This is a genomic window from Bacillus sp. SIMBA_074, from assembly GCF_046534555.1.
GTDB classification, from domain to species: Bacteria; Bacillota; Bacilli; order Bacillales; family Bacillaceae_G; genus Bacillus_A; species Bacillus_A mycoides.
In genome coordinates, this window is record NZ_JAWRYM010000015.1 from 1 (window position 1) to 105,483 (window position 105,483).

95 protein-coding genes, 3 pseudogenes and 1 riboswitch are annotated in these 105,483 nt (G+C 35.1%); of the genes and pseudogenes, 17 read left to right on the forward strand and 81 right to left on the reverse strand.

The features are described from left to right. The coding region (locus SB773_RS17050) for a Gly-Xaa-Xaa repeat protein (protein ID WP_410591055.1) at positions 1-1,080 on the forward strand (1,080 nt) is incomplete at its 5' end. Between the two features lie 79 nt (positions 1,081-1,159). Here SB773_RS17050 and hfq read toward each other — a convergent pair. Together hfq and miaA are read right to left on the reverse strand one after the other, a co-directional pair. Next, positions 1,160-1,384, reverse strand: a complete 225-nt coding sequence (gene hfq / locus SB773_RS17055; protein WP_000813896.1) for an RNA chaperone Hfq — start codon at positions 1,382-1,384, stop codon at positions 1,160-1,162. A gap of 21 nt (positions 1,385-1,405) precedes the next feature. Beyond that, positions 1,406-2,359, reverse strand: coding sequence for a tRNA (adenosine(37)-N6)-dimethylallyltransferase MiaA (gene miaA / locus SB773_RS17060; protein WP_002014696.1), 954 nt, complete (start codon positions 2,357-2,359; stop codon positions 1,406-1,408). Positions 2,360-2,540: 181 nt separating this feature from the next. Between miaA and SB773_RS17065 the strand changes: the two genes are divergently transcribed. Beyond that, a complete protein-coding gene (locus tag SB773_RS17065; RefSeq protein WP_002014695.1) occupies positions 2,541-2,786 on the forward strand; it encodes a hypothetical protein in 246 nt (81 codons plus the stop codon). Positions 2,787-2,848: 62 nt separating this feature from the next. Here SB773_RS17065 and SB773_RS17070 read toward each other — a convergent pair whose 3' ends face one another. The 8 genes from SB773_RS17070 to gabP all read right to left on the reverse strand — a co-directional run bounded on the left by SB773_RS17070 (position 2,849) and on the right by gabP (position 11,857). Continuing rightward, on the reverse strand, positions 2,849-3,814 hold the full coding sequence (locus tag SB773_RS17070; protein ID WP_002014694.1) for a 3D domain-containing protein: 966 nt from the start codon (positions 3,812-3,814) through the stop codon (positions 2,849-2,851). A 348-nt stretch (positions 3,815-4,162) separates the two neighbouring features. Next, positions 4,163-6,019, reverse strand: coding sequence for a fructose-specific PTS transporter subunit EIIC (locus tag SB773_RS17075; protein WP_107886475.1), 1,857 nt, complete (start codon positions 6,017-6,019; stop codon positions 4,163-4,165). A 13-nt stretch (positions 6,020-6,032) separates the two neighbouring features. After that, positions 6,033-6,944 (reverse strand): 1-phosphofructokinase, encoded by a 912-nt coding sequence (pfkB, locus tag SB773_RS17080; protein WP_131246457.1) that lies wholly within the window; start codon positions 6,942-6,944, stop codon positions 6,033-6,035. After that, complete coding sequence (locus SB773_RS17085) at positions 6,941-7,693, reverse strand: DeoR/GlpR family DNA-binding transcription regulator (RefSeq protein WP_002128628.1); 753 nt, start codon at positions 7,691-7,693, stop codon at positions 6,941-6,943. Before SB773_RS17085 ends, pfkB begins: the two co-directional genes overlap by 4 nt. A gap of 158 nt (positions 7,694-7,851) precedes the next feature. Beyond that, entirely contained in the window at positions 7,852-9,015 is a 1,164-nt protein-coding gene (locus SB773_RS17090; RefSeq protein WP_002142793.1) for an iron-containing alcohol dehydrogenase, read from the reverse strand. Positions 9,016-9,131: 116 nt separating this feature from the next. Then, complete coding sequence (locus tag SB773_RS17095) at positions 9,132-9,674, reverse strand: DUF420 domain-containing protein (RefSeq protein ID WP_000228315.1); 543 nt, start codon at positions 9,672-9,674, stop codon at positions 9,132-9,134. Between the two features lie 316 nt (positions 9,675-9,990). Further along, complete coding sequence (locus tag SB773_RS17100) at positions 9,991-10,329, reverse strand: hypothetical protein (RefSeq protein ID WP_078175321.1); 339 nt, start codon at positions 10,327-10,329, stop codon at positions 9,991-9,993. Positions 10,330-10,462: 133 nt separating this feature from the next. Continuing rightward, entirely contained in the window at positions 10,463-11,857 is a 1,395-nt protein-coding gene (gabP, locus tag SB773_RS17105; protein WP_000360102.1) for a GABA permease, read from the reverse strand. A 269-nt stretch (positions 11,858-12,126) separates the two neighbouring features. Between gabP and SB773_RS17110 the strand changes: the two genes are divergently transcribed. Next, positions 12,127-13,209, forward strand: a complete 1,083-nt coding sequence (locus SB773_RS17110; RefSeq protein WP_410591061.1) for a chitinase — start codon at positions 12,127-12,129, stop codon at positions 13,207-13,209. Between the two features lie 54 nt (positions 13,210-13,263). Here SB773_RS17110 and SB773_RS17115 read toward each other — a convergent pair whose 3' ends face one another. Continuing rightward, on the reverse strand, positions 13,264-14,475 hold the full coding sequence (locus tag SB773_RS17115) for a M20 metallopeptidase family protein (protein WP_131246455.1): 1,212 nt from the start codon (positions 14,473-14,475) through the stop codon (positions 13,264-13,266). Positions 14,476-14,599: 124 nt separating this feature from the next. Further along, positions 14,600-15,493, reverse strand: coding sequence for a metallophosphoesterase (locus SB773_RS17120; RefSeq protein ID WP_002087972.1), 894 nt, complete (start codon positions 15,491-15,493; stop codon positions 14,600-14,602). A gap of 196 nt (positions 15,494-15,689) precedes the next feature. Here SB773_RS17120 and SB773_RS17125 point away from each other — a divergent pair. Both SB773_RS17125 and SB773_RS17130 read left to right on the forward strand, forming a co-directional pair. Then, positions 15,690-16,505, forward strand: a pseudogene (locus tag SB773_RS17125) (formate/nitrite transporter family protein). Positions 16,506-16,646: 141 nt separating this feature from the next. Further along, positions 16,647-16,919: an HU family DNA-binding protein gene (locus SB773_RS17130; RefSeq protein ID WP_002033657.1), complete on the forward strand. Its 273-nt coding sequence runs from the start codon at positions 16,647-16,649 to the stop codon at positions 16,917-16,919. A 19-nt stretch (positions 16,920-16,938) separates the two neighbouring features. On the opposite strand, the gene SB773_RS17135 is transcribed toward SB773_RS17130, so the two are convergent. The 6 genes from SB773_RS17135 to SB773_RS17160 form a co-directional block, all read right to left on the reverse strand. Then, positions 16,939-17,418: a GNAT family N-acetyltransferase gene (locus SB773_RS17135; protein WP_044439832.1), complete on the reverse strand. Its 480-nt coding sequence runs from the start codon at positions 17,416-17,418 to the stop codon at positions 16,939-16,941. Between the two features lie 218 nt (positions 17,419-17,636). After that, positions 17,637-20,057 (reverse strand): heavy metal translocating P-type ATPase, encoded by a 2,421-nt coding sequence (locus tag SB773_RS17140; RefSeq protein ID WP_044439834.1) that lies wholly within the window; start codon positions 20,055-20,057, stop codon positions 17,637-17,639. Positions 20,058-20,151: 94 nt separating this feature from the next. Continuing rightward, entirely contained in the window at positions 20,152-20,358 is a 207-nt protein-coding gene (gene copZ / locus SB773_RS17145) for a copper chaperone CopZ (RefSeq protein WP_410591065.1), read from the reverse strand. 195 nt (positions 20,359-20,553) lie between these two features. Continuing rightward, positions 20,554-20,856 carry a metal-sensing transcriptional repressor gene (locus SB773_RS17150; protein WP_002014668.1) on the reverse strand — a complete coding sequence of 101 codons (303 nt, stop codon included), beginning with the start codon at positions 20,854-20,856 and terminating at the stop codon, positions 20,554-20,556. A gap of 292 nt (positions 20,857-21,148) precedes the next feature. After that, a complete protein-coding gene (locus tag SB773_RS17155; RefSeq protein WP_002190443.1) occupies positions 21,149-21,376 on the reverse strand; it encodes a hypothetical protein in 228 nt (75 codons plus the stop codon). Between the two features lie 308 nt (positions 21,377-21,684). Further along, entirely contained in the window at positions 21,685-22,755 is a 1,071-nt protein-coding gene (locus tag SB773_RS17160; RefSeq protein WP_131246452.1) for a helix-turn-helix transcriptional regulator, read from the reverse strand. 87 nt (positions 22,756-22,842) lie between these two features. Between SB773_RS17160 and SB773_RS17165 the strand changes: the two genes are divergently transcribed. Then, the gene (locus tag SB773_RS17165) at positions 22,843-23,532 is read left to right on the forward strand and encodes a class I SAM-dependent methyltransferase (protein WP_131246451.1); all 690 of its coding nucleotides are present in this window, start codon (positions 22,843-22,845) and stop codon (positions 23,530-23,532) included. A gap of 37 nt (positions 23,533-23,569) precedes the next feature. Here the strand turns inward: SB773_RS17165 and SB773_RS17170 are convergent, their stop codons facing one another. The 6 genes from SB773_RS17170 to SB773_RS17195 form a co-directional block, all read right to left on the reverse strand. Next, complete coding sequence (locus SB773_RS17170; protein ID WP_044439843.1) at positions 23,570-24,388, reverse strand: alpha/beta hydrolase; 819 nt, start codon at positions 24,386-24,388, stop codon at positions 23,570-23,572. 16 nt (positions 24,389-24,404) lie between these two features. Further along, entirely contained in the window at positions 24,405-25,226 is an 822-nt protein-coding gene (locus tag SB773_RS17175; RefSeq protein ID WP_002014663.1) for an ABC transporter ATP-binding protein, read from the reverse strand. 14 nt (positions 25,227-25,240) lie between these two features. Next, the gene (locus SB773_RS17180) at positions 25,241-26,263 is read right to left on the reverse strand and encodes a FecCD family ABC transporter permease (protein WP_410591070.1); all 1,023 of its coding nucleotides are present in this window, start codon (positions 26,261-26,263) and stop codon (positions 25,241-25,243) included. Continuing rightward, positions 26,256-27,263: a FecCD family ABC transporter permease gene (locus SB773_RS17185; protein ID WP_002014660.1), complete on the reverse strand. Its 1,008-nt coding sequence runs from the start codon at positions 27,261-27,263 to the stop codon at positions 26,256-26,258. Before SB773_RS17185 ends, SB773_RS17180 begins: the two co-directional genes overlap by 8 nt. A gap of 27 nt (positions 27,264-27,290) precedes the next feature. Beyond that, a complete protein-coding gene (locus tag SB773_RS17190) occupies positions 27,291-28,256 on the reverse strand; it encodes an iron-hydroxamate ABC transporter substrate-binding protein (protein WP_410591072.1) in 966 nt (321 codons plus the stop codon). A 303-nt stretch (positions 28,257-28,559) separates the two neighbouring features. Further along, a complete protein-coding gene (locus SB773_RS17195) occupies positions 28,560-29,318 on the reverse strand; it encodes an exodeoxyribonuclease III (protein WP_410591074.1) in 759 nt (252 codons plus the stop codon). Between the two features lie 154 nt (positions 29,319-29,472). On the opposite strand from SB773_RS17195, the gene SB773_RS17200 reads away from it, so the two are divergent. The 3 genes from SB773_RS17200 to SB773_RS17210 are packed head-to-tail and all read left to right on the forward strand — an operon-like array spanning position 29,473 to position 31,488. After that, positions 29,473-30,045, forward strand: a complete 573-nt coding sequence (locus SB773_RS17200; RefSeq protein WP_002014656.1) for a bifunctional transcriptional activator/DNA repair enzyme AdaA — start codon at positions 29,473-29,475, stop codon at positions 30,043-30,045. A 4-nt stretch (positions 30,046-30,049) separates the two neighbouring features. Continuing rightward, positions 30,050-30,574 carry a methylated-DNA--[protein]-cysteine S-methyltransferase gene (locus tag SB773_RS17205; RefSeq protein WP_410591077.1) on the forward strand — a complete coding sequence of 175 codons (525 nt, stop codon included), beginning with the start codon at positions 30,050-30,052 and terminating at the stop codon, positions 30,572-30,574. A 2-nt stretch (positions 30,575-30,576) separates the two neighbouring features. Next, complete coding sequence (locus tag SB773_RS17210; protein ID WP_410591079.1) at positions 30,577-31,488, forward strand: DNA-3-methyladenine glycosylase 2; 912 nt, start codon at positions 30,577-30,579, stop codon at positions 31,486-31,488. A 12-nt stretch (positions 31,489-31,500) separates the two neighbouring features. Here the strand turns inward: SB773_RS17210 and SB773_RS17215 are convergent, their stop codons facing one another. The 3 genes from SB773_RS17215 to pepT all read right to left on the reverse strand — a co-directional run bounded on the left by SB773_RS17215 (position 31,501) and on the right by pepT (position 34,219). Beyond that, positions 31,501-31,806, reverse strand: a complete 306-nt coding sequence (locus SB773_RS17215) for a hypothetical protein (RefSeq protein WP_016362105.1) — start codon at positions 31,804-31,806, stop codon at positions 31,501-31,503. 14 nt (positions 31,807-31,820) lie between these two features. Next, positions 31,821-32,885, reverse strand: coding sequence for a lactonase family protein (locus SB773_RS17220; protein ID WP_410591081.1), 1,065 nt, complete (start codon positions 32,883-32,885; stop codon positions 31,821-31,823). A 101-nt stretch (positions 32,886-32,986) separates the two neighbouring features. Continuing rightward, the gene (pepT, locus tag SB773_RS17225; RefSeq protein WP_113735703.1) at positions 32,987-34,219 is read right to left on the reverse strand and encodes a peptidase T; all 1,233 of its coding nucleotides are present in this window, start codon (positions 34,217-34,219) and stop codon (positions 32,987-32,989) included. A 182-nt stretch (positions 34,220-34,401) separates the two neighbouring features. Between pepT and SB773_RS17230 the strand changes: the two genes are divergently transcribed. Next, the gene (locus tag SB773_RS17230; protein ID WP_002014649.1) at positions 34,402-35,046 is read left to right on the forward strand and encodes a YczE/YyaS/YitT family protein; all 645 of its coding nucleotides are present in this window, start codon (positions 34,402-34,404) and stop codon (positions 35,044-35,046) included. A gap of 67 nt (positions 35,047-35,113) precedes the next feature. On the opposite strand, the gene SB773_RS17235 is transcribed toward SB773_RS17230, so the two are convergent. From SB773_RS17235 to SB773_RS17245, 3 genes are all read right to left on the reverse strand, one after another. Continuing rightward, positions 35,114-35,689, reverse strand: coding sequence for a histidine phosphatase family protein (locus SB773_RS17235; RefSeq protein WP_131246446.1), 576 nt, complete (start codon positions 35,687-35,689; stop codon positions 35,114-35,116). A 95-nt stretch (positions 35,690-35,784) separates the two neighbouring features. Continuing rightward, the gene (locus SB773_RS17240; protein WP_410591084.1) at positions 35,785-36,600 is read right to left on the reverse strand and encodes an alpha/beta fold hydrolase; all 816 of its coding nucleotides are present in this window, start codon (positions 36,598-36,600) and stop codon (positions 35,785-35,787) included. A gap of 213 nt (positions 36,601-36,813) precedes the next feature. After that, positions 36,814-37,203, reverse strand: a complete 390-nt coding sequence (locus tag SB773_RS17245) for a VOC family protein (protein ID WP_410591086.1) — start codon at positions 37,201-37,203, stop codon at positions 36,814-36,816. A gap of 426 nt (positions 37,204-37,629) precedes the next feature. On the opposite strand from SB773_RS17245, the gene SB773_RS17250 reads away from it, so the two are divergent. After that, positions 37,630-40,350 (forward strand): putative bifunctional diguanylate cyclase/phosphodiesterase, encoded by a 2,721-nt coding sequence (locus tag SB773_RS17250; RefSeq protein WP_410591088.1) that lies wholly within the window; start codon positions 37,630-37,632, stop codon positions 40,348-40,350. 107 nt (positions 40,351-40,457) lie between these two features. Here the strand turns inward: SB773_RS17250 and SB773_RS17255 are convergent, their stop codons facing one another. Genes SB773_RS17255 through SB773_RS17270 form a run of 4 tightly spaced genes read right to left on the reverse strand, consistent with a single transcriptional unit; the run spans position 40,458 to position 43,807 of the window. After that, positions 40,458-41,522, reverse strand: a complete 1,065-nt coding sequence (locus tag SB773_RS17255; protein WP_088034626.1) for an undecaprenyldiphospho-muramoylpentapeptide beta-N-acetylglucosaminyltransferase — start codon at positions 41,520-41,522, stop codon at positions 40,458-40,460. Between the two features lie 49 nt (positions 41,523-41,571). Continuing rightward, a complete protein-coding gene (locus SB773_RS17260; RefSeq protein WP_170935245.1) occupies positions 41,572-41,916 on the reverse strand; it encodes a DUF6572 domain-containing protein in 345 nt (114 codons plus the stop codon). Next, positions 41,916-42,824, reverse strand: coding sequence for an SDR family oxidoreductase (locus SB773_RS17265; protein ID WP_002128673.1), 909 nt, complete (start codon positions 42,822-42,824; stop codon positions 41,916-41,918). The genes SB773_RS17260 and SB773_RS17265 overlap by 1 nt, the downstream gene beginning before the upstream one ends. Further along, positions 42,821-43,807, reverse strand: coding sequence for a UDP-N-acetylglucosamine 4,6-dehydratase family protein (locus SB773_RS17270; protein WP_410591091.1), 987 nt, complete (start codon positions 43,805-43,807; stop codon positions 42,821-42,823). Before SB773_RS17270 ends, SB773_RS17265 begins: the two co-directional genes overlap by 4 nt. A gap of 467 nt (positions 43,808-44,274) precedes the next feature. On the opposite strand from SB773_RS17270, the gene SB773_RS17275 reads away from it, so the two are divergent. After that, positions 44,275-45,453, forward strand: a complete 1,179-nt coding sequence (locus tag SB773_RS17275; protein WP_410591093.1) for a DUF2515 domain-containing protein — start codon at positions 44,275-44,277, stop codon at positions 45,451-45,453. Next, the gene (locus SB773_RS17280; protein WP_016100783.1) at positions 45,428-45,829 is read left to right on the forward strand and encodes a CBO0543 family protein; all 402 of its coding nucleotides are present in this window, start codon (positions 45,428-45,430) and stop codon (positions 45,827-45,829) included. The genes SB773_RS17275 and SB773_RS17280 overlap by 26 nt, the downstream gene beginning before the upstream one ends. Positions 45,830-45,856: 27 nt before the next feature. Here the strand turns inward: SB773_RS17280 and SB773_RS17285 are convergent, their stop codons facing one another. The 10 genes from SB773_RS17285 to SB773_RS17330 all read right to left on the reverse strand — a co-directional run bounded on the left by SB773_RS17285 (position 45,857) and on the right by SB773_RS17330 (position 54,172). Then, the gene (locus SB773_RS17285) at positions 45,857-46,279 is read right to left on the reverse strand and encodes a YfmQ family protein (RefSeq protein ID WP_002088014.1); all 423 of its coding nucleotides are present in this window, start codon (positions 46,277-46,279) and stop codon (positions 45,857-45,859) included. A 65-nt stretch (positions 46,280-46,344) separates the two neighbouring features. Further along, complete coding sequence (locus tag SB773_RS17290; protein WP_016100781.1) at positions 46,345-47,016, reverse strand: LrgB family protein; 672 nt, start codon at positions 47,014-47,016, stop codon at positions 46,345-46,347. A gap of 23 nt (positions 47,017-47,039) precedes the next feature. After that, the gene (locus tag SB773_RS17295; protein WP_410591096.1) at positions 47,040-47,396 is read right to left on the reverse strand and encodes a CidA/LrgA family holin-like protein; all 357 of its coding nucleotides are present in this window, start codon (positions 47,394-47,396) and stop codon (positions 47,040-47,042) included. 33 nt (positions 47,397-47,429) lie between these two features. Beyond that, positions 47,430-48,863, reverse strand: coding sequence for a MocR-like pyridoxine biosynthesis transcription factor PdxR (pdxR, locus tag SB773_RS17300; RefSeq protein WP_410591098.1), 1,434 nt, complete (start codon positions 48,861-48,863; stop codon positions 47,430-47,432). A gap of 67 nt (positions 48,864-48,930) precedes the next feature. Further along, on the reverse strand, positions 48,931-49,728 hold the full coding sequence (locus tag SB773_RS17305) for an alpha/beta fold hydrolase (protein ID WP_002142829.1): 798 nt from the start codon (positions 49,726-49,728) through the stop codon (positions 48,931-48,933). Beyond that, a complete protein-coding gene (bshB2, locus tag SB773_RS17310) occupies positions 49,728-50,408 on the reverse strand; it encodes a bacillithiol biosynthesis deacetylase BshB2 (RefSeq protein ID WP_410591132.1) in 681 nt (226 codons plus the stop codon). Before bshB2 ends, SB773_RS17305 begins: the two co-directional genes overlap by 1 nt. A 32-nt stretch (positions 50,409-50,440) precedes the next feature. Further along, positions 50,441-50,635 (reverse strand): hypothetical protein, encoded by a 195-nt coding sequence (locus SB773_RS17315; protein WP_002033711.1) that lies wholly within the window; start codon positions 50,633-50,635, stop codon positions 50,441-50,443. Between the two features lie 194 nt (positions 50,636-50,829). Next, the gene (locus SB773_RS17320; protein ID WP_002033710.1) at positions 50,830-51,537 is read right to left on the reverse strand and encodes a GntR family transcriptional regulator; all 708 of its coding nucleotides are present in this window, start codon (positions 51,535-51,537) and stop codon (positions 50,830-50,832) included. A gap of 30 nt (positions 51,538-51,567) precedes the next feature. Further along, positions 51,568-52,977, reverse strand: coding sequence for a glycoside hydrolase family 1 protein (locus SB773_RS17325; RefSeq protein ID WP_410591102.1), 1,410 nt, complete (start codon positions 52,975-52,977; stop codon positions 51,568-51,570). 205 nt (positions 52,978-53,182) lie between these two features. Next, the gene (locus tag SB773_RS17330) at positions 53,183-54,172 is read right to left on the reverse strand and encodes a phosphatidylinositol-specific phospholipase C (protein ID WP_241875711.1); all 990 of its coding nucleotides are present in this window, start codon (positions 54,170-54,172) and stop codon (positions 53,183-53,185) included. Positions 54,173-54,552: 380 nt separating this feature from the next. Between SB773_RS17330 and SB773_RS17335 the strand changes: the two genes are divergently transcribed. The 3 genes from SB773_RS17335 to SB773_RS17345 all read left to right on the forward strand — a co-directional run bounded on the left by SB773_RS17335 (position 54,553) and on the right by SB773_RS17345 (position 59,461). Continuing rightward, the gene (locus SB773_RS17335; RefSeq protein WP_410591105.1) at positions 54,553-55,350 is read left to right on the forward strand and encodes a cell wall hydrolase; all 798 of its coding nucleotides are present in this window, start codon (positions 54,553-54,555) and stop codon (positions 55,348-55,350) included. Positions 55,351-55,653: 303 nt separating this feature from the next. Next, the gene (locus tag SB773_RS17340; protein WP_410591107.1) at positions 55,654-56,991 is read left to right on the forward strand and encodes an NAD(P)/FAD-dependent oxidoreductase; all 1,338 of its coding nucleotides are present in this window, start codon (positions 55,654-55,656) and stop codon (positions 56,989-56,991) included. A 550-nt stretch (positions 56,992-57,541) separates the two neighbouring features. Beyond that, positions 57,542-59,461 (forward strand): LTA synthase family protein, encoded by a 1,920-nt coding sequence (locus SB773_RS17345; protein ID WP_410591109.1) that lies wholly within the window; start codon positions 57,542-57,544, stop codon positions 59,459-59,461. 99 nt (positions 59,462-59,560) lie between these two features. On the opposite strand, the gene SB773_RS17350 is transcribed toward SB773_RS17345, so the two are convergent. After that, entirely contained in the window at positions 59,561-62,344 is a 2,784-nt protein-coding gene (locus SB773_RS17350; RefSeq protein ID WP_410591111.1) for a dynamin family protein, read from the reverse strand. Positions 62,345-62,829: 485 nt separating this feature from the next. Here SB773_RS17350 and SB773_RS17355 point away from each other — a divergent pair, with 485 nt between their 5' ends. Next, positions 62,830-63,015 (forward strand): hypothetical protein, encoded by a 186-nt coding sequence (locus tag SB773_RS17355; RefSeq protein WP_000461142.1) that lies wholly within the window; start codon positions 62,830-62,832, stop codon positions 63,013-63,015. Between the two features lie 525 nt (positions 63,016-63,540). On the opposite strand, the gene SB773_RS17360 is transcribed toward SB773_RS17355, so the two are convergent. The 36 genes and pseudogenes from SB773_RS17360 to spoVFB all read right to left on the reverse strand — a co-directional run. Then, the gene (locus SB773_RS17360; RefSeq protein WP_088034604.1) at positions 63,541-64,527 is read right to left on the reverse strand and encodes a choloylglycine hydrolase family protein; all 987 of its coding nucleotides are present in this window, start codon (positions 64,525-64,527) and stop codon (positions 63,541-63,543) included. Between the two features lie 353 nt (positions 64,528-64,880). Next, entirely contained in the window at positions 64,881-66,824 is a 1,944-nt protein-coding gene (mutL, locus tag SB773_RS17365) for a DNA mismatch repair endonuclease MutL (protein ID WP_088034601.1), read from the reverse strand. A gap of 8 nt (positions 66,825-66,832) precedes the next feature. Beyond that, complete coding sequence (mutS, locus tag SB773_RS17370) at positions 66,833-69,505, reverse strand: DNA mismatch repair protein MutS (protein WP_060751727.1); 2,673 nt, start codon at positions 69,503-69,505, stop codon at positions 66,833-66,835. A gap of 180 nt (positions 69,506-69,685) precedes the next feature. Then, the gene (gene cotE, locus SB773_RS17375; RefSeq protein ID WP_002014610.1) at positions 69,686-70,228 is read right to left on the reverse strand and encodes an outer spore coat protein CotE; all 543 of its coding nucleotides are present in this window, start codon (positions 70,226-70,228) and stop codon (positions 69,686-69,688) included. A 128-nt stretch (positions 70,229-70,356) separates the two neighbouring features. After that, positions 70,357-70,788 (reverse strand): YlbF/YmcA family competence regulator, encoded by a 432-nt coding sequence (locus tag SB773_RS17380; RefSeq protein WP_002033698.1) that lies wholly within the window; start codon positions 70,786-70,788, stop codon positions 70,357-70,359. Between the two features lie 3 nt (positions 70,789-70,791). Further along, positions 70,792-72,321: a tRNA (N6-isopentenyl adenosine(37)-C2)-methylthiotransferase MiaB gene (miaB, locus tag SB773_RS17385; protein WP_131246430.1), complete on the reverse strand. Its 1,530-nt coding sequence runs from the start codon at positions 72,319-72,321 to the stop codon at positions 70,792-70,794. A 433-nt stretch (positions 72,322-72,754) separates the two neighbouring features. Beyond that, positions 72,755-73,621 carry a 2-oxoacid:ferredoxin oxidoreductase subunit beta gene (locus SB773_RS17390; protein WP_002088040.1) on the reverse strand — a complete coding sequence of 289 codons (867 nt, stop codon included), beginning with the start codon at positions 73,619-73,621 and terminating at the stop codon, positions 72,755-72,757. Continuing rightward, positions 73,608-75,365 carry a 2-oxoacid:acceptor oxidoreductase subunit alpha gene (locus tag SB773_RS17395; protein WP_002014603.1) on the reverse strand — a complete coding sequence of 586 codons (1,758 nt, stop codon included), beginning with the start codon at positions 75,363-75,365 and terminating at the stop codon, positions 73,608-73,610. The genes SB773_RS17390 and SB773_RS17395 overlap by 14 nt, the downstream gene beginning before the upstream one ends. Before the next feature lie 227 nt (positions 75,366-75,592). Further along, positions 75,593-76,516: a dipeptidase gene (locus SB773_RS17400; protein ID WP_410591117.1), complete on the reverse strand. Its 924-nt coding sequence runs from the start codon at positions 76,514-76,516 to the stop codon at positions 75,593-75,595. 59 nt (positions 76,517-76,575) lie between these two features. Then, positions 76,576-76,836 (reverse strand): stage V sporulation protein SpoVS, encoded by a 261-nt coding sequence (gene spoVS / locus SB773_RS17405; RefSeq protein ID WP_000404341.1) that lies wholly within the window; start codon positions 76,834-76,836, stop codon positions 76,576-76,578. Between the two features lie 149 nt (positions 76,837-76,985). Beyond that, positions 76,986-77,780, reverse strand: a complete 795-nt coding sequence (locus SB773_RS17410; RefSeq protein WP_002014601.1) for a TIGR00282 family metallophosphoesterase — start codon at positions 77,778-77,780, stop codon at positions 76,986-76,988. Positions 77,781-77,959: 179 nt separating this feature from the next. Beyond that, positions 77,960-79,522, reverse strand: a complete 1,563-nt coding sequence (rny, locus tag SB773_RS17415) for a ribonuclease Y (protein WP_002111330.1) — start codon at positions 79,520-79,522, stop codon at positions 77,960-77,962. Between the two features lie 483 nt (positions 79,523-80,005). Beyond that, positions 80,006-80,431: a recombinase RecA family protein gene (locus SB773_RS17420; RefSeq protein WP_002088046.1), complete on the reverse strand. Its 426-nt coding sequence runs from the start codon at positions 80,429-80,431 to the stop codon at positions 80,006-80,008. 266 nt (positions 80,432-80,697) lie between these two features. After that, positions 80,698-81,321 carry a PDDEXK family nuclease gene (locus SB773_RS17425; RefSeq protein ID WP_088034594.1) on the reverse strand — a complete coding sequence of 208 codons (624 nt, stop codon included), beginning with the start codon at positions 81,319-81,321 and terminating at the stop codon, positions 80,698-80,700. A gap of 97 nt (positions 81,322-81,418) precedes the next feature. After that, positions 81,419-82,027 (reverse strand): annotated as a pseudogene (gene recA / locus SB773_RS17430) (recombinase RecA); the annotation flags it as partial. Between the two features lie 142 nt (positions 82,028-82,169). After that, positions 82,170-83,408 carry a competence/damage-inducible protein A gene (locus SB773_RS17435; protein WP_410591120.1) on the reverse strand — a complete coding sequence of 413 codons (1,239 nt, stop codon included), beginning with the start codon at positions 83,406-83,408 and terminating at the stop codon, positions 82,170-82,172. Between the two features lie 20 nt (positions 83,409-83,428). Continuing rightward, complete coding sequence (gene pgsA / locus SB773_RS17440; protein WP_002014596.1) at positions 83,429-84,007, reverse strand: CDP-diacylglycerol--glycerol-3-phosphate 3-phosphatidyltransferase; 579 nt, start codon at positions 84,005-84,007, stop codon at positions 83,429-83,431. Positions 84,008-84,070: 63 nt separating this feature from the next. Then, the gene (locus tag SB773_RS17445; protein WP_016127442.1) at positions 84,071-84,997 is read right to left on the reverse strand and encodes a helix-turn-helix domain-containing protein; all 927 of its coding nucleotides are present in this window, start codon (positions 84,995-84,997) and stop codon (positions 84,071-84,073) included. A 21-nt stretch (positions 84,998-85,018) separates the two neighbouring features. Then, complete coding sequence (locus SB773_RS17450) at positions 85,019-85,804, reverse strand: DUF3388 domain-containing protein (RefSeq protein ID WP_000574107.1); 786 nt, start codon at positions 85,802-85,804, stop codon at positions 85,019-85,021. Between the two features lie 139 nt (positions 85,805-85,943). Then, on the reverse strand, positions 85,944-86,192 hold the full coding sequence (locus tag SB773_RS17455) for a DUF3243 domain-containing protein (protein WP_000114449.1): 249 nt from the start codon (positions 86,190-86,192) through the stop codon (positions 85,944-85,946). 76 nt (positions 86,193-86,268) lie between these two features. Next, positions 86,269-86,982, reverse strand: a complete 714-nt coding sequence (gene ymfI, locus SB773_RS17460) for an elongation factor P 5-aminopentanone reductase (protein WP_002014593.1) — start codon at positions 86,980-86,982, stop codon at positions 86,269-86,271. Positions 86,983-87,099: 117 nt separating this feature from the next. Beyond that, a complete protein-coding gene (gene yfmH / locus SB773_RS17465) occupies positions 87,100-88,386 on the reverse strand; it encodes an EF-P 5-aminopentanol modification-associated protein YfmH (protein ID WP_002014592.1) in 1,287 nt (428 codons plus the stop codon). Further along, positions 88,387-89,661, reverse strand: a complete 1,275-nt coding sequence (gene yfmF / locus SB773_RS17470) for an EF-P 5-aminopentanol modification-associated protein YfmF (RefSeq protein WP_002033691.1) — start codon at positions 89,659-89,661, stop codon at positions 88,387-88,389. Between the two features lie 210 nt (positions 89,662-89,871). Next, complete coding sequence (locus tag SB773_RS17475) at positions 89,872-90,831, reverse strand: ABC transporter permease (protein ID WP_002066758.1); 960 nt, start codon at positions 90,829-90,831, stop codon at positions 89,872-89,874. After that, positions 90,832-91,890: an ABC transporter permease gene (locus tag SB773_RS17480; protein WP_002088061.1), complete on the reverse strand. Its 1,059-nt coding sequence runs from the start codon at positions 91,888-91,890 to the stop codon at positions 90,832-90,834. Next, positions 91,883-93,415: an ABC transporter ATP-binding protein gene (locus SB773_RS17485; RefSeq protein WP_410591126.1), complete on the reverse strand. Its 1,533-nt coding sequence runs from the start codon at positions 93,413-93,415 to the stop codon at positions 91,883-91,885. Before SB773_RS17485 ends, SB773_RS17480 begins: the two co-directional genes overlap by 8 nt. A gap of 108 nt (positions 93,416-93,523) precedes the next feature. Continuing rightward, positions 93,524-94,600 carry a BMP family lipoprotein gene (locus SB773_RS17490; RefSeq protein WP_044442918.1) on the reverse strand — a complete coding sequence of 359 codons (1,077 nt, stop codon included), beginning with the start codon at positions 94,598-94,600 and terminating at the stop codon, positions 93,524-93,526. A 92-nt stretch (positions 94,601-94,692) separates the two neighbouring features. After that, a complete protein-coding gene (locus SB773_RS17495; protein WP_002088063.1) occupies positions 94,693-95,418 on the reverse strand; it encodes a GntR family transcriptional regulator in 726 nt (241 codons plus the stop codon). Between the two features lie 233 nt (positions 95,419-95,651). Continuing rightward, positions 95,652-95,753, reverse strand: a riboswitch (purine riboswitch). A gap of 203 nt (positions 95,754-95,956) precedes the next feature. Beyond that, positions 95,957-98,341 carry a DNA translocase FtsK gene (locus SB773_RS17500; RefSeq protein WP_002014584.1) on the reverse strand — a complete coding sequence of 795 codons (2,385 nt, stop codon included), beginning with the start codon at positions 98,339-98,341 and terminating at the stop codon, positions 95,957-95,959. Between the two features lie 214 nt (positions 98,342-98,555). Then, positions 98,556-98,759: a YlzJ-like family protein gene (locus tag SB773_RS17505; RefSeq protein WP_002088064.1), complete on the reverse strand. Its 204-nt coding sequence runs from the start codon at positions 98,757-98,759 to the stop codon at positions 98,556-98,558. Next, on the reverse strand, positions 98,756-99,505 hold the full coding sequence (gene tepA, locus SB773_RS17510; RefSeq protein ID WP_002014582.1) for a translocation-enhancing protein TepA: 750 nt from the start codon (positions 99,503-99,505) through the stop codon (positions 98,756-98,758). The genes SB773_RS17505 and tepA overlap by 4 nt, the downstream gene beginning before the upstream one ends. A gap of 102 nt (positions 99,506-99,607) precedes the next feature. Continuing rightward, on the reverse strand, positions 99,608-101,278 hold the full coding sequence (locus SB773_RS17515) for a ribonuclease J (RefSeq protein WP_002014581.1): 1,671 nt from the start codon (positions 101,276-101,278) through the stop codon (positions 99,608-99,610). 608 nt (positions 101,279-101,886) lie between these two features. Beyond that, positions 101,887-102,765, reverse strand: a complete 879-nt coding sequence (gene dapA, locus SB773_RS17520; RefSeq protein ID WP_002014579.1) for a 4-hydroxy-tetrahydrodipicolinate synthase — start codon at positions 102,763-102,765, stop codon at positions 101,887-101,889. Between the two features lie 11 nt (positions 102,766-102,776). Beyond that, a complete protein-coding gene (gene dapG, locus SB773_RS17525; RefSeq protein WP_002088068.1) occupies positions 102,777-104,009 on the reverse strand; it encodes an aspartate kinase in 1,233 nt (410 codons plus the stop codon). 23 nt (positions 104,010-104,032) lie between these two features. Next, positions 104,033-105,079 carry an aspartate-semialdehyde dehydrogenase gene (gene asd / locus SB773_RS17530; protein WP_002014577.1) on the reverse strand — a complete coding sequence of 349 codons (1,047 nt, stop codon included), beginning with the start codon at positions 105,077-105,079 and terminating at the stop codon, positions 104,033-104,035. 149 nt (positions 105,080-105,228) lie between these two features. Beyond that, positions 105,229-105,417: pseudogene (gene spoVFB / locus SB773_RS17535) on the reverse strand (dipicolinate synthase subunit B); the annotation flags it as partial. Between the last annotated feature and the right edge of the window lie 66 nt (positions 105,418-105,483).

The following is a 105,483-nucleotide window of genomic DNA, read 5'->3' on the forward strand; positions in this document are numbered from 1 at the left end:
GCTACTGGTTCCACTGGACCTCAAGGTGCGCAAGGTAACACAGGTGCTACTGGACCTCAAGGCGTTCAAGGTAACACGGGTGCCACTGGACCTCAAGGTATCCAAGGTAATACAGGTGCCACTGGACCTCAAGGTATTCAAGGTAACACGGGTGCTACTGGTTCCACTGGACCTCAAGGTACGCAAGGTAACACGGGTGCTACCGGACCTCAAGGTCTTCAAGGTAACACAGGTGCTACTGGTATAGGAGTTACCGGACCTACTGGACCTTCTGGTGGGCCTCCTGGACCTACTGGACCTCAAGGTCTTCAAGGTAACACAGGTGCTACCGGACCTCAAGGTGCTCAAGGTAACACGGGTGCTACTGGACCTCAAGGTGTTCAAGGTAACACGGGTGCTACCGGACCTCAAGGTGCTCAAGGTAACACGGGTGCTACCGGACCTCAAGGCGCTCAAGGTAACACGGGCGCTATCGGACCTCAAGGTGCTCAAGGTAACACGGGTGCTACCGGACCTCAAGGCGCTCAAGGTAACACGGGCGCTACCGGACCTCAAGGTGCTCAAGGTAACACGGGTGCTACCGGACCTCAAGGTGCTCAAGGTAACACGGGTGCTACCGGACCTCAAGGTGTTCAAGGACCAACGGGTGCTACTGGTATAGGAGTTACCGGACCTACTGGGCCTAGCTTCCCAGTAGCAACAATCGTTGTAACAAACAACATCCAACAAACAGTACTCCAATTTAACAACTTTATTTTTAGTACTGCAATTAACGTAAACAATATTATCTTTAACGGCACAAATACAGTTACTGTTATTAACGCTGGTATTTATGTAATTAGCGTATCTATTTCTACAACTGCGCCAGGATGCGCTCCACTTGGAGTAGGAATTTCAATTAATGGAGCAGTTGCTACTGACAACTTCTCTTCAAATCTAATAGGCGACTCACTTTCATTTACTACAATCGAAACATTAGCTGCTGGAGCAAACATTTCTGTCCAATCTACTCTTAACGAGATTACGATCCCTGCAACAGGAAACACTAACATTCGTCTTACTGTATTTAGAATCGCTTAAATTTCACTATTTATTGTTTATGGCAAATAAAAAAAGAGCGAGAAACTCGCTCTTTTTTATTATGTACAATAATTCATTACTACTCTAATTCAATTGAAACATTTTTTTGTGGTACAAATGTAGAAATTGCATGTTTATAAATAAGCTGTTGCTTACCTTCTGTTTCCAGCAGGACTGTAAAGTTATCAAATCCTTTAATTAATCCACGAAGCTGGAAACCATTTAATAAGTACAGCGTAACGAACGTATTCTCTTTACGGAGTTGATTTAAAAACTGATCTTGAATATTGATTGATTGCTTCATGTCGAATCCTCCTCTTTTTCTCTACTTACTATTATTCGACTTTAGTTGTAGCTTTCCTTCTATGTATCGTAAAATTTCTGACGTTTTTTCACCATCAGTAACATCGAACCACGCGACATCCATCTTATTACGGAACCACGTTAATTGACGTTTTGCATAACGGCGTGAATTCGTCTTTAATTGTGATACCGCTTCTTCTAAAGATACACGATTCTCAAAATAATCATATATCTCTTTATAACCAATCGCTTGAATAGATTGACAATCTCGCACTCCTCTTTCATGTAAACCTTTTACTTCTTCTAATAAACCTTGTTCAATCATTAGGTTAACACGTAAGTTAATGCGATCGTATAGCATTTCTCGATCCATTGTCAAGCCAATTAATGAAACATCGTACAGTAACTCATTTTCTTGTTTTTCGAGCTGGTTACTCATTTTTTCACCCGTCGTGTGAAAAATTTCTAACGCCCGAATAACACGCCTTACATTATTGGCATGAATACGCTCCGCACTTTCTGGATCTACTTCTTGCAACTTTTTATGTACATATTCCACACCGTGTTCTAATGCTAACTTTTCCATCTGTTCTCGGTATGTAGCGTCCCCAGCCTCATCTGTAAACTGGTAATCGAATAGAACAGATTGTATATAGAGACCGGTTCCACCAACAATAATTGGTAATTTCCCGCGCTCTGTAATTTCTCGAATGCACTTACGGACACGTTCTTGAAATTCCGCCACAGAAAATGAATCTTCCGGATCTTTTATATCAATCATATAATGCGGAATTCCGTCCATCTCATCTATCGTCACCTTTGCAGTCCCGATATCCATCGTACGATAAATTTGCATGGAATCACCACTAATAATCTCACCATTCAACGCTTTTGCAAGATCGATACTTAATTTCGTCTTTCCGACAGCAGTTGGCCCAATGATGACCGCAACTTTTTCACGTTGCACTTCTCCCATATCATTCAACTCTCTTTATGTAATATACTCCATCTATTGATTATACCCAATCTTACCAATTTTAACGGCATGATTGCAAGTTCTTTGAATCCAGTACATGCAATTACACAAAAAAAAGAGCATAGCTTGTCCAATTCTGCATATACATGATAAAAAATAGCTCGGAGAGGGTGCAATGACTATGAAACAAGCGACTATCGATTTTCCATTATTAATAAAAGACCTTATTTTAGCTACTGCTACAAAAGAACAAAATTGTTCACAAGAAGAATTATACTTCGCACTAAATTGTTTACTACGTTCCTTTCATTCTACTCTTCAAGAAACAACGTTACATCCAGAAAATAAAAATACAGAGTATATGCAAACTCAATTTTGCACCGCGTATAAAATTATTACAGGTAAAACAATTTACCCTTTTCAATAATTCTTATATAAAAAAAGCGGCCGCTTAGACATTTTCAAGCAGCCGTTTTTTATTTTAATAAATTATTTTATAACTTTCACTTTAACGGATTTACGACCCCAACTATCAGCAGTGCTATCTGAACCAACTAAAACATCAATACGGTTTCCTTTAATCGCGCCACCAGTATCTCCAGCAATTGCTTCTCCATATCCTTCCACCCACACTTTTGATCCGAGAGGAATTACTTTCGGATCAACAGCAATGACTTTCATATTTGGATTCGCTGTTAAATCATGCCCCATCGCAGTTAACACACGACCACCATATGTGCCATTTTCACTCGGGTGAGCTGTGTAAGCTGTCGCTTCTACCGTTATTTCACGACCAGCAGGTTCACTTGTTTCAGTAGATTTTGCCACTGGCTTAGTTGCCGGCTTCGCTTGCGCTACTGGTTTACTTGATGCTCCACTTTTAACTGATTCTTTTCCATTAACTGCCGTATCATTTTTAGCCGGCGCTTTCTCCTTAACTGATGTATCATTTTTAACCGCCGTTTTCACCTTAGTTGGCGCTTCATCTTGAGCTGGAACTTCTTTTCTTTCAATAACAGGTGCTGTACCTGTTAAAAATGGTATGTGAACATACGCCGCTTTCCCGCCATATTCGAATTGTAACCATTCGTTTTGTACTTGATTTGTCGTTTCAATCAAGTCATCTTTTTTAAGCGTGCCAAGAATTTCTGAATCAGTATTCGCTCCAGCACGAATGTTTAATACGTTTGCTGTTACATAATAAGAACTTTTCGTAAACTCAGCACTTACAAAAGCTTCTTTACCATCTAATTTAATTTTGGACCATCCGTTTTCTGTATTTATAACATCTAATTTATTTCCACTTAACATTTTACCTACAAGTTTTGATTCTACAGTTGGGTTTTCTCTAACGTTTAATACATCTGTTGTTACAATCGTTTCCGCTTTAGCAGAACCTGCAAAAATCCCAAGACCAAAAACTGCTGCTGTTGCTATACCTAATAATTTTTTCATGAATAGCCTCCATTTGCTTTGTTTTCGTGTTCTCATTATAGCAACAGTTTTTTGTAGAATTTCGAAAATCACACAATTACAAAGCATTCGTAATAAACGATTAATGATTTGTAACATAAATTTCCATATTAAAGAATTGTATTTCTACCAAAATTAGCAATAGTTTTCATATATTTCTCACAAATTAGTATAAGAATTTTTTTCCAGAAAAAATTACAGTATTACTTTTTTGTTACAAAAAAATCACTTTTTATTACATCTTTTACCAAAATCCATCATAATCCAATTATTAAATCACTTTTTGTAACGAAAAAGGAACAACTCCTATTAGCTGTCCCTTTTTATCTTTTATTTAACTTTCTTCTTCCAAACACCTATCATAATAGCTGAAACAATCGTCCCAATTAATATAGAGAAAATGTATAGCAACGGTTTATTCACTAATGCGATAACAAACAATCCACCATGCGGTGCCGGCAATGTAATTTGGAATAACATAGATAAGGCACCTGCGATACTTGAACCAACAACACAACTTACTATTACTCGAACCGGATCGGCAGCTGCAAATGGAATCGCACCTTCTGTAATAAACGATGCTCCCATAATATAATTTGTTAAACCAGATTTACGTTCTGCTTCTGTAAATTTTGTTTTAAAGAATGTGGTTGCGAATGCAATCGCAAGTGGCGGTACCATACCACCAGCCATAACTGCTGAGTGCACTCCAAAATTCTGTGCTTCTATTGCAGCAATACCAAATGTAAATGCAGCTTTATTAATTGGACCGCCCATATCAATTGCCATCATACCGCCTAAAATAAGTCCTAATAATATAGCATTCGTGCCACTCAAACCATTTAACCATCCTGTTAACATTTCATTTAATGCTACTACAGGCGGATTTACTACTTTTTGCATAACAACTCCTGTAATCAACAATCCAAAGACTGGATATAACAAAACAGGTTTAATTCCTTCTAACTGTACTGGTAATCCTGAAAATAATCTTTTCAATCCTAAAACAACATATCCAGCTAAGAAACCAGCAATTAATCCACCTAAAAATCCCGCATTCGCTTGTGCTGCTAAAAACCCACCTACAACACCAGGCATAAAACCAGGACGATCAGCAATAGAACTTGCAATAAATCCAGCTAAAATAGGTACAAGGAATAAAAAGGCTCCTTTTTCTCCACCGCCAATATTCATTAATATTTCAGCAATAGGACCTTCCGCCTTAATTCCACCGAACATAAATGCTAATGCAATTAAAATTCCGCCACCAACAACGAACGGAAGCATATTACTTACACCGCTCATTAAATGCTTATAAATTCCTAGCCCTTTTTCTTTCTCTATATTTTCTGCCTTCCCATTCTCTTTGACACCTTTAAAGATTGGCGCATCTTGTTTTACAGCTCTATTAAGAAGGACTTCAGTTTTTCTAATACCATCAGCTACTGGCACTTGAATGACATACTTCCCAGCAAAACGATTCATTTCTACTTGTTTATCTGCCGCAACGATAATCGCTGTTGCGCGTTCAATATCCTCTTTCGTTAAACCGTTCTTTACACCTGTTGATCCATTCGTTTCAACTTTAATCGCAATCCCTAACTCTGCCGCTTTTGCTTTTAAACTATCCGCAGCCATATATGTGTGAGCGATACCAGTTGGACAAGCTGTAACAGCTAATACGTATGGTTCATTCCCTTCTGGCTTTACTACTTCAACTTCTTCTTCTTTTTCACTCTCTTTTTCATCAAATAAACGAAGAAGCTCCTCTTCATCCTTTGCTTCTAATAATTGTTTACGAAAACCTTCATCCATTAATAATGTAGATAGACGAGACAACGTTTCTAAATGAGTATTATTCGCCCCTTCACTTGCAGCAATCATAAAAAACAGATGTGCAGGCTGTCCATCAAGCGACTCATAGTTGATACCGCTTACACTTCTACCAAAACAAATCGATGGTTGTTTAACGGCATTCGTCTTCGCATGAGGTATAGCAATACCTTCACCAATTCCAGTTGTACTTTGTGACTCTCGCTTTAGAATAGCTTCTTTAAATTCAGCTTTACTATTTAAACGATTAGCACCATTTAATTTCTCAACTAATTCATCTATGACAGCTTCTTTATTTGAAGCTGTCAAATTCATAATGACTGTATCCCTTTTTAATAGTTCTGTAATTTTCATATGTTGCTTCCCCCTATCGCTTAGCTACAATTACTTGCGACAATAATTCTTCTACTTTTTCCTTTGTACATAAATCCGCCGAAAATGCTGTTGCACTTCCTGTTGCAACACCATATTGAAATGCTTTTTCAATATCTTTTGTCTGTTCATATTTACCTACAAATCCAGCAACGAGAGAATCTCCTGCCCCAACCGAATTAATAACAACACCTTTTGGAACAGTTGCTTCATATATACCTTCTGCCGTAAATAATAAAGCTCCATCTCCTGCCATTGATACGATGACGTACTCTACACCTTGTTCGATTAATTTTCTTCCATACGGTAAAATGTCTTCTACTGTTGAAAGCTCCACTCCGAATAACTCACCAAGTTCATGATGATTTGGCTTTATTAAAAATGGCTTATTTTTAGTTACATGTTGCAGCGCACTTCCACTTGCATCGACTACTACGCGAATACCTTTCTCAGCTCCGAGCGCTGCGATTGATTCATAAAAAGTAGTTGAGATAGACGCCGGTACACTTCCAGCTAGTACAACACAATCTCCCTGCCTCATACTTTCGATTTGTTTCATTAATTGTTCAAATTGTTCATTTGTCACATTAGGACCTTGCCCATTTAATTCTGTCTCTTCTTGCCCTTTTATTTTCACATTAATTCGGGAATCACCGTCTACTTGGACGAAGTTTGTTGTTACACCTTCCGCCTGTAATACATCTTTAATAAATCGACCGGTAAATCCACCAGTAAATCCAAGCGCTACATTTTCAACACCTAAACGATGAAGAACACGAGAAACGTTAATGCCTTTCCCTCCAGGAAATTTCATATCTTTCTCTGCTCGATTTACTGCGCCTAAATCGAAGGAATTAACTTGTACTACATAATCAATAGATGGGTTTAAAGTAACTGTATAGATCATTGTTTATCAGCCTCAATTACATTGGTTTGTCTTTTATATTTTTCTAAATCAATTTCTAAATGGTTTGTAATAATATTCGCTTCTTCAACATTGGCAATTTTCGCAAATGCAACTTCTGAGAACTTACTTTCATCAATTAAGAAATATCCTTCGTTCGCAAATGTTAATGCCATTTGTTTTAAAAGTGCCTCTTCTGGATCTGGAGTTGTAAAACCAAGCTGTTCATGTACACCATTTGCTCCTAAGAAACATTTATCAAAACGGTACTTTTGCATGCTTTCCTGTGCCATAGCACCAATTAAAGCTTTCGTCCTACTTTTCATCATCCCGCCTAGTAAATATGCACGAATATTATTTTCAACTAAAGCTTCAATATGCATAAGTCCATTCGTAACGACAGTAACATCTTTATTTATTAAAAATGGAATCATTTCAAATGTTGTACTTCCTGCATCTAAATAAACGCAATCCCCTTGTTCAACAATACTAGCCGCATACTTGGCAATTTGTTGTTTTATTTGAATGTTTTTGGATGATTTTTCAATCATCGTTGGCTCCTGTCCTTTTCCTGTTAAAACAGAGGCACCACCATGAACTCTTTTTAATAACCTTTGTTTTTCTAATTGTGCTAAATCACGACGAATTGTCGATTCAGAGCTTTCTGTTCTTTCAACTAATTGCTGCAATTTAACAACTTTTTGTTCTTTTACAAGTTGCAATATCATTTGATGACGTTCAGGAGTTAACATTTTCTTCACCTCTTCTTTGATTACAGTATAATGAAAACGATCACAAAAATCAACCATAAACATTCACAAATAACCAAAACCAGTCACAAACAGTTATAGACAACAAAAAAGAAACCCATTTGATTGTTATATCAAATGGGTTTCTTTTTTCGATTCACTTATAAAGAAGCTTTATATATACTTAAAACATCGTCTTTATTTAATTTTTTAAAGTTACCGAATTCACCATAAGCCATCGCTTTATCCGCCATTAAGTCAATTTCACTTTCTCTAATAGCGTAATCAGCTAATGTTACTGGAGCTTCAATTGAAGTCCAAAATTGACGTAACGCCTCAATTCCCTCTAATGCAACCTCTTTATCTGTCTTCCCATCTGTTTCTACATCGAATACACGAATAGCGAACTGTTTAAAGCGACTCACATTTTCATCTATAACATGCTTCATCCAATTTGGGAATAGAATCGCGAGTCCGCCCCCATGCGGTATGTCATGAACAGCAGAAACTGCATGCTCAATATTATGAGTTGCCCAATCTCCTTTTACTCCCATCGCTAAAATGCCGTTTAACGCCATAGTACCGCAATATAAAATTGTTTCCCTATGCTCATAATTTTCTAGATCACTTAAAAGCTTAGGAGCTGTTTCAATTACTGTTCTTAAAACAGATTCACAATAACGATCTTGTAATTCTGTATTCATGCCGTGATGGAAATATTGCTCTAATACGTGCGACATAATATCGACCATACCATAAATCGTTTGATCTCTCGGCACAGACGAAGTATGTAGTGGATCTAAAATTGAAAACTGAGGGAATGTAACTGGACTGCCCCAGCCGTACTTTTCATTCGTTTCCCAGTTTGTAATTACAGATCCTGCATTCATTTCAGAACCTGTTGCCGCAAGAGTGAGTACAGTACCGAACGGTAACGCCTCGCTAGCAAATGATTTTTTCGTTACAATATCCCATACATCTCCATCATATTTACTACCAGCAGCAATCGCCTTCGTACAGTCGATTACACTTCCTCCGCCAACCGCTAAAATAAATTCGACTCCATTGTCTTTACAAATTTGAATCCCTTTCTTTACTGTTGATAAACGAGGATTCGGTTCAACACCTGTCAACTCAAACACTTCCGCATTTATATCCTTTAAAATAGAAATTACATTATCATAAATACCGTTTCTTTTAATACTGCCCCCTCCATATACGAGAAGGACCTTTTTACCGAACTGTGGAATTTCAGTTTTTAACTGCTCTAATTGTCCTTTACCAAAAATAAGTTTTGTTGGATTACGAAATACAAAATTTTGCATATACCTTTACCATCCCTTCCATATGAAAAGCAACTATACTTTTGTATACCACACTTTTTTAATTTCACAAACAAATTTGCTTAACAAAAAAATCCCAGCCTTTAGGCTGAGATTTTTTATTGATAATAAGGTGAGATCATTAAGTAAACAATAACCCCAGATAAGCTTACATATAACCAAATCGGCATCGTCCAACGTACAATTTTACGGTGACGTGTTAATTGATTCGTAAAACCAAATACAAGTGCGAACAATGCAAGGGGTACAATAATCGCCGCAAGGATAATATGTGTAATTAAAATGATGAAATACACATATTTAATGAATCCTTCTCCACCGAAATGTGTTGCCGGTGCCAAGTAATGGTACGATAAATATGACACACAAAATAATAAAGTCGTTGTAAACGCTGCAAGAATAAAACCACGGTGCATCTTTACATTCTTTTTAATAATAGAGAATAAAGCTGCTAATAAAAATACAAACGTAAAACTATTAAAAATTGCGTTTAACATTGGTAAGATAGTTACATCAAAATGTACTTCCCCTTCATAGCCAACAGGTCCAAAGAACAAAAACAAAATAATCGCATTTACAATTACAGAAAGCGTTATCACAATAGGAGCATAGCTTTTCTGATTCGTTGATTGATCCACCAAATTGGTCACTCCTCTTCTTTCAAATATGTATAATTAACCTCACTATTTTAACATATTATTCACGGTGTAAATGTGACAATAGTTTGACACAGTAAGACAGGGCAAAGAAAAAATCCTTCTTAACAATACTTCTTAAGAAGGATTTTTTCGCTTTATTATTCAAATAGCAATGCGATTAGTTTTTGTTAAAAAACGTACTGCTATACGCTTGATATATTTCAGACACTTGATATCCCATTAATGAAATTGCTGTTAATGAAAAGAAACCAATCATAAGAAATCGAAACCACATATAAATCTCCTCCTTGTATTTAGCTTAAAAAGCAGTCGCTATATTACAAGTTGAGTGGCACTCTTCATCGTCACTTTCCTTTTTCTTTACAATTGCTGTTATAAATCGAATCATAAAGAAAATCACAAAAGGAAATTGTTCGTAATTTACCTTGGCATAGTTTGGCAACGGCTCGCGCTGCACATCGAACGGAGATGAGAAGGAATAGAACATACCTTGCTCTTCCATATATACAATTACAATTTTCATACAAAACATTATTCCTAGAAATGAAACAATATCTTGCCATTCTGTCGTATATAAAAAGTTATACAGCTCTAATACGTACTCTTCCATCGTCATCCCCCCTTCCTTTTTTACCATTTTGCTCGCCTTCATATAAAAAGTCAAGAAAAAAGTTTATATTCACTATGACAATAGTAATTACTTGTTTCTATGATTATATATGATTCTTTTATAGCAATGATTGGGTGTAACTCTCTTCTAAAACAAGAAATTAGAATCGAACAGATTCCTCATTCTTACTTTTAGGATTCAACAATGTACTATTTTTATTTCTATTAAAAATAAAATAAGAAATTATTATAAGAACAGTAACAAGCATTGTTAAAAGCGCTTGTGAACGTAAAGATTCAATTGCGAGCATGGCAACTAAAACTGCTATAATCGCAGCAATTGTAACATATGTTACATATGGAAAAAGCCACATTTTCACTTTCAAATTTTGTTGTTCCGCTTTCCCCATTTTTTTACGTATCTTGAAATGTGAAACTGCTATAACGAGATAAACGAGTAATGCAATCCCGCCAGATGCATTCACTAAAAATAAAAATACTTTATCTGGAGATATGTAACTAAAAACAACTCCAATGTAAGCAAAGAAAGTTCCAAATAAAACCGCCCGAACTGGAACACCACTACTATTCAATTTCAAAAATGCCTTTGGCGCATCTCCTCTTTCTGCCATTGAAAAAAGCATTCTTGAGTTCGTATATAAACCCGAATTTAAACAAGAAAGTACAGCTGTTAAAACGATAAAATTCATAATTTGCGCTGCCGCTGGTATCCCTATATGTTCCAGTACCGCCACAAATGGGCTTTTTAGTATGTTCGCCGAATTCCACGGAAGGAGTGTAACAACTACAGCGATCGATCCAATGAAAAATACGAGAATACGCCAAATTACACTATTTGTTGCTGTTTTGACTGCCTTTACAGGTTCGGCAGACTCTCCAGCGGCCACTGCAACAATCTCAGATCCCATAAATGAAAATATAACGACGGTGATTCCAAGTAACACCGAACTGATACCATTTGGCATAAATCCTCCTTGACCTACCAAATTCGAAGTGCCAGGTGCTTCCGTTCCTGGTACAAATCCTAAAATAACAGCTAGTCCAAGACAAAGGAACAAAACAATACTTATTACTTTAATAAATGAAAACCAATATTCAAATTCTCCAAATGATTTCACCGAGAAAACATTCGTCAACGTTAATAAAATCGTTAATATTAAGCTTAATAACCAGAGTGGGATTTCTGGAATCCAGTATTGAATAATACCAGCACCTGCTGTAGCTTCTATTGCAATAACAATTACCCAGAAAAACCAATATAGCCACCCAATTGTATAACCTGCCCATGGACCAATTGCCTCTCTTGCATATGTTGCAAATGAACCACTTGTCGGATTAATAGCTGCCATTTCTCCTAGCATTCTCATAACGAAAATAACTAGAAGTCCTGCTAATGCATATGAAACGATAGAACCTGGACCTGCTGAATGCACAACCGCACCACTTCCAACAAACAAACCAGCTCCTATTACGCCACCAATGGAAATCATTGTAATGTGGCGTATTTTGAGGTCTTTCTTAAGATTTTTATCCAACTCTTGTACATCCCCTTCCAAACTTAATTTTGAAATTTATGTAAGAGTATTATGTGAAAAATCTTATCCTATACTTTAAAATATATCAAAATATTCTGAATTTAACAATCGTAATTCTACCTCCTTCAAAAATTATTTCATTAGGTTTAATAATTTCCCATACACAATTGTTGAGAAAATTATAGTCACCTTACAAAAGAATGAATTTTCAGATATCATTAAATAAACAAGATTATACATCTAGACAACTTTTGTATAGGAGTGTTGATATGTTAAACAAGTTTAAATTCATTTGTTGTACTTTAGTAATTTTCTTACTGCTATCGCTAGCTCCCTTTCAAGCACAAGCAGCAAACAATTTAGGGTCAAAATTACTCGTTGGATATTGGCATAACTTTGATAACGGTACTGGCATTATTAAATTAAAAGATGTTTCACCAAAATGGGATGTAATAAATGTATCTTTCGGTGAAACTGGTGGTGATCGTTCCACTGTTGAATTTTCCCCTGTGTATGGTACAGATGCAGAATTCAAATCTGATATTTCCTATTTAAAAAGTAAAGGAAAAAAAGTAGTTCTTTCAATAGGTGGACAAAATGGGGTCGTTTTACTTCCTGACAATGCTGCTAAACAACGTTTTATTAATTCCATACAATCTCTAATCGATAAATACGGTTTTGATGGAATAGATATTGACCTTGAATCAGGTATTTACTTAAACGGTAATGACACTAATTTTAAAAACCCAACAACTCCTCAAATCGTGAATCTTATCTCAGCAATTCGAACGATTTCAGACCATTACGGTCCAGATTTCCTATTAAGCATGGCTCCTGAAACAGCTTATGTTCAAGGCGGCTATAGCGCATATGGAAGCATCTGGGGTGCATATTTACCGATTATTTACGGAGTGAAAGACAAACTAACATACATTCACGTTCAACACTACAACGCTGGTAGCGGGATTGGAATGGACGGTAATAACTACAATCAAGGTACTGCAGACTACGAAGTCGCTATGGCAGATATGCTCTTACATGGTTTTCCTGTAGGTGGTAATGCAAATAACATTTTCCCGCCTCTTCGTTCGGATCAAGTCATGATTGGACTTCCTGCAGCACCAGCGGCCGCTCCAAGTGGCGGATATATTTCTCCAACTGAAATGAAAAAAGCTTTAGATTATATCATTAAAGGAATTCCTTTCGGAGGAAAGTATAAACTTTCAAATCAGAGTGGCTATCCTGCATTCCGTGGCCTAATGTCTTGGTCTATTAATTGGGATGCAAAAAACAACTTTGAATTCTCTAATAACTATAGAACATATTTTGATAGTCTTTCCTTGCAAAAATAATAAAAAACAACAATAGGTTTTATATGACCTATTGTTGTTTTTTATTTATGTAAATTACTTTTTCACTTCTACATGATGAAGAAATTCTTTTCCATCTCTTGAATAACTATTCACAAGACTTAAAAGCAACTTCCCACAAACCAACATCGCACGTTCATCAAAATCGAATTGAGGATGATGGTGTGGATATGTTGCCCCTATTTCTTCATTACCGGCACCTGTGAAGAAAAATGCTCCTGGAACATGTTCTAAGTAATATGCAAAATCTTCTCCGCCCATAATAGGTGGTACTTCCATGACCCTTTCTTTGCCAAAATCGTGTTCCGCAACCGTCATAAAATGACGTGTTTCAGCTACATGATTTATTAATATTGGATAGCCTCGTTTATATTGAATATTAACTTCAGCATGAAGGGACTGACAAATCCCCTCAACAACTCGTCTAAATTCCTTCTCCATATATTCTCTCACTTCAGGATCTAACGTTCGAATGGTTCCTGTAAACGTAGCAGTATCCGCAATAATATTATCGGCTTGCCCGGCATGGAATGTACCAACTGTTAAAACTGCTGATTGAAGTGGATCGACTTTTCTACTCACTAAAAGTTGCAACTGATTAATAACTTGTGTTGCAACGATAATAGCATCTACAGTATGATGTGGCATACCGCCGTGACCACCTCGCCCTTGAATCTTCACTTCAAAAGTATCAGCTGCCGCCATCATTGCTCCAGCTTTCGTTCCAACAATTCCTAAAGGCATCTGAGAAGATAAATGTGTACCAAAAACAACATCTACTCCTTCTAAACAACCATCCTCAATCATGGCAATTGCTCCGCCAGGCTCTTTCTCTTCTGCATGTTGATGAATAAGGACTATTTTTCCTGAAAGTTGGTCTCTGTTATCACTTAATATTTTTGCAACTCCTAAAAGTGTTGCTGTATGTCCATCATGGCCACAAGCGTGCATTACACCAGGAACCTTTGATTTATATGAAACTTTCTTTTCATCTTGAATAGGTAGTGCATCAAAATCAGCACGTAGCGCCATCGTCTTCCCAGGTATTCCACCTTCAATTACGCCGATTACCCCTCTTCCCCCGACATCTGTTTTCACATCAATATGAAAACTTTTTAAAATTTCAGCTATTTTTTTCGGTGTTTCTATTTCTTGAAACGATAGCTCTGGGTATTGATGAAAATCTCTTCGCCACGAAACCATTTGATTATATAAACTTTCCAATTCTTTATGCCATGTTTCTATCATAGAAATTCCCCTTTCTTTTTAACAGTTTAAATAAAAAATACATAATATTCTGTATTTAATCAATAAAAAAAGAGAACTTTCTTTAAAAGTACTCTTAATTCTTCAAAATATTAAACGTTCTACTTCAGTCACTACTTTGCTTCAATACAAATAGTGAAAGTTCCGGTACACTCAAAAATCTAACAGGCATTCGGGTTGTCCCAATACCACGATTTACGTATAAATGTAACAGCTTACTCTTCCCTTCTAATTCATACATACCTTCAACATGACTCTCAGCTAGTTTTGTAGTAATTAAAGGACCTACAAAAGGAATTTGAACTTGTCCTCCGTGACTATGTCCTGACATTTGAAAATCGACTGGATAACGAGATACTTTATCTACAACATCCGGCTCATGTATTAATAGCATATTGAAATCTTGTTGTCTTAAGTTTTTTAAAGTCGAGTCTATTTGTGGCTTCCCTAATAAAAAATCATCCAAACCTGATATTGTAATATACTTGCCGTTTTCCCCTTTAATTTTCTGCACTTCATTTACTAACACAGAAAAACCAGCTTCCTCCATATACTTTTTGTAAAATAAACTACCGCCCCCACCTCTATCATGATTCCCAAACACAGCATATTTTCCTAGGGGAGCTTTAATTTTCTGCAAAATAACCTTTGCTTCTTCTCTTTCCGCACTATAGGATCCAAACTTATCTATTAAATCTCCTGTAAAAACTACTATATCTGGATGTAATTCATTCATCTTCTCCACCAAATTTTCTAGTTGTTTCAATGTAAAATCTGGTCCTAAATGTAAATCTGAGAACTGCAATATTTTTTTATTATTAAACTCTTTAGGAATTGTAGGAGCTTCTATTTCATTCCACGTAACTGTTACTAGTCTTCTTTCTATTTCAGTCGCATAGAAATACAAACTTACTGGTATCATTAATATACTTATGAAACTAATAATAAATATCTTTACGATTGATTTTTTTCGTTCTTTTTTTACATGATGCGTATTCATGTTTTCACCTCTAAAATCACTTTAAATCCTTATTGTTACATTAATGTGACAACATGAACAATGTTCGTTATATCCAATTTCAGCCCCACTCACTTTGACAAATTTATACAGAAATCATATCATATTTTTATCATACATAGATTCTTTAAAATGTTTCTTCTATTCATTCCATCATTCTATTAAGGAGAGGTTATTCATGTCTGTATTTACACCAGAAGAAATTACGGAACTTGCTGCTAATTCTGGAAGAAAAAAAGCTCATTTATCATTGCTCCCTATGCTAATTCTCGGTTTTTTTGGTGGTGCTTTCATAGCATTAGGATATTTACTTGATATCCATGTTATCAGAACAATGCCAAAATCTTGAGGATCATTTACTAGCTTTTTAGGTGCTGCCGTATTCCCTATCGGTCTTATACTCGTTATCCTTGCAGGCGGTGAATTAGTAACTGGCAACATGATGACCGTTTCAATGGCATGGCTTCACAAAAAAATCGACTTATTTCACTTCATACGAAATTTAGTTATTGTTACGTTTAGCAACTTCATAGGTGCTATATTCGTCGCTTATTTTTTTGGTCATATCGTCGGCTTAACGGAGGGAGCTTTTTTAGCAAAAACAGTTACTATTGCACAAGCTAAACTACAAGATACACCACTGCAAGCCTTCATTTCTGCAATCGGGTGTAATTGGCTCGTTTGTTTAGCTGTTTGGCTCAGTATGGGAAGTAAAGAATTTATCGGAAAGATTGTCGGTATTTGGTTCCCTGTTATGACTTTTGTTGCGATTGGATTTCAACACGTTGTAGCCAATATGTTTGTCATCCCAGCTGCAATTTTTTCTGGTCATTTAACTTGGGTTGAATATTTTCCAAACTTCATTTTTGTTTTCTTCGGAAACTTAGTAGGGGGTATGTTATTTGTAGCATTACCTTATTTCATATCTTATAATAAGAAACTACCTTCCAATAAAGAGCAAACTGCATTAAAGAAAAAATCTGTATCCGCTTAAATTGAATGTCTATAAATTGGTCCTAAAAAATATTACAAATTTCATTTTTTTTGCGAATATATGTACGTACACTTGTTCTCGAATGTTTTATACGTTATAATAACAACTTAAATAGCATTATTTACATATGAGGTGAAAAACATGAATAAGACAGAATTAATTAAAAACGTAGCACAAAACGCTGAGATTTCTCAAAAAGAAGCTACTGTAGTTTTACAAACTGTAGTAGAATCAATCACTAACTCTTTAGCTGCTGGCGAAAAAGTACAACTTATCGGATTCGGTACATTCGAAGTTCGTGAAAGAGCTGCTCGTACAGGCCGTAACCCACAAACGGGTGAAGAAATGCAAATCGCAGCTTCTAAAGTACCTGCTTTTAAAGCTGGTAAAGAACTAAAAGAAGCTGTAAAATAATGAAAAATAGCCTTCTCATTTATGAGAAGGCTATTTTTTTCATGACATAATTAATAAAAATCTGACCATTACGCTGCTTATTTTGTTCCTTTATGCAAATAAAACCTTTGCTTTCAAAGAAAGGTTTTGCTGTAATACTCGCCTCTGTATATATATCCCTATGCTGCAAGTTCACTGCTTCTTTTTCTAACTTCTGTAGTATGTATGATGCTATCCTTTTTCCTTGATAATCTTTATGCGTAAATAAGCGATCTACGTAATGATCATCATTATAATCCCCAAATCCCACTATCACACCTTTATAATCAGCAACGTAACAAATATTCTTTTCTAAAGACTGTAGCCATCTCTCTCTATCTAGTCGCTCTGGGGCCCACGCCTGTAGCTGTAACTCGTTATAATCTTTTGCATTCACCGTATGAACCGTTTCATAGAACAATTGTAATACTTGCTCTAAATCCTCCTTCTGGAATGTTCTAATTTTAATATCTTTAAACATATGTAAAACTCCTTATCAAACTAACTCTTTTATTTCGGTTATCCGGATAATTATTTCGTGTTTATTTTCGAAGCAGTTTCTTCCACTATATATGATTCTACTTCTGCTCTTTCTATATTATATCGACTTTTCCTTCTAAACGAACAATAAACAATACTTATACAAAGTATTGTTTATTGTAAAAAAGCATATTAAATTCGCTTTATAGCTGAAAGTGTTTAAGATTTCAATTTAACTCTTTGTAATCTTAATGCATTTAATACGACTGATACAGAGCTAAATGCCATTGCTGCACCTGCAACCCAAGGTGCTAAGAAACCGAGCGCCGCAATTGGAATTCCTAGGCCGTTATAAGCTAACGCCCAGAATAGATTTTGCTTAATATTTCTAATCGTCATTTTACTCATAAAAATTGCATCAGCAATACTATTTAAATCACCACGGATTAACGTAATATCTGCCGCTTCCATCGCTACATCCGTTCCGGTTCCAATTGCCATACCGATATCCGCCGTAGCCAGTGCAGGAGCATCATTTATTCCATCTCCAACCATTGCTACTTTCTTACCTTGCGCTTGCAGTTTTTTCACTTCTTCTGCTTTTCCTTCTGGTAATACTTCTGCAATTACGTGATCAATACCAACTTGCTTAGCGATTGCCTGAGCAGTTTGTGTATTATCTCCTGTAATCATAACAACGTCTAGACCCATTTTCTTAAGTCTTGCGATAGCTGCTTTTGAAGTATCTTTTACAGTATCCGCAACAGCCACTATACCAGCATATTCTTTATTAATCGCAATAAGCATTGCTGTTTTTCCTTCTCGTTCTAGCGCTTCCATCGATTTAGAAACTTCTTCAATATCAATATCGAATTTCTTCATTAATCGACGTGTACCAATTAATAATTGTTTCCCTTCTACAACTGATTCGATGCCGAATCCCGGAATCGCTTCAAATGTTTCTGAACTTGGGATAACAATTTTCTTTTCTTTAATTCCTTCTACAATCGCTTCTGCAAGTGGGTGTTCAGAATTTTTTTCTGCCGCACCTACTAAACGTAGTATTTCTTCTTCATGGAATCCATCTGCTACAATTACATCTGTTAACACCGGCTTCCCATTTGTCACAGTACCTGTTTTATCTAGAATAACTGTATCTAATCGGTGGGTTGCTTCTAAATGCTCCCCGCCTTTAAATAAAATGCCATACTCAGCCGATCTTCCTGATCCAGCCATAATAGATGTAGGTGTCGCAAGACCTAATGCACACGGACAAGCGATAACAAGTACTGCTATCATTTTCTCAAGTGCTCCGCCAAAATCACCAGGTGTAACAAATAGCATCCACACTGCAAATGTGATAATAGCAATTACAACTACAACTGGTACGAAAATACCAGAAATTTGATCAGCTACCCTTTGAATAGGAGCTTTTGAACCTTGAGCCTCTTCTACTACTTTAATAATTTGAGCTAATGCAGTATCTCTTCCTACCTTAGTTGCTTTAACTTTTAAAAATCCATTTTTATTCATTGTAGAGCCAATTACTACATCCCCAATTGTTTTATCAACTGGAATACTCTCGCCTGTTAACATCGATTCATCTATCGCTGATTTTCCTTCTACAATTTCTCCATCTACTGGTATTTTTTCACCAGGCTTTACATAAACGATATCACCAGCTACCACTTCTTCGATTAAAATTTTCATCTCTGTTCCATCTCGCACAACTGTGGCAGTTTTCGCTTGTAGTCCCATCAACTTTTTAATAGCTTCTGATGAACGCCCTTTTGCTCTCGCCTCAAATAATTTACCTAAAATAATTAAAGTAATAAGTACCGCACTCGTTTCAAAATATAAATCTGTCATATGTTCTGAAGAACCAATCGACCTAATACTTAAATAAACACTATAGAAATAAGCTGCGGACGTTCCAAGTGCCACAAGAACATCCATGTTTGCACTTTTATTGCGTAGCGCTTTATAAGCACCAATATAAAACTGGCCTCCAATGATAAACTGAACCGGAGTTGCAAGAGCTAGCTGCACCCAAGGGTTCATAAGCACATCAGGTAAATAAATAAATGATGTAAATGAGAAATGACTTACCATTGCCCACAGTAACGGGAATGATAAAATAAACGAAATAATAAATTTCTTCTTTTGTCGTTCAATTTCTTGTAAACGATGATCAGTTGATCCATCTTGCTCATCTGATTTCACTTCCAATTTATATCCTAATTTCGTGATTGCACTCTTCATTTCATTTACATTAATTTCATCAGGATTAAAATCTACTGTAGCTGATTCCAAAGCGAAATTTACTGTCGCTCCGTTCACACCTTCTAACTTATTTAAACGCTTTTCTACTCTATTCGCACATGCTGCGCATGTCATCCCTGAAACAGTAAACTCAGCTTTATCACTTACAATTCCATATCCTAGCGACTCAACTTTTTCCTTAAATTGTTGTGGATTTGTTTTATGGGGATCATACATTATTTTTGTTTTTTCAAGTGCAAAATTTACATTTGCATCATGAACACCTTCTACTTTTTTCAGGCCTTTTTCAATTCTATTTGCACAGGCTGCACATGTCATGCCTGATATTTGGAGATTGGCCTCTTTTTTTTCATTCATGTCTCTCACCTCTATATACCCTTATAAGGTATAATTTTTAGCAAAATAAATCGTACTCCATATAAAGTACGATTTATTTCTATATTAAAAATTATTATTGAATTTCATAGCCTTGATCTTCAATTACAGCAACGATATCTTTTAACGTTACAACTGATGAGTCGATAGTAACTTCAACAGTTCCTTCTGCTAATTGAACTTTTACTTGTTCAACGCCGTTTAGTTCTTTCACATTACTTTCAATAGAATTTGCACAATGCCCACAAGACATACCCTCAACTTTTAATGTTAACTGTTCCATTTAAAATCCTCCTCTTGTTTATTCATTGTTTATTAATCACAACTACATCTTACCATACCCCCCTAAGGTAATCAATGGTTTTGTATCATGATTTTTATTTTTTTCTAAAATCTTTATTTTTTTGCTCCAATTATGAATTTATATATCTTCTCCTATATAAACAAAAGCCAAGCTAGTCAAATACTAGCTTGGCTTTTATGCTTTTGAAAAACGTTCAAATACTGTCATTAATTCTTCAATTGCTTCGTCACCATTACCATTTTTAATAGCTCCTGAAACACAATGACTCGTATGATTTTTTAAGACACCCATTCCTACTTTTTTCATCGCTGCATTAATCGCAGAAATTTGAACTAAAATATCCACGCAATAACGATCATTTTCAATCATATTTTGAATACCACGGACTTGGCCTTCAATTCTCTTTAATCTATTTATAATTTGTTCTTTTTCTTTTTCTGATCTATGTGTTACTGATTCATGGTCCTTATGATCCATATTATCACCTTCTTAAAGTTTCTCTTCATCCAATAAAACAATTGCTTTTATGAGTATACCAATTATATCATCAAATATCTATGTAAGATACCCCATATGAGTATATTTTCGCTTTATGATTATTCTTAACACATCATTAGCTTCTCAGTCTCAATTAATATGATACCCTTTCTTTTTTTCAAAAAAACAATAATAAGCAGGGATTGTCCATCCCCGCTTATTATTCATCCACAAATATAAAAGTCTCAATTTTCACACGTGTAAATTGAGACTTTTTTCTTCCTATATATAATTATTGCTGATCACATACTTTTGTATCATTCACTACTGAAGTTCCTTCAACGGTTACCGTATGAAAACAGTCATTTACACGAACTGTCACAACATTATCTTGCCGATCAATGATATGATAGTCATTAAAATTTTTATTCAGAGCACTGCGAATTTGTTCTCCTTCATAAATTGGAATACCATGTGATAAAACCCAAATAAGCCCAGCGATAGCAAGAATAGTTTTCATACGATCTACCTCCTTGAGAATATAGTGAACTTTTAATCCATGCTTTTTCAGCTCTATTAATCATGAATGGAATGAATCAAGCCTTTTTGGAAATAAGTTCATTTCGTCTATTTTATGTTTATGCTAATTGTGACCGAATTGTGACAACTTTTTGTCTATTTAGACGAAAAGTTGAAACAAAACTTTCAAAAAGGACAATTCTACTTATAAAAAAAGGTTATGGAATGTTTCATCCATAACCTTTTTTCAGCCCTATTCTACAACTCATCCACCGTACTTCATGTGATTTTTGTAGAGTTATTTTATTTTTATTCATCGACATCAAAACAAAATCTTGAAAAAACTTCCCACACGAGTTCATTTCTACTACTTACCCCAGTCTTTTCAAAAATGGATTTTAAATGATCTTGTACCGTGTATATAGATATACAAAGTTCATGGGCTAATTCCTTTGTCGACATACCTGTAAGAATTTTACGTATTACTTGCTTCTCACGTGTTGTAAAACTATACACTTCCGTAATAAGCGGAAAGATTTCTTCCGGTCTTGCTCTTTCGAATAGAACAACATAACCACCCTGAAAACTACTTGTACGTTCTAACTTACTGGCCCGAATGATTAAAAAATGTCCATAGGCTAAAGGTATACAAACTTTTTCTTCTCTATTCATACAACCTACATTATATTCGTTAGCCTTTACTTTCGAACAAACCGCACGTATTGGCCTTGGTATTTCTTTTATATTTAACTGTTCATACTTTCTAAGATTTGAGAGCCAATCGCTGCCATCTTGATTCCAATATAATAAATTAAAATCCTCACTTAATATAATCGTGCCTGTCCCTATTACCTTCTCTTCTGAAAAAGGTTTAGGAAATGCCTTTTTTAAAGCCTCTCCAGCAATCGGGACTATCGTTGCCAAATACTTACAATCATCTATATGAAAAGCGGGACTTGTACTCCCTCGAAATAAACTAAGATGCCCAAAACAGTTCCCCTTACTCATACAAACGCCCCTTAATTCATCTCCAAAACTTGCTGGTTTTAAAATATTTCGGTATCTAGAGCTTTTCTTTTGTTCACCATTTGTCACCATACTAAGAGAAGCAACATGAGGATAGTGTTCTGATAAATATTTAAATTTATTAAAATCATCTTCTAGAAATTCATTCATAAACAATTGTGGATGAATCTTTTCAACACTTTCATCCGTAAATGCCCCAGTAGATAAAAAAGAAATTGGGTCTATAGCTGTAAAACAAGCGGCGTCAAAATCAATGACTTTACGTATTAAGTGGAGAAATGACTCTTGAAATGTCCTTATAGAACTTATACGATTCGCTACCATTGTAATTTCTTTCGTTATTTTTTCATACATCCTCTTCCCCCCAGATTTACGGGATTGTTTCCCTTCATAATTTCATTCCATAATAAACCTATAATACACATACTTAGGAGGTTAAAAATGAATTGGAATGATACTACCGTAAATTCATATGAACAAAGAATTCCATGTAAAATCCCAGGCTACTACAACCTATATGAAATGATGAATTATTTCTTGTTTACTACACTCCCTAAAGAAAATATGAATCCAAATTTACTAGTTATAGGTGCTGGTGGTGGACAAGAAATTCTCTCAATAGGCAAACAAAATAGCAACTTATCTTTTACAGGTGTTGATCCATCTGAAAGCATGCTACAGCTAGCTAAAAAAAGAATTGAAAGCGAAGGCATACAAAATCAAATTCACTTTGTACATGGAACTGTCCATTCATTATTAACCAATCCATTATTTGACGCTGCTACTTGTATGCTTGTTCTTCATTTCATCCCAACTATTAAGGAGAAAAAAGAGCTTCTTAATGAAATTAGTAGTCGCTTAAAACCTGGTGCTCCATTCTTTCTCTCTACAATAAATGGTGTACCCCATACAAGTATGTTTTCTGCACAATTGAATGCTTGGCGCAACCACATGATGCAAAATCAAATTCCATTAGAAAATTGGAACCGATTTGAAAATTCTTTTGAAACAGAAATATTTCCTATTTCCGAAACAAATCTACTAACTATCATGAAGGAATGTGGCTTTATTCACATCACTCGCTTTTTCAGTAGCTTTTTAATTGATGGATACGTTGCCTTTAAACAATAATGAAAAAAGGTAAGCAATTGCTTACCTTTTCCCTCTTCTATAGGTGACTAATAAACCTTAACCCTTTACTTAAAGAAGTCGGCACAACTGACGCATGATTTTCCCCTTCAGCTTCATAAAACGTAAATCTAAACTGATCGTGTTTTACTTGGAGAAGGCGCTCTGACAATTCGTTTGCCCCTACAACCATATGCTCTCGTTCTAGTGCCCCAACTGTAAGGAACACTCCCGTTTCAAACTTGGCACTATTTAATTCACCTATAAGGTTCTCTTCTTTTTCAAGCACAGATTGGTTATTCCACCAAATAGATGGACTACTTATAAAATAATTTTGAAAGGCATTTACGTTTGTAAATAGTATATGTAAAGCAAATAAACCACCTAGCGAATGCCCAAATAACGTTTGTTTTCCTTTATCAATCTCAAAATCATTTTCGATTTGAGGCTTCAGTTCTTCTTCTATAAAAGTAAAGAAGTTATGTGCTCCTCCTGTTTTAGGCCACGGTTTGCCATCCGGTTTTAAAGGCGCATCTTTTGAAATTACGCTAGGCGTAAAATCATAACATCTTTCTTCACCTGAAAATGCCCCTTCAATACGATAACCAATACCTACTATAATGGCTGGTGAAACACCTGTTTTCTCTGCTCTAACTGATTGTATTTTAACCGCTTCATGGAATGTTTGAAAAAAGGCATTGCCATCTAATACGTATATAACAGGATATCCTGACTCTGGTGCTGGCTGCCTCGGCTTTGAAATATGAATTTGATATTCTTTACCTTCTAATTTTGAATACATTTTCCACTGTTCTGTATTAAATGTAATAACCTGCTGTTTTTCAATAGTAGTATTCATCTTATATCCCCCCTTCTTAACTCGTTACATATATTTCTACTTTCTCTTCTTGAGATACAACGCTATCGTAACCGAAACAAACAGGAGACCCATTATACGGATCAATCATGACACGTGCATCAATATGAAATACTTCTTTTAACACTTCATTTGTAATTATTTCTTCTGGGCTACCAGTTGTAACGATTTCCCCTTCCTTCATTGCAATAATTTCATCTGAAAACCTTGCTGCATGGTTAATATCATGTAATACCATAACGACCGTACAATTATGTTCTTTATTTAACTTCTCCACAATTTGTAATACATCTAATTGATGAGACATATCAAGATATGTAGTTGGCTCATCTAATAGCAACACTTCTGTCTCTTGTGCTAAAGCCATCGCTAGCCATACCTTCTGTCGTTGACCACCTGATAAATTTGCAATTTGTCTCGTTCGAAATTCAGAAGTTTTCGTTATTTCTAATGCCCAATCAATCATTTCTTTATCTTTTGAAGTTAACTTATTTACGTTATTTCGATGTGGATAGCGTCCATAAGAAATTAACTCTTCTACTTTAAGCTCTCCTGGTGCAATTGGAGTTTGCGGAAGTAAAGCTAACTGCTTCGCAATTTCTTTCGTTGGAATTGTATTTAAATCCTGTCCTTGCAAATATACTTTACCGCTCTTTTGCTTTAAAATTCTTCCCATTGTTTTTAACAATGTCGATTTCCCACACCCGTTTGGTCCTATAATTGTCGTTACTTTTCCTTCTTGTATTTCCACATTTAAATCGCGAAACACTGTAAGCTTTTCATAACTCGTTTCTAAATTTTTTGCACTTAAAATACTCACTTTTATTCCTCCTCTTACGCTTTCGCCTTATAAAGTAAATATAAGAAATACGGTACACCGACAATAGAAATAACGATCCCAACAGGTAACTCTACAGGGGTGAAAACTGTTTTTGCAATAAAGTCTGAAGCTATTACAAGGAACATTCCGATTACTCCACACGTAGGAATTATATATTTATGCTGAATACCGACGAGCCTTTTCGCTATATGCGGTGCCATTAATCCAATGAAACCAATACTTCCTGAAACAGCAACACATGCACTCACAAGTCCGATACTACTTAATAGTAAAATGGATTTCTCTCGTTCTACTGCAACACCTAAACTTGTAATACTCGTTTCTTCCAATTGAAATAAATCTAATAAATAAGCTTTCTTTTGTATAAGTGGAATTAAAATGATAAGCCACGGTAACATAGCAACAATATACTTCCAGTTTGCACTATATATGCTTCCAGACACCCAAACTGCAGCCATCTCGAAATCAGTTGACTTCATTTTGAGCGATAAATACATAGAAAACGCTCCAAATCCAGATCCAATTGCAATCCCTGTTAATAAAAGACGTTGCGAGTCTAACTTACCGTTTTTCCAAGAAAACAGATAAATTATTATAGCGGCTCCTAGCCCACCGACTAAACCAAACATCGGCATCATCATAATAGAAATCCAGTCTGTGCTCTTTAATTGCCCTTGAAAGAAGAACATGAAAATTACGATGGCTGTACCTGCTCCGGCATTCACTCCTAAAATACCTGGGTCCGCCAATCCATTTCTCGTAATCCCTTGAATTACAGCACCCGCAACACCGAGGCCTAATCCTACTAATCCAGCAATTATAATGCGCGGAAGGCGAAACTCAAAAATAACTAAATCATGGTCTGGTACTGGATCTATTCTAAAGAGTGTTTTAAATACATCTGTAATCGTAATATCAAACGTACCATTCGTTAAACTAATATAAATAGCACATAATATTAAAAATATACTAATCCCCATTATCATTCCAAAACGTTGACTTGAACTTTTAAGCATGTCTCTCTCCTCCTCTTGTACGGATTAAATAAAGGAAGAAAGGAATTCCAATTAAGGAAGTAACGACTCCAATTGGTGTTTCAAATGGATAGTTTACAAATCTACTTAAAATGTCACATAATGCTAAGAAAACTCCACCAATAACGCCTGCGCAAGGCAAAATCCACTTATAATCTACCCCAATTATAAAGCGCGTAATGTGTGGAATAATTAAACCTACAAAACCAACTTTCCCCACTAAAGCAACTGCTGTTCCTGTTAAAAAAATAACTGATAAAATTGCCATCGCTTTAACTAGTTTTGTACGCTGACCTAGATTAATAGAAACTTCTTCTCCTAAAGAAAGAATGGTAATAGATTTTGATATTAATAGTGCTAAAATTATACCAATTATCCCAAATGGTATCGTGATTTTAATGATATTAGGGTCCACTTGATCTAACTTTGCATTAAACCAAAAACTAACATTTTGAGAAATTTGGAAATATGAAGCCATCGCAGCCGATACACTACTTAAAAATGTTCCAATAACTGTCCCTATAATTGCTAATCTAACAGGGGATAAGCCATTTTGAAGGAGTGAGCCAAAACCAAACACTATACCGGCTCCTAGTGCAGAGCCAATCATTGAACATAAAACCATACCAATCGATGACATTCCCGGAAGAAAAATCATACAAAGTGTAATAACAAAGGCTGCACCATCCGTCACACCCATAATAGAAGGGGATGCAAGATAGTTTCTTGTCATCCCCTGCATAAGTGCTCCTGATATGGCTAGAAATGCTCCGACTAAAAGAGCTGCAACTACCCTTGGTAAACGTGAAGTAATAATAATATTATGATTTACATCGCTTGAATCAAAATGAAATAAAGCATTCCACACTGTTTCAGCATCAATGTTTTTCGCCCCATATAAAACAGAAAGTATAACTGTAAATAAAATCAATATGGGTGCTATACATAAAATGGTTACTGGTACCGCATTCGTTTTCTGCATATCATTCAACGCACCTTACTTATTGTATTATTTAGATAATTTTTTCACTGCTTCTTTTAAGAATGCTGTTTTACTCCAAGCTGTGCCACCTTGGGCCATTGGATCTACAACGTTTACAAATACTTTCTTTTCTTTCGCAGCATTCATACTTTGCCAAATTGGATTGCTTTCAATTTCTTCTAGCACTTTCGGGTTTTTATTTTCACTTGCCTCATATTGTAAGAAAACATAATCTGGGTTAAGTTCAGCAAGTTTTTCAAATGAAATTTTCTCTTGTGCTTTTACAGTTTTAAGTTGTTCTGGAGCAGTTAGTCCAAGATCTTTATAAATTACAGGATTGAAGTATACTCCTTCTGGATATAGGAATAATTCATTTGCTCTTAGTCTAATTACAAGTACTTTTTTGTCTTTTAACTTATCTCCTAATTTTGCTTTTGCTTTTTCAGCGTCCGCATTGTAATCTTTAATAATTTTTTCTGCTTTATCTTTTTTACCAGTTAATTCTCCCATTAACTTTAAGTTATCTTCCCAATCTGTTGAAACGTGTGATACCGGGAACGTCGGAGCTACTTTCGTAAACTTTTCAGCTGTTTCTGCTGGGAATTTCGTACTAGATGTAATAACATCCGGTTTTAATTGAAGTAATGTTTCAAAATTAGGTTGCATTTTTTCACCCACAGATTTTGCACCCTCTAATTCTTTTTCAAGATACTTTGGTAATTTACCACCTACAGTAATTGCACCGACTGGTTTAATTCCAAGTACTGCTGCATCTTCCATTGACTCTAAACTAGCTGTCGCAATTTTATCTACTTTTGCTGGTACTGTGTATTCTTTACCTAAATATGTAATTTTTCGTTTTTCATCTTTTTTTGTTTCCGTAGCTTTTGTCTGTTGCTTTTGTTCCCCTGAAGTTTTATCCGTACTATTACATGCTGCTAAACCTACACTTAAAACTGTAACCATCCCTAATGTAAATAACTTCTTGTTCATCTATATATATCTCCTCTCAAAACTTGTAAATAGATTATTTTTATATGAAAACTTAACTACATGAAACTTGTCCCAAACATATATTTCATTAGATTAATAATTTTATCCGGAACTCATTCTCATTCACTTCCCCTAAACTATAATTCTTTTACACTTCATCCATCGATAACCTTTTTCACTGATAATGATTATCGTTACTAAGTATATATTTAATATGCAATTATTTCAAGAATGATTTGAAAAATTTTAACAAACTGAATTAAAAAGAAGTATCCGCCTATTATTAGCGAGATACTTCTTTTTTTAGAAATTTATATGTAATTCAACTGGACAATGGTCTGATCCCATTATTTCACTGATAATTTTCGCCTCTGTTATTTTGTCTTTCATTCTTTCCGAGACAACAAAATAATCTAAACGCCATCCAATATTTTTTGCTCTCGCTCCCATACGATACGACCACCACGAATATGCTCCTTCCTGATCAGGATAAAGGTAGCGATACGTATCAACAAATCCTTCTTCTAAAGTACGTGTAAACTTCTCCCTCTCCTCATCAGAGAATCCAGGGTTTTTACGGTTACTTTTTGGATTTTTTAAATCTATTTCTTTATGTGCGACGTTTAAATCTCCGCAAAAAACAACTGATTTCTTTTCATTTAATCGTTTAATATAGGCCCTGAAATCATCTTCCCATTTCATTCTGTAATCTAAGCGTTCTAATCCACGTTTGGAGTTTGGTGTATATAACGTTATCATATAAAAATCTTCAAATTCTAAAGTAATGACTCGTCCTTCTTGATCATGTTCCTCAATTCCTAATCCGTATGTAACAGAAAGCGGTTCTTTTTTTGTAAAAATAGCCGTTCCTGAATATCCTTTTTTCACAGCATAATTCCAATATGTATAATATCCATCTAAATTTAAATCAATTTGTCCACTTTGTAATTTAATCTCTTGTAAACAAAATATATCTGCATTGGATTCTTCTAGATATTCTAAAAATCCACCTTTTGCAATAACTGCTCGCAAACCATTTACATTCCATGAAATCAACTTCATCTATGTTCCTCCTCTTGATGTGCATTTTCAATTTTCATGCTAACACAAAATAGATACCCTATCATAGTTTCATCTTTGTAATCTTGCTCTTACATTCGTAAATACGTACATACGTACTTTATTCAGGTTATACTAATGCCAGAGGTGATGTTCTGTGCATAATGAAGAGTTCACAGTAACAAATGAGTATTGGCAAGCAATTATTCATAATGACTCCACATATGATGACAAATTCTTTTACGCTGTAAAATCAACCGGTATTTTTTGCCGACCATCATGTAAATCGAGAATACCGAATAAAAACAATGTACGTATTTTTCTTAAGGCAGAGCAAGCATTACATGAAAATTTTCGTCCGTGTAAACGTTGTAAACCAAACGGGCTAACTTTACCTAATGAAGAATGGGTAGAGCAAATTAAAGAATATATCCAAAAACATTATTGTGACGTGCTAACCCTCGACTTACTCGCAGAAATATGCCATGGTAGCCCTTATCATCTACAACGCACTTTCAAGAAAATTGTAGGGATTAGTCCAATAGAATATATACAGCAATTCAGAATTAAAAAAGCGACAGAATACCTTTCACATACAAATCAATCCATTATGGAAATTAGTACTGATGTCGGGATAGAAAATCCGGAGTATTTCGCGACTTTATTTAAAAAGAAGACAGGATTTACCCCTACTGAATATCGAAAAAAGAACGGAATAAAAGAGGTATGAAATAATGAAACCATATGAAAATAAAACTATATATTGGACATTGCTTATTCATAAACATTGGCGTATGCATATTGCAGCTACTTCAAATGGATTATGCTTCATCGGATCGCAAAATGAAACTTTTGAAGAACTAAATACGTGGGCTAGCAAAAAACTGCCACAACATACATTCATCCAAAATCCAGATTATCTGCAAACATATACAAAAGAACTTATCGAGTATTTGGAAACCAAACTAGAAACCTTTACAATTCCTATCGATGTTTACGGAACTGCATTTCAATTAGCTGTTTGGAATACGGTACGTGAAATTCCTTATAGGGAGACACATTCTTATTCAGAGATTGCGGAAAGAATTCAAAAACCTAACGCTGTACGTGCAGTTGGGACTGCCGTTGGGGCAAATCCTCTGCTTATCACTATTCCTTGTCACCGCGTTATTGGGAAAAATGGTAAACTTACCGGTTTTAGAGGTGGTTTAGCAATGAAAAAAGAATTGCTCAAATTAGAAGCGCTTCGGGAGGAGTAAATATGACAGAGGATTGTAATGAAATATTGTCTTTAGTCGTTCCAAAAGAATTTAGTTTTCAAGAAAACTTACGCTATCTATCGCGTTCTAAAAATGAATGTATGTTTCATATTGAAAACAATAAAATCTATAAAGTCATTCCTGTTCAAAACATAAATCCATTAGTTGAAATTGGTTTGAATGCCGATAGTAATATTCAAATACGTTTTTTAGGAGAATCATATGTCTCTGAAAAATGGGCACACGATGCCGTATCTAACTATGTAAAAGAGTGGTTTGATTTAACTACTGATTTAGCTCCCTTCTATAAATTAGCTAAACACGACCCACTCCTTCAAAAACCCATTAAAGAATTTTACGGTCTTCGTACTTTGGGAATTCCGGATTTATTTGAAGCACTATGCTGGGGGATTCTAGGTCAACAAATCAACCTCACATATGCCTATACTCTAAAAAGAAGATTAGTCGAAAATTTTGGCGATTATGTAGATTGGAACGGTAGAAAACATTGGATATTCCCATCACCTGAAGTAATAGCAAATTTAGATGTAGAAGATCTCGCAACATTAAAAATGACTACAAGAAAGTGCGAATACTTAATTGACGTCGCGCAGCTCATTACAGAAGGTAAATTATCAAAAGAATCTCTATTACAAATACAAGATGTGAAGCAAGCTGAAAAACAATTAACTAGCATTCGCGGTATAGGGCCATGGACAGCTCACTATGTTTTGATGCGTTGTTTACGATTCCCTTCAGCTTTTCCAATTGATGATGTTGGTTTGCATAATGCAATTAAATTTATAACAGGTTCCGAAAAGAAACCGACTAAAAATGAAATAAAAGAATTTGCAGTAAATTGGATACATTGGGAGTCTTACGCAACTTTTTATTTGTGGCGAGTTCTATATTAAAAAAAAGCATTTTTAAGTGCTTTTTTTTAATATATTTTCAGGCGATATTTCATCATCGCTTTTTGTATAATAGTTTTCATCATGATATGGTAAAGATAAGTGTTCTAACTTCTCATCGTCTTCTACACACATGACTTTTAAAGTATATCCTTCGAAATCAACTGGAAAGAAAACTTCTTCACTTTGATTTTCGTTTATTGCCAAATCAATCATATCCCTTAATTGCTCTAACCCTTCTTTATTTCCAATAATAATAGCTTGATCATGCCACATTTGTTGTCCATATATATGACAGACCTTATAATCTTTGAAATTCATAAATGTTCTCCTATCTACTTTTTCACATGCAAAAACTTCACACATACCGGTTCTGGCGCACTTATTCCATCCTGTAAGAGCACTAATTTCCCCGTTAATTCATTTCTAGAGAATAAAGTCAATGTATTAGATTTTTCATTCGCAGCAATTAAAAATTTCCCTGTCGGATCTAAAGAAAAATCACGTGGCCAATCCCCTTCTGTCGATACTGTTTCAATAAAAGCGAGCTCTCCATTGTGCTCATTCACTCGGAAAACCGCGATACTATTATGTCCCCTATTTGCTGCGTAAACAAACTTGCCATCAGAAGAAATGTGAATTGCACTTCCGTAACTATCTTTTCTAAAATCTTCAGGTAATGTAGAAATGTATTGTTTTTCTTTAAAACTGCCACTCTTTGCATCATATTGAAGTACAATAATCTCTGAACTTAATTCTGTCATAACATATGCATACTGCCCACTTGGATGAAATATAAGATGCCTTGGACCACTACCATGTTTTACAGATAACCGTGTAACTTCTATTAGTTCTCCATCACTTTCTTTATATGTAATCACCTTGTCTATTCCTAAATCAACTGCTACTACATATTTTTCATCAGGAGTAAAATCCATATAATGAGCATGTGCCTTTTCTTGCCTTTCCTTATTTGGTCCTGACCCTTTATGTTCTACAATTACCGTAGCAGCATTTAAACTTCCATTATCCTTTTTCACTAAATAGGACTCTACTGTTCCTTTATGATAATTAGCTGCTACTACTATACTATTCTCCTGATTCACACTTACATAGCACGGCGATACCCCTTCTAAAACTTGCATGTTAATCGAATTTAGATTACCGGATTTATTATGAATGGAAAAACTAGCAATTCCACCTAACCCATTATCTTTCGCAACAGAATAAAGGTACTCGTTGTTATGACTAATCGTTACATATGTCGGACTTCCTATATGAGCTGCTAATTCAATCCCTTTAAGTTCTCCGATGTTCGTATCAAGTATAAATTTATAAATCCCCTTACTCTCTGCTTCGGTATATGTCCCTATATAACCATGAAACTGATTTTCACTCATAACATTTCCCCCTTTTACAAACGTCTTGTAACAAGTTTCACTTTGTATTTTTTACTATAGAAAAGAACCGAGTAGCACTTCATTACTACTTGGTTCTCTTTTTAAGCTTGTTCTTCAAATCGTCTTGCGATTTCTACAATTACTTGAACAGCTTTTTCCATAGTATCTACCGAAACATACTCAAATTTACCGTGATAGTTTTCACCACCAGTGAAAATATTTGGCGTTGGTAATCCCATATACGATAATTGTGATCCATCTGTTCCACCACGAATTGGATGGATGTTCGGTTCGATATTTAAACTTTTCATCGCTTCATATGCAATATCAACAATTTCTCGCACTGGTTCAATTTTTTCAAGCATGTTATAGTACTGATCATTCATCTCTAAAACAATCGCATCTTCACCGTACTTCTCTTGCATGTTTTTCACAATATCTTTAATGTTATTTTTACGCGCTTCAAAATGATTACGATCAAAATCTCGAATAATATAGTAAGCTTTACTTTGCTCGACATCACCATTTAAAGAGAGTAAATGATAAAACCCTTCATATCCCTCTGTATATTCTGGCGCCTCTTCTACTGGCAACTGTCTATCGAATTCCATAGCGAGTTTACTTGCGTTACGCATTTTGTTTTTCGCTGTTCCAGGATGTGTATTTGTCCCTCTAAAAGTTAATTTGGCGCTTGCAGCGTTAAAACTCTCATATTCTAAACCACCTAATGGACCTCCGTCCATCGTATAAGCAAACGATGCACCAAACGCTTCTACATCAAAATGAGCTGGCCCACGACCAATCTCTTCATCTGGTGTAAATGCTACTCTTATTTTTCCATGCTTAATTTGCGGATTATGTATTAAATAATTCATTGCGACCATGATTTCTGTAAGACCAGCTTTATCATCTGCTCCAAGAAGTGTTGTACCATCAGTTGTAATAATTGTATGTCCTTTATATGATGGTAATTCCGGGAACTGTTCAGGTGTTAACACAACATTTAATTCTTCATTTAACGTAATCGCATTACCATCAAAATTTTCATGAATTTGTGGTTTTACGTTTTTCCCTGTAAAATCTGTTGCTGTGTCTAAATGAGCTAAAAAGCCGATTACAGGAACATCCTTATCTGTATTAGCAGGCAGTGTTGCCATTACGTAACCATTTTCATCCATCGTCACTTCTGATAACCCAATCTCTTTCAACTCTTCCACTAATAACTTACCAAACTCAATTTGCCCTGGTGTTGTAGGCACTGTATGACTTTCTTCATTTGATTGTGTATCAATCTTTACATATCTCGTAAATCTTTCAATAAGTTCTTGTTTCAAATTCGTTCACTCCTTTTATAGTTCTCTCTCTATTATAATCCTTATAACGAAATATTTTAACTTTTTTGACTGTGGAAATATATATCCATTTACATTTTTAATAAATCATAAAAAGACATAATATTTGTACATTGAAATTCAAACATGTAATATACATCATTATATATTGGGAGGTTTTAAAGATGAGGCTAACTCTCTTTCGCTATTTTCTTTTTTTCCTAGGATTAATTTTTTTTGGACTTGGAAATGCTCTCGCAGTCAAAGTTAAATTCCTCGGTTTACACCCTTGGGAAGTTTTAAATATGGCTCTCTACCAACGGTTTGGGTGGACAATTGGTACTTGGAGTGTCATATGTGGATTATGTCTCGTTCTTATCTCTTTACTAGTAGATCGAAAATATATAAACGTGGGCACATTTTTAAATGCACTACTTATCGGTCCTATTATGGACTTTTTCTTACAATCAAAAATCCTTCCAAACGCTAGTGATTATTTATGGATAAACTTACTCATTTTATTTTCTGGTATTGCAATTACAGGAATTGGGGGCGGCATGTACGTTGCGGCTGGCATTGGTGCTGGACCCCGCGATGGATTCATGCTTACCATTTCTGACAAAACTGGGTTATCTATTAGCCGGGCTCGAATCATTGTAGAATGCTTTGTACTAGTCATTGGATTCATGCTAGGAGGTCCTGTTTTTATCGTAACTTTTCTATACACTTTTATTCAAAGTCCAATATTCCAGCATTCATTTAAGGTATTTCAAAAACTCTTACATACTTTAAATAACAAAAACAAAGAACGTATTAGTGAAAATATTTAAAACTCAACTTAATGCAAAAGAGTGTGTTTTAAAAGTAATTTTTAAAACACACTCCATATACCCCATTTCATTCTTCTCTCCATAATCTCTCTACATTCATTAATTGCTCGTCTTTAAATTCTAGCTTATATACGTCTGGTTTTGATGTATTCATTAAAAATTCAAGCCCATATTGGTTATCAAAATAGTTCATCATTAGTGTCATTACAAGCCCATGTGTACCAACTACAATTTTATGTCCTTGAAAATTCATTAATATTTCTTTTAACGCTCTCACTACTCTTCTCTGACAATCCGCATATGGCTCTCCATTTGTCAGTGCATATTCTGGATTAAAAAACATCTCCTTTACAAGTGGGTACACTTCCTTATCCGATATAATTTTATCTTCATTTGAAAACTTACACTCTTTAAGATTTTCATATACTAATATTTCTTTTTCATGGAGATTCGCTGACTTTTCTATCGTTAACATAGCCCTCTTATACGGACTTGAAATGAAAGTATCAATTCCCTCTGTTTCTAATATCTCAGTTACTCTTTGAGCATCTAAAATTCCCTTCTCAGTTAATCCACGTGTTCTTTCATCTCCTTCTAATTTTGGTGATTCACCATGCCTAACCATATAGATATATGTATTCATAATTCCTCCTTGAAAATATTTATAAGTTAATTACTTACTTTAATCTTTTCCGTATCAAAACTTGAATACAATCAAAATATTAATTTATTCTTTTTTTATGAACTTTGCTGAGCAGTTCGTCTAACCCACTCCGAAACTAAACTCTCAAATAATTCAGGCTGTTCGATTTGTAAATTATGTCCCGCCATATCTAATACCGCTAATGTTGCTCTTGGATAATCTTCAATGATTCCTACAATATCTTGATAACCTACCGATATATCTTGTCTTCCAGCTAATAAAAGAACAGGTTTCTCATATTTTTTATGCTGGAAGTCCAAAGTAAGAGAGTAATTCTTTTGTAATCTTTCAATAAACCCATCATTAGCAATATCTAGCCCAGGCTTAATTTCTTCTTTGAAACGCTTATATGTATACTCATTCGCAACCACTGCTAACTCACAAAATTCTTCCCTTTCGGTTGAAGTAAGCGTGTTTAAAAATTCTTCATCTCTTACAATTACCTGTTTATCTGGGAGAAGTCTTTTTCCTGGTTGCGCTACAACAACAGGACATACTAAGAATAATCCATTAACTTTATCAAACATCTTTGAAAGTATCCCGCTAGCTAAATATCCCCCGTAAGACTCTCCTACTAGTAAAAAATCTTTAGTTGGGATGATTTTCTCAATAAATGCAGTTAACAGTTCTAATATACAATCTGAACTATTTATCCAATCTGGGGCATTCGATTTTCCCATTCCAGGTAAATCAATATAAATTCGTTGATATCCTTTAGACTTCTGAAACACTGTTTCCATACATTTCTTCATTAATCTATGGTCAGGAGAACACCCATGTATGATAAGTACTGGCTTTCCTTCTCCAATGATTTCATAGTATACTTCTGCATCTCTAATCCGGCATATCATAAAAAAACCTCCCTATTTTTATATTCACCTTTAAAAACAACCCGCTCAAACTCAAAAGAATACATGTTCTCATTTTACATCTTTTCAGAAGTTAATTTCAAATCTTAATTTTCAGATTACAAACACAAAAAAGCTTCCCTATGAGTGTATCCCCTCCAAGGAAACTTTTTTATATTTTCTTTTACTCTATCAAAATTCGAAACTTCTCTAGCCTCATTCTTCTATTTTCATCAATACAATTCTCCAACTATCCGGATCTTCTATCGTTATCCCCTTTTCTTTCCAATACGGATTTTCTGGTTCTACTTCACCATACCCCATTGTATGCAGCCTTTTACTCACTTTTTTCATTTCACTATCTTCTCGCATGTAAAATACAAGTAAGTTATCTTTTGTTGGAGCTGGACATGGGCTCCCATCTATATATCTTGTAAATTCTAAATGATATTCTTCATCTGGTAGTCCAAACATGACGCCATCGTAACCTTCATGACCGTAAAATTCACCTATACGCTTTAAACCTAATCCTTTTTCATAGAATGCTATAACCTCTTCAAACTTATCTGTTGGACGTGCTATTCGAAACTTCACCCAATTTTTCATGCTTTTCCTCCCATACTAAAAACGTAATGAATGACTATATTTTATTGTATATACTTAAAACATTTTTGAAATCCCTCATTAGTATGAAAATAGATACATACAAAGGTGTTACTTACTAGCCTATAACAATCAAAAACTCACCTAGAAAGAAAATCCCATCATTTTATATGCAAATTTGCATCTCCACTTGCAAAGCACTAAAAAACCTTTAAAATATACTGGATGACTAAATATACAATTCCCATCTAAAATCTTGATACACTAAAAATCATTAAATCCAGTGTTTTTTCATTTTCAAGAATTATTGCACTCTTGTTTTTTTCCTTATAAGCATGCTTTTTATAAGGAAATCTGATACAATCCTTAAGTAATATTATTATGTATAGATATTACGAATATAGTACATATTTAAAGAAGGTGATCTTTTTGAAATTAAATAAAAATTTACAGCTATGTATATTAATCACAACATTAATATGCTATTCAATCTATTTTATGTTTTTCTTTCTGTTCCCTACTAATTTTTCAAATTTCAATGTACGCTTCGCTTCACTCATCGTTGAAGTCATTACATTTATATCGCTAATTTACTCTATATACTCTAAAAAAGTTAGTTCAAATCCTTTTTGGATATGTATTACAATTGCAATTGGTAGTTTTTTATTAGGAAAAGTAGTATATACGTATCAAGATACCTTTTTCGAACTTCCAATACATCATTTTACTATTTCTGATGTATTTTACATGTTTTTTCTATTCTTCTGCCTTATCGCTTTTTGCTATAAGATTTTAAAAGAATGCAATAAATGGGAAAAAGCTTTCTTTATTTGTGATATATGTATAGTACTTACTTCCATATTCACATTAGAATGGTATTTATTTAATCAGCCAAATTTAAATATATTCTCACTTTCACTCGGAGATATTTTCCTTTCATTTCTATATCCAATTGCAGATCTATTATTTCTTCTACTAGGTGTTAGTCTCTTTTTCCGCCCAACAATTTTTAAGTCCAAGCGGAAAATTTATATCTTTATTTTTGTATTGATTAGTTCTGCAACTTTTAACTATATTTATTTTTACTTAAATACCCATTTATCAACTGACACTATAACATTTTTACGTCTTTTATATAGAATACCTATATTGCTTATCGCAATAGCTGGGTCTATTTCAGAAGATGATAATAGCCATAAAAATTATTTCATTGTAAACCCTATACTAGGAAAGAAAGTTTTAGTCGTATTTCCCTATCTTGCTGTTGCAATACTAATCGGGTTTACGTTAAAAGAACAAACATCATCTTCAACTCTCATTACAGGAAATTGTATCGCTTTTGTTTTCGTACTTATTCGCCATTCTATTGTGCGTATGCAAAACGACACCCTAACAAAACGTTTACAAGTATTTAATGCTCAACTAGAAGAAAAAGTTACTTTAAGAACTTCTGATTTAGTCCATAAATCAGAGGCCCTATCTCAGAAACAACAAAAATTCAAATCATTATATGAATATCATCCTGATCCCATTTTTACGATTGATTTAAATGGAATATTCTTAAATGTAAATAAAGCAGGAAGCATACTACTTGGAGCACCAACGAACGAGTTACTTGGTGAGACATGTTTTTCTATTATTTTAGATGCAGATAAACATAAACTGATATCTGCATTAGAAAAAGTTAAACAACAAGAATCAGCATCCTTACAACTTAGTTCTCAATATAAAGATGGCTTTACTTATTTTTTATACGTTACCATCGTTCCTATTATGATAGATGGACAAATTTCAGGAAGCTATATTATGGTAAAGGATATTACCGCACTAAAAAAACAACAAGAAGAAATAAAATATTTAGCATTCCACGATACTGTAACGAAAATTGGGAACCGATCCTTTTTCCATAGGAAGTTAAGAAAATTTATAAAAAATGCTCAAACAACACAAAGTGAGTTTGCATTATTATATTTAGATTTAGATCGCTTTAAAGTAATTAACGATACACTTGGACATTCGTCAGGTGATTACATATTAGAAGAAGTAGCAAAACGTTTCCAATCATGTCTTCCATCACATACTCATCTGTCAAGAATCGGTGGTGATGAGTTTACAATCTTAATTGAAAACTATACTGACGAAGATTCCTTATTCGAGTTATGTAACCAATTATTTGAAAGCATGGAAAAGCCGTTTGTCATACATGAGCATAAATTAACTTTATCACTGAGTATCGGTATCTCCATTTATCCACATTCCGGAATCGATACCGCTACACTTCTGAAAAATGCTAATGTTGCAATGTATGATGCAAAGGCAAAAGAGCTTAACTCTGTCTCTATTTATGACGATGTAATCGCTAAAAAAATCGAAAGACGATTACGATTAGAAAAAGATTTACCAAACGCAATACAAAATGAAGAATTGTTCCTTTTGTATCAACCTCAAGTTGATAGTGAATCTAATAAAATTATCGGTGCAGAAGCTTTAATCAGGTGGAATCATCCTGAATTAGGTGTTACTTCTCCATACGAGTTTATTCCGATTGCAGAAGAAACACTACAAATTATTCCAATAGGAAAATGGACATTACAGCAGGCTTGTGAGCAAATGAAACGTTGGCACGCACTCGGATATTCGCATTTAAAAATAGGGGTAAATTTATCTGCTAAAGAATTTGAACAAGAAGGCTTTGTAAAATCTATTTCTTCTACTTTAGCAACTACAGGCTTACCAGCAAGTTCCCTTGATCTAGAATTAACAGAACGAATTGCAATGATGGATGAGAGAGAAACATTGATAAAACTGCGTACACTAAAAAGTTTAGGGATTCACATTTCAATCGACGACTTTGGTACAGGCTATTCTTCCCTAGCCTACTTACCTTTATATCCAATCGATACGTTAAAAATCCCAAGAGAATTTATTACAATGTCTGAAACGTGTGAAGATGGAATGGAAATCATTAAAACAATCATCACATTAGCAAATACATTAGGAATGTCTGTCATTGCTGAAGGCGTAGAAACGAAAGAACACGTAAATTTCCTTCAAAAAAATAAATGTCAGTTTATTCAAGGTTACTATTACAGTAAACCTATTTATGCCAATGCATTTACTAAGCTGTTAGAAAACGGTATTCGTCCATAGTAAATCAAAATGCATATAACTCTATACGGAATGTAATCGTTATAGGTAATAATGAATTTGAACAACTATAGTAAAAAGGAAAGAAAATAATTTCTTTCCTTTTTTTATTATTTAACTACTTCATTTATTAAATCTATTAATTGATGAATTCCCTCATCATTTGTTTTCTTATATCCATTCATGTTTTGAATATATCTCTCCTTATTTACATACAACTTATTTACCACATCTGTAAATGTACTGGTGCTTATTCTATCTTGAAGTAATACTTCCGCATATCCTTGCCTAGAAAAATAGTCAGCATTTAAAACTTGATCCCCTCTACTGGAACCATCAGTTAACGGAATAAGCAACATCGGTTTCTTCAAAAATAACAATTCAGAAATAGCAGTAGAACCAGCCCTGGAAACTACAACACTTGCCATATTCAGTATATGTGGCAACTCTTCCCCTATATATTCAAATTGCATATAACCTTCCATTCCGATAGAAGGATCCACCTTCCCTTTACCACACATATGAACAATATTAAAACTTAATAATAATGTATCTAAACTTTTCCTTACCATATCATTTATCCACTTAGCACCTTGACTCCCACCCATTATTAACAATACCGGTTTATCTTGCTGAAATTCACAATACCTTCTTCCTCGTAATACGTTACCTCTCTCAATTTCTTCCCTTACAATTGGTCCTACATAAACCTTTTTCTCATTACTTACATTCTTCCCTGTATGAGGGAATGTTGTGCATAGTTTTGTAGCAAAAGGTAATGCTATTTTATTTGCAAGTCCTAACGTGCTATCTGGTTCACGTATTACGATAGGTACACTATTTAACCATGCCCCTATTACTACAGGAACTGAAACAAATCCTCCTGCCGAAAAGATAACGTCAGGCTTTATTTTCTTAATTAATTTATAACTTTGTAAGCAGCCTTTTATAATTTTAAAAGGATCTTTAAAGTTCTCCCAATCCCAATATCTCCGGAGCTTCCCCGTTGAAATACTATTGTACTTAACATTTTGAACTAATACTTTTTCAATTCCATTTTGAGATCCAATATACTCAACTCCCCATCCTTTTTCCATAAATTTAGGAATCAATACCATATTAATCATTACGTGTCCGGCTGTACCGCCCCCAGTAAAGAGAATCGTTTTATTCATAGCTTATATCCCACCTTTATCATTAAAAGTCTAGCTTTATAGTAATCTTTCAAATGTACATTAACTTACTATGATTTATATAAATCTTTAACTCCAGACCTATGTCTTGCAAAAGATCTTTGATGAGTTCATAAAAATCATTTCCATACTCACTACATTCATACTGAGTAAAGACTTGGATTACAGGCCTAGTTCCTGTATATATTGTTTTGGGGTTTCGATTAACCTTTTCCACATATGCTCGACATGTATTTATCGCCTCATAGATGCGCAAAACATGTTCTTCTTCATCTTTCCAATCCAGCGTATCAACAATCGAAAGCGATAGCATATTTTGATTATTTATAGTCTCATAACAATTCATATATTTCTTACATCCTTTTATATTTTTCATTAAATGCAGATGTCACTACACTTCGCATACTCAAGTACATCTTTTAATGATTGCTGAAATGGGATTTCTGGAACCCAACCTAACTTTTTTATATCCTCTAATACTAAACTTTCATTTGAGCCGCTCTCACTATTCTCTGTTTCTTTTATAGTAAAATTCAACTGTGTTAATCCTTTATATTGTTCCAATACATCTAATAAAGAGCGTTTTACTCCTGATCCAATATTATATTGTTTTCCATTTATACCATCACGTAATAACACATGATACGCTTTAACTGCATCACGTACATCTAGAAAGTCTCTACTATCTTTCAAACTGTTTACTTCAATAATCGCCTTACTTCTACCCGATTCTATATCTATCATTTTTTTTGCGAGAATTGAACAAACACCATTCGATACTCCTGGACCAATTAAATTTGAGGGCTTTGCAATGATAATATTTGAATCCATTAATCCGCCCCAAGCCTCCGCAATAATGACTTGCATAGTTTTACTTAAACTATATGGATTTGAAACTTTTATGTTTTTCATACTATCTGCTTGCAATGCAGATCCTATAACTAATGTTTTACAATGCGAGGCTTCCTGCTTAATGGCTTCTAATAAATATAAAGTCCCTATTACGTTAATCTCTATATATTCCAGAGAAGCTGTCCAAGACTCATTAACTGAGTTTCTTCCTGCTAAATGCAATACATAGTCTGGTTTTATTTGTTTAATTACCTTCATTACTTCACTCTTATTTGTTAAATCACAAGTAATACCATTTTCGATTTTTTCTCTATGTGAACGATTTTGAAACATAGGAATTACATGAAAGCCCTGCTCTAAAAAATATTGGCAAGCATGACGTCCTGTGAAGCCATTTGCACCAGTTATTAAAAGGCTCGCATTTCTTTTCATCGTAAAAACCCTCCTTTTTCTAACATTTGTTTCACCTCATGTTTTGTAAGTAAGTCTTGTTGAGAACTAAAACTCTTCACATCCACAAGCGGATAACTAGCATAATATTCTTGAAGCCCTTCTATAGGAATAGTCGGTAGTACCACAAAATAATTTTGATCAAAACTAATACTTGTTTTACTCTCTACCTCAGATAAAAGCATTTCACTTAATTTTTCACCAGGTCTTATCCCTACCTCTTTTATCTTCACGTTTTCTTTTTTCGAATCTTCAATCAATATTCTTGCTAAATCCGTTATTTTACATGCTGGCATTTTCATAACAAAGATTTCTCCTCCTCTTCCTTCACATGCTGCTTTAAATAACAATCCAACAGCATCTTCAATGGTTAAGAAAAATCTAGTCATATTTGCATCGGTAATCCCTACTTTTGAAGATTGCTTAATTTGCTTTTTAAAAAGCGGTACCACACTTCCACTCGTTCCTAAAACATTTCCGCCACGAACACAAATGAATTTTGTTTTCTTCGTTTGCACATTCGCATGAACCATTAATTTTTCACCAATTGCTTTTGTCATCCCATACGTATTTGATGGATCGGCCGCTTTATCAGTTGAAACATATATAACTTTCTCAACTTGATTCTGGATAGATGCTTCAATTACATTTTGCGTACCATGTATATTTGTTTTTATAGCTTCATAAGGATAATATTCACATACTGGAACATGCTTTAAAGCTGCAAGATGAAATACATAATGTACACCTTGGCAAGCATATACTAGTTGCTCTTTATCACGAATATCTCCAATAATAAATTTCAATCTCTCTTCATTTATAAACTGTTGCTGCATTTCAAACTGAACCGTTTCATTCCTTGAAAAAACTCTAATTTCTTTCGGTGATTTTTCTAATAGTTGTTTTATAAGTTCATGTCCCCACGAACCTGTACCACCAGTAATTAAAATTATTTTATTAAGCATTCCTTTTCCTCCTACCATACATTTCAATTCAAATTGTATTTATTAAGGTTATTGAATTATTTTCAATTGATTCAAATCATAATCGTCGTTTGTTACATTTAATTGACAAAATAAAAAAACAGAAACTATTTTTTAATAGTTTCTGTTTTTCATTTCACTTCTTAGCAATTAGATTTTCTTTATACTGTTTGAATGATAACTATATTACTGGTTTAAAAAACACCGCTCATTTATTTCTTATACTCGTAATAAAATAAAGTGAAACTTTAATTAGTGGGGATTTTGTCCATCCCCCACTGATTATTAGTTGAATCAATCGGGCTTTTACGAGCAGCCCCACCCTCACCTAACTTCTTTGCTTTAGCCGACTTTTGAGATGGGAGTCTTACTGCTCGTTAATAGCGGGATAAATGGAATGATTCATAACCAATACCACATTTAAACTCATAGAAAAGGGAGGTAATGGAATGTACCAAAGCAATTCAAACAATACGTCTAAAGAATTCTCAAAAGCACTCCCTCTCTCCCTATTCGACGTGAAAAACGAGTTACAACAAAAAAGCGATCTCATCTCTTCTGTTACCATATATAAATTAACGAAAGAAGAGCAACTTATCATCGATAAAATTAAAGCTCAGACAAAAGAACTAAATAAAAATAACGTCACAAGAACACGTGCATACTACCAATTTTACATTCAATATCCAGAAATACATTGGGCACTACTTGGGCATATCGTATCACGTAACGGTGGCTGGAATATGACAGATTTAAAGGGAGATTTATATACGAGGCTTTTATCCGAGAAAGATCAAATTACATTTTTCTCTTTTTTAGAAAGAGGAAATTGGCTCATTTTCCAAGATGTATATCCTCAATTTTTACTATATGAGCAAAGTGTAAAAAAATCAAAAAAGCTATTTCACCTTCTCACTCACTTAAATGTTTCTACATTTATGGAAACAATGTGGAACCATTTTTGGAAAACAGGTAACAAAAAAACATTAGCGATCGCAACTATTGTTAATGAACAAAACTACTTAGAAAAAAGAGTTATTCAAAATGCACACTTTAAAAAGACTGTATTAAATAGTATTGGATTTAAACTCTTTGATTTTTTTCAGTTTAATCATATCCTTTTCCCATTTTACGAAAATGATAAAAAGCAAAAAGTATTACTATTTGGTGATACAATGAAACATTTCACTTCTTTGCATGAACGAATTTCACTTGGAAAACGGTTGTATTCATTGTTATTTCGGGATACACATATTTTATCTCAAATAATAAACTGGGTCCATCACCATCCACATACAGGCTCAAGAAAAGATTACTGGCCTCATTTATTTTCTAGTGTAAATGAATCTTTTTCGCGTGAGTTTTATAAACGCCGAATAAAGAAATGCCAGTTACGTAGTGACGCGTATCGTATATACAGCCCTGCACTCATCTATGCATGGCGGGATATGAAACATGAAGACGTTGAAAATGAAGATTGGTTTAACGATTGGCAAGTTGTAAATTATTTAGTTGATAAGGAGGAAAATATAAATGGACAAATTACAGAAGACTACTGCAAAACACTCGAAAAAATTGAACTCGCAATTCTCGCAAAGAAAAATGTCCTCCTTCGAGAAGAAGAATGATTTTTTAGCATTATTAGTTACAGTCTTACTTTCTTCTATTATTGGAACTTGTTTAGATGCTTTCTTTGTGCATACACAAATATATTCCTTTCCAGTTAGACCTTTCTCATCTATATTTTCAGTTAACATAGGCTTTACGTTGTTTGTGCTACCAATTTTAACAATCATTTTCATACAAATTTCAAAAACATTATCTGCAGTTTCTAGAACTCTATTTATTATTTTAATAGGGCTTTGTGCTAGTATTTTTGAACAAGTTGCTGAGAGGTTAGGTTTATTTGTACATAACGGGAATTGGCATCATACTTATTCTTTATTTGGATATATCATTTTCTTTTCTCTTATTTGGAAATTATATACTTGGATGCAAAAATAAAGAGACCGTTATAATAACGGTCTCTCCTTAAGCATAATCTTCAGTTACTGCTACTGAACGACTTTGAAGGCTTTTTGATCGCAAACGATATGCAACTACTTTCTTCTTATATTGCTTTACTACATCAACGTGTTCCTCGTAGCTATATATAGAAAATCTAATCTCTCTTTTTCCTTTCTTCGTCTCCATGACTATCGGTGTACCATTCCCTTGCGGCGGAAAATAATGTTTATCTAAAAATAAAGCCTCGTTAAATTCATGAATAACTTGCAGTTTCATTTCTCCTTCTATACTTTCCCCATCTACCGTTACAGTAGTATTTTCCTCATCAAGTTTTTGGTGTAACTCAAATCTACTAATAATTGATTCTACAACAGAAGTTGGCATACTAGAAACTAGTACTTTAAGAGCACCAAAAATAAATAATGTAACTATAAACCATGTTGTCATTTTAATCATCTCCATTACGCTCTAAAATGAGTAGTGTTATACTCCTTATTACGATTCATTAATTTTCAAAATAAAAATTTCACTCCATAAGGTACTAATATACTAATAAGTATCCCTGTTACAATCATCGTTACCGAACCGATAGTTGCCTCTTTCTCTCCTTCTTTCACTAGACGGCTCACACCAATAATATGTGATGCGCAGCCCATCCCCACTCCTTTTCCAATCGTACTTGTTATACGGAAAAACTTAAGTACTGTCGGTCCGATAATAGCACCTGTTATTCCTGCAACAACTACAAAACTAGAAGTCATAGATGGAATGCCACCAATTTGATCCGCTAATGAAATGGCAATAGGCATTGTCGCTAATTGTGGTAAAGTTGTTAATATAAGTTCCTTATCTATATTTAAAATTCCACCAATCACTATATTCATACTCGTTAAAGCCACTATACCTATCACTACGCCGATTAGTATCGCTAAAAAGTTTTTCATAAGTATCTTTCGCTCTTTAAATAGAGGTATGGCTAACGCTACAATTGCAGGACTCAAAAAACCTGAAAGAATGTCTCCCCCATTTTCCTTATACTCATGATGAGAAATACCAAATATCAAAAATAAGCAAATCATAATTGCTGTAACTGTTAATACCGGTAACGTAAATGGAAACGTAAATTTTTTATATAACTTTGTCGCCAATAAATAAATTACTACAGTAATAATAATTAAGACCATTTGAATCGTGCACCTTGTCGATTTTATTTTTTTGATGTTACTAATAATTGACTTACATACCCTGAAACAATCAATGTTACTACCGTACTTGCAATTACTAAAAGGAATATAACACTCTCCTTACTTAAAAGAAAAGATCCATATTCCATTAATCCTGTTGTCGAAGGAATTAGAAATAACGGTAAAAATACTATTAACTTTTCTGCCCCTACCTCAAACCACTTTAATGGAAAAATACGAGTAGAAAGGAGTAGAAACAATATTAACATCCCTATTAAACTTCCTGGCATCGACAGATGGAATACTCCTTGAATCCACGTACCAGCTAAGCTAAACACATATAGCACGCCTACTTGAAGTAAAAGCGTCACGTACTTCATTTCTTTCCCTCATTTCCATATTACGCTTCGCTATTATGAAATCTCATTTAATGTTTCCGCAAACCTTGTAACTCCAAGCTGAATTTGTTCTACATTCGCTCTGCCAAAAGTAAATCGGATATATTCACTTTTCGAACCTAGGACGCTTCCTGGGACAAATGCTACACCATTTTGTATAGATTCACCTAGTAAATGATATTCATCAAACGTTCCTTGCACTTTGCACCATAAATGTATTCCGCCCTCAGGAACAAAAAATTCAATCTGGTCCCCTAATATTTCTTCAAGCTTTCTAATTAACTCATCTCTTCTTTGTTTCAGTTGTCCACGGAGCATCGTAATATGCGTATGAAAATCCTCAGATTCTAAAAATTGGTTCGCTATCCACTGTGTAAATACACTATGACCGAAATCAACTTGCTGCTTCGCATCTGCCAATCTCTCAATTACGCGCGTGGGGCCAATTACCCAACCAATACGTAATCCTGATGCAACAATTTTTGATAATGAGCTCACATAAAGAACATTCCCATTTTGATCCATCGATTTCAATGTTGGATTCACTTCTCCATTAAAAGAAGTCAAACTATACGGATCATCTTCTACAATCGGTATACCAAATTCAGAAGATAGTTCTAAAACCTTTTTACGTCTTGCCAATGAAAGTACCGTTCCAGTTGGATTTTGATAATCCGGATTTAAAAACACCATACGAATGCGATGCTTTTTGTGCAAATCGATTAAGTCATCTGGATTCATACCATGCTGATCAACTGGTAAACGGAATATTTTTAAACCTGCTGATTTAAACATCGGAAGTGAATAACAATAGGAGGGATCCTCAATTGCAATCGCATCTCCAGGCTTTAACAAACATTGAACGATAAGATTAAGTGCTTGCTGAGCTCCAGATGTAATAAGAATAGAGCTTGAATCTGCTTCTATTTGTTTATATTGCTCGACATGTGCCGCAATGGTTTTTCGCAACATTTCATTTCCAAGCGGATGGTCATAACCGAGATTTCCCATAAATGTTTTCTCCGACAAAATTGTTCGAAATCTATCACTCGGAATTAAATCTGATGACAATTCACCACTCGCTAAATTGATTAAATCATCTTTTTGTGTTTCCGTTCGAATTTGTTGAACAAGTGGTACATTAGGTAAGAACGATCCATCCTCAACGTACCTACCCCAGTTCGGTATTCGTTTATGTGACACACCCCATATATCTGTATTCACCCGAGTGCCGCTTCCTTTTTTCCGTTCTACTACCCCAAGTGATTTCAATTCCTCATAAGCAGCTACGACCGTACTCCGGTTCACTTGTAAATTCTGTGCTAACATACGCTCGGAAGGTAATTTTCTATCAGAAGGGAATTCACCGGTAGAAATGCCTCTTTCAATGTAATCAGCAATTTGTTTATAAACTGGTATCTTATCTTCACGATTCGGTTGCCATTCCATTTAGTTCCCTCCTCTCCAAGCTGGTGTCCTGAACTCATTAATAACAGTATTCACTGCAAAAATGGTATTAATCAAGCGCATGATTTAAAAATGCCTCTACCGTCACATTAAAGCTAGTAGGCTGTTCTAAATAAGGCAAGTGCCCACTATTTTTCAACTCAACGAAAGTCACGTTTCTCAGGTGTTTTTCAAATTCTCTCACATACTTTTCCGGAACAAAATAATCATTCTCTCCTCGTATTATTAATGCAGGACATGCAATGTTAGAGAGGTATGGTCTTTGATCGTAATCAACTAATTCAGCGAATAGCCTTTGAATATGCGTCGGATGAATCGTTTGTAGGGATTGATGAAATCCTCGGACAATTGCATCATTATCTTCTACTCCCATTGCTCTCAATAACGTATCAGCCCAAGTTTTCCCTTTATCCTGCAAGCTAAGTAAATCATATACTTCAAGTCGTTCTTTACGATCTGCCGGTTCTAAATAGGGAAATGCATTTACAACAATTAAGCTAGAAACAAAACGTGGATATTGAATAGCAAAATCGATACCCACTCTAGCTCCTTTTGAAAGACCACAAATTGTTACTGATTTTAGCTTTAAATGATTACATAACTCATATAAAACATTTGAATATTCTTTAAAACTAATTTCCATCCCTTCGGATTTCCCATGCCCAGGTAAATCGAGTGAGATTACGGTCCATGTCTTCTTGAAGTATTTTCTTTGATATAACCAATTATTCGAATTTCCTCCAAGACCGTGTAAAAACAATATGACAGGACCCGATCCTTCTATATTGTAAAAAATCTTTCGATTCTTATATTCAAAATACATATTCATCACCTTCAGATGTAGCATCACATATTTTTATCTTTGAATGAATATATCCAAAACGGTTCTCTTTCTAACCACTCAACTGTGCCTGAAATACCGTCTTCATACTCCCTTTGCAGCTCATCCACTTTAGTTGTAAATTGTGATGCATGTGCTCGTAATGCTTCCAATTTTTTCGGAACATATTTTTTCACTTCATTTTTAAAATCTGGAGGTCCTATTTCGTCTTCATGATTTTTCGAAAAAGCTACAGCATAAAAGGCTGGTCGTTTACTTTCCGAAATATTAGCTAAGGCCTCTACTACTGCTTCCCCTGTTGCATCGTGATCCGGATGAACTGCATACCCAGGATAGAAAGAAATAACTACAGAAGGATCCAATTCTTCAATACAGTTTTGAATCAAGCTTCTTAATTTTCCAGGCTCTTCAAATTCAAGAGTTTTATCACGATATCCCATCATACGTAAATCTTCAATCCCTAAAATATTTGTAGCTCGCTTTAACTCTTTCTCTCTAATTGTATATAAAGATTCACGAGTTGCAAAAGGTGGATTCCCCATCGCTCTCCCCATTTCACCAAGTGTTAAGCAAACATAAGTAAGAGGGACTTTCTGCTCAGTATAAGCCAAAATTGTTCCAGCCACGCAATACGACTCATCATCCGGATGCGGGAAAACAACTAAAACGTGGCGCTCATTTTTCATCAATATATTAACTCCTTCATCATATACAAACTTTATAAAATAACGACCGCATACCAAGTAACTCCTACAAGAAGCACTAAAAGAAGAATGACATAGATAGCGGATAAGTTTTTCACATTCCTCTTTGTAGACTTACCATAATTCTCCTCTACATTTCGTGCGACTAGTACGGTCCCAAACAGTGATACAACTACAATAATAACAACTAGTGAAATCGCAAAACTCATTGTCTTCCACCTCTCTAAGGCCAGTCTATTTTAAAGCATGAATAAAATACTACCTTTCTTCTCTTATCATAATAGAAGTTTGTAAAAAACGGACCAACCACTTTTGTGTTTTTTTGCTCATCCACTTTAAAAATAAAAAGCAACTGCTCACTTAGGACCAGTTGCTTTTTTTACAAGGCTACTTATATTCATTTTCAATTAAAATTAATTCGATTTAAAAGTTTGGTCTTTTCATAATGAAACATTGATTGAGATAGCTCGAAAATTGTTCCATTTACAAGATAAACTGTATTTTCAATAAGAAGCGCTGGATCACCTTCATTTAGTTCTAAAAGCTTTGCATTTTCTTTATTTATTTTTTCACAACTAATAACTTTATCGGCAAAGCCAATATTTAATCGTAAATCCTCAATGAAATAACTGTATACAGAACTTAATGCTATTTCTTCATTCAAATAAGGAATGATATCTTTTTTGAAATAACTTACTTCAATAGAGAATGGTTTACCGTCTACAATTCTTAAACGCTTCAAAAAATATAGTCTAGTTCCAATCTCACATTGCATCCGTTCTACTATCTCTTCATTTGCCTCTATTACTTCAATCTCTAGCACTTTCGTTTCAATATTTTGTGAAACGAGATTTTTCGTTAATCCACGTAAACTTCCTAAATTAATGTAATCTGTTACAGAAGTTTCACGTAAAAACATACCACTACCTTGCACTTGAAAAATATAACCTCTATTCACAAGTTGACTAATTACTTTACGTATCGTATTACGGCTTACTTCAAATCGATTCATCAACGCTTCTTCTGTAGGTAATTTTTTCGTTTCATTAAAAAGCCCATCTCGAATGTTTTGCTCTAACACATCTGCAATTTGTTTATACTTTGCACTCATACACTTTCTCCTAAAATACTCTTTTATCTGTTATAACTCTTCTCCTCTCGTTTCGATCACATGTTTATACCAATGAAACGAAAGTTTCTTCTTACGTTTTAAGTTATCATTATGATCGACAAAAATAAAGCCATATTGCTTTTTATATCCATTTAACCAACTTAATAAATCAATAACTGACCATGCATAATAACCTTTTAAATTAATTCCCTCTTGAATTGCACGCTTCATTACTTTTAAATGCTCTTCAATAAATTTAATTCTCGGAACATCTACAATTTCTCCGTCAATGATTGGATCTTCATCACCAAGTCCATTTTCCGTTACATACATCTTTATGTCGCCGTAACGTGCTTTCAACATATGTAATCCATCTAAGAAACCTTCGGGAGATATTTCCCATCCCCATTTTGTATATGTTTTATCATCCATTTTAACTGTTCGATAAAAACCATCAAAAGAAGGATTACCTGGAGCAAGTGTTGAGTTTTCTCGAGAATGTTCTTCATTCTTTAGATCCATATCGTATCTTTCCACTCGTATCGGTTGATAATAATTCAAGCCAATAAAATCATTTTTCCCGGCATTTTGTTTAATGATTTCTAATTCTTCACCCGTCCAATTAGGAGTCCATCCTTTTTCCTTTAATTGCTGTACAACATAAGACGGATACTCACCTTTTAAAACTGGATCGTAGTACCAATGCGTTTCATATTCATTCGCATGATTTGCTGCTAGTATATTTTCTTTTTGATCATCCACACTATAAGCAGGTAAGAAAACATGTGTAATCCCTATCTCCCCATACTGTTTCAGCTGCTTGTACACCGCAACTGTTTTCGCATGCGCATAAAATACATAATGAGTCGCTTGAAAATACTTTGGAACATCATTTTGTATTCCTGGTGGATGTGCACCTTTTAAATAGCCTAATCCACAAAACATTACTGTTTCATTGAAAGTAATCCAATGTTTCACTCTATCACCAAATGCCTTAAAGCAAATTTCTGCATACTTTACAAAAGCCTCTGCTGTTCGTTTATTCGTCCACCCACCATCTTTTTCTAACGGTAATGGTAGATCCCAATGATATAAAGTGGCAAACGGTACAATCCCGTACTTTAAACATTCATCAATTAAATTGTTATAAAATTCAATTCCTTTTTCATTTACCTCTCCATCTCCAGTCGGCAATATTCTCGCCCAAGAAATCGAAAAACGATACGATTCCAATCCCATCTCAGCCATTAAACGAACATCTTCCTTATATCGATGATAATGATCAACCGCTACATCACCATTTGTTCCATCGTATGTTTTGCCAGGAATTTTTGAAAACTCATCCCAATTCGTAACACCTTTTCCACCCTCATTCCATGCACCTTCTACTTGATAAGAAGCTGAAGCAGCTCCGAATAAAAAATCATGTGGAAACTTCATAGTATATACCTCCGTTTCGTTAGAATAAATCAAATTCATTATCACATATTTAATTTATAGGCACAAATTTTATATGTAGTAATTATAGCTTAAGTTTCGATTTTTTTCTATCATGAACGTACGATATGTAAAACTATATTTGATGTTAATTTTTAGAAAACAAAAAAGAAGCGATGTATTTCATCGCTTCTTACTATGACAATCTTTACTCTTTTACAAGTGACTTATTCGCTCTTATAACTTCTTCATAAAGTATTGGGGACCATTTTTCATTTATATAATCTTGAATTACCCAGCCCACTCTCGTAGGATTCTTTTGCTTCATATAGTTTGCAATTTCAGGATTTATGTAGGACGCATAATAATATGGACTATTCCATGCTGTACCACCAGAAGACAAGCTTGTAAAATTAATATATAGATGATTACAATCTTCACTGTTGTTAATCGTTTCATTTATCGTATCTTTAATAGATTTTACTTTCTCATCATAACTCACTTTATATTTATCTTGTACTGTTACATTTACATTTTGATTTACAGTTGTCGTAAACGTCTCATTATCTGGCCAATAAAAATTATTATATCCTCCAGATTCATTACTACCACTGTATCTTTTTAGTAGCACAATTTTTCCTCGAGCATCTCCAAGTCTTATATTCCCTTCTGTTTTTAAAAAGATAGGATCAGGAAAATAATTTTTTTCAAACGTACTACTAAATGAATCTTCTGCCCCTTTCATATCCTCATACTCTTTTTTTAAAGACATAATAATCGTTTCACTTGGATTATCTTTTAAAAATTGTTTCGCTTCATTTATAAATTCATGCAATGTTACATAAAGATATAATGGCCCATGATGAAGAACTATCGTATTATCATCTGTTAAACGCCCTCTAATATCAAAAATTCTAGCTCCGTGATCCATTTGGTAACGAAAATTATATTCTTGCGTCATTCCCCATACTTGCTTTATCGGATTTTGCAACTTGAACGTTCCACTATCATGTGTTCCTGGAATTGAAATTCGTGCTAACGGTACGTTATCGGGTATAGGTTGCATCCATTTTGACCAGTTTTCAAGCCCATTACCAGCGCTAGCAGCAACTGCTTGCTTATCATTGAAAGCAAATACAAATGTGCTAAGTATAGTACTACATATGAATAATTTCAAAATAAACTTCTTATTGCTCATTTTTATCCCTCTCTTTTTCTGTTTTATATCAAACTTATTGAATATAATATAAGCTACTTAATAAATAATGTTTCATAAATATGGAATATTGCATAGAAGTAAAATTTAAAAACATCCACATATTCTCATCTCAATGCATTAAAAAATTTAATATCCCTTTTCACTAGATAAATTATAGTAAGCAACAACTCGAACTTCAATGGGCTTTCATATGCAATATTTCATATTTGGGTCCTACATGATATAAATAAAAAACTTATAATGATTATTTATTCTATACGTGCTAATATACTTATATTAAAATATAAATACATATCTTATATACTCTGAACTACATTACTCAACAGTTAAAACTTAATTTTTTATTGGGAGGATTTACAATGAAATTATTAAAAATAAAACATATAATTCCTTTATCTGCGGCAGCAATTACATTCGTATGTAATCAAGGTGTAGCTGAGGCTTCCACCATTCATACAGTAAAAAAGAATGATACACTTTGGGGTATCAGTAAACAATATGGAGTTTCAATACAATCTATTAAACAAGCAAATAATAAAGGAAAAGATCAAACTTTTATTGGTGAACAGTTACATATTCCAGGATCCATGAAATCAAATGAGGTCACTGTTCATCAAAACGACAAACCTAAGAACATCTCTGGACAAATTATTTATCAAGTACAGCCGGGAGATTCATTAGAAATTATAGCAAAGCGTTACAACGTTACCGTTCAATCTATAAAACAAATTAACAATACAGTCGGAAACAAGCTTTATACAGGAAAACATTTAAAAATCAATTCAAGTATTTCAGAAAAAGAAAAAGACTTAATGGCACGCTTAGTTACTGCTGAGGCAGGTGGCGAATCATATAAAGGAAAAGTAGCGGTGGCGAAAGTTATCTTGAATCGTGTAAATGCAAATGGTTTTCCAAATACAATAACAGGTGTTATTTATGAACCTATTAAACGCGGATATGCATTTACTCCTGTTACCGATGGTAGAATTAATCAGCCTGCAAGCGCAGAAGCAAAAATGGCAGTAGAAGAGGCTATCTCTACAAATGGAATACATTCTGATTGGCTTTATTTTTATAATCCAAAAACTTCAACAAACAAATGGATTACGACACGTCAAACAGTAGCGGTAATCGGTAACCACGTCTTCGCTAAATAAAACTATAATTCTCTTCAAATTTATGCACTTAACAACTATTTCCAATGATTAGCAGACCTCTTTACTTAAAAGGTCTGTTTTTTTTATATGTAAGATTTTATTAATCATATGACATAGTGATTATTTAAAACTATTTCTTCCTTCAAATAAAAACATTTGTAATTACTCCACCCCTCGGAGAAATTACAAAAGCATCAAGTTCAAAAACTCCCTCTTTATTAATAAAAGCTATTTCTTAACTTCATAAAAGTGTTATACACTAAGAAAATAAAAAACAAACTATTCGTTAGCAGGTGAAAGAATATGTATGATGTTACAATTATCGGAGCTGGAGTAAGTAGCATCTTTATGGCTTATTCATTAGCCCAAAGTAACAAAAAGATTTTAATTCTTGATAAAGGTAAAGCGCTAAAAGATCGCCATTGTCCTTTAGACCAAGGAAAATTGTGTAATTGTACTACATGTGATAAATATTTCGGATTTGGTGGTTTAGGAAAATCTGAAGGGAAATTTAATTATACAAATGGATTTGGTGGCGAACTTGAGCAAAAAGTAGGTAAAAAAGCTTTTATACAACTCATGGCTGAAGTAGATGAAATTCTATGTCAGTTTGGCGGAAGTTCGGTTTCAAAATATTCTACAGAAAATCTAAATCTCACTAAGAGAGCTGAAGCGTGTGGTTTACAAATGCTCACAACAGAAGTAAGGCATCTTGGCACTACACTTTCAAGTAACATTTTTCAGCAGCTCTACGAATTTTTACTTACGAAAATAAATATCCGATTTCATATAGATGTAGAGCATATCATAAGGCAGAAAGATCATTTTAGAATAGCTACAAATCAAGGGATAGTTCAATCTAAGCAACTCGTATTTGCAACAGGACGTTCCGGGGCTGATTGGTTAAAAGAAATGTGCTCTTCCCTTGAAATTGCACAGGAACAAACTCGTGTAGATTTAGGTATTAGAGTAGAGATGAAAGAACATCAATTACGTTCTATATTAAAAGATACATTTGAGACGAAACTTTCTTATGAGCATGAACATTTCACGGCTACTACTTACTGTATGAATCCAAAAGGACGCATTATTCGAAAGTACGAAGAAGGTTTAGTTATGCCTGACGGTCAAAATTTTCGAGAGCAAGGAACTGGCACTTCTAACTTAAATTTCACTTTATTTATCCCACGCTATTTTCCAACTCTCAAAGAAGCAAATGTATACGCAAGTTCAATTATTAAAAGCATTAACCAAGGACGAGATCGGATTGTTATACAGCGTTTAGAGGACTTAATAAAGAAACAACCTACAGCGGAGAACAACATGAAACATAATCGTATACAGCCTACACTACACGGAGATTATGGAGATTTGAATGAAGAAATTCCTCAATTATATATTGAAGGACTCAAAAAATTTTTATTACGTTTAGAACAATTTATCCAAGAACCTATCGATAAAGATACTTTATTATATGGAATTGATGGAAAGTTCTATGCTCCTACAATAAAAATCAATAACCACTTTGAAACAAGTATGAATGGGCTATTTTTAATTGGAGATTGTTCAGGCGTCACTCACTCATTATCTCAAGCAGCTGCAAGTGGTCTGTATGTTGGAAAATATTTATCAGGTATTTAAACTTTTTAATTAAGATGCCAGTCAAATGTTTTAAGTTTCACCAACACTTTACTTATCTAATAATAGCTTTAACGAAATTATTATCCCTCCCCCGCTGATGATTAAGCCACAAAGAATCAGGATTTTACGGGATATATTGAAAACACATGAAAAACTACATTCTATATAGAATGTAGTTTTCTACTAATTAATATAACCGTTTTCTTCAAGTTTACTTTTCTGAAAATTCAAACTAGTTGAATGTCAATAGTTTAAAAATCATCTATTCATTTTCACTTTCATTTGTTCGATATTTTGTAACATCGCCGTAGTGTTTAATATGTTAGGATGTCTATAAGTATTTTTTACTACGACTATGACTTTTTCTGCTCTGTTTCTAAAAAAATTAGATGTATGTTACTTCGCTTTAAAATTCTCCATTATATGTATATGAATACTTCAAATTATTACCTTTAGAAAAATATAATCTAAATGGTTCACCACACTCTAATAGTTATAAAAATATAATATATAACATTAGTTAAATAAATTCTATAAAGAAGGTGTAAAAATGAAGAATAAAATAAATTTACAACTGCAAAATATAAGCTTTGTTATAATAATTGCTTTAGCAGTATGGTTAAAAACATATCTTATTACGCGATTCAGTTTTGATTTAAAAATTGAGTCTTCTACACAAGAACTTATTTTGTTTATTAGCCCTCTCGCTGCATCGTTAGCATTTGTTGGATTAGCATTATTTGCAACCGGTGAAAAGAGAAATTATATAGCGCTATGTATTAATCTCTTATTAACAATCGTACTTGCTGGGAATGTAATGTTCTATGATTTTTATAATGATTTCGTTACGTTACCAGTACTTGGACAAACATCAAACTTCGGCCAATTAGGCGGCAGTATTATAGAAATATTGAACTACAAAATTATACTCGCATTCGTAGACATTATTTTCTTCTTTATTTTATTAAAAAAGAAAGCAATAGTCTTTAAAACAGAACGTGTAACTCATTCTGCACGCTTATTATATTTTCTTTTAACAATTGGTGTATTTTTTGCAAATCTACAGCTTGCAGAAAAAGAACGACCTGAATTATTAACGAGATCCTTCGACCGCGTAATGCTTGTGAAAAATTTAGGACTATACACTCATCAAGTATATGATTTAACACTACAAGTAAAAGCTGGATCCCAAAAGGCACTTGCAGATAGTAGTAAATTACAAGAAACTGAAAACTACGTAAAATCAAACCAAAGTGAACCAAATCCTAATATGTTTGGTGCAGCGAAAGGAAAAAACGTAATTGTCGTTACTCTTGAATCCTTGCAAACCTTTTTAATAGGTGCATCCGTCAATGGTCAAGAAGTTACACCGTTCTTGAATGAATTCATAAATGAAAGCTATTACTTTGATAACTTTTTCCACCAAACTGGTCAAGGAAAAACATCAGATTCTGAATTTCTAATAGATACATCGTTGTATCCATTAAATCGAGGAGCGGTATTCTTCACGCACGGTAACAACGATTATACTGCGACTCCAGAAATTTTACGTCAGCAAGGCTATTTCACTTCTGTATTCCATGCGAATAACGCAACATTTTGGAATCGTAATATTATGTACTCTGCTCTTGGTTATGATCGTTACTATAATGAACTTGATTACAAAATTACGCCAGAAACAAATTTAAATTGGGGATTAAAAGATATCGAATACTTTGATCAATCAGTAGATATATTAAAAACTGTTGATCAACCATTTTACGCTCGTTTCCTTACTTTAACAAACCATTATCCATTTACGTATGATGAAGATACAAAATTCATTGAACCGTACAACTCTGGTAATGGCGTATTTGATCGTTACATCGTAACAGCACGTTACTTAGACGAATCAATTAAAAGATTTATTGAGCGTTTAAAAGCCGAGGGAATGTATGATGATTCTATTATTGTGTTATACGGTGATCATTACGGCATTTCTGAAAAACATAATCGCGCAATGGCACAGTTTTTAGAAAAAGATCAAATAACAGAATTTGATACTTTAAATTTACAACGCACACCTTTATATATTCATATCCCTGGCCAAACAGAAGGTCAAACTATCTCAAAGCCTACGGGACAAATCGATATGAAACCTACTATTTTAAATTTATTAGGGATTGATACTACTAACGATATCCGTTTTGGCCATGATATGTTTTCAGATGAATATACCGGTTTTGTTGTTTTACGTGATGGTAGCTTTATTACAAACAAGTATGCATACAAAAACAATACTTTCTATGACCGCATAACAGGTGAAATTGTAGATTTACCAAAAAAAGAAGCACAAGCACTCATTAACCGTGCACAAAATGAGTTACGAATGTCTGACAAAATTATTGAAGGCGATTTATTACGTTTTTCAGAAAGTAATAAAATTAAAACTGGAGAAGTAAAAACTAAAATTAAAGAAACTGAAAAGTAATCTATATAAAGAAAGGGAGCAACTCATTACGGTTGCTCCCTTTTCCCCTCTTATAACACGTGATGCAATTTCATATAAAAAACTTGATATATTTTACTTTTATTCTACGCTTGTTTCTAAAGTTAAATCTGTATAGGCATTATCATCACCTATATTTAAGATTACTTCACATTGACGTAATCTCAATTCAAAGAGCGTTATAGGATCATGATAAACTTCAGGGTTTGATTTCATTTTATGCAGTTTATCTTGTTTTTCTTTTATTTCTAAATGAGTGTTTTTTACAGCTTGTTCCAACGAGCCAAATGGATTTCTAAAGAACATATTAATATCCCGCTCTTGTGTGTTTTCAAATAGCTCAAACTGCAAGAAAAATTTCTTCATAATAGAAGCCGTTACATCGGTATAATCTTCATTTTCTAAATACTGTTTGTATTTGTTATATAGCATAGCTTTATTTTTAGGAAGAACTCCAAATAATTTACCGGCACTTTTCAGTAAAAATTGTGCTGGCGTAAATCGGCGTAAAATATTTACTTCTTCCATTTGTATTCTAGTTGTCATTCTATCAGTATCTCTTCGCCAGTCATCAATTACTTTAAAGTCACATTCTAACTGTATTCGATTTTCTCCAAATAAAGAATTAAGTCCTTCACTGGTTTCTGCTAAGTACAATTGACTTTGAAGGAGCTCGTTATTAGAAGTCGCAATCCAATTCTGCATAGAGCGAGCAAGATTAGGTAATACAGTTTGTTCTAGATATTGTTGCACCCTTTCATTCATCGCTGTATTTAGTTCAATATCAATGTGCCCAAAATCACTTTCTTCACTAATTAAATCGGAACAACTCTGCAATAGTTTCGGAATATGTTCTGTAAGATCATTAGTAATTTCGTTTTTCATTGTACGATATGTTTCTGTAATTAAATGAATTTTTTCCTTCTCAAAAGCAGTAAGGTTATTAATACAAGCATTTAGTTTAACTAACATATCTTCATTCCAATTAATAGAATCCACTAGATTATTTTCCCTCTCGACGCGTTTATCCAAAAGATATGTAATTGTTTTTCGAATGAAAAACAATAGCTTTTCAGTACGTTCTGCATCGATATTTTTATGGTTAAAGTTAAAATGAATAAACTCAGTTAAATCGTTTAGTTGTTTACTATTTGTATATAACGAAGAATAAGGGAAAACTCTTGCATTAGGGAAATATGTATTTATTCTCACTTGCGTATCTTGTATAACTCTTTTTGCTTCTGCTTCATTGTAAATGTTATCGATTTTATTTAATAAGAAATGAACTTGTAGATTTGGTGTATGTTCTTGGATACTTAATAGAATGTCACGTTCTTTGTCAGTAAAAGGTGAATCCGTATTCAATACGAATAATAATTCATCTACAGAGTTTAAATATTCAAACACCTCATCTCTCGCGTCATTGTTCCTATTAAAGCTAGGTGTAACAACGAATGTAAGTTTATTTTTACTTAAAAACCTGCATGGTAATTTAAATTCAACACACGCTCTATCTCTATATGTTTGACGATGCACTGCCATCATGTTATGGAAATCAGAGAAATTCTCAGTTGTTGTAATTTCCGAATCTGTTATAGCGTTAATTTCTGTATAAGCGTCATTTTTAAAAACAACTACATTTGAAATTGAGTTTTCTAATATATTCTCTCCTAAAATAGAGTTAATAAATGAAGCTTTTCCGTTCCCTGAAGTTCCAGTTACTAATAGGCGATTTGTTCTTAAATCTGCAAGCTCACCAACTAACCAGCTAAATCGGTGACCCATTTCTAAATCATGTTCTTGTGCCCAGTGTGTAATAGATTCAAAAAGATGTAAACTATACTCTAAGCCATTCACATGATTAATAGAATATGACAGTAGGTCTTCTGCATCTTTTATATCCGCTGAATCTATTTTAGAAGGAAAAATCTCATCCCATGCCAGTACTGCTGCAGATGGAAATACAGCATGAGATGGATTGACTACCTTTAACCAATTTGTTAACAGGTTTGGAATGATATCGTGTAATTGTCTAAGCATATATTGACCTTGAATTAATTCAAAGTATGTTTCTTCGTAAAGAGAAGAAATTTCGTCCCATATATCGGACGAATGTATTTCGATATGTATGAAAAATTCATTTATTGTGTTAAGCCATAATAAGTAATTTTGTTCATCTTTATAGCTGTGCCAAAGTGATGAAACAATTTGCGTAAATTGTACTTGATCTACATTATTTAATGTAACTAATACTTTATAAAAATAGTCTGGTGAAATATTTTTAGTAAATCCTTTATCGATATATTCTTTTAGAACCTCAAACCACGGATAAGATTCTGTTCGAATTAACTCGTTCACAGCAAGCTCTACTGCACTATCAAAATCTTGCTGTTCTTCATAAAAGGAACGGGCAATTGTTGTGACGTTTGGATAATCGGGATTTAAAGAAACCGCTTCTTTTATAACAGCGAAAGCTGAATCAAAATTATTTTGCTCGATGTAAAGAGACAGTAATTGCAGTACAATTTCAGTCATAAGTGTTTTGTTATCAGTAGTAATGGAAGTATACACATTTTCAGCAACTGATAATTGGTTAAGTTCGAAGTAAGCATCCGCAATATTTTTTTGTGCCCATGGTGCTAGTTCATTACTAACTTTCTCCCATTTAAAAATAGCTGCTTCAAAATCTTGATGGTGATAATAAAATTCACCTTGTGCAAAACGAATATAAGATCCATCAGAAATCTCATTTTTTTCTTCGTTTACATAAGCTTCTCCAAGTACTTGAAGAGGTGGGTGTGTTTCATTCTCCATTAGGAATGTTTCATAATACATCTTTTTTATTAATTGTTTTTCTAATCTCATTTTTTCCCCCACTATATCTCAAAATACATTTTTTGAGATATGTCAATACTTTTTTGTATGTATGCTTTTTATCTTAACAAAGAATTCCTTTTGAAAAATTTCATTTTCCTTTCATTTTTCAAGTAAGATTGAATTTTTATGAGAAAAGTTTCAGTTTTTTTTCAATTCCCTTTCAGTTGTGAAACAACATTAAATGTTCCTAATAACCTAATAACACTATAATATTCCACATTATATTATCAAGAAAACCATATATATATTACATTATAAAAACAATCTATAACGAATATATATGCAAGATTCCCTTCGCTAATAAATAAAAGAAATCCTTATAATATATTTCTCACCTTGTTTTCCTTTGAAATATTTCAGTAGTTACGTAATTAAATTCCATTAACCTATATAAATAACTAGTCCAAAAAAAATCTATATGCATATCATGTTATAGTAAAGAATTCAGGAAATCCTAAAAAGGAGGCATTTTCATGTTTGAAGATAAATCTAAAATAAATTACCCATATGAATTTACTGAAACTACAACAGTCCCTCTAAAAAACCCCATCAATAAAACTTTCAAAAACGGCTCTGGTACACATAACTTCCCAATTAAAAAGCATTATAAAGAGCAGGTTTTATATACTGAAAAAATTAATAATAATAAAAATAAATAACCGTATAGATCCTTATAACAATTAACCAAATAAGAATCTATATTTGGCCATGCATAGTTATGTGTTTAATAATGTAGAAATCCTTATTATACAATTTACGTACCTTTAAAAAGTGCTGATATACGGCGCTTTTTTATACATAGATAATAGAAGCACAAAAAAGGTATGGATATTTTCCACACCTTTTTTGTGCTTTGCTATTTATAAATGGAGTAGTACGTCCATGTTTATTTTACCTAATAGCACTTTAATGGGCCTTCTAGAAGAAATAAAAGCTAGTTTAATGAAAAAATAAGTTTCTTAGCCAATGCACCTGCCCCTACCAGCAGAATTTTACTGGTAGGAGTCATTGGATTGAATTTATATAATACCTTGAATATTTTGCGTCTATTTTTTCTTAAGGGGTATTTATTCGGGTTACTTATTAGATTATCAATTATATTCCTTCCGATTCCTACTTTTTATAGGTCATTATTGCTCTATTATATATATTTTAAAATTTACCAAACGCAGTTTCAAAGCAACTTAGTTTTCATAAAATATGTTTTGTTTCCGCTGGAACGAATAGGCTTTAATCTCATCTGTATCTAAATTTTCATGAAATAAATGAATGGCTATAATTTGTCTACAATCGTAAGTATGATAATAATATGTTCCGGACTCCATACACATTACGCTTGTATAAATGGTATTATCTAATGCACCTTCTTCTGTTATTACTCCGCCTTTAGGAACCTCGCAATTTGATAAGATATGAAAAAGGGCCGATACTCCCTCTTCTTCACTATCTATACCTTGAATGTTTTGTTTGCCATATGCTGCTCGCACAAACCTTGATGGCGGGGTGAAATCCCCTGGAAGTCCCATTGAACCTGAGCCCTGACCAAAAGCACTTAATGGCAAGTTACTCCACTCTGTTGGCGCGAATGGCTGCGATTTAAGGCCAATATATTGTCTTAAATTTTGTAAATGCCAACTAAACTCCGGACTATTCGTCATCACTCCTAGTGGGTTGTCATACATTTTTAATCCTTCATTTGTTGGCTCCAGTACAATGCAATCTCCCCATTTATCCGCTAAAATCCAATGTAGTGGTGGTGTAAGTCCTAAATCCGGTAATGGTATATCCAAAAAGGTAAGGCTATCTACAGATTTCTTTAACTCTTTGACAGAATTGAATTGTGTGAGACTCCAAGTCACAAAATCAAATGGAGCCAAATTCGTTTTGTTGTCATCTATGCTTTGACTATAAGTAGCGAATCCTGGAAAATAGAGTGTTGCACATGTCATACCTGCTTCATTTACTCCGTCCGCCATAATGATCCTTCCTTGATGATTAATTCCCATTCCGACCGTAGCATGTTTCGTATTAATGATTTCACCAGTTATATTATTCCACTGGTAATGCCGAGGAATGATTATTACTTCTTGATTCAAATCTAATGTGAAGTCCATCGTTCTTGCAAAAAGATGCTGACCATTTTTTGTCTGTAATGTCAAACTAGTACACATAAAGAACACCCCATTTTATGGTTTTATATACACTTTACATAATTCTGATAATTCTGTAAATTAAAAGCCCCTTTTCTTACAAAAAAATGAGAAAGCACATATAAATTACAAATAGGTTATCTCTAGTTTATAAATGAATTTTTAAAATATAGTTGCAAAAGAATGATATTAAAAAGGAGCGACTTGTTACTATCGCCCCTTTTTATTTCTCTCTATATTTTATTAAAATAACTGTAGAGAACATTGCTATTACATATTTATTTTATTTTCTTTCAGCACATATAAATAATACTAGGCACTTTCAAACCGTTTCAAATAACTGGGAACGAACTTTTTCTCTTTGGACATTAACCCTACATAACCCTCTTAAACATCTTCTCCAACTCATAAGTAGAATGATGCACCAGAATCGGTCTTCCATGCGGACATGTATATGGGTTTGTTGTTGTACGAAGTTCTTCAAGTAAAGCGAATATTTGATCGTTCGTTAAATATTGATTTGCTTTAATCGATGCTTTACAGCTCATCATAATAGCTGCTTCTTCACGTAATTTTTTAATATCAACTTTTTTTAGTTTGACGACTTGCTCCATCATCTCATCAATGATTTCTGTTTCTTGTCCTTTCGGGAACCACGTTGGATGCGAACGAACGATAAAGGATTGATGGCCAAACTGCTCTAAAAATAGTCCGACTTTTTTTAGTTCTTCTAACTGCTCTTCGACACGTAAAAATTCGGTAAGAGATAAATCTATGCGGTACGGTACAAGTAATTCTTGTACTTCTTGCGTAACTCGTCCCACTTTATCACGGAAATATTCATAATTGATGCGCTCCTGCGCAGCATGCTGATCAATCATATATAGCCCGTTATCATTTTGAGCGAAAATATATGTTCCGTGCATCTGTCCAATTGGATAAAGCGGCGGTAAGTCATTACCGTTCATTTCAATCTCTTTTATCTCCCCGACTTCTTCTTCCAATTCCTCTAATTCAAAATCGTCATCGTTGCTAGTCCATTCCTTTTCCTCTCGAACCGTTTGCTCTATTACCGGCTTAGAGGATGGCTGCCAGCTTTGCTCTTCTCTTACGAGTGACTGTGGTGGTTGCCATTCTTGCTTCGGCGGTTGCCACAGTTGTGCTGGTTGTTTTACAGTCGTTGTTTCTTCTTGTTTCTCATCCATTCCTGTTGGTAAAACGATGTTAGGCATAGATGATTCTCTCGGTTTTGTATGCTCAAACTTGAACTGTTCTTGCACACTTTCATCTTTTTCTTTTTTCTTCGTTGTTACACCAGCATCTGGAATGAGTTGTATTTTTTTGAATGCAGCTTGCAATGTTTCTTCGATAAGCTTTAGCAATTCTTGTTCTTTACTAAAGCGTACTTCTAATTTTGCTGGATGTACGTTGACATCAACAAGCATTGGATCCATTTCAATTGATAAGAAGCCGATTGGGTATCGTCCGATTGGCAATAACGTATGATATCCTTGCTGAATTGCTTTCATTAATACGAAATTTCGAACGTAACGGCCATTTACAATCGTTGACATATAGTTACGCGACGCTCTCGTTACTTCTGGTAATGTTACATAACCTTTAATTGTAAAGTCTAGAGACTCAGCTTCAATCGGAATAAGCTTCTTCGCAACTTGAATGCTGTAAATCGATGCAAGTACTTGTCTTACATCACCGTTTCCTGATGTATGAAGCAATTTCTTTTCATTATGAAACAGTTTTAACGATACTTCTGGATGTGACATTGCAATACGATACACGATATCTGTAATGTTCCCAAGCTCTGTATGAATCGTTTTCATATATTTAAGGCGCGCTGGTGTATTAAAAAATAAGTTTTGTACAGTAATATCTGTTCCTTTTCGGCTTGCCGTTTTCTCTTGTTTTATAATGTCTCCACCTTTAATACTAAGGTGTGTACCAGGCGCATCACCTGTGCTCGTAATTAACTCTAATTCACTCACTGAGGCAATACTCGGCAGGGCCTCTCCGCGGAAACCGAGCGTTCTTATACGAAATAAATCATTTTCATCTTTAATTTTACTCGTTGCGTGTCGTTCAAATGCAACGATACAATCTTCTTCAGCAATACCATCTCCATTATCGATGATGCGAATCTTCGATAATCCAGCTTCTTCTAAGTGGATTTCAATAGATGTACTATTCGCATCGATGGAATTTTCCACGAGTTCTTTTACAACTGAGGCAGGGCGCTCTACTACTTCCCCTGCCGCAATTAAGTTAGAGAGTTGATCATCGAGTTTGCGAATTTTCCCCATCTACTTACTCATCCTTTCTTTAACTTTTTCTGCAAGCGATACAGTTCGTTCATCGCCTCTAAAGGTGTCATATCAAGTAAATCAATTTTTTTAATTTGCGCAAGTACTGCCGTTTCTTTTGCATCTAGAACTGACTTGTCTTGTTTTTTCGAAGACTGTTCTCCACCAAAGAATGATAATTGCGATTCTTCCTCAGTCTCTACTTTCGTCTCTTGTATTTCTGCTGGTTCTTCTTTTACAACAACTGGTTCTGGAGCGACTTCTGGCACTTTCACTTCTACTCGTTTCGGAATAACAATTTCTTCCTGTCCTTCTAGTTGTGCTAACACTTCTTTCGCGCGAGCGATTAAGCTCTCTGGAAGCTCGGCAAGTTGAGCAACGTGAATTCCGTAACTTTTATCAGCCGCTCCATCTTGAATTTTATGAAGGAAAACTACTTTTCCATTCTCTTCAATTGCTGAAACATGTACATTCTTTAGTTGGTCTAAACTTTCTTCTAACACTGTTAATTCATGATAATGTGTAGAGAATAATGTTTTCGCACCAATTTGGTCATGAATATGTTCAATGATTGCTTGCGCAAGTGCCATACCATCATACGTAGATGTACCGCGTCCAATTTCATCGAATAAAATTAAACTTCTCTCTGATGCATTTGCAATTGCATTTTTCGCTTCTAACATTTCAACCATAAATGTACTTTGACCTGAGATTAAATCATCCGCTGCACCAATTCTCGTAAAGATTTGATCGAAGACAGGTAATACTGCTTCTGTCGCTGGTACAAAACAACCAATTTGTGACATAACAGTAACAAGTGCTAATTGTCTCATATACGTACTTTTACCAGACATGTTCGGTCCTGTAATTAAAAAGACATCCATCTTCTCCGGCATAATACAATCATTCGGTACATACAATTTCCCGTTCAATACTTTTTCAACGACAGGATGACGACCATCTTTAATAAAGATTTCGCGCTTATTTGTTAAAACAGGTTTTACAAACTGCTCTTCTTCACTAACTGTCGCAAAGCTTTGCAGTACATCTAGTTCACTAATTACTTTCGCTAAATGCTGTAATTTCGGAATGAATACTTTAACTTCTTCGCGAAGTGCTGTAAATAAATCGTATTCTAATTGTACAATTTTCTCTTCTGCTTCTAAGATTAATGTTTCTTTTTCTTTTAATTCATCTGTTATGAAACGTTCAGCATTAGCAAGCGTTTGTTTACGCTCATAGCGCCCTTCTGGAAGTGCTGCAAGATTAGCCTTCGTCACTTCAATATAGTAGCCGAAAATACGGTTGTACCCAATTTTTAATGATTTAACCCCTGTAATATCACGCTCTCGTTTTTCAAGCTCAGCAATCCACGTTTTTCCGTTTTTACTAACGTAACGATATTGATCAAGCTTATCATTATAACCATCTTTAATAATATCTCCATCTTTAATAGAAAGCGGTGGGTTTTCTTGAATACTTCTTCCCAGTAATTCAGTTAAGCTCTCACATGGATCTGCACCTTGAATTAACCTTGCTGCATAAGCATTATCTAACAGACTAATCGCTTCTAAAATAGCTGGTACTTGCAGTAAAGAACGTCTTAATTGTAATAAGTCCCGTGCATTTACATTACCAAATGCAACTTTCCCTGCTAAACGCTCTAAATCATATACTTCTTTTAACTTTTCTTTTAAATCTTCACGTAAGAAGTAATCATTTACAAACGTTTCAACCATTTCTAAACGCTCTTCAACTTTTTCTTTCTGGATAAGTGGACGTTCCATCCACTGTTTTAACATACGCCCACCCATAGCCGTTTTTGTTTTGTCTAATAGCCATAATAATGAGCCTGTCTTTTCCTTCGTGCGAAGAGTCTCTGTTAACTCTAAATTACGTTTTGAATGCACATCAATTTTCATAAATTGATTCGTGTAATAAATTTCTACTGGTTGCAAGTGATCTAACGAACGTTTTTGTGTTCTTATCACATAGTTAAATAAGCGTCCAATTGCTTTAATTAATTTTGCTTGGGAAACACTTTTCACAAGATGTTCTAATCCTTCTGGAATAGTTGTTGCATCTTCATACGAAATCGTCATTTTTAATGTTTCAGTTAACTTATTTAATTCATCTTTTGAAAATGTAGAATCTACAACAATTTCTTTTGAACCAGTCGCATACACTTCTAATAAAATATCTTCTACTGAACCAGTTAATAACGTCACTGTATTTTGTCCAGTCGTTAAGTCATTACAAGCTAGCGCATAAGATCCATCTTCGAAATGTGTTAATGCTGCTAAGAAGTTATTCTCCTTCTCGTCTATTGTACGCCCTTCCATCATCGTTCCTGGCGTAATTAGTTGTACTACTTCACGACGTACTACACCTTTAGCTGTTTTTGGGTCTTCCACTTGCTCACAAACAGCTACTTTATATCCTTTTTCAACAAGTTGTTCAATATAATTTTTAGCTGCATGATGCGGTACACCACACATCGGTATACGTTCACTACTACCACCATCTCGGCTCGTTAATGTAATTTCAAGTTCATGAGCTGCTTTAACAGCATCTTCAAAGAACATTTCATAAAAATCACCTAATCGGAAAAATAAAAAGGCATCTTGATAGTCTGCCTTAACCTTTAAGTATTGCTGTATCATAGGCGTATATTGCGTCATGTCTTTCCTCCATAATTCTTACATAATAATCTATATTCATATATGTCACACTTCACGGACATCCATATCTCCTATTCCAGGAGTCTTTCCTCATTATAGCACATTTCATAAGGAATCATGTTCATGCAGAACCACTTATGTACTGTAAAAAGCTAGGAAGAACTTCTCCCTAGCTTTCTCTTACTCTTCTTCTGCATCGACGATAAAGTTCGGATCTAATTCTTCAAACTCATCATCATCGACTTGGAAATCCTCGTCTGATTCTACGCAACCTTCAGGATTTACACTTACACAAATTTTCGTTTCCCCAACTACTTCTGTTACAAATTCACGTTCTACCGTCACAACAATTTTATTACCATTTGGCGATACAAGAGCTTCTAAACAATTTGGCGGCTGAATTACACGAGCGATAATTTCTAAATCGTCACCAGAGAAGTTTTTATCACGATACCCAATACTTACTTCATCATTGTAGTTAACACGTTCTGTTACAACTTCAGTCTTTGTGTTTCCATCAAATGAATACCAAGTGTTTACATCATAGAAACCTTCAATTTCCACATGTTTTCCATTCTTTCTCGCTTCGTACGAATGGTTAATTACCCAGCACCCTAAAATACTTGTTGGCTCATTATTCGATTCACATGTATGCGTTGACTTTGTATACTTACGTCCTTTTCCAACCACTGCTTTTGTAATAATCTCTCTAAATTCGGACATTCGTAACCCTCCTCAATCACTATTCACTTAATCATATGCGTGACAATAGCGGAATGTGTCATTCTTTTTTTTGAGAAGAATTTCCGATATAACCCACTAAAAAAAAGAGATGTCAATAAGACATCTCTTTAACAACCACAATTTCCTTTTTTACTTTCTACTGCTGCACCAGTTTCACCCTTCAACACATCGCCGCCAGTTGAAACTAATATTTCATCTGTTACATTGTTAGAAATGGTACTAGCAACTAGCTGTAGTAAGTCATTTACATACGTTTGTGAAGATTTAAACTCCTGTACAACTGGGATATTATCTAACTTATCTTGAAGTGCATCAATTTCAGCTTCTACTTTTTTCAAAGCTTCCCATTTCCCATAATGTTGCAAGTTTACTGCTTGTTTTTGCAAAGCTTTTATTTCATCAATTGCTCGCTTTACATTTTCATTTTTATGAATTTGTGCTTCTGCTCGCTTAAAGAAATCGACTTCTTCTGTTTCAGAGATCATTTTCGCTAATTCTTTCGCTTGCTCAACAATTTCATCTTTCGTATATACTTTCATCTATTATTTCACCTCAATCGGCTCCTTAACCAATTCCCCGTTAAGAGACCAAGTTTTTGCTTCCGTTATTTTTACTTTCACAAGCTGACCAATTAAAGATTTTGAAGCAACAAAGTTTACAAGTTTATTCGTACGTGTATATCCCGCAAGTACTTCAGGATTATTCTTACTTTCTCCCTCAACTAATACTTCTACAATTTGACCTATATAATGCTTATTCTTATTAACTGCATATTCATTCACTAGTGTATTTAAGCGTTGTAATCGCTCTTTCTTCACTTCCATCGGAACATTATCTTGCATTTTTGCAGCTGGTGTACCTTCACGCGGAGAATAAATAAATGTAAATGCCGTATCAAATCCTACTTCACGATATAACGACATCGTCTCTTCAAACTGCTCATCCGTTTCATTAGGGAAACCAACGATAATATCAGTCGTTAGCACTGCATTCGGAATTGTTTCTTTAATTTTTCGTACAAGCTCTAAATAGTGTTCTCGCGAATATTTACGCGCCATAATTTTAAGCATATCTGTACTACCAGATTGAACCGGTAAGTGGATATGTTCTACTAGGTTACCACCTTTTCCAAGAACATCAATTAAATGATTGTCAAAATCACGTGGATGGCTTGTTGTAAAACGAATACGCGCGATATCGATTTTACGAAGTTCATCCATTAAATCGCCAAGACCATATTGTATATCTTCAAAGTCTTTACCGTATGCGTTTACGTTTTGTCCAAGTAACGTAATTTCTTTATAACCGTTCGCAGCTAAATGGCGAATTTCTTTAATAATATCTTCTGGACGTCTGCTGCGCTCTTTTCCGCGTGTATACGGTACAATACAATATGTACAAAACTTATCACAGCCATACATAATATTTACCCAAGCTTTAATATCACCACGACGTACTTTCGGAAGGTTTTCAATTACATCCCCTTCTTTTGACCAAACTTCAACTACCGTCTCTTTTGAGAACATTGCGTCCTTTAGGATATACGGTAATCTATGAATATTGTGTGTACCAAACACCATATCTACATGCTGATTTTTTTGCATAATTTTATTTACAACAGATTCCTCTTGAGACATACAACCACATACACCAATTATAAGATCCGGATTTCTTCGCTTTAATGATTTTAAATGACCAAGTTCACCGAACACTTTATTTTCAGCATTTTCACGAATTGCACAAGTATTTAATAAAATTACATCTGCCTCTTCAGTTGAAAAGGTTGGCTCATATCCAAGTGTTGTAAAAATCCCAGCCATTACTTCTGTATCATGCTCATTCATTTGACAGCCATATGTACGAATGTAAAACTTTCTTCCTTCGCCAAAATCGCGAAACTCTTCAGGTAGGCCAAAATCTCTTTCAATTTTAACTTCTTCTTTCCCACGCTTTTTCGCCAATTTCAAGGAAGGTGGTTGGTATACACTTTCAAAGTATTTACTATAATCTTTCTCTTCTTTTTTCGTAGAGGAATTTGCTTGTCGACTTGCTAATCGTTGTTGCTCGTTCATCGGTAATCTCCTTTCACCCTTAACTATACACACACTCTGTAGTCCATTTTAATGCGCTTAGACCCATCTCAATGATGTTAGATAGCATGAGAGATAACTTGCCCTTTGAAACTTGAGTAATCGATCTAATCATCCGTAAGAATGAAGTCTTCCCCACACAAATAGACATTCCCTTTTTATTATTTCATCTTGTCCTACCCAAAAGTATATTGCTTTATCCCTATACACATTATCATAGTATAGAGCCTTTAGCCAACTTTAACGAAGAAGGCTTCTTATCCTATATTTCATTTCACAGTTATTGAACATGCTATTTTTATACAACGATTTATATATTATTTTATCATTCTGAATTTTCTAAGTAAACAAATCTATTTATTATTTTTATTCACTCAAAAAGAAGGTTACCAAGCGGCAACCTTCTCTCCGATCATTACATAAATTCAGCAACAAGCTCATCAAACATTTTCTGATCCATATTCAAATCAGCTTGCACTAAAGGTTTTTCACTATAGTCTTTTACAAGCTCTTGGTAAGAAGGCTGCTTTGTGTTTTGATAAATTAAACCTGTTACTAACCCGTTCTTTTCCATTAATGTTTGCATAGCCATCATGCGGTTAGATGGATCATATCCTTCTACTGTACTTAGTTTCGTTAAATTCTCTTTAAACCAATCATAAGTATTTACTTTATTGTAAGTAACACACGGACTAAATACATTAATTAATGAAAAGCCTTTATGGTTAATACCAGCTTCAATAATTTGCGTTAATTCTTTTAAATCACTTGAAAAGCTTTGCGCCACAAATGTCGCACCAGCTGTTAAAGCCATTTCCATAACATTTAGTGATGGTTCAATTGAACCTTGTGGTGTACTTTTCGTTTTAAATCCAGCTTCACTACGTGGTGAAGTTTGACCTTTTGTTAATCCGTAAATTTGGTTATCCATTACGATGTACGTAATATCAATGTTACGACGAATAGAATGGATTGTATGTCCCATACCAATCGCAAAACCATCACCGTCACCACCGGATGCAATAACTGTTAAATCACGATTTGCCATTTTCACACCTTGTGCAATCGGAAGAGCACGTCCGTGAATACTATGCAAACCATATGAATTAATATATCCTGAAATACGACCGGAACAGCCGATACCAGAAATAACAGCTAGCTCATCTGGATTTAAACCAACGTTAGCTGCCGCACGCTGAATCGCAGCCTGCACCGAGAAGTCTCCGCAACCTGGGCACCAGTTTGGTTTTACACTGTTACGAAAGTCCTTAAATGTTGCCATTTAATACAACCCCTTTTTTACATTCGTTGTAAATCTCTTTCGGCAAGAATGGATTTCCATCGTATTTTAAAAGACTAGAAATTTTCTCACCATTGCCAAGATTCATTTTCATAATGTTAGCAAGCTGACCAGTTGCATTGTTTTCTACTACTACAACACGCTTCGCTTTTTTCACAAGTGGATCGATTTCAGCTGTTGGGAAAGGATGAATTAAACGCACATGGGCATGGTTTACTTTCATTCCTTCTTGTTCTAAACGCTGCATTGCCTCTTCGATCGCACCACGAGTTGAGTTAAAGCCTACTAACAATACGTCTGCGTCATCATGCTTAGCATTTTTGTAAATAGGGGTATTAAACTGTAAATTCGCCATTTTACGGAAACGTTTGTCCATTTGATCTTTACGATTTAACGCTGATTCAGATGGTTTACCCGTTTCATCATGTTCTACACCTGTAACATGGTGAATACCATTTTTCATACCAGGTAAAACACGTGGTGAAATTCCATCTTCTGTTACTTCATAACGCTTGAAGTATGCTTTATTTTCACGTTCTGGTAATTCTACTTCTAAATCAAGCTTACCACGACGAATTTCCACTTTATCTAACTTAAGTGGTTCTACTGTTTGCTTTCCTAAAGAAAGCTGTAAATCTGTTAAGAAAATAACAGGCACTTGATATTCTTCTGCTAAGTTGAACGCTTCTACAATATCATAGAAAGCTTCTTCAACTGTACTTGGCGCCATTACGATTTTTGGAATTTCACCATGTGTTCCGTAAATCATAGCCATTAAGTCAGACTGCTCTTGTTTTGTTGGTAAGCCCGTACTTGGACCACCGCGTTGTGTATCAATGATAACTAGCGGTGTTTCAGTAATACCTGCTAAACCAATTGCTTCCATCATTAAAGAAAGACCAGGACCAGCAGATGCTGTTAATGTACGAACACCAGCGTAGTTTGCACCGATCGCCATTGTACAAGCTGCGATTTCATCCTCAGTTTGGATTACTGTTCCGCCGACTTTCGGTAACTTTTTAATTAAATATTCCATAATTTCAGATGCAGGTGTGATTGGATATGCAGACATAAAGCGAGCGCCACCAGTTACCGCACCAAATGCGATTGCGTCGTTTCCAATCATAAACATGCGTTTCTTACCGTCAGCTTTTTCAAGTTGCATCATGTTTACTTTCTCACCAAGCAATTCTTTCATGTATTGAGAGCCGCGTTTAATTGCTTCCATATTCTTTTGAACGACTTGCTCTCCTTTACGACCAAAGATTTCTTCAACAACCTCTAAATAAGCTGTTTCGTCTAATCCTAATACCGCACTAGATGCCCCAACAGCAACCATATTTTTCATTAAAGATGTGCCTAATTCTGAAGCGATATCTGTAAACGGTATCACATATAGATTTACATCTGTATTATCAGGTATTGTCGGATTAAATTTCGCATCCGCAACTACAATTCCGCCCGGACGTAGTTCGTGGAAGTTAAAATCAATTGTTTCTTGATCAAAAGCAATTAAAATGTCTAAATCATCTGAGATCGCGCGTACTTCTGTTGTACTTACACGAATTTTATTATTTGTATGGCCGCCTTTAATACGTGATGAGAAGTGGCGGTAACCGTATAGGTAATATCCTAATCGGTTTAATGCAATACAGAAGATTTCCCCTGTACTTTCAATTCCTTCACCTTGTTGGCCTCCAACTTTCCATGAAAGTTGACTAATCATCTCCTACACCCCTTTTGGCTGCATTCATTGTAGTGTATTTTTTTACAGTATTAGTTTAGCATTTTTTATGCAAATAAACTACAATGGACGCAAATTATGCCTCTTCTGTTTTCCCTGAATCTTTAGTATAATGCTATTTCGTTTACCATTCTAGTATTAGGTCTTAAAAAAATCAATAAATTCAAGTGAATTTATTTTAATTTTTCTGAATCTTTAAAACATATTTTTTAGAACGTTATACAGTCAACAAAATTTTTATACAAAAATCGCTCTACAGTTGATTCATTATACTTTTTACACAGTTGATTAATTATATTTTCATAATCCCTATATACTTCTACACCTACAACAGTTTCTAAAATCCCATCAAAATCAGAACCGAATCCTATATTTTTTTCTCCACCTAATGAACAAATATATTCCACATGCCTTAATATATCTGCTATATTCGCTTGTCTTTCATTCGTTAAAAACTGCGGTACGAAAGTAATACCAATAATGCTATTTTTCTTTATAAGGGCTCTTATTTGTTCATCGGTTAAATTGCGTGGATGCCCACAAAGTTGATAACAGTTTGAATGAGATGCAATTGGGTTTTTAGCAATTTCAATAACATCCCAAAAGCTTCTTTCATTTAAGTGAGACACATCGGTCCATAAATGTAACGTATTAAGTTCTTGTACAACTTGTCTACCAAATGTAGTTAAACCTGCTCCACGTGCCTCTAGCGCTCCATCAGCTAACAGATTGGCATAGTTCCATGTCAATCCAAAGGAACGTACACCTAAGCGATAAAACAAACGTAATTTCATCGCTTCTTTTCCAATTGCTTCGCATCCTTCTAATGTTAATAATGCTCCAATCTCGTCCTGTTTTAGCATGTTAATATCGTTTTTTGTCTGAATAAACTTCATTCCTGGTAGCGATAGAATTTCATTATGAAAAATATCCATCATTTGCAGCGCAACTTCAAAACGCTTTTCATACGCTACTGTTTCTGGTATATATATAGCAAAGCATTGTATACTTCCTTTTCTTTTCATTAATTGTTCAAATGTAATATGTAATTGTGAACCGTTTTGAAAGTCTTTTTTTCCCTTTGCACTCCATAACTGAAAGAGTACATCGCAATGTGCATCAAAAATTTTCATTTTCATTCCTCCATTACAAAAACAACCTGTTTGCATACATGCAAACAGGTTGTTTCAACTTAACGAGGTTCTACAATTAATTTTATCGCTGTACGCTCTTCACCATCAATCATAATATCTGTAAACGCTGGGATACAAATCAAGTCCAAACCGCTAGGCGCTACAAATCCTCTTGCAATTGCTACTGCCTTTACCGCTTGGTTCAATGCACCTGCACCAATAGCTTGAATTTCTGCTGTTCCGCGTTCGCGAATAACACCTGCAAGTGCACCAGCTACAGAATTAGGGACCGACGTTGCTTTAACTTTTAATATTTCCATTCCGCGTTTCCTCCTCGTTTCTATAAAAAGTAATAGCAATTATTTCACTTTAACTTATATTCACGAGGAATGGCACGTATTCCTGCTAAATTTCTGTAATTTTTCTAAAAAATTAAAATATAACGAATTCTCTAACTTTTCGTTAAAAATCAGTCAAAAAATGGCTGGTCATCATTAATTAAAATGCGCTCAATTTTCTTTGCTTTCCCTGTATTAGGATCCACATCAATTAACACTGCACTTAATTGTGTTCTACCATTCGTCACTTCAAAACGCACTGGTAAGTTCGTTAAAAACTTCTTCAATACCGCTTCGCGATCCATACCTAAAATCCCATCATATGGGCCTGTCATACCAACATCTGTAATATAAGCTGTTCCGCTTGGTAAAATACGATTATCAGCTGTAGGAACGTGTGTATGTGTACCTACTACCGCTGTAGCACGACCGTCTACATACCAACCTAACGCCTGCTTCTCACTTGTTGTTTCAGCATGAAAATCAACAAAGATAATGTTTGTACGTTTTTTTGCAATACTGATTAACTCATCCACTTTACGGAATGGACAATCAATTGGAGGAAGGAAAGTACGTCCTTGTAAGTTAATAACTGCAACTTCTGTTCCATTACAATTTACAAAGATAAGCCCTTTTCCTGGCGTTCCTTCCGGGAAGTTAGCTGGTCTTGCAAGATATTTTGCATCATCGATAAATTCAAATACTTCACGGTTATCCCAAGCGTGGTTTCCAAGCGTAACCGCTTGTGCCCCGCACTCTAAAAAGTTTCGATATATTTTTTCCGTAATTCCACGTCCACCCGCAGCATTTTCTCCATTAATAATTGTTACTGTCGGTGTATATTTCTTCTTTAATGCCGGTACGTACTGTTGAATCATGTCTCTACCAGGAGATCCTACTACATCCCCAACAAATAATATTCTCATATGTCTTACCCTTTCTATGTACTACATTTTTTATTACCATACTATAACCTTAAAGCTATTTCCTTACAACAGTTACAATTTATCTATTATAAGTTTCTTTCACTTGCATACTGCTCATAAATAATTTTCTTTATTTTACCCAATTCCAACACAAAAAAATAAAGTGGTGTTTCACCACTTTATTTTGCGTATTCCACTGCACGTGTTTCACGAATAACAGTTACTTTAATATGTCCTGGATAATCCAGTTCATTTTCAATACGTTTTCGAATATCACGAGCTAAACGATGAGCTTCTAAATCATCAATTGTATCTGGTTTTACCAGAATACGAACTTCACGTCCTGCTTGAATTGCGAAAGATTTTTCTACGCCTTCATAAGACTCTGAAATTTCTTCTAACTTTTCAAGACGACGAATGTAATTCTCAAGCGTTTCACTACGAGCTCCCGGTCTTGCAGCTGATAATGCATCTGCTGCAGCAACTAGAACTGCAATGATAGAAGTTGGTTCTGTGTCACCATGGTGAGATGCGATACTGTTTATTACAACAGGATGCTCTTTATATTTCGTTGCGAGTTCAACACCAATTTCAACGTGGCTACCTTCTACTTCATGATCGATTGCTTTTCCGATATCATGTAATAGACCAGCACGTCTTGCTAGTTTTTCATCCTCACCAAGCTCCGCTGCCATAAGTCCAGTTAAGTATGCAACTTCCATAGAGTGTTTTAAGACGTTTTGTCCGTAACTTGTACGGTATTTTAAACGACCTAAAATTTTAATTAAATCTGGATGTAAGCCATGAACACCCACTTCAAACGTTGTTTGCTCTCCGACTTCACGAATATACTCGTCCACTTCACGTCTTGATTTTTCGACCATCTCTTCAATACGCGCTGGGTGAATACGTCCGTCCTGTACTAGTTTATCAAGAGCGATACGAGCTGTTTCACGACGAATCGGGTCAAATCCAGATAGAATTACCGCTTCTGGTGTATCATCGATAATAAGGTCAATACCTGTTAACGTTTCTAACGTACGAATGTTACGACCTTCACGTCCGATAATACGTCCCTTCATTTCGTCATTTGGAAGATTTACAACCGAAACGGTTGTTTCAGCAACATGATCAGCTGCACATCTTTGCATTGCAAGAGATAAAATCTCTTTTGCCTTCTTATCCGCTTCTTCTTTCGCGCGAACTTCACTTTCTTTTACCATAACGGCAATTTCATGAGAAACTTCACTTTCCACTTTACCAAGAATAATTGCTTTCGCTTGTTCGCGGGTCAGATTGGAAATGCGCTCTAATTCTGTTTGTTGCTTTTGAACTAACTCTCCCACTTTGCTTTCCAACTCTTCAATCTGTTGTTGTTTCGCTACAAGAGATTCCTCTTTCTTTTCTAACTGTTGCTCGCGCTTATCGAGCGTTTCGTCTTTACGATCAAGGTTCTCTTCTTTTTGCATTAAACGATTTTCTTGTTTTTGTAATTCGCTTCTACGGTCACGAATTTCTAATTCAGCTTCTGTACGAAGTGTATGAATTTCATCCTTTGCTTCTAAAAGCGCTTCTTTCTTAAGTGCTTCAGCATCACGATTCGCTTCGTCTAGAATACGTTTTGCTTCATTAGCTGCACCATTAATCTTCGCTTCAGCAATAGACTTTCGAACAAAAAAGCCAACAACTGCACCGACTGTTGCAAGCAAAATGGAGATGAGTATCCAAACTGTACTACTCATGATTTCACCTCCCCTTGCTATGAATGAAAAAAGACTGTCGGCATGTACATTGAATTACAACGTACAGCAAAGACCGTCGTCCCGCTTTTTTAAGGGACTTTCTTCATTTCACAATTAAAATGTCATATTATTATTTCGGCAAGATTAAAGTCTTACTCCGAATATTACTTCTCTTCTTGAGAAGAGTATATCGTATATAAGAAAAAATATACATTCTCATTGTATCTATCGCAATTTTCATTGTCAAGCGTTGTCTACTTTTACTTTCTTTACCTTCAGCCCTGAATCTTATATGGATTTAAAAAACAGACGGCATATTATCCTGGAAAACCTTAGAAAATCCCAATTCATTCACTTAAAATATATGAATATTCCCCTTTACACATAGCCTTTTGGATAGAATAAATATTTTATCTCCAGCTATATATAACGCTTTCATAGTGGATTAAAAAATAAAAGACACGGGACCGTGTCTTTTATTTTTTAATCTTGACGAGTTGAATCTTCCGTGTCTTCAACACCAGAGTTTTCACCAATTCCGTGATGTTCACGAACAAAGAAGGCAATTTCCTCTCTTAAATCCGTATTCTCTTTTAAGAATTGCTTCGAATTTTCACGACCTTGTCCTAAGCGTTCTTCATTATAAGAGTACCAAGCACCGCTCTTTTGAACGATATCAAGTTCAGAAGCCATATCTAAGATTTCACCTTCTCTTGAAATACCTTCTCCGTACATAATATCAACTTCAGCAACACGGAATGGCGGTGCTACTTTATTTTTAACTACTTTTATTTTCGTTTTATTACCAACAATATCGTTACCTTGCTTTAACTGCTCAGCACGACGTACTTCAAGACGGACAGTTGAATAGAATTTCAACGCACGACCACCTGGAGTTGTTTCTGGCACTATCTATAGATTTTCCATCTCTATAGTCCGGACTATCTCTTCATCTCTTTGCAGAGAGCCTTGCACTTCCAGCAGTAGCCTATCATCTGCCGTACCCTACTCAGTTAACTAAAAGTCCTTTTCGGTAGTCTCTACACCTTCCCCATATAACTATGGAACTTGGCACGGTATTACCCTAATAAAATGGTGGGCTTCACCGTTAGCAACTATATGAATAGTTACACCCTTAGGCAATAAGGTTCACAAGGTTTTTTAACATGCTATCACTAGCAAGGGAAACCCAGAGTAAACTCCTTAATCTTTTGCACGACTTTTTCTTTATTTGCTAACTCTTCTTCATGTATAACGAGATATTTATAGCAGCTCTCTTGCATAAATAAAAGTTTTCTTTTATCTCGTTCTTTTATTTTTTTGAGTGAGTGTGCCCATTTCCCATGGACATCTAAACAATATTTTCTACCTAAGTAGAAATCAATAGACCACTTATCGATTCTTTTTTGCTTAATGAATGCCAGATCTAAACTTAACAACATCTGTTCAACTTGTTGTTCAAGTAAAGTATCATAATTTTTCTTTCTGACCTTTACATTAAGCTCTTTTCTCCTTTTAGCAACACACGTATCGGATACGCCATACTTAACGGCAATTTCAACATGTGATAAATATGGATTTTTCAACTCTTGTTCAACTTCTGCGGTTTTAGGCAAGTAAATCTTCCTGTGTCTGGTTCTTTTAATTCCAAGTAACTTTAAAATTTCACCTACTCGCCTTTCATCAAGATTAATTTCTTGACCTATATCTCTCAATTTTCTATCCGCATGTGTCACAATAAAATCCACTTGCCATTGTTCTATGTTTCGATAAGTTCTATTTCCAATTGTCACTGCCACTTTAATCTCTCCTTATAAGAAATTCCTTATAAAGACTTAGTCGAAGAAGACAAATAAAGATTCAAGTACATTACTTTGATTAAGCAACTTGTGGTTGATTTCCGAACATAACCCCAACTTTTTCACGAATTTGGTTGATAAAGATTGCGATTGTTTTTGATTTGTTGATTGCACCTGAAAGTTTACGAAGTGCTTGTGACATTAAACGTGCTTGTAAACCAACGTGAGAGTCACCCATGTCCCCTTCGATCTCAGCTTTCGGTACAAGAGCTGCCACAGAGTCAATTACGATAATATCAACCGCTCCACTTCGTACAAGTGCTTCTGCGATTTCTAGTCCTTGCTCCCCTGTATCAGGCTGTGATAATAGTAATTCATCTATGTTAACACCTAATTTTTGTGCATATACAGGATCCATTGCATGCTCCGCATCAATGAACGCTGCTTGTCCACCTTGACGCTGTACTTCCGCGATTGCGTGTAATGAAACTGTTGTTTTACCTGAACTTTCAGGTCCATAAATTTCAATAACACGGCCACGTGGGTATCCGCCTACCCCTAGTGCCACATCAAGTGCTAAAGAACCACTTGAAAATGTAGAAATTCTACGCTCCGCTTGTTCTCCTAATTTCATAATTGAACCTTTACCGAATTGCTTCTCTATTTGTTTTAACGCCATATCTAATGCCGCTTGACGATCGCTCATTCAAAATTCCTCCTTAACTAAATTGCTAATCTTATTATACCTATTTTCAATTCAATTTGCCAACAAAAATCGAACATTTATTCGTTTTTTTATTTTATATCGAATAAAACTAGGTTTTCCAACAAAAAAAACTAGAAGAAATTTATATCTCTTCTAGCTTTTTAAATAAATGATAAAATCCATATTTTGTAGAGCGTTCTCTAATTTGTTGACGACTTCCACTTAAATTAAGCGAGAAGACTACAGCTGGTTCATCTTTAATCACCAATCCAATAAATACTGTTCCTGGTTCTTTATGCTCTGAAGCATCCGGTCCTGCCACCCCAGTGAAACTAATTCCGATATCTGCTTTTAACAGTTCCTTTACATTTTCAGCAAGATAGCGAGCACACTGTTTACTAACCGCGCCATCAGTACGTAACACTTCTTCAGGTACATGTAAAATTTGTTGCTTCACATCATTTTGATAACAAATGACACCGCCTTTAAATACAGACGAAACACCAGCATTTTCTGTTACTTGATTTCCAAAAAGACCACCTGTTAAACTTTCTGCACACGCTAAAGTTAACCCTTTTTCCTTCAATAGCCTTATTGCCTTGTAATGAAGGAAATCTTGGTCATATCCGTAGAAAAATTCTCCTACTCTTTCTAAAATCAAATCTTCCACATGCTGAATCAGTTTCTCCGCCTCATCAGCATCATGATGTTTGGCAGTTAAACGTAATGTCACTTCTCCATCATTTGCAAGTGGTGCAATGGTTGGGTTCGTTTGTCCATCAATTAAATCTTGAACTTTCACCTCTAATTGAGATTCCCCAATACCAAAAAAACGAAGAACACGAGAATAAATATTTTCCCCCGTTGTAAACTTACATAAAAAAGGCTCTACGTAACTTATATACATCGGCTTCATTTCTTTTGGTGGTCCTGGTAATAAAATATAAACTTTTCTGTTCGTATTTAATCCCATACCAGGCGCCATACCGTGATCATTCGCAAATACAGTCGATCCATTTAAAACGAGCGCCTGCTTTTTATTATTCTCCGTAAATTCACGGCCTGTGCGCTTAAAATAATCGCTTATCGATGTTAATGCCTTTTCATCATACACAAGCTCTTCATCTAAACTAGACGCTATTGTTTCTTTCGTTAAATCATCTTTTGTCGGTCCTAATCCACCTGTAAAAATGAGCATATCAGCTCGTTCTTCAGCCAATTCAATTACCTTCTGTAATCGCTTGTTATTATCCCCAACAACAGTATGGTAGTACACGTTAATTCCGATTGAAGCTAACTTTTCAGATAAAAACTGGGCATTTGTATTTGCAATTTGTCCAAGTAATAATTCCGTTCCAACCGCAATAATTTCAGCATTCATCCCAATTCCCCCATAAACTTCTATTTTGAGTTTACAAAAGCATCTTTATTTTTCCAGAAATAATCCCATCCTGAAATAACGGTAAAGAATAATGCAATCCATATGAAAATATCTGCAACTGGAATATGAAGTAGATTTAACGGTACATCATGTAATAAGTATGCTGCAATCGCAATAATTTGTGTCCATGTCTTAATTTTCCCTAGCTGATTTGCTGCAACTACTTCCCCTGTCCCAGCAAGTACAAGGCGTAAACCTGTTACTGCAAACTCACGGCTTATAATTACAATAACGATCCAAGCAGGTACATATTGCATTTCTACCAATGTGATAAGTGCTGCCGAAACAAGTAATTTATCTGCTAACGGGTCAAGGAATTTCCCTAAATTCGTTACAAGATTATATTTTCTTGCATAATGTCCATCAATCCAATCTGTAGCCGAAGCAATAATAAAGATAAGTGCCCCTACTAAATGTTGAATTGGTAACTCTACATCACCAATTATAAATGAGCCCCACTCAAAGGGCGCTAACATAATTACCATAAAAATTGGAATTAAGAAGATTCTAGATATTGTAATTTTATTTGGTAAATTCACAGCTATTCCTCCATCATGTCAAAAACATTTGTTCATTGAAAAAAGTCATCGAAGCGATGACTGTTATTGCGCAGCTTGCCCTATCCCTTGGTTTTTTATCACCAATCTTTGGTGATATTCTTTTGCTGGATCTAATGGGAAAGTAACCACTTGGCCATTCAGTTTAATTTCAACATTCGGTGCACTTCCAATATTAAGCCGCACTTCTTTTACTGTTGATAAATCACGTTTTTCTGTTTGACCACTTTGTACTGTAGTGTTTAGAATTTCGTTACCCGCATCATCTTTAACATCTACATAGCTTGCACCCTTCGCTGAAATTTCCAGTTCTAATGTTTTATTATTATGAATTTCCAAAGTAGATACCTTACCACTCGTTCCAACTACCTTCACTTCTTGTTGTCCAGTTGGTTGCGCTGGTTGCTCTTCTTTCTTTGGTTCTTCTTTCTTTGGTTCTTCTTTTTTTGGTTCTTCTTTTTTTGGTTCTTCCGCTTTCGCTTCATCTTTCTTCGTATCTAACGGAGAATTTTTTGCTTTTTGAACCTCAATTTTCTCACTTTGAGCATTTGGAACTTGCCTATCATCTTTTCCAGTTAACGCTTGAATAACAAACCAGACTACCACTCCAAATGCGATTACTAACAACGCAATCAAAATTTTGGGCATATGATCCGCAATTGGCCATGATGAAGATTTTTGCATTGTTTCTTGTGTTTTTTGTCCAGTTGATACTTGTGGAACTTCACGTTTTTCAGACTGTGGTATCGTACTCTGATATTCCACAAGCAGTTCCTCTCCATTTAATCCAACAGCATCTGCATATTGTTTAATGAATGCACGCGCATAAAAAGCTCCTGGCAACACATCATAATTGCCTTCTTCAATCGCTACTAAATGGCGTTTTTGAATTTTTGTAATCTCATGCAGCTGATCAATAGATAAGCCTTTCGCTTCTCTTGCTTCTGTCAGCTTTTGTCCTAATTCCGTCACTACTAACACCTCAATGTTTCTTTAAAAGTCGAACATAGAGAAATTGTTTTGCGTACCTTGCTCAATTTCATCTACTAAATTATATTGAATTTCTTCATCATAATCGTTACGCAATTCGATAATATAATCAAAATCATCCAATGTGTATTCTGACTGACTCACAAACACATCCGGATGTTCCACAACTTTCGTTGCAGGCAATCTCATGATTTCACGAACGAGCTGCCAGTGTCTTTCATTTGCACGCTTTGTCGACACAATTCCATCTAGTATGAAAATATTATCGTCGCTATACTCATCTTCAATCAATTGGCTACGAACAGTTTGCTTAATGAGAGTAGATGATACGAATAACCATCTCTTATTTGCACAAACACTTGCGGCAACAATAGATTCTGTTTTTCCGACACGAGGCATTCCTCGTATCCCAATTAATTTATGACCTTCTTTTTTCATTATCTCCGCCATAAAGTCTACAAGCAATCCTAATTCATCACGCACAAATCGAAATGTTTTCTTATCATCTGCATCTCGTTGTATGTACCTACCATGTCTAACTGCTAGCTTATCTCTAAGCTTTGGCGGACGATATTTCGTTACCGTTATATTATCCATCGTATTTAAAATTGATTCAAGTCTAGAGATTTGTTCTTGATTATCACACATAAGCAAAAGTCCACGTCGTGCATTATCTACACCATTAATTGTGACAATATTGATGCCAAGCATACCGATTAACGAAGAAACGTCACCAAGTAAGCCAGGTCGGTTTTTATGTATTTCATATTCAAAATACCATTCAATCATCCAAGATCACTCCCCTACGCTTACTTTACACCTACGTACTATATTATATGATTTCGCCTTAATAGGGAAGCTAAATGTATAATCTATTCCTCCTAATTACTATACAAAAAAAGTAGAGAGGAGAAGCTCCTCTCTACTTTTACTTATGTTGTACAAACTTCACCATTAAATTTGCAATTGTATGTTGCTCTTGTTCATCAGCAACTTTCCAAAGCTCAGACAATAATTTTTCTTGATCGTTGCGCGCTTCTACTTCATTTGCTAAATAATCACCAACACGAAATGCCATATCTGATACGGCACCACCATCAAGCCCTTTTCCCCCCGCTTGTTCTAAACGTTCTCCTAAAAAGCTCTTCCACTGATCAAAATTATCTAACACTGACATGTTTAAGCACCTCACTATTTTAGTAATAGAATCATGCTTAATTTGTACAATTTCTTGTTTTTTATGTAAGAATTTTTTAGCAATGCCAACCGCCATTCACTCCGATAATTTGCCCCGTAATATAAGAAGCTCCTGGCGAAACGAGGAAGGAGACTGTTTTTGCTACCTCTTCGGGTAGTCCTATTCTACCTAATGGAATATCTTCAGCAATTTCATTTTTATCATCTTCTGAAAATACATTTAACATTTCTGTTTCGATCGCACCTGGCGCTACCGCATTAACGCGCAATCCACTTAGAGAAACTTCTTTCGCTAAAGCCTTCACATATGAATTTTGTGCACCTTTCACCATTGAGTACAGCACCTCACAAGACGCTCCTATTTGCCCCCAAATGGATGAAATAACAACAACATTACCACTTCTCCGCCCGATCATCGGTGGAAGCGCCATCGATAAAAGTCTATATACACTCTTCACTTGAAGCTCCACCATATAATCTAATTCTTCATTCGTAACATCTGTTACTAATCCAAATATACTCTTTCCAGCTGCGTATACAATAACATCAATAGGATGTTCGATTTGTCCCCACAATTTCTCTGCTCCATCGATAGAAGCTAAATTTGCTTGCACAGGAATCACTGCATCAAACTCCTTTTGTAACCCCCTTATCTTCTCTTCGCTTTTATTGTAATGAATATAGACTGTATAACCATCCTCGATTAACTGCTTCGAAATAGCAGAGCCAATCCCTCCGCTTCCTCCAGTTACTAATGCATACTTTTTCATAAATTCCCTCTCTTATCTTTTTATGTATAAATAAATAATACCCTCATCTTACCATTTGGCAATAACCAAACGTTAGATGAGGGATATAGATACTGCGTTTTTTATTCACATATTACTTCATTTTTTTGGTAACACTTGGCAGACACTCATTTTCTCTTCAATTAATAATGTTTTTGCTGCTTGTTGTAGGTCTTGAACAGTTAATCCTTCTAACACTGTAAGAGCATCAAATAAACTAGATTCATTAAACGCATATCGTGTAAACTGATTTGCAATATATTCAGGTGAATTCAACGATCGTAAAAATCCACCAATTTTCTTTTTCTTCACCCGTTCCAGCGCAGTCTCATCTAACTGATCATAATTCGTTTGTAGTAAAATACCTTTTAATCGCTCTGCCAATTCATCAGGGTGCTTCGTATCTCCACCAACCATTGCAAAACCGAAGTTATTTTCTTCTGTATAGTCATACGAGAACGAATCATCAATAAGACCTTCATTATATAAAGATTCGTAATGAACTGACCCTTTTCCAAATAAATAATCTAAAAGTAATGTAAGTGCAATTTCTTGTTTTAACAGAGCTTGCCCTTTTTCTTTTAAATTCGTTGCCTTAATACCAACTAAACATTTTGGAGTTTGAACAGGCATTGAAATAATCTTTTTCTTTTCATTTACTTCTTCTGGTTCCTCTTCAAAAGAGCGAACGATTTCTGGTTGATTTTCGTAATCTTTTTTCGCTTGATTTTCACGAACTAAATCCATTGTTTTTTCAGGATCAATCGCTCCAACAACAAATAATAACATGTTGCTCGGATGGTAAAAAGTCTCATAACATTCATACAGTAGGTCTTTTGTAATCTTACTAATAGACTCAATCGTCCCTGCAATATCAATTTTAATTGGATGTTTCACAAACAAACTATCGATTAACCCAAAGTATAAACGCCAGTCTGGGTTATCTTGGTACATTTGAATTTCTTGACCGATAATACCTTTTTCTTTTTCAACCGTTTTTTCAGAGAAATACGGTTCTTGTACAAAGTCTAACAACGTATTTAAATTTCTCTCTACATTTGATGTACAGGAAAAGAGATAAGCGGTTCTTGTAAAAGATGTAAAAGCGTTCGCTGAAGCACCTTGTTTACTAAACAATTGAAACGCGTCATGGTCCTCTTTTTCAAACAATTTATGTTCAAGGAAATGAGCAATTCCATCTGGTACACGAGTCATGTCTTCTTTTCCAAGCGGAACAAATGTATTATCAACAGAGCCGTACTTCGTCGTAAATGTTGCAAATGTTTTGTTGAAGCCTTGTTTCGGTAAGATATATACGTCTAATCCATTCGGAAGTTTTTCATAATATAACGTCTCTTTTAATTGCTCATACACAATTTTCTCCATTTATTCTCCCTCCGTTCCATGTAAAAAGTAAATTGTATCTAGTTCAATATTATTAGCAACTTTCACAATCTCTTCTTTCGTCACGCTTTCTATGCCCGTTAGCCATTCTTCAACTGGACGCGTACGCTCCGAGATTACCCCGTGATAAAGCATTTCAACAAAACCACGTGGCGTATCAATTGCCTCTAAGATTTGATTTTGAATTACACTTTTCGTTTGCTGAATCTCTTCCTCTGAAAAATCACCGCTTTGCATTGCTTTCATCTGTTCTTTAATAATTTCAACAGCTTTTTCAAAGTTCTTCGCTTCAATTCCAGACATAACGAAGAGCAAACCTTTATGACTTTCAAATCTCGATGCTGCATAGTACGCTAAACTATTTTTTTCACGGACATTTACGAATAACTTCGAATGAGAAAACCCTCCAAATAACCCGTTAAACAATTGTAATGCAAAATAATCTTCATCTTTATACGTAATGAATGTGCGATAGCCGATATTTAATTTACTTTGCTTTAGTTCTTGTTTTTCAACAATTTCTTTTTCTTCATTATTTCGTTTATGAAGAAGTACATTTCTCTCTTTCATAGCGCGAGGTGAAATCGAAAAATACTTATTTACAAGCTCCACAGCATCTTCTGAAATGTCACCAATGATATATAAATCCATTTCATCTTCAGCTAACACTTTTTGATAATATTGATACAAACTTTCATTTGTAATAGAAGCAACACTTTCTTTTTTTCCATTTGCACTTAAGCGATATGGTTCTACTTTGCACATTTCTGCAATTAAACGCTCGTTTGCATAACGCATTTTATCATCATAAGTAGCTTCAATTCGTTGCAAGAGTGCTCGTTTCTCACTTTCTACAATAGAAGATAGAAAACCGTCCCCTTCTGTTGCTGGATGTAAAACAATATCAGATAACATAGAAAGCGCTTTTTCAAATAACGGTGGTGCATCGCGTAAATATGTTTCATTTGCAATGTCTACATAAATAGAGATGATATGGTCTTCTCCTTTTTTACTTACATCTACCGCTAAAGAAGATCCATATAATTCTTCTAAATATTGACGAAGACGAATTACAGAAGGCAGTTTTTCTGTCGCACTTTGCAATACGTACGGCAATAGGGCACGCTCTGTCACCGTCTCCTCATTTAAAGGTGCTTTAAAACGAAATACAAAGGTATTTGTTTTAAATTTATCGGTCGGAATAATATGTACTCGCAAGCCACCTAATTCATGCAGTTGCTGTTCCATTAGTTTCATTAATAGCCCTCCTTTACGTATGTAGGAATATTCCTCTTCAATATACAGTTTTTAGAAATAAAAAATCAACTTTTCTTCCTTATTATGCTTACATTTGAGTCTTTCTAAAAACTTTAATATGTAAGGAACATAGTAAAATTCCGTATTAAATATATTCTATGTAAAAAAGCCCGCACTAATGTGCGAGCTTTTTTTATACTTTCTAAATACTCATCGTTTTCCTTTTTCATAAGGCGTTCCTAATGCTTTCGGAGCTTCAGATCGGCCTACAAAACCAACGAGTGCTAATATTGTAAATACATACGGTAATATCGTTAAGAATACACTTGGAATTTCTTTTAATATAGGAATTGTACCACCTGTTATCCCAAGTGATTGAGCAAATCCGAAGAACAGCGCTGCTCCAAGAGCACCAAGTGGATTCCATTTACCAAAGATCATAGCTGCTAGTGCTAAGAAACCTTGTCCAGTAATTGTAGCACCTGAGAAGTTACCAGAAATCGACATCGCGAAGACCGCACCACCTACTCCTGCAAACATTCCAGATATACAAACTGCAATATAACGCATTTTATATACATTAATCCCCATCGTATCTGCTGCCATTGGATGTTCACCAACAGCACGTAGACGAAGACCGAAAGGTGTTTTATAAATAATGTACCAAACAACAAATGCTAAAATAATGGCAATATACGATGTTAACGGTACATTTGAGAAAAAGATTTTCCCGATTACCGGAATATCCGAAAGTCCTGGAACATCGATTTTTTCAATGCGGTATTGAATAAAATCAGTCTGTCCTTTACCAAAGATTTTCTTAATCGCAAATACTGTTAAACCGAGAGCCAAAAAGTTAATCGCTACCCCGCTTACTACTTGATCCGCGCGGAATGTAATGGATGCTACTGCGTGAAGAAGTGCAAATAACCCACTACCAATAGCTGCAAATAATAGTGCAATCCAAGGAGTCATTGCTCCCCACGTATCACCCATTAATAACGTTGTAACGATACCAGTAAATGCACCAAATAACATTAAACCTTCTAATGCTATATTTACAACCCCAGAACGTTCACTGAACACTCCACCTAACGCCGTAAAAATAAGTGGCGCTGCCGTATATAACGTACCAGTCACAAGAATGGCTAAAATATCTATAAAGCTCATTTATTTCCCCTCCTTGCTCATGCGTGTAAGTGCCCAACGTAAAACATAACTGCAAGCAACAAAGAAAATAATACATGCGATAATAACATTAATTAACTCAGAAGGTACATCTGCTTCAAAATTCATTTGCGGGGCTGCACTTTTCAAACCACCGAACAGTAAAGCCGATAATAATATACCAAACGGATTATTTCCTCCAAGAAGAGCTACCGCAATCCCATCGAATCCAATACCAGTAAACGATGTCATTGCCGTCATACTTTGGAATGTTCCTAGACCTTCCATTGCCCCACCAATTCCAGCAAAAGCGCCAGCAATTGTCATTGATAATACAACATTACGAGAGACTTTCATCCCTGCATATTGCGATGCATTTTGGTTAAAACCAACCGATTTTAACTCATATCCTAACGTAGTTCTATCTAATACGAACCACATTACAATAGCAATTAAAATAGCTACAACAATTCCCCAGTGCAAACGAGATCCATCTGTCAATGAAGATAGCCAATCAGAAGCTAATGAAGCACTCGCTTGTACATCATAAGATTTCTCATTACCTTCATGTATAAAACGTTTAATAAGATCATACGTAACATAAAGTGCAATGTAGTTCATCATAATTGTGACAATTACTTCATTTACTTTAAGCTTTCCTTTTAAATATCCAGGTATAAATCCCCATAAACCACCGGCAATCGCGGCTACTAAAATAGATAACGGAATATGCAAAAATGCTGGTAACGATACTGCATATCCAAACCAGACAGCGGCAAGCCATCCAACTAATAATTGTCCTTCTACCCCAATGTTAAAGAGACCTGTACGAAACGCAAATGCAACAGACAGACCAGCTAACACGAGTGGAATCATCGTACGTAGCGTCTCACCGATAGCCTGCGGATTTCCAACCATTCCTTCCCAAAGCGCTGCATACCCAACAATTGGATCATATCCACTAACTAACATTACAATGGCACCAACAAGTAAACCAAAAATAACGGATAATACAGGAACTAAAATGTTAATTGTTCGCTCCGTTAAAAATTTTTTAGCCATTTGTATTCACCTTCTCTTTCTCCGTTCCGCCAGCCATCAACAAACCAAGCTGTTGTTCATTTGTTTCTTTCGCATCGACAATTGCTACAATTTTACCTTCATATATAACAGCAACTCGATCACTTACATTTAAAATTTCATCCAGTTCTAGCGATAGAAGTAATACTGCTTTCCCATTATCTCTCTGCTCGATTAATTTTTTATGAATAAATTCAATCGCACCTACATCTAAACCACGTGTTGGCTGTGCTGCAATTAATAAATCTGGATTACGATCTACTTCACGTGCAATGATAGCTTTCTGCTGATTTCCACCTGATAGAGCACGCGCTAATGTTTGTTCGCTAGGCGTACGTACATCAAACTGTTCAATAAGCGCCTTTGCTTTCTCTGTGATTTTGCTAAAATTTAAAATCCCCTTCTTTGAAAATGGATTTTTATAGTATGTTTGCAAAACTATATTGTCTTTAACAGAAAAATCAAGAACTAGCCCGTGTTTATGACGGTCTTCTGGAATATGACCAATTCCTTCCTCTGTAATTCTTCGAACAGGCCAATTCGTTATTTCTTTTCCTTTAATTGCAATAGAACCTGACTCAACTTTTCGTAAACCAGTAATCGCCTCTATTAATTCACTTTGACCATTTCCATCAATCCCTGCAATACCAACGATTTCTCCTGCACGAACAGTTAAGTCAAGGCCTTTTACAGCAGGTAATTGGCGTGCATCATGAACGACAAGATTCGCAACAGACAGAACCTCCTCTTTCGGTTTGGCCCCTATTTTTTCTGTTTTAAAATTCACTTGACGTCCGACCATTAATTCTGCAAGTTTATGTTCATCCATTTTCGCAACGTCAACTGTACCAATTCCTTTACCTTTACGAATAACTGTGCAACGATCGCAAACTTCCATAATTTCTTTTAATTTATGTGTAATAAGAATGATAGATTTTCCTTCTTGCACAAGCTTTTTCATAATTTGAATCAACTCATGAATTTCTTGAGGAGTTAACACTGCAGTCGGTTCATCGAATATTAAAATCTCCGCACCACGATAAAGCGTCTTTAATATTTCAACCCTTTGCTGCATCCCAACCGAAATATCTTCAATCTTTGCATTTGGATCAACAGCTAAACCGTACTGTTCAGATAATTGTTTAATTTCTTTTGCAGCCTCTTCAACAGCTATTTTCCCTTTTCTCTTCGGCTCATTTCCAAGAATGATATTCTCTGTAACTGTAAAATTATGAACAAGCATAAAGTGCTGATGGACCATCCCAATTCCAAGGTCATTTGCTATATTCGGATTTGTAATTTTTACAGGGGTTCCTTTAATTTTAATTTCGCCCTGTTCTGGTTGATACAAACCGAACAGTACATTCATCAACGTTGATTTCCCTGCACCATTTTCTCCAAGTAAAGCGTGTATCTCTCCCTGTTTTACTTGCAGCGTAATATCGTCATTCGCTACAATACCTGGGAATACTTTTGTAATATTGTTCATCTCAATTACGTATTCCATTTTGTTCCTCCTTCTAGCAGGGAACACTCCCCAATTACACTCTATTAAAAGTATTTTTATATATACAAAGGTTAGTTCTAAGAACTAACCTTTGCTATTTCTCTATCATTATTTCTTTAGAGAAGCTTCATATGCTTTATATTCTTCGTCAGTTGCAGGTACTTTAATTTCACCAGCAGTGATTTTCTTCTCAAACTCTTCTATTTTTGTTAAAATTTCTGGGTTTACTTTTTTCACATTATCAGTTGTTTTCGCGATACCAACGCCATCATCTTTTAAGCCGAACTCTTCTACTTTACCGCCTTTTAACTTACCATCTTTCGCTTCTTGCGCTACTTTTGCTACTGCAACATCAACACGTTTTACCATTGAAGTTAAAGTTACGTTTTCAGGCATGCCTTCTTGATTTTGGTCACGGTCAACACCGATTACCCAAACATTTTCACCTTTTTTCTTACGGTTTTTCGCTTCTGTGAATACACCGTTACCAGTTGCACCTGAAGCATGGTAAATTACGTCAACGCCTTGACCGTACATTGCTGAAGCTAATACAGATCCTTTTTCTGGCTTATCAAATGCATCAGCATATTGTGATACAATTTCGATATTTGGATTTACTGCTTTTGCACCAGCTTTAAAACCTGATTCGAATTTTGTAATTAATGGACTCTTCACACCACCAACAAAACCAACTTTATTTGATTTTGTTGTCATCGCTGCTACAGCTCCAACTAGGAATGAACCTTCATGGTCTTTAAATGTAATACTTGTTACGTTTGGCTTCTTTACAACAGTATCTACAATCGCAAATTGCTCTTTTGGATACTGTTCAGCCACCTTTTCAATTGATTTTTCCATTAAGTATCCAATACCAAATGTTGTGTTATAATTATCTTTCGCAAATTTCGTTAAATTTGGAATGTAATCAGCATCTTTACTTGATTGAAGGTAACGATATCCTTCATTTTTCTTTAAATCGTTGTCTTTACCGAATTTTGTTAAACCTTCCCAAGCTGATTGGTTAAATGATTTGTCATCAACGCCCCCAACATCTGTAACCATACCAACCTTAAACTCTTTATCCCCTTTTTTGTCACTATCCGCTTTATCCGAGTTACCACATGCACCTAACACTGTACTTGCTGCTAACGTTAACGATAATAAAAGACCTGTTTTTTTCTTCATACTAGAAACCCCTCCTGAAATGTTTTGTCTAATGATTCATACGCGCTGCTGTCCCTTACTTCTTGCTGTCACCTCCCTAAAAAGGAACTTCCCTACATACGTTTTCTTAATACGTGGAAGCTAAACTTATCAGCTCTAAAGTAATTAATAGAATATAAGATTGGCTCATCATTTTGATCATAGTGCATTTGTTTTAAAACTAGCAGTGCCGTTTCAGGTTCACATTCTAAAATCGGTGAAATTTTCGGGTGATAACCAATCGGTTCAATGTGAGCAACTGCGTATGTGATACGCTTGTGCGTATTATTATGTATTACTGTAAGCAGCGATTCCTCATTGTATCCCGATAAATCTGGTAATATCTCTTTTGCCAGTTTATCAATGCAATATACAACTGGTTCCCCATCCGCTGTACGAACACGTTCAATCATTACTGCGCTAAAAGCATCTTCACAATTAAATTTCTCTTTTTCTTCTTCTGTTAAAGTTGTTGTAGATGATGATAAAAAGATTGTTCCTGGTGTTTTCCCCACACTAGAAATCATATCTGTAATACTAGAAAGTTGCTCTATTCCAGAAGAAAATAACGGCTTCGCATTTACAAATGTCCCTACACCATGTCTACGAATAACAACATTTTCTTCTTCTAAAATACGTAGTGCTTCCCTTAAAGTCGCCCTACTTACACCAAGTTCTTTCGCTAGATCAAACTCTGAAGGTAACTTTTGTTTTTCTTTGTAAGCCCCATCTTTAATTTTTCCTTTGATGTGATCAATCACCCGCAAATATAGGTGACGACTATCGGATTTTACTGACATAAGACTCCCCCGCATTTCAATTATTCGACCTCTGATGTAAGACTTCTTTTCTCTTTTTTCAACTTACAACATAGTATAAATTACTAAATACTAAAAATAAGCGTAATTATCGAATAAATATTAATAATTTTTCAAGATGAAATTTTCACACTTTATTCCATAAAAAAAACTTTGTACCATAAACATTTCTCATATAGAGAAAAAGTTCGGCACAAAGATCCCTTACATCCTTTGTTACACACTTTTCCCCTCATAGTCTAGCAATTCATGGTTGCCAGGTAGAAACTTATGGACCTTATCTCCAAGATTATATGAGGCAGTGATTCTTTTCGAAGTAATCTTACCACTTGCTCCCATATGTGTCAACAGAATTCAACATTTTTCTACATTAAATATCGAACGTTTTGAAAACCAAAACGATAAGCATTCGTATTCTAAAGGACCCTCAAAGATGTAAGCCCTTTCTTCGTCGGTGACTATAGTATATAACAAAAACAGCATATAAAAAAGCCTAATTGTAAAAACAATTAGGCTTTTTTTAAGAACTTTTTTCTTGCACATCTTTAATGAGTACTCCCCTTGGTTTACTACCTTCATAAGGACCTACTACACCATTCATTTCCATGGCATCAATTAAACGAGCTGCTCGCGTATATCCTACTCTAAATCTACGTTGTAACATAGAAACAGATGCTGTTTGCATTTCTACTACAAGCTGAACCGCTTCATCGTATAATTCATCTTCTACTTCCTGCTTTGTTTCAGGAACATCTTGTGGAATCATATCCTCTTGATATTGCGCTTTTTGCTGCGCAATAACAGATTCTACGACTCTCTCAACTTCATCATCTGATAAAAACGCCCCTTGTACACGAACAGGTTTCGATGCACCAATTGGTATGAATAACATATCTCCACGACCTAGCAACTTTTCTGCACCACCACCGTCAAGAATCGTTCGAGAATCTATTTGGGAAGATACAGCAAATGCAATACGCGATGGAATATTCGCTTTAATAACACCTGTGATAACATCAACTGACGGGCGCTGAGTCGCAATAATTAAATGAATACCAGCAGCACGTGCCATTTGCGCTAAACGCATAATCGCATCTTCTACATCCGAAGAAGCAACCATCATTAAATCAGCTAACTCGTCCACAATTACTACAATATATGGTAATTCAGGTTGTTTCGCTTCCGATTGGCTATTATGTTCTTTAATATAATCATTATATCCTTCAATGTTACGCGTACCGCTATGCGCGAATAATTCATAACGACGCTCCATTTCACTCACAACTTTCTTCAAAGCCTGTGATGCTTTTTTCGGATCAGTTACGACTGGTGTTAATAAGTGCGGAACACCGTTATATACATTTAACTCTACCATTTTCGGATCAATCATCATTAATTTTACTTCATGCGGTTTTGCACGCATTAAAATACTTACAATAATTCCATTAATACATACACTCTTTCCACTACCAGTCGCACCAGCTACTAATAAATGGGGCATTTTATTTAAACGTGCCAATACAGCCTCTCCTGTAACATCACGTCCAAGACCGATTAATAACTTCTCTTCTGGGTGGTTATTCGCCTTTGAATCAAGAACTTCTCTCAGCGTTACCATAGAAACTTCTGAATTCGGAACCTCAATCCCTACAGCTGATTTCCCGGGAATAGGTGCTTCAATACGAATGTCTTTCGCTGCTAAAGCAAGCGCTAAATCATCACTTAAACTAACAATTTTACTTACCTTTACTCCCATATCAGGATACACTTCATATTTCGTAACTGCAGGACCTCTATGTACTTTTGTTACTTTCGCTTTCACACCAAAACTTTGGAATGTACGTTCCAATTTACGAGCATTTTCATAAATTTCCGCATTTTCATTTGTAACTTGCTTATTTTGGGGAAACTTTAATATATCAAGCGAAGGAAGCTTATAATCTTTATTTTCCACATTAGAAAATTGCATAGGAGGTGCTTTCGTTTCACCTTCTAGCGATTCAACGATTTTTTCTCCTCGTTTCTTGTGAGGTTGTTCTTCTGGCGCAGGCGGAACTGCCTCTTCAATAAACGGAGGAGTGATTAAATCATTTTCTTCTATCTGCTTTTCCGTCTCTTCACGTACTGGATAATTCTCAGTAAAATTCGAAATAATTGGTGGACCAATTTCTATTTCTTCTACTGGCTCAATAGCTTCTTCTTGTTCAGCAACACGTTCACGCCTCTTGCTTCTTGTTGTTTTTTTCTTTTCAGTTTGCTCGGCGACCCTTTGAGATTTCCAATCTTTATAATCCCCTTGCATTACTTGAAACTGACTTCTAAGAATTCTCCCTACCGGAGCAAGTACTTCTCCAATATGTTTATTTGTTATACAAAGTATTCCAAGAATAACTAAAATAATTCCAATGATATATGCCCCTACTTCGTCAAATAAGAAGTAGCACGTTGCGAACATCAGTGCACCGAACATACCACCACCTAAATGAACACTATCCGGGCCCTTTTTCATTTCAAGGAAGAAGTAATCTTTTGTACTAACAATTACAGAAGTATTTTGCACAGCTCCATCTTTCGTAAGCAGGTTAAATAATGTAATATGACTAAACATTAATATTGCTAGTACAATTAAATAAACACCTATTAGCCGTTTATTTAAAAGGTTGGGCCATCCCCGCTTTATTACAAACGCAACAGATAAAGCTATTACACCTAACACACCAATTATGTACCACTCACCAAAGAAGAAGCGAAAAAATAACACAAACGATTTCCCTACAACACCTAGCTGTAAAATCGTAATAATCGAAAGTGCAAAAAGAGTCAACCCGACGATTTCATAATACAAAGTTGGCTTTATCGTACGTCTTGCCTTAGCCTTCGTCCCTCTTTGCTTTTGTTTTGCCATTTCTTCACCTCGTGTTCTAAAAATTAAGTACAACTTTCTTATAAAAAAGCTCTACTTACATGTCTTTCTCTCTATTTTTCAGGTCTTTATATCTTCTATTTTTACACTTCTTGTAAAATGTTAAATAAACAGAAGAAAGCAGCCTACTCATGGCTGCTCAACCGTCTTGTTTTTTATATTATACCATAGCTCCTAAACAAAATCCTTCTTTTTGCTAAAAGGTAATTTTCTGTCCAGGCTCAAACTCTAGGTAGTGAGACGGATTCGTACTTAATACACGTACAATAGAGTAACATTGATTATCCTCCTCAGAAACCACTAATTCCACGCCATTTATATTCACAACTTTTTGGCTTTCGCATTGTGAATAATCGGCCGGATACACAAGTTGCTCTGGCATAATTGTATATAAAATCATTGTAGCATTGTCCCTTCTGTACTATTATCCTTGCGTTCATCAATTAATTCGTTTAATTTTCGAAGTGCGCTACCAATACCACCGACACCATCTATAAGACCATACTTCACTGCATCTCCACCTATTACATTCGTCCCAATATCTCGCGTCAAATTCCCTTTTGCAAACATAAGCTCTTTAAAACGATCTTCCGTTACTTTCGAATGCTTTGTCACAAATCGAATGACTCTTTCTTGCATTTTATCCAAATACTCAAATGTTTGTGGCACACCTATAACAAGACCTGTTAAACGAATCGGATGAATTGTCATCGTCGCTGTTTCGGCAATAAATGAATAATCAGTTGAGACCGCAATCGGTACACCGATTGAATGCCCTCCTCCTAAAACAAGAGATACAGTTGGTTTTGAAAGCGAAGCCACCATTTCAGAAATCGCTAATCCAGCTTCAACGTCACCCCCAACTGTATTTAATATTAACAGTAAACCTTCAATTTTTGGATTCTGTTCAATCGCGACAATTTGCGGAATGATGTGTTCATATTTTGTTGTTTTATTTTGTGGTGGCAACTGAATATGACCTTCCACCTGCCCAACAATTGTTAAGCAATGAATACGCGATTCATTCATTTGTGGTACATTTGTCTGTCCAAGTTGCTGAATTTTCTCCACTATAGAAGCCTCTTTTGGAACTTCTTTCGGCTCAGCTTCTTTTTCTTCATTTGTATAACGATCACGTTCTGTCATATCGCATCCCCTTTCACTCGTATATAACTATTATTTCTTAAGTTATGAATTTCATTCGATAGGGTTAAAAAAGAAAAAGATCACCTGTAAAGGTGACCTTCTTTATACTTCCATAATAATCGGTAAAATCATTGGCTTTCTCTTCGTTTCTTCGTACAAGAACTGCCCTAATAATTCACGAATATTTTGTTTCAACATAGACCATTCAATTGTATATTCTTTAATTGATTGTTCAACAATCATACGTACAATATCTGTGGATCGTTCGATTAATGCTTCTGATTCACGAACATATACAAAGCCGCGTGAAATAATTTCTGGACCAGAGATTATTTTCTTTTCATCCTTACCAAGTGTTACAACAACAACTAAAATTCCATCTTGAGATAACATCTTTCTATCTCGAAGAACGATGTTACCGACGTCACCTACACCTAATCCATCAATTAAAACATTACCAGCTTGCACTTTACCAGCTAATTTTGCTTCATCGTCACCAAAAGCAATTACATCGCCTTTTTCTACGATAAAGATATTCTCTCTCGCAATACCTACATCTTCCGCTAAATACGCATGTGCTTTTTGCATACGGAACTCACCATGTACGGGTACAAAATACTTCGGCTTCATTAAATTTATCATCAGCTTTAATTCTTCTTGGCTACCATGACCTGAAACGTGAACTTTTCTTTCACCGTAATAAATAACCTCAGCACCAGATCTAAATAACAAGTCAATAATTTTTGATACAGATACTTCATTTCCTGGAATTGGAGAAGCTGCAATAATAACAGTATCACCTTTACGAATTGAAATTTGTTTATGAGCTTGTTTCGCCATTCTAGAAAGGGCTGCCATCGGTTCCCCTTGACTACCAGTCGTTAAGATAGCTACCTTTTTTTCCGGGAAATTGTCTATTTCTTGTAATGAAATAACCATACCTTCTGGAACATCTAAATAACCAAGACGTCTTGCAATATCTACCACTTTCACCATGCTACGTCCTACTACCGCTACTTTCCTTCCAGTTTCAGCAGCTGCATCAAACACTTGTTGAATACGGTGTACATTCGATGCAAATGAAGCAACAATAATACGTCCTTCTGAACTATAGAACACTTTAGAAATCTCTATACCAACTTCTTTTTCCGAACCTGTATAACCAGGACGTTCAGCGTTTGTACTATCAGATAACAAGCAAAGTACGCCTTCATTTCCAATTTGCGCCATTTTCCCAAGATCTGCTCCACTATTTCCGATTGGAGTTTGATCAAATTTAAAGTCTCCTGTATATACTACAGCACCTTTTGATGTATGGAAACAAACACCCACAGAATCCGGAATACTATGTGTCGTTCCGAAGAATGACACATTTGTTGAATTAAACTCTACTGTTGAATTCGAGTCAATTGTTTTTAAGTCTACACGGCCTAACATTCCTGCTTCGCCAAGCTTTTCTTGTATAAGTCCTACCGTTAATTTCGTCGCATATACTGGAATAGATAATTTACGAAGCACATAAACAATTCCACCAATATGATCTTCATGACCATGGGTAATAAATAGTCCTTTTACTCGCTCTTGATTTTCTACTAAATATGTAATGTCAGGAATAACAATATCAATCCCAAACATTTCATCTCCCGGGAACATCAATCCGGCATCTACAATAAAGATTTCAGAATCAATTTCAACACAGTACATGTTTTTTCCGATTTCACCTACTCCGCCAAGAGCAAATACTTTAACAGACTCATTCTCTTTTCTCTTCATGTTGTTGCCTGGTTTAAAAATCTTGCAAACACTGATTTCACTAAAATTGCAGAGACACCAGGGGAAACTCTACAACCACCATATATTCACCGTCCAAGACGAATGTCCTTACCGTTATGCGATATCATGTCCTTGTTAATTTTTTAAACCAGGTTTCACCTCTCTTTCATTATATAAATCAAATATCTTATTCGATATGATATGAAAATTTCATTAAATCTTAATTTTTACCAATTTTGCTAAGCATACCCGTACTAAGCTACTTAGCCATATTATAACTGATACAAGAAATAGAACACAAGTTAAATTATGCGAAAGACAAGAGAAGACACTAAAATGAGATTATAATTTAAGAGGGCAAAATTCATATCAGTTTTACTATTTTCCCTACGTAATAAGAGTTTGATGGAAAAATATTCATGTAAATTCTTTACATAAACATGAAACGATATTCACTAAAAAAATCTTATCTCTGTAATCAGTTTCTTACTAATTCTCCCCCCTGCCATCCCCTTCTTATTACAGCTTATTAACTATAGCTAATTTTCATCACTTACATATAGTTAGTCAAAATAAAAATGACCTAGTTTCACACTAGGTCATTTTTATTAACGAGGAATAGATTGCATTACGGATTGTAACGTTATTCTTTCTTCTTCCGTTAATGGAAGAAGTGGCAAACGTACAGAACCTACATCTAATCCCACCATTTGTAATGCTGTTTTTACTGGTGTTGGGCTCGGCGCCATAAATAGTGCATCCGTTACTTTTACTAGTAATTGATGTAATTTCTGCGCTTTTTTGAACTCTCCAGCTTGGAATGCAGCAATCATTTCTTGCATTTCATTCCCGATAACATGAGATGCTACAGAAACAATACCTTTTGCTCCAATTGCCATAGCTGGTAATGTTAAACCATCATCACCGCTGTATACTGCAAAGTCGTCCGCTGTTTTTTCAATAATTTCTGTCATTGTTAATACATCGCCGCCTGCATCTTTAATCGCAACAATGTTTTCTATTTCTGATAAACGAACAACTGTATCAACGGAGATTTGTACAATAGATCGTCCTGGAACATTATATAGCATTACCGGAAGCGGAGTGCTTTCAGCGATTGTTTTAAAGTGCTGGTACATCCCTTCTTGACTCGGTTTATTATAATACGGTGCCACTAGCATAACTGCATCAACACCAACTTCAGTTGCCTTTTTTGTTAAATCGACAGAAGCATGCGTATTATTGCTACCTGTTCCAGCGATGACGGGCACCCTTTTATCGACAACAGATACGACATGGCGATATAACGCTACTTTTTCTTCTGATGTTAATGTAGGAGATTCTCCAGTCGTCCCTCCTACCACGATTGCTGTTGTACCGTTATCAATTAAATAATTTACCAATTTCGTTGTCTTTGCAAAATCGATATTACCATTTTTATCAAACGGTGTTACCATCGCGGTTGCAATTGTCCCAAAATCTATCATGATCTCACTCCTTATTGTTCCAGTTGCTTTTCTTTTGAAAGCTCAAATGCACTATGTAATGCATTCACAGCCTCCACTAAATCGGCTTCTTTTACAAGAACCCAAATTGTCGTATGACTATCTGCTGATTGCAGAATTTGAATACCTTTTTCCGCTAAAGCTGTGACAATTTTCGCTGTAACCCCTGGAATACCTGCCATTCCAGCACCAACGATAGAAACCTTCGCACAATGCTCTGTCACCACTGGATCATATCCAAGTTGCTTTAAAACCTCAACTGCACGCGCTGATACACTATCCTTTACTGTGTAAGCTACACCAGTAGGAGAAATGTTAATTAAGTCCACACTAATCCCTTCATTAGCCATTTCTTTAAACACGTGTTGTTGTAAATCATATGCAGTTTCTTTTGCAAGCACTTTAATTTGCGTTACGTTTGACACATGGGCAATCCCTGTAACAGGACGTTCTTCTACATCCTGCCCTTTTGTAGCACCATCATATGCCGCAATAAGCGTACCTTCACTATCAGAATACGTAGAACGTACACGAAGTGGTACTTTTGCATGCATCGCAATTTCAACCGCACGCGGATGAACAACTTTCGCACCCTGATAAGCCATGTTACAAATCTCGTTATATGTTACAGTTTGAAGATGACGTGCATCTTTTACGATACGAGGATCCGCAGTCATAACACCTTCAACATCTGTGAAAATATCGATATATTCAGCATGAAGCGCAACACCTAATGCTGAAGCTGAGGTATCACTACCTCCGCGTCCAAGTGTTGTCGTATCTCCATTTTTCGTTTGACCTTGGAATCCAGTCACGACGATAACATCTACATTTTGTAACTCTTCATGTATACGATCGCAATTCATTTCAATAATCTTAGCATTCGTAAAGTCATTATTCGTTACAAAACCAGCTTGCGCACCATTTAATGCTGCTGCTTTTATACCATTCTCATTCAACATGTTAGAGAAAACAATTGCTGAGATTAATTCTCCGCATGATAATAATAAATCTTGCTCACGTTTAGAAATATTAGGTTCCTCTTGATTTACAAGACTTAATAAAGTATCAGTTGCATACGGTTCACCTTTACGGCCCATTGCTGATACAACAGTAACTACTTTATAACCAGCAGCTAACGATTTTTTTATATGGTGAAGCGCATGCTTGCGCCCATTGTCATCACGTACTGATGTACCACCAAATTTTTGAACAATAATTTTCATATTTTGCACCTTCTCTTAGCCGTTTACACTAATTGTAATTTTACTAAGCGCTCTGCAATTTGAACAGAATTCCATGCAGCGCCTTTTAATAAGTTATCAGATACGACCCAAAGGTGGAATCCTTTATCATTATTTAAATCTTTACGGATTCTTCCAACGAATACTTCATTTTTACCTACTGCAGTAGCTGGCATTGGATATAACTGCTCTGCTGGATTATCTTGCAGTACAATACCTTCTGCATTTGCAAGTAAGTTTTTCATTTCTTCTACTGTTACGCCTTCTTTATCTACTTCAATGTACACAGACTCGGAATGACCCGATACAACTGGTAAACGTACACATGTCGCAGCTACTTCTAATTCAGGCATATGCATAATTTTTTTCGTTTCATTAATCATTTTCATTTCTTCGAATGTAAATCCATTATCTTGGAATTTATCAATCTGTGGAATAGCATTAAAAGCGATTTGGAAATGCTTTTCGTCACCTGATACAGGTAAAACATTCGCCTTTACTTCTTCGCCATTTAAGATTGCTTGTGATTGTTCATGAAGTTCTTCAATAGCTGCCGCACCAGCACCTGATACAGCTTGATATGTGGAAACGATTACTCGTTTTAAACCATATTGCTGGCGAACTGGCTCAAGAGCTACTACCATTTGAATTGTAGAACAGTTTGGATTTGCAATAATACCATTATGTTCTTTTAAATCATTTTCATTTACTTCAGGTACAACAAGTGGCACGTTTTCTGTCATACGGAATGCACTTGTATTATCAACAACAATTGCACCGCGCTTTGCTGCTTCTGGCGCTAATTGTTTCGATACAGATCCACCTGCACTAAATAGTGCAATATCTACTCCTTCAAAACTTTCAGGAGTTGCCTCTTGAACTGTAAATTCTTCGCCTTTAAATACAAGTTTCTTACCTGCAGATCGTTTAGATGAAAGTAACGTTAACTTCCCAATTGGAAATTCTCGTTTCTCTAAAGTATTTAACATTTGTTCACCAACTGCGCCGGTTGCTCCAACTACAGCGACATGAAAAGTTTTTTGCTTTTCCATCACTATGCCCCTTTCTAGATACCAATCCTTCTATAACTTAGAATTAGAAGGAGCTTACAATGCCCCCTCTAATCTTAATAACGTTAATTTTATCATATTCTACAGTAAGAATGATGGTTTCAACAAAAATTGTACGTTTTTTTCGTTTTTTAATTCATATATCTGAATTTTTCTACAACAACAGGTTGTAATTGTTTTCCTTGTAGCGCTTCCAATACTGTATCTTCAAGTAACTCCATACGAGCTACCATTGAGTTCGGTTTTTTCTCTGGTGCATCTTGGCCAAATGGTACGAAGTAGATGTCTTTTGTAGCCATTAGGCGCATGAGGTTGACGCCAACAGGGTGATGACAAAACCAATAAACATTTTCATTCTTCTTCTATTATATATAGTACATCATGAA

Bases quoted from the DNA above. Each gene is read 5' to 3' on its own strand.
- hfq (WP_000813896.1), bottom strand. From the start codon at position 1,384: ATGAAGCAATCAATCAATATTCAAGATCAGTTTTTAAATCAACTCCGT.
- miaA (WP_002014696.1), bottom strand. From the start codon at position 2,359: ATGGGAGAAGTGCAACGTGAAAAAGTTGCGGTCATCATTGGGCCAACT.
- SB773_RS17065 (WP_002014695.1), top strand. From the start codon at position 2,541: ATGAAACAAGCGACTATCGATTTTCCATTATTAATAAAAGACCTTATT.
- SB773_RS17070 (WP_002014694.1), bottom strand. From the start codon at position 3,814: ATGAAAAAATTATTAGGTATAGCAACAGCAGCAGTTTTTGGTCTTGGG.
- SB773_RS17075 (WP_107886475.1), bottom strand. From the start codon at position 6,019: ATGAAAATTACAGAACTATTAAAAAGGGATACAGTCATTATGAATTTG.
- pfkB (WP_131246457.1), bottom strand. From the start codon at position 6,944: ATGATCTATACAGTTACTTTAAACCCATCTATTGATTATGTAGTACAA.
- SB773_RS17085 (WP_002128628.1), bottom strand. From the start codon at position 7,693: ATGTTAACTCCTGAACGTCATCAAATGATATTGCAACTTGTAAAAGAA.
- SB773_RS17090 (WP_002142793.1), bottom strand. From the start codon at position 9,015: ATGCAAAATTTTGTATTTCGTAATCCAACAAAACTTATTTTTGGTAAA.
- SB773_RS17100 (WP_078175321.1), bottom strand. From the start codon at position 10,329: ATGGTAAAAAAGGAAGGGGGGATGACGATGGAAGAGTACGTATTAGAG.
- SB773_RS17110 (WP_410591061.1), top strand. From the start codon at position 12,127: ATGTTAAACAAGTTTAAATTCATTTGTTGTACTTTAGTAATTTTCTTA.
- SB773_RS17115 (WP_131246455.1), bottom strand. From the start codon at position 14,475: ATGATAGAAACATGGCATAAAGAATTGGAAAGTTTATATAATCAAATG.
- SB773_RS17120 (WP_002087972.1), bottom strand. From the start codon at position 15,493: ATGAATACGCATCATGTAAAAAAAGAACGAAAAAAATCAATCGTAAAG.
- SB773_RS17130 (WP_002033657.1), top strand. From the start codon at position 16,647: ATGAATAAGACAGAATTAATTAAAAACGTAGCACAAAACGCTGAGATT.
- SB773_RS17135 (WP_044439832.1), bottom strand. From the start codon at position 17,418: ATGTTTAAAGATATTAAAATTAGAACATTCCAGAAGGAGGATTTAGAG.
- SB773_RS17140 (WP_044439834.1), bottom strand. From the start codon at position 20,057: ATGAATGAAAAAAAAGAGGCCAATCTCCAAATATCAGGCATGACATGT.
- copZ (WP_410591065.1), bottom strand. From the start codon at position 20,358: ATGGAACAGTTAACATTAAAAGTTGAGGGTATGTCTTGTGGGCATTGT.
- SB773_RS17150 (WP_002014668.1), bottom strand. From the start codon at position 20,856: ATGGATCATAAGGACCATGAATCAGTAACACATAGATCAGAAAAAGAA.
- SB773_RS17155 (WP_002190443.1), bottom strand. From the start codon at position 21,376: ATGAAAACTATTCTTGCTATCGCTGGGCTTATTTGGGTTTTATCACAT.
- SB773_RS17160 (WP_131246452.1), bottom strand. From the start codon at position 22,755: ATGTATGAAAAAATAACGAAAGAAATTACAATGGTAGCGAATCGTATA.
- SB773_RS17165 (WP_131246451.1), top strand. From the start codon at position 22,843: ATGAATTGGAATGATACTACCGTAAATTCATATGAACAAAGAATTCCA.
- SB773_RS17170 (WP_044439843.1), bottom strand. From the start codon at position 24,388: ATGAATACTACTATTGAAAAACAGCAGGTTATTACATTTAATACAGAA.
- SB773_RS17180 (WP_410591070.1), bottom strand. From the start codon at position 26,263: ATGCTTAAAAGTTCAAGTCAACGTTTTGGAATGATAATGGGGATTAGT.
- SB773_RS17185 (WP_002014660.1), bottom strand. From the start codon at position 27,263: ATGCAGAAAACGAATGCGGTACCAGTAACCATTTTATGTATAGCACCC.
- SB773_RS17190 (WP_410591072.1), bottom strand. From the start codon at position 28,256: ATGAACAAGAAGTTATTTACATTAGGGATGGTTACAGTTTTAAGTGTA.
- SB773_RS17195 (WP_410591074.1), bottom strand. From the start codon at position 29,318: ATGAAGTTGATTTCATGGAATGTAAATGGTTTGCGAGCAGTTATTGCA.
- SB773_RS17205 (WP_410591077.1), top strand. From the start codon at position 30,050: ATGAAACCATATGAAAATAAAACTATATATTGGACATTGCTTATTCAT.
- SB773_RS17210 (WP_410591079.1), top strand. From the start codon at position 30,577: ATGACAGAGGATTGTAATGAAATATTGTCTTTAGTCGTTCCAAAAGAA.
- SB773_RS17215 (WP_016362105.1), bottom strand. From the start codon at position 31,806: ATGAATTTCAAAGATTATAAGGTCTGTCATATATATGGACAACAAATG.
- SB773_RS17220 (WP_410591081.1), bottom strand. From the start codon at position 32,885: ATGAGTGAAAATCAGTTTCATGGTTATATAGGGACATATACCGAAGCA.
- SB773_RS17230 (WP_002014649.1), top strand. From the start codon at position 34,402: ATGAGGCTAACTCTCTTTCGCTATTTTCTTTTTTTCCTAGGATTAATT.
- SB773_RS17235 (WP_131246446.1), bottom strand. From the start codon at position 35,689: ATGAATACATATATCTATATGGTTAGGCATGGTGAATCACCAAAATTA.
- SB773_RS17240 (WP_410591084.1), bottom strand. From the start codon at position 36,600: ATGATATGCCGGATTAGAGATGCAGAAGTATACTATGAAATCATTGGA.
- SB773_RS17245 (WP_410591086.1), bottom strand. From the start codon at position 37,203: ATGAAAAATTGGGTGAAGTTTCGAATAGCACGTCCAACAGATAAGTTT.
- SB773_RS17255 (WP_088034626.1), bottom strand. From the start codon at position 41,522: ATGAATAAAACGATTCTCTTTACTGGGGGCGGTACAGCCGGACACGTA.
- SB773_RS17260 (WP_170935245.1), bottom strand. From the start codon at position 41,916: ATGAAAAATATAAAAGGATGTAAGAAATATATGAATTGTTATGAGACT.
- SB773_RS17265 (WP_002128673.1), bottom strand. From the start codon at position 42,824: ATGAAAAGAAATGCGAGCCTTTTAATAACTGGTGCAAATGGCTTCACA.
- SB773_RS17270 (WP_410591091.1), bottom strand. From the start codon at position 43,807: ATGCTTAATAAAATAATTTTAATTACTGGTGGTACAGGTTCGTGGGGA.
- SB773_RS17275 (WP_410591093.1), top strand. From the start codon at position 44,275: ATGTACCAAAGCAATTCAAACAATACGTCTAAAGAATTCTCAAAAGCA.
- SB773_RS17280 (WP_016100783.1), top strand. From the start codon at position 45,428: ATGTCCTCCTTCGAGAAGAAGAATGATTTTTTAGCATTATTAGTTACA.
- SB773_RS17285 (WP_002088014.1), bottom strand. From the start codon at position 46,279: ATGACAACATGGTTTATAGTTACATTATTTATTTTTGGTGCTCTTAAA.
- SB773_RS17290 (WP_016100781.1), bottom strand. From the start codon at position 47,016: ATGGTCTTAATTATTATTACTGTAGTAATTTATTTATTGGCGACAAAG.
- SB773_RS17295 (WP_410591096.1), bottom strand. From the start codon at position 47,396: ATGAAGTACGTGACGCTTTTACTTCAAGTAGGCGTGCTATATGTGTTT.
- pdxR (WP_410591098.1), bottom strand. From the start codon at position 48,863: ATGGAATGGCAACCGAATCGTGAAGATAAGATACCAGTTTATAAACAA.
- SB773_RS17305 (WP_002142829.1), bottom strand. From the start codon at position 49,728: ATGCTACATCTGAAGGTGATGAATATGTATTTTGAATATAAGAATCGA.
- bshB2 (WP_410591132.1), bottom strand. From the start codon at position 50,408: ATGAAAAATGAGCGCCACGTTTTAGTTGTTTTCCCGCATCCGGATGAT.
- SB773_RS17315 (WP_002033711.1), bottom strand. From the start codon at position 50,635: ATGAGTTTTGCGATTTCACTAGTTGTTATTATTGTAGTTGTATCACTG.
- SB773_RS17320 (WP_002033710.1), bottom strand. From the start codon at position 51,537: ATGAGTGCAAAGTATAAACAAATTGCAGATGTGTTAGAGCAAAACATT.
- SB773_RS17325 (WP_410591102.1), bottom strand. From the start codon at position 52,977: ATGAAGTTTCCACATGATTTTTTATTCGGAGCTGCTTCAGCTTCTTAT.
- SB773_RS17330 (WP_241875711.1), bottom strand. From the start codon at position 54,172: ATGAGCAATAAGAAGTTTATTTTGAAATTATTCATATGTAGTACTATA.
- SB773_RS17335 (WP_410591105.1), top strand. From the start codon at position 54,553: ATGAAATTATTAAAAATAAAACATATAATTCCTTTATCTGCGGCAGCA.
- SB773_RS17340 (WP_410591107.1), top strand. From the start codon at position 55,654: ATGTATGATGTTACAATTATCGGAGCTGGAGTAAGTAGCATCTTTATG.
- SB773_RS17345 (WP_410591109.1), top strand. From the start codon at position 57,542: ATGAAGAATAAAATAAATTTACAACTGCAAAATATAAGCTTTGTTATA.
- SB773_RS17350 (WP_410591111.1), bottom strand. From the start codon at position 62,344: ATGAGATTAGAAAAACAATTAATAAAAAAGATGTATTATGAAACATTC.
- SB773_RS17355 (WP_000461142.1), top strand. From the start codon at position 62,830: ATGTTTGAAGATAAATCTAAAATAAATTACCCATATGAATTTACTGAA.
- SB773_RS17360 (WP_088034604.1), bottom strand. From the start codon at position 64,527: ATGTGTACTAGTTTGACATTACAGACAAAAAATGGTCAGCATCTTTTT.
- mutL (WP_088034601.1), bottom strand. From the start codon at position 66,824: ATGGGGAAAATTCGCAAACTCGATGATCAACTCTCTAACTTAATTGCG.
- mutS (WP_060751727.1), bottom strand. From the start codon at position 69,505: ATGACGCAATATACGCCTATGATACAGCAATACTTAAAGGTTAAGGCA.
- cotE (WP_002014610.1), bottom strand. From the start codon at position 70,228: ATGTCCGAATTTAGAGAGATTATTACAAAAGCAGTGGTTGGAAAAGGA.
- SB773_RS17380 (WP_002033698.1), bottom strand. From the start codon at position 70,788: ATGAAAGTATATACGAAAGATGAAATTGTTGAGCAAGCGAAAGAATTA.
- miaB (WP_131246430.1), bottom strand. From the start codon at position 72,321: ATGAACGAGCAACAACGATTAGCAAGTCGACAAGCAAATTCCTCTACG.
- SB773_RS17390 (WP_002088040.1), bottom strand. From the start codon at position 73,621: ATGGCAACATTTAAGGACTTTCGTAACAGTGTAAAACCAAACTGGTGC.
- SB773_RS17395 (WP_002014603.1), bottom strand. From the start codon at position 75,365: ATGATTAGTCAACTTTCATGGAAAGTTGGAGGCCAACAAGGTGAAGGA.
- SB773_RS17400 (WP_410591117.1), bottom strand. From the start codon at position 76,516: ATGAAAATTTTTGATGCACATTGCGATGTACTCTTTCAGTTATGGAGT.
- spoVS (WP_000404341.1), bottom strand. From the start codon at position 76,836: ATGGAAATATTAAAAGTTAAAGCAACGTCGGTCCCTAATTCTGTAGCT.
- SB773_RS17410 (WP_002014601.1), bottom strand. From the start codon at position 77,780: ATGAGAATATTATTTGTTGGGGATGTAGTAGGATCTCCTGGTAGAGAC.
- rny (WP_002111330.1), bottom strand. From the start codon at position 79,522: ATGAGTAGTACAGTTTGGATACTCATCTCCATTTTGCTTGCAACAGTC.
- SB773_RS17435 (WP_410591120.1), bottom strand. From the start codon at position 83,408: ATGAATGCTGAAATTATTGCGGTTGGAACGGAATTATTACTTGGACAA.
- SB773_RS17450 (WP_000574107.1), bottom strand. From the start codon at position 85,804: ATGATTGAATGGTATTTTGAATATGAAATACATAAAAACCGACCTGGC.
- SB773_RS17455 (WP_000114449.1), bottom strand. From the start codon at position 86,192: ATGTCAGTGTTAGATAATTTTGATCAGTGGAAGAGCTTTTTAGGAGAA.
- ymfI (WP_002014593.1), bottom strand. From the start codon at position 86,982: ATGAAAAAGTATGCATTAGTAACTGGAGGAAGCGGAGGGATTGGCTCT.
- yfmH (WP_002014592.1), bottom strand. From the start codon at position 88,386: ATGGAGAAAATTGTGTATGAGCAATTAAAAGAGACGTTATATTATGAA.
- yfmF (WP_002033691.1), bottom strand. From the start codon at position 89,661: ATGAAACTAATGGAACAGCAACTGCATGAATTAGGTGGCTTGCGAGTA.
- SB773_RS17475 (WP_002066758.1), bottom strand. From the start codon at position 90,831: ATGAGCTTTATAGATATTTTAGCCATTCTTGTGACTGGTACGTTATAT.
- SB773_RS17480 (WP_002088061.1), bottom strand. From the start codon at position 91,890: ATGGCTAAAAAATTTTTAACGGAGCGAACAATTAACATTTTAGTTCCT.
- SB773_RS17485 (WP_410591126.1), bottom strand. From the start codon at position 93,415: ATGGAATACGTAATTGAGATGAACAATATTACAAAAGTATTCCCAGGT.
- SB773_RS17490 (WP_044442918.1), bottom strand. From the start codon at position 94,600: ATGAAGAAAAAAACAGGTCTTTTATTATCGTTAACGTTAGCAGCAAGT.
- SB773_RS17495 (WP_002088063.1), bottom strand. From the start codon at position 95,418: ATGTCAGTAAAATCCGATAGTCGTCACCTATATTTGCGGGTGATTGAT.
- SB773_RS17500 (WP_002014584.1), bottom strand. From the start codon at position 98,341: ATGGCAAAACAAAAGCAAAGAGGGACGAAGGCTAAGGCAAGACGTACG.
- SB773_RS17505 (WP_002088064.1), bottom strand. From the start codon at position 98,759: ATGATTTTATATACAATTATGCCAGAGCAACTTGTGTATCCGGCCGAT.
- tepA (WP_002014582.1), bottom strand. From the start codon at position 99,505: ATGACAGAACGTGATCGTTATACAAATGAAGAAAAAGAAGCTGAGCCG.
- SB773_RS17515 (WP_002014581.1), bottom strand. From the start codon at position 101,278: ATGAAGAGAAAAGAGAATGAGTCTGTTAAAGTATTTGCTCTTGGCGGA.
- dapA (WP_002014579.1), bottom strand. From the start codon at position 102,765: ATGATAGATTTTGGGACAATTGCAACCGCGATGGTAACACCGTTTGAT.
- dapG (WP_002088068.1), bottom strand. From the start codon at position 104,009: ATGAAAATTATTGTTCAAAAATTTGGTGGTACATCAGTACGTGATGAC.
- asd (WP_002014577.1), bottom strand. From the start codon at position 105,079: ATGGAAAAGCAAAAAACTTTTCATGTCGCTGTAGTTGGAGCAACCGGC.